Source organism: Ewingella sp. AOP8-B2-18 (genome assembly GCF_052376015.1).
GTDB classification, from domain to species: Bacteria; Pseudomonadota; Gammaproteobacteria; order Enterobacterales; family Enterobacteriaceae; genus Ewingella; species Ewingella allii.
Genome location: NZ_JBQSVB010000002.1, coordinates 173,015 through 288,357 on the forward strand (window position 1 = coordinate 173,015; position 115,343 = coordinate 288,357).

General features: G+C 54.9%; 82 protein-coding genes (2 of these 82 running past the window's edge). 59 read left to right on the top strand and 23 right to left on the bottom strand.

The features are described 5' to 3' along the window. A protein-coding gene (pdxR, locus tag ACT3RR_RS05120) for a MocR-like pyridoxine biosynthesis transcription factor PdxR (RefSeq protein ID WP_496199882.1) crosses the window boundary here: on the bottom strand, positions 1-1,329 show its 5' portion. Its footprint begins 153 nt before the window's first position; only the first 1,329 of its 1,482 coding nucleotides appear in the window; its start codon is at positions 1,327-1,329; its stop codon lies off the left edge, out of view. Between the two features lie 125 nt (positions 1,330-1,454). Here pdxR and ACT3RR_RS05125 point away from each other — a divergent pair, with 125 nt between their 5' ends. Continuing rightward, positions 1,455-1,922 carry a rhodanese-like domain-containing protein gene (locus ACT3RR_RS05125; protein ID WP_496199883.1) on the top strand — a complete coding sequence of 156 codons (468 nt, stop codon included), beginning with the start codon at positions 1,455-1,457 and terminating at the stop codon, positions 1,920-1,922. Positions 1,923-1,934: 12 nt separating this feature from the next. Here ACT3RR_RS05125 and flk read toward each other — a convergent pair whose 3' ends face one another. Next, on the bottom strand, positions 1,935-2,981 hold the full coding sequence (flk, locus tag ACT3RR_RS05130; RefSeq protein WP_486033068.1) for a flagella biosynthesis regulator Flk: 1,047 nt from the start codon (positions 2,979-2,981) through the stop codon (positions 1,935-1,937). 208 nt (positions 2,982-3,189) lie between these two features. Then, positions 3,190-4,098, bottom strand: a complete 909-nt coding sequence (locus ACT3RR_RS05135) for a DMT family transporter (protein ID WP_353502793.1) — start codon at positions 4,096-4,098, stop codon at positions 3,190-3,192. Between the two features lie 142 nt (positions 4,099-4,240). On the opposite strand from ACT3RR_RS05135, the gene ACT3RR_RS05140 reads away from it, so the two are divergent. The 15 genes from ACT3RR_RS05140 to hisP all read left to right on the top strand — a co-directional run bounded on the left by ACT3RR_RS05140 (position 4,241) and on the right by hisP (position 18,804). Next, on the top strand, positions 4,241-5,017 hold the full coding sequence (locus ACT3RR_RS05140) for a helix-turn-helix domain-containing protein (RefSeq protein WP_396132398.1): 777 nt from the start codon (positions 4,241-4,243) through the stop codon (positions 5,015-5,017). 100 nt (positions 5,018-5,117) lie between these two features. Beyond that, a complete protein-coding gene (pdxB, locus tag ACT3RR_RS05145) occupies positions 5,118-6,245 on the top strand; it encodes a 4-phosphoerythronate dehydrogenase PdxB (RefSeq protein WP_496199884.1) in 1,128 nt (375 codons plus the stop codon). 83 nt (positions 6,246-6,328) lie between these two features. Then, entirely contained in the window at positions 6,329-7,339 is a 1,011-nt protein-coding gene (locus ACT3RR_RS05150; RefSeq protein ID WP_353502790.1) for an aspartate-semialdehyde dehydrogenase, read from the top strand. Then, positions 7,339-8,154 (top strand): tRNA pseudouridine(38-40) synthase TruA, encoded by an 816-nt coding sequence (gene truA / locus ACT3RR_RS05155; RefSeq protein WP_353502789.1) that lies wholly within the window; start codon positions 7,339-7,341, stop codon positions 8,152-8,154. The genes ACT3RR_RS05150 and truA overlap by 1 nt, the downstream gene beginning before the upstream one ends. Before the next feature lie 59 nt (positions 8,155-8,213). Beyond that, positions 8,214-8,882 carry a DedA family protein gene (locus ACT3RR_RS05160; RefSeq protein WP_034791829.1) on the top strand — a complete coding sequence of 223 codons (669 nt, stop codon included), beginning with the start codon at positions 8,214-8,216 and terminating at the stop codon, positions 8,880-8,882. 254 nt (positions 8,883-9,136) lie between these two features. Further along, positions 9,137-10,054: an acetyl-CoA carboxylase, carboxyltransferase subunit beta gene (accD, locus tag ACT3RR_RS05165; RefSeq protein WP_034791827.1), complete on the top strand. Its 918-nt coding sequence runs from the start codon at positions 9,137-9,139 to the stop codon at positions 10,052-10,054. Between the two features lie 158 nt (positions 10,055-10,212). Next, entirely contained in the window at positions 10,213-11,484 is a 1,272-nt protein-coding gene (gene folC, locus ACT3RR_RS05170) for a bifunctional tetrahydrofolate synthase/dihydrofolate synthase (RefSeq protein WP_496199885.1), read from the top strand. Continuing rightward, the gene (gene dedD / locus ACT3RR_RS05175; RefSeq protein ID WP_485901422.1) at positions 11,477-12,295 is read left to right on the top strand and encodes a cell division protein DedD; all 819 of its coding nucleotides are present in this window, start codon (positions 11,477-11,479) and stop codon (positions 12,293-12,295) included. Before folC ends, dedD begins: the two co-directional genes overlap by 8 nt. A 270-nt stretch (positions 12,296-12,565) precedes the next feature. Further along, complete coding sequence (gene cvpA / locus ACT3RR_RS05180) at positions 12,566-13,057, top strand: colicin V production protein (RefSeq protein WP_034791821.1); 492 nt, start codon at positions 12,566-12,568, stop codon at positions 13,055-13,057. Between the two features lie 31 nt (positions 13,058-13,088). Beyond that, complete coding sequence (purF, locus tag ACT3RR_RS05185; RefSeq protein WP_034791819.1) at positions 13,089-14,606, top strand: amidophosphoribosyltransferase; 1,518 nt, start codon at positions 13,089-13,091, stop codon at positions 14,604-14,606. 139 nt (positions 14,607-14,745) lie between these two features. Then, positions 14,746-15,318, top strand: coding sequence for a UbiX family flavin prenyltransferase (locus ACT3RR_RS05190; RefSeq protein ID WP_353502786.1), 573 nt, complete (start codon positions 14,746-14,748; stop codon positions 15,316-15,318). Between the two features lie 339 nt (positions 15,319-15,657). After that, on the top strand, positions 15,658-16,440 hold the full coding sequence (argT, locus tag ACT3RR_RS05195) for a lysine/arginine/ornithine ABC transporter substrate-binding protein ArgT (RefSeq protein ID WP_353502785.1): 783 nt from the start codon (positions 15,658-15,660) through the stop codon (positions 16,438-16,440). A gap of 166 nt (positions 16,441-16,606) precedes the next feature. After that, positions 16,607-17,293 (top strand): histidine ABC transporter permease HisQ, encoded by a 687-nt coding sequence (locus ACT3RR_RS05200; protein WP_034791811.1) that lies wholly within the window; start codon positions 16,607-16,609, stop codon positions 17,291-17,293. Further along, a complete protein-coding gene (locus tag ACT3RR_RS05205; protein WP_034791809.1) occupies positions 17,290-18,003 on the top strand; it encodes an ABC transporter permease in 714 nt (237 codons plus the stop codon). Before ACT3RR_RS05200 ends, ACT3RR_RS05205 begins: the two co-directional genes overlap by 4 nt. A gap of 27 nt (positions 18,004-18,030) precedes the next feature. Beyond that, positions 18,031-18,804: a histidine ABC transporter ATP-binding protein HisP gene (gene hisP / locus ACT3RR_RS05210; protein ID WP_353502784.1), complete on the top strand. Its 774-nt coding sequence runs from the start codon at positions 18,031-18,033 to the stop codon at positions 18,802-18,804. Positions 18,805-18,873: 69 nt separating this feature from the next. Here the strand turns inward: hisP and pepT are convergent, their stop codons facing one another. After that, a complete protein-coding gene (gene pepT / locus ACT3RR_RS05215) occupies positions 18,874-20,106 on the bottom strand; it encodes a peptidase T (protein ID WP_496199886.1) in 1,233 nt (410 codons plus the stop codon). A 137-nt stretch (positions 20,107-20,243) separates the two neighbouring features. Between pepT and ACT3RR_RS05220 the strand changes: the two genes are divergently transcribed. Next, positions 20,244-21,839: an ABC transporter substrate-binding protein gene (locus ACT3RR_RS05220; protein WP_485901414.1), complete on the top strand. Its 1,596-nt coding sequence runs from the start codon at positions 20,244-20,246 to the stop codon at positions 21,837-21,839. 685 nt (positions 21,840-22,524) lie between these two features. Here ACT3RR_RS05220 and ACT3RR_RS05225 read toward each other — a convergent pair. Together ACT3RR_RS05225 and yfcG are read right to left on the bottom strand one after the other, a co-directional pair. Then, positions 22,525-23,424 (bottom strand): TIGR01777 family oxidoreductase, encoded by a 900-nt coding sequence (locus tag ACT3RR_RS05225; RefSeq protein ID WP_353502782.1) that lies wholly within the window; start codon positions 23,422-23,424, stop codon positions 22,525-22,527. A 184-nt stretch (positions 23,425-23,608) separates the two neighbouring features. Continuing rightward, a complete protein-coding gene (gene yfcG / locus ACT3RR_RS05230) occupies positions 23,609-24,238 on the bottom strand; it encodes a GSH-dependent disulfide bond oxidoreductase (RefSeq protein WP_396132405.1) in 630 nt (209 codons plus the stop codon). 292 nt (positions 24,239-24,530) lie between these two features. Here yfcG and yfcD point away from each other — a divergent pair, with 292 nt between their 5' ends. Beyond that, positions 24,531-25,172, top strand: coding sequence for an NUDIX hydrolase YfcD (yfcD, locus tag ACT3RR_RS05235; protein ID WP_496199887.1), 642 nt, complete (start codon positions 24,531-24,533; stop codon positions 25,170-25,172). A 70-nt stretch (positions 25,173-25,242) separates the two neighbouring features. Here the strand turns inward: yfcD and ACT3RR_RS05240 are convergent, their stop codons facing one another. Further along, the gene (locus ACT3RR_RS05240) at positions 25,243-26,259 is read right to left on the bottom strand and encodes a LacI family DNA-binding transcriptional regulator (protein ID WP_496199888.1); all 1,017 of its coding nucleotides are present in this window, start codon (positions 26,257-26,259) and stop codon (positions 25,243-25,245) included. A gap of 395 nt (positions 26,260-26,654) precedes the next feature. Here ACT3RR_RS05240 and ACT3RR_RS05245 point away from each other — a divergent pair, with 395 nt between their 5' ends. From ACT3RR_RS05245 to ACT3RR_RS05265, 5 genes are all read left to right on the top strand, one after another. Then, positions 26,655-27,098, top strand: a complete 444-nt coding sequence (locus ACT3RR_RS05245; RefSeq protein ID WP_353502778.1) for a PTS sugar transporter subunit IIA — start codon at positions 26,655-26,657, stop codon at positions 27,096-27,098. 108 nt (positions 27,099-27,206) lie between these two features. Next, positions 27,207-27,485 (top strand): PTS sugar transporter subunit IIB, encoded by a 279-nt coding sequence (locus tag ACT3RR_RS05250; protein WP_353502777.1) that lies wholly within the window; start codon positions 27,207-27,209, stop codon positions 27,483-27,485. 33 nt (positions 27,486-27,518) lie between these two features. After that, the gene (locus tag ACT3RR_RS05255) at positions 27,519-28,895 is read left to right on the top strand and encodes a PTS ascorbate transporter subunit IIC (protein WP_034791785.1); all 1,377 of its coding nucleotides are present in this window, start codon (positions 27,519-27,521) and stop codon (positions 28,893-28,895) included. A gap of 101 nt (positions 28,896-28,996) precedes the next feature. Further along, on the top strand, positions 28,997-29,830 hold the full coding sequence (locus tag ACT3RR_RS05260; RefSeq protein WP_353502776.1) for a transketolase: 834 nt from the start codon (positions 28,997-28,999) through the stop codon (positions 29,828-29,830). Further along, positions 29,823-30,776 (top strand): transketolase family protein, encoded by a 954-nt coding sequence (locus ACT3RR_RS05265; protein ID WP_496199889.1) that lies wholly within the window; start codon positions 29,823-29,825, stop codon positions 30,774-30,776. Before ACT3RR_RS05260 ends, ACT3RR_RS05265 begins: the two co-directional genes overlap by 8 nt. Before the next feature lie 64 nt (positions 30,777-30,840). Here ACT3RR_RS05265 and pta read toward each other — a convergent pair whose 3' ends face one another. Further along, the gene (gene pta / locus ACT3RR_RS05270; protein WP_353504000.1) at positions 30,841-32,982 is read right to left on the bottom strand and encodes a phosphate acetyltransferase; all 2,142 of its coding nucleotides are present in this window, start codon (positions 32,980-32,982) and stop codon (positions 30,841-30,843) included. A 157-nt stretch (positions 32,983-33,139) separates the two neighbouring features. Further along, positions 33,140-34,342: an acetate kinase gene (gene ackA, locus ACT3RR_RS05275; RefSeq protein WP_353502775.1), complete on the bottom strand. Its 1,203-nt coding sequence runs from the start codon at positions 34,340-34,342 to the stop codon at positions 33,140-33,142. 471 nt (positions 34,343-34,813) lie between these two features. Here ackA and yfbV point away from each other — a divergent pair, with 471 nt between their 5' ends. From yfbV to ACT3RR_RS05295, 4 genes are all read left to right on the top strand, one after another. After that, on the top strand, positions 34,814-35,269 hold the full coding sequence (gene yfbV / locus ACT3RR_RS05280) for a terminus macrodomain insulation protein YfbV (RefSeq protein WP_353502774.1): 456 nt from the start codon (positions 34,814-34,816) through the stop codon (positions 35,267-35,269). 195 nt (positions 35,270-35,464) lie between these two features. Next, positions 35,465-35,959 carry a YfbU family protein gene (locus tag ACT3RR_RS05285; RefSeq protein WP_034791774.1) on the top strand — a complete coding sequence of 165 codons (495 nt, stop codon included), beginning with the start codon at positions 35,465-35,467 and terminating at the stop codon, positions 35,957-35,959. Between the two features lie 73 nt (positions 35,960-36,032). Next, the gene (locus ACT3RR_RS05290; RefSeq protein WP_353502772.1) at positions 36,033-36,686 is read left to right on the top strand and encodes a sugar phosphatase; all 654 of its coding nucleotides are present in this window, start codon (positions 36,033-36,035) and stop codon (positions 36,684-36,686) included. 133 nt (positions 36,687-36,819) lie between these two features. After that, on the top strand, positions 36,820-38,652 hold the full coding sequence (locus tag ACT3RR_RS05295; protein WP_496199890.1) for an SLC13 family permease: 1,833 nt from the start codon (positions 36,820-36,822) through the stop codon (positions 38,650-38,652). A gap of 4 nt (positions 38,653-38,656) precedes the next feature. Here the strand turns inward: ACT3RR_RS05295 and yfbR are convergent, their stop codons facing one another. Continuing rightward, positions 38,657-39,256, bottom strand: coding sequence for a 5'-deoxynucleotidase (gene yfbR, locus ACT3RR_RS05300; RefSeq protein WP_353502770.1), 600 nt, complete (start codon positions 39,254-39,256; stop codon positions 38,657-38,659). Positions 39,257-39,386: 130 nt separating this feature from the next. After that, a complete protein-coding gene (locus ACT3RR_RS05305) occupies positions 39,387-40,601 on the bottom strand; it encodes a pyridoxal phosphate-dependent aminotransferase (protein ID WP_353502769.1) in 1,215 nt (404 codons plus the stop codon). A 982-nt stretch (positions 40,602-41,583) separates the two neighbouring features. On the opposite strand from ACT3RR_RS05305, the gene lrhA reads away from it, so the two are divergent. From lrhA to menE, 22 genes are all read left to right on the top strand, one after another. Beyond that, positions 41,584-42,528 (top strand): transcriptional regulator LrhA, encoded by a 945-nt coding sequence (gene lrhA, locus ACT3RR_RS05310; RefSeq protein WP_353502768.1) that lies wholly within the window; start codon positions 41,584-41,586, stop codon positions 42,526-42,528. 710 nt (positions 42,529-43,238) lie between these two features. Beyond that, positions 43,239-43,676 (top strand): NADH-quinone oxidoreductase subunit A, encoded by a 438-nt coding sequence (locus ACT3RR_RS05315; protein ID WP_034791762.1) that lies wholly within the window; start codon positions 43,239-43,241, stop codon positions 43,674-43,676. Positions 43,677-43,695: 19 nt separating this feature from the next. Then, the gene (locus tag ACT3RR_RS05320) at positions 43,696-44,370 is read left to right on the top strand and encodes a NuoB/complex I 20 kDa subunit family protein (protein ID WP_140470293.1); all 675 of its coding nucleotides are present in this window, start codon (positions 43,696-43,698) and stop codon (positions 44,368-44,370) included. 90 nt (positions 44,371-44,460) lie between these two features. Further along, complete coding sequence (gene nuoC, locus ACT3RR_RS05325; protein ID WP_396132413.1) at positions 44,461-46,260, top strand: NADH-quinone oxidoreductase subunit C/D; 1,800 nt, start codon at positions 44,461-44,463, stop codon at positions 46,258-46,260. A 2-nt stretch (positions 46,261-46,262) separates the two neighbouring features. Further along, the gene (gene nuoE, locus ACT3RR_RS05330; protein WP_154146995.1) at positions 46,263-46,802 is read left to right on the top strand and encodes an NADH-quinone oxidoreductase subunit NuoE; all 540 of its coding nucleotides are present in this window, start codon (positions 46,263-46,265) and stop codon (positions 46,800-46,802) included. Further along, on the top strand, positions 46,799-48,169 hold the full coding sequence (nuoF, locus tag ACT3RR_RS05335) for an NADH-quinone oxidoreductase subunit NuoF (protein ID WP_396132414.1): 1,371 nt from the start codon (positions 46,799-46,801) through the stop codon (positions 48,167-48,169). The genes nuoE and nuoF overlap by 4 nt, the downstream gene beginning before the upstream one ends. Before the next feature lie 143 nt (positions 48,170-48,312). Next, positions 48,313-51,039: an NADH-quinone oxidoreductase subunit NuoG gene (gene nuoG, locus ACT3RR_RS05340; protein ID WP_353502766.1), complete on the top strand. Its 2,727-nt coding sequence runs from the start codon at positions 48,313-48,315 to the stop codon at positions 51,037-51,039. Continuing rightward, complete coding sequence (gene nuoH / locus ACT3RR_RS05345; protein WP_396132415.1) at positions 51,036-52,013, top strand: NADH-quinone oxidoreductase subunit NuoH; 978 nt, start codon at positions 51,036-51,038, stop codon at positions 52,011-52,013. Before nuoG ends, nuoH begins: the two co-directional genes overlap by 4 nt. 14 nt (positions 52,014-52,027) lie before the next feature. Then, on the top strand, positions 52,028-52,570 hold the full coding sequence (gene nuoI, locus ACT3RR_RS05350) for an NADH-quinone oxidoreductase subunit NuoI (protein ID WP_034791754.1): 543 nt from the start codon (positions 52,028-52,030) through the stop codon (positions 52,568-52,570). A gap of 12 nt (positions 52,571-52,582) precedes the next feature. Further along, complete coding sequence (nuoJ, locus tag ACT3RR_RS05355; RefSeq protein WP_496199891.1) at positions 52,583-53,140, top strand: NADH-quinone oxidoreductase subunit J; 558 nt, start codon at positions 52,583-52,585, stop codon at positions 53,138-53,140. Next, positions 53,137-53,439: an NADH-quinone oxidoreductase subunit NuoK gene (gene nuoK, locus ACT3RR_RS05360; RefSeq protein WP_004936014.1), complete on the top strand. Its 303-nt coding sequence runs from the start codon at positions 53,137-53,139 to the stop codon at positions 53,437-53,439. Before nuoJ ends, nuoK begins: the two co-directional genes overlap by 4 nt. Continuing rightward, positions 53,436-55,298, top strand: a complete 1,863-nt coding sequence (nuoL, locus tag ACT3RR_RS05365) for an NADH-quinone oxidoreductase subunit L (protein WP_496199892.1) — start codon at positions 53,436-53,438, stop codon at positions 55,296-55,298. Before nuoK ends, nuoL begins: the two co-directional genes overlap by 4 nt. Before the next feature lie 37 nt (positions 55,299-55,335). Further along, positions 55,336-56,865: an NADH-quinone oxidoreductase subunit M gene (gene nuoM, locus ACT3RR_RS05370; protein ID WP_353502764.1), complete on the top strand. Its 1,530-nt coding sequence runs from the start codon at positions 55,336-55,338 to the stop codon at positions 56,863-56,865. Positions 56,866-56,871: 6 nt separating this feature from the next. Then, positions 56,872-58,332 carry an NADH-quinone oxidoreductase subunit NuoN gene (gene nuoN / locus ACT3RR_RS05375; RefSeq protein WP_396132416.1) on the top strand — a complete coding sequence of 487 codons (1,461 nt, stop codon included), beginning with the start codon at positions 56,872-56,874 and terminating at the stop codon, positions 58,330-58,332. Between the two features lie 217 nt (positions 58,333-58,549). Beyond that, positions 58,550-59,077, top strand: coding sequence for a DUF1097 domain-containing protein (locus ACT3RR_RS05380; RefSeq protein ID WP_353502762.1), 528 nt, complete (start codon positions 58,550-58,552; stop codon positions 59,075-59,077). A gap of 103 nt (positions 59,078-59,180) precedes the next feature. Continuing rightward, a complete protein-coding gene (gene elaB / locus ACT3RR_RS05385) occupies positions 59,181-59,489 on the top strand; it encodes a stress response protein ElaB (protein ID WP_034791744.1) in 309 nt (102 codons plus the stop codon). Between the two features lie 241 nt (positions 59,490-59,730). Beyond that, the gene (gene menF, locus ACT3RR_RS05390; protein WP_496199893.1) at positions 59,731-61,104 is read left to right on the top strand and encodes an isochorismate synthase MenF; all 1,374 of its coding nucleotides are present in this window, start codon (positions 59,731-59,733) and stop codon (positions 61,102-61,104) included. A gap of 23 nt (positions 61,105-61,127) precedes the next feature. Continuing rightward, positions 61,128-62,813: a 2-succinyl-5-enolpyruvyl-6-hydroxy-3-cyclohexene-1-carboxylic-acid synthase gene (gene menD / locus ACT3RR_RS05395; protein WP_496199894.1), complete on the top strand. Its 1,686-nt coding sequence runs from the start codon at positions 61,128-61,130 to the stop codon at positions 62,811-62,813. Continuing rightward, entirely contained in the window at positions 62,813-63,607 is a 795-nt protein-coding gene (menH, locus tag ACT3RR_RS05400; RefSeq protein WP_496199895.1) for a 2-succinyl-6-hydroxy-2,4-cyclohexadiene-1-carboxylate synthase, read from the top strand. Before menD ends, menH begins: the two co-directional genes overlap by 1 nt. Further along, on the top strand, positions 63,594-64,451 hold the full coding sequence (gene menB / locus ACT3RR_RS05405; protein WP_034791738.1) for a 1,4-dihydroxy-2-naphthoyl-CoA synthase: 858 nt from the start codon (positions 63,594-63,596) through the stop codon (positions 64,449-64,451). Before menH ends, menB begins: the two co-directional genes overlap by 14 nt. Next, positions 64,451-65,428, top strand: a complete 978-nt coding sequence (menC, locus tag ACT3RR_RS05410; protein ID WP_496199896.1) for an o-succinylbenzoate synthase — start codon at positions 64,451-64,453, stop codon at positions 65,426-65,428. The genes menB and menC overlap by 1 nt, the downstream gene beginning before the upstream one ends. After that, positions 65,416-66,786 (top strand): o-succinylbenzoate--CoA ligase, encoded by a 1,371-nt coding sequence (gene menE, locus ACT3RR_RS05415; protein ID WP_496199897.1) that lies wholly within the window; start codon positions 65,416-65,418, stop codon positions 66,784-66,786. Before menC ends, menE begins: the two co-directional genes overlap by 13 nt. A 94-nt stretch (positions 66,787-66,880) precedes the next feature. On the opposite strand, the gene ACT3RR_RS05420 is transcribed toward menE, so the two are convergent. Further along, on the bottom strand, positions 66,881-68,314 hold the full coding sequence (locus ACT3RR_RS05420; RefSeq protein ID WP_496199898.1) for a catalase: 1,434 nt from the start codon (positions 68,312-68,314) through the stop codon (positions 66,881-66,883). 347 nt (positions 68,315-68,661) lie between these two features. On the opposite strand from ACT3RR_RS05420, the gene ACT3RR_RS05425 reads away from it, so the two are divergent. Next, entirely contained in the window at positions 68,662-69,207 is a 546-nt protein-coding gene (locus tag ACT3RR_RS05425) for a YfaZ family outer membrane protein (protein ID WP_353502755.1), read from the top strand. 381 nt (positions 69,208-69,588) lie between these two features. Then, positions 69,589-70,794 (top strand): nicotinamide mononucleotide deamidase-related protein YfaY, encoded by a 1,206-nt coding sequence (locus tag ACT3RR_RS05430; RefSeq protein ID WP_486033023.1) that lies wholly within the window; start codon positions 69,589-69,591, stop codon positions 70,792-70,794. Between the two features lie 725 nt (positions 70,795-71,519). Here ACT3RR_RS05430 and yfaE read toward each other — a convergent pair. The 4 genes from yfaE to ubiG all read right to left on the bottom strand — a co-directional run bounded on the left by yfaE (position 71,520) and on the right by ubiG (position 76,497). Next, positions 71,520-71,780: a class I ribonucleotide reductase maintenance protein YfaE gene (yfaE, locus tag ACT3RR_RS05435; protein WP_353502753.1), complete on the bottom strand. Its 261-nt coding sequence runs from the start codon at positions 71,778-71,780 to the stop codon at positions 71,520-71,522. 1 nt (position 71,781) lies between these two features. Then, a complete protein-coding gene (nrdB, locus tag ACT3RR_RS05440) occupies positions 71,782-72,912 on the bottom strand; it encodes a class Ia ribonucleoside-diphosphate reductase subunit beta (protein ID WP_100935749.1) in 1,131 nt (376 codons plus the stop codon). A 73-nt stretch (positions 72,913-72,985) separates the two neighbouring features. Continuing rightward, a complete protein-coding gene (nrdA, locus tag ACT3RR_RS05445; protein ID WP_353502752.1) occupies positions 72,986-75,268 on the bottom strand; it encodes a class 1a ribonucleoside-diphosphate reductase subunit alpha in 2,283 nt (760 codons plus the stop codon). A gap of 491 nt (positions 75,269-75,759) precedes the next feature. Continuing rightward, positions 75,760-76,497: a bifunctional 2-polyprenyl-6-hydroxyphenol methylase/3-demethylubiquinol 3-O-methyltransferase UbiG gene (gene ubiG, locus ACT3RR_RS05450; RefSeq protein ID WP_353502751.1), complete on the bottom strand. Its 738-nt coding sequence runs from the start codon at positions 76,495-76,497 to the stop codon at positions 75,760-75,762. A gap of 281 nt (positions 76,498-76,778) precedes the next feature. Here ubiG and gyrA point away from each other — a divergent pair, with 281 nt between their 5' ends. Beyond that, a complete protein-coding gene (gene gyrA, locus ACT3RR_RS05455) occupies positions 76,779-79,454 on the top strand; it encodes a DNA topoisomerase (ATP-hydrolyzing) subunit A (protein WP_353502750.1) in 2,676 nt (891 codons plus the stop codon). Positions 79,455-79,588: 134 nt separating this feature from the next. Next, positions 79,589-82,459: a two-component system sensor histidine kinase RcsC gene (gene rcsC, locus ACT3RR_RS05460; RefSeq protein WP_496199899.1), complete on the top strand. Its 2,871-nt coding sequence runs from the start codon at positions 79,589-79,591 to the stop codon at positions 82,457-82,459. 98 nt (positions 82,460-82,557) lie between these two features. Here rcsC and rcsB read toward each other — a convergent pair whose 3' ends face one another. The 3 genes from rcsB to ACT3RR_RS05475 are packed head-to-tail and all read right to left on the bottom strand — an operon-like array spanning position 82,558 to position 87,103. Then, complete coding sequence (gene rcsB / locus ACT3RR_RS05465) at positions 82,558-83,208, bottom strand: response regulator transcription factor RcsB (RefSeq protein WP_034791695.1); 651 nt, start codon at positions 83,206-83,208, stop codon at positions 82,558-82,560. A 4-nt stretch (positions 83,209-83,212) separates the two neighbouring features. Continuing rightward, a complete protein-coding gene (rcsD, locus tag ACT3RR_RS05470) occupies positions 83,213-85,906 on the bottom strand; it encodes a phosphotransferase RcsD (RefSeq protein WP_353502748.1) in 2,694 nt (897 codons plus the stop codon). A gap of 21 nt (positions 85,907-85,927) precedes the next feature. Then, on the bottom strand, positions 85,928-87,103 hold the full coding sequence (locus tag ACT3RR_RS05475; protein WP_353502747.1) for an MFS transporter: 1,176 nt from the start codon (positions 87,101-87,103) through the stop codon (positions 85,928-85,930). Between the two features lie 678 nt (positions 87,104-87,781). On the opposite strand from ACT3RR_RS05475, the gene ACT3RR_RS05480 reads away from it, so the two are divergent. The 4 genes from ACT3RR_RS05480 to ACT3RR_RS05495 all read left to right on the top strand — a co-directional run bounded on the left by ACT3RR_RS05480 (position 87,782) and on the right by ACT3RR_RS05495 (position 107,919). Beyond that, positions 87,782-102,955, top strand: a complete 15,174-nt coding sequence (locus ACT3RR_RS05480; protein ID WP_496199900.1) for an Ig-like domain-containing protein — start codon at positions 87,782-87,784, stop codon at positions 102,953-102,955. A gap of 129 nt (positions 102,956-103,084) precedes the next feature. Next, positions 103,085-104,467, top strand: a complete 1,383-nt coding sequence (locus ACT3RR_RS05485; protein WP_185689674.1) for a TolC family outer membrane protein — start codon at positions 103,085-103,087, stop codon at positions 104,465-104,467. A gap of 48 nt (positions 104,468-104,515) precedes the next feature. Further along, positions 104,516-106,732: a type I secretion system permease/ATPase gene (locus tag ACT3RR_RS05490; protein ID WP_396132431.1), complete on the top strand. Its 2,217-nt coding sequence runs from the start codon at positions 104,516-104,518 to the stop codon at positions 106,730-106,732. Between the two features lie 17 nt (positions 106,733-106,749). Then, positions 106,750-107,919, top strand: coding sequence for a beta-barrel domain-containing protein (locus ACT3RR_RS05495; protein ID WP_353502743.1), 1,170 nt, complete (start codon positions 106,750-106,752; stop codon positions 107,917-107,919). 42 nt (positions 107,920-107,961) lie between these two features. Here the strand turns inward: ACT3RR_RS05495 and ACT3RR_RS05500 are convergent, their stop codons facing one another. Next, positions 107,962-109,947: a DUF4034 domain-containing protein gene (locus tag ACT3RR_RS05500; protein WP_496199901.1), complete on the bottom strand. Its 1,986-nt coding sequence runs from the start codon at positions 109,945-109,947 to the stop codon at positions 107,962-107,964. A gap of 861 nt (positions 109,948-110,808) precedes the next feature. Between ACT3RR_RS05500 and ompC the strand changes: the two genes are divergently transcribed. Next, positions 110,809-111,930 carry a porin OmpC gene (ompC, locus tag ACT3RR_RS05505; protein WP_353502741.1) on the top strand — a complete coding sequence of 374 codons (1,122 nt, stop codon included), beginning with the start codon at positions 110,809-110,811 and terminating at the stop codon, positions 111,928-111,930. A 102-nt stretch (positions 111,931-112,032) separates the two neighbouring features. Here the strand turns inward: ompC and ACT3RR_RS05510 are convergent, their stop codons facing one another. Continuing rightward, positions 112,033-112,620, bottom strand: coding sequence for a TetR/AcrR family transcriptional regulator (locus ACT3RR_RS05510; protein ID WP_496199902.1), 588 nt, complete (start codon positions 112,618-112,620; stop codon positions 112,033-112,035). A 126-nt stretch (positions 112,621-112,746) separates the two neighbouring features. On the opposite strand from ACT3RR_RS05510, the gene ACT3RR_RS05515 reads away from it, so the two are divergent. Further along, entirely contained in the window at positions 112,747-113,214 is a 468-nt protein-coding gene (locus tag ACT3RR_RS05515) for a nuclear transport factor 2 family protein (protein WP_034791680.1), read from the top strand. An 8-nt stretch (positions 113,215-113,222) separates the two neighbouring features. Here the strand turns inward: ACT3RR_RS05515 and ACT3RR_RS05520 are convergent, their stop codons facing one another. Beyond that, the gene (locus tag ACT3RR_RS05520; RefSeq protein ID WP_034791678.1) at positions 113,223-113,609 is read right to left on the bottom strand and encodes a helix-turn-helix domain-containing protein; all 387 of its coding nucleotides are present in this window, start codon (positions 113,607-113,609) and stop codon (positions 113,223-113,225) included. A gap of 517 nt (positions 113,610-114,126) precedes the next feature. Continuing rightward, on the bottom strand, positions 114,127-115,343 hold the 3' portion of the coding sequence (locus ACT3RR_RS05525; RefSeq protein WP_496199903.1) for a penicillin-binding transpeptidase domain-containing protein. Its footprint extends 559 nt past the window's final position; 1,217 of the gene's 1,776 nt are visible here — the last part of the coding sequence; the start codon falls outside the window, past its right edge; it ends in the stop codon at positions 114,127-114,129.

The following is a 115,343-nucleotide window of genomic DNA, read 5'->3' on the forward strand; positions in this document are numbered from 1 at the left end:
GACGACACCCTGTTGCAAGGCCAGCTGAGTCAGCCTCTTTTCGGAGCCAGCGGGCAGGCGAGCCGCCAGCTGTAAGCCTCCGGCGGCGGGTTGCGGAATCAGCCAGTTTGCGAGCTTTTGCTGGATCTCCTCCAGCAAATGATTGCGGCGGCTATGGTAAAGCTGGCGTGAAAAACGCAAGTGCGCGGCGAAATGGCCAGACTGAATAAAATCAGCCGTCACCGCCTGCATCAACTGAGACGAATGGCCGTCATATACCGTGCGCAGCGTGGTCATAGGCTCTACCAGCGCCTCGGGCAGCACAGCGTAGGCCAGACGTAAGGAAGGAAAGAGCACTTTGGAAAAGGTGCCGAGATAAATCACCTGCTGTTGTTTATCGAGTCCCTGCATGGCGGGCAAAGGGCGGCCATCATAATGTAGCTCGCTGTCGTAATCATCCTCGATGATCCACGACTGATATTTCCGCGCCAGCCCCAGTAGCGCCAGTCGGCGTGGCAGGCTAAGACTAACGCCGGAAGGGTAGTGGTGGGAAGGCGTGAGATAGATAACTTTAGGCTGAACGGTTTGGCCGACTGGGTTCATGCCTTCTTCATCCACTCCCACCGGGTATATCTTGCCGCCCGCGCTGGTAAAGGCATTTCTTGCGCCGAGATAGCCCGGCTGTTCTAGCCAGACGTTATCACCTTGATCGAGCAGCAGAGTTGCCAAGAGCTGCAAAGCCTGCTGCGAGCTGGTGGTGATCATGATTTGCTGCGGGCTGCACTGCACGCCGCGAGATTGCTGGAGGTAAGCACAAATGGCTTCGCGCAGGGGAGCAAAACCCTGCGGATCGCCATAGCCGAGCAGCGTTGTGCCCCCGATGCGTAGATGCTTGTTGATCAACTGCTGCCAAATTTTCAGCGGGAAGATGCGTAAGTCCGGGCTACCCGCGGCGAAGGGCAGAGGAGACTGAGGGTCTTGGCAGCCGCCGGTCGCGACAATTTGCTGGCCGCGAGCAGAAAGAGTTGCCAGCCTTGGTGTCAGTCTGTGGCTCTTTTTAAAGGTCGTTTCCGGTGGCATGGCGATACTGACAAAGGTGCCTTTGCCTATCTCGCGGCGCAAATAGCCCTCGGCTTCGATTTGCGCGTAGGCGGCCTCAACCGTGATGCGCGAAATACGCAAGTCGGCGGCGAGTTGGCGTGAAGAAGGCAGTCGCTGTCCATTGCTTAAAGCGCCACTGTTAATCGCCTTACGCAGCGTAACGCAAAGCCTCTCGCGTAAATTGAGTCCTGGTTCGAGGCTATTCTCAAACAGGGTAATTAAGGTCGAGGAGCCAGTGTAAGTGCGCATATGGGTCTTATAGATATTGGGGAATTGGCATTATGAATAAGACCAAAATAGCGGATGATACAACCGTTGTCATGCTGCGCTTTACGCGCTGCGTTCCTATTACCTGATTGAAAGAGAGAGGCAAAATGAGTCAAAAACAGCAAAGCCAGACGTCAGCCGTATTACAGTTTGCGCCACCGGCTCCCGCGATGAGCGAAGCCTATCTCTTCAATAAATTGAGTTTTTACACCGATGCCGCTGATGTCGCCGAAGATTTGAAAAACCGTATTTCAGGCATTGTGGTGGTGGATACTCGTGCTGAGTCGCACTATCAGCGCGGACATATTCCGGGCGCAATCAGCTTTCCGCATCGTTTGATGACTGAAGAGTCAACGCGGCATCTTAATAGAGAGCAGGTGTATGTGACTTATTGCGATGGTATTGGCTGCAACGGCTCGACCAATGGGGCCTATAAGCTGGCGAAACTGGGTTTTCGCGTCAAAGAGTTGATAGGGGGCTTAGATTTCTGGACTCGCGATCGCCATCCGTTGGCGACCGGTGCTGAGTGCGGCGAGTATCCTGCCGATTTTAGCGTGGAAGAGTGCGGTTGCTAGTGAATGTGCGGCTTAAAACAGCAGCCAGAGCAGAATAACCACCACCACAAAGGCGATGAAAGCCAGCGGCTTGCCGCCTATGGATTGCATTGATTCCGGCAGCATGGCGACGAATGGGTTGACGATTGGCTGAGGCTCGGTGCGAGCCACCACGGTAACGTCATCATCCACTTTTTCAGGGCGCGGAGAGCGATCCACGCGCTGGCTGAAGAGCACGCCGACCAGATCGTTAAGCTGCGCGACGTTCAGCGGCGTGTTGGGCGTGGCGTTGAACCGGCTTTCGACATATTCCGTCAGCTGCTGGACTTCTTGCAGCGTCGCTGGCTGTTTCAACACGCTGAGCAAGGTGGTTAGCGTCGGTGGCGCTGTCGGTTGGCTCAGCGCCGCTTTGACCTGCATAAACTGGCTTAACAGCTGAAAATGGCGCGCCGGGATAGGTTCGCCCACTTTTACGCCGACTAAGTTAAACAGTTGCTGCCACAGTTTGGCCGGTGCTTCGCCCGTGGCGGCGCTGAGACGCGTCACCAGCTGCTGCAAACTGTTATGTTCGGCAGGCAGCAGGGCGCGATCGGTGATCGGCGTTTGCTGCGGTTTCGGAATGGTCATTTCGCCAGTCTGGACCAGCAAAAACACCTGCTGTAGTTGCTCGTGGCTCAGCTGGCTGAGCACGGTATGGCCGAAATTTTGGCGAATGAAGTCGCTCACCGCCTGACGGTTATTACCCTGTGGCAATAATTCGGTGAGTTGCTGGAACAGCTGGCGCGTGGCGTGGCTGTCCTGTGCCTGCGTCAATTTGCCTTGCAGGATGCCTTCCGCGCGCGGGTAGATTGCGGCGGTCAGTTCAGCATCATGAGGGAGAGACAGCTCGTGGCGTAAGCCAGCCCAAATTTCGGCGGACTTCATGGGGGTCAGCGCCATCAATTTGACGATGAGTTTTTCGAGGGTAGTGCGCTGCGCAGGGGTAAGCTGCTGATTATCACCAGAGCCCGCGGGAACTGAGTTATTCGGTTGCATCCTGTTGTCGCCAATTGGCGCGCCCGGGCCACTTAAAGGTTGCATATCACCAGTCCTTCGCTGCGAGTTAAAACGGCGCAAAGCGCGCAAGCGCAACATCATACCTGCAAACGAAATCAATCAACACTGTGAATGGGTATGGAAATAATATTCTTACGCTTATTTTTTGCAGAAAACGACGAGTGGGGCGCGAAAGCGATAAAAGGCAGGATAAATAATGCCGCCTGTGGAGTTACAGGCGGCGATAACATCATTAAACGGCGGGTTTATCTTCCTTCACTTCTGGCTTAGTGCCAAAGAGCGGACGGCGCAGGCGTTGGGCCAGAATTACCCCGAGCAGGGTGATACCACCCCCAATCAAGTGGTAACTGTGCAACTGCTCGCGCAGGAAAATCACGGCAATCACGGCGGTGAAGATGGGGGCCAAATTCATGAAAATAGAGGTTTTGTTTGCACCCAGTCGAATAACCCCCTGAATCCACAGGAAAGGCGCAATGATTGACGCCGCAATGCCTGCAAAGGCCACCAAGGGAATGTTGTGAGCGTTTAGCTGCACATTTTCCGTCATCAGGAAATTTGGCAGCAGGAGCAGCACCCCAAACAAGATCTGCATGTAAAGCGATTGCCAATTAGGCAGCGGGATCGCCCAGCGTTTGGTCAACACGCCATACAGGGCGTAGGAGATTGAGGCGACAAACATCATGATTTCGCCGCTACCAATGCCGTGCTCTAGCAGCTGGCCCGGGTTGCCCGCGCTGACCAGCCACACCAGGCCGATCAAAGAGAGCACGCCGCCCAGCGCCAGACCCACGGTTGGCACCACGCTCAACACAAACAGGCTGATCAGCACCGTCAGCAACGGAATAAAGGAGGTGATGATGCCGATATACAGCGCGCTCACGGTGTGGGCGGCGTAATAGGCCAGGCTTTGGAATAGCACCATTCCCAGTAGGCCGAGGATCAGCAATTTCCACCAGTACTGCTTAATCTCTTTGAAATTGCGCACTACGCCCGGCAAGACAAAGGGGGTGAGCGTGATAAGCGCTAGAAACCAGCGGTAGAAGGAGATCGCCGCAGGATCGATGGCGGTCGCAGAGGCCTTGCTGACCACGGCGTTAATCGACCAGATCAACACCGCCAGTAATGGGAAGAGAGCATTCATGAAAAAATACGTCCGTAGTTAAATCGTTGCACTAGTGTACGTTTGTCGTGTTTGTTATATATAACGATAACCAGACAACGCTTTGCGTAATTCGGACAACTTGATCCCGAATTTGTGATGACCACAATTGACAAGGGGTTTTATGCCACAGCCTCGTTTTTATCCTCCGCTTCCTGAACAGATCCCCAATACGCTGCTCTTTCGCGGAGAAACCATTCTGGCTAACTCGGAATATGTTTGCCATTCGCACCCGTGGAGCCAGATTATTACCATCAAATCAGGCGTGATGGCGATGAAGGTTGAAGGTGAGCGCTACCTTGCGCCGCGCGAGTTTGCTATCTGGATACCCGCCGGAGTGAAGCACTCCAGCTATAACCGCCGGACGACCCGTTTTTGCGCCATCGACATCGCGCCCGAGTGGGATGACGGCCTGCCTGAAAAGCCCTGCCTGCTCACTCTGACACCGATTTTTAACGCCATCGCCAACGACTTCGCGCTGCGTGATCTTTCAGAGCCAGTGACCGATCGCGATATGCGTATGGCATTGGTGCTGTTGGACCAAATCTGTCAGGCCCCGCGGCAAAACACCTATTTACCCACGTCCGACAATAAGCTGTTGTCGCAGGTGTTAAACGCGCTGGAGAAGAACCCGGCGGATAACACCTCGCTGGCGGAGTGGGCGGCGCGGGTTTACACCACCGAACGCACGCTTTCACGCCGCTGCCAACAGGATTTGGGCATGGGCTTTGCCGAATGGCGTCAGCGTCTGCGCTTCCTCCATTCGATTTCTCTGCTCGAGCAGGGCAAAACGGTGCAAGACGTGGCGCTGGAAGTTGGCTACAGTTCATCATCAGCGTTTATTGCCATGTTCCAGCAAATATCTGGGACCACGCCTCAACGCTTTCGTAATGAACGGTAAGCCGTGACAAGCTGGCATTGGGATCTGCCGCAGTTCGTGGCAAAATCTTCCTCCTCTTTATAGTCTGTTTTTTCTATGGCACTGCCTGCCGGAGACACACGTGAAAATCCTGGTTGATGAAAATATGCCTTATGCCGTCGAGCTATTTAGCCGACTGGGCAATGTGCAGGCCGTTCCGGGCCGGCCGATTCCGCAAGATGCACTCAATGACGCCGATGCCCTGATGGTGCGCTCGGTGACCAAGGTGAATGAGGCACTGCTGGCAGGAAAGCCGGTGAAATTCGTGGGTACCGCGACGGCGGGGACTGACCACGTGGATGACGCCTGGCTGCAAAAGCAGGGGATTGGTTTCTCCGCCGCGCCGGGCTGTAACGCCATTGCGGTAGTGGAATATGTGTTCTCTTCGCTGCTGATTTTGGCCCAGCGCGATGGCTTCCAGCTGCGCGACAAAACGGTCGGCATTGTTGGGGTAGGCAATGTGGGATCGCGTCTGAATGCGCGCCTGCGTGCCTTGGGCATCCGCACTCTGCTGTGCGACCCGCCGCGCGCCGATCGAGGTGACGAAGAGACTTTCTCTTCGCTGGACCAACTGGTAGCCGAAGCCGATATCTTGACCTTTCACACGCCGTTGAACATGTCCGGGCCTTATAGCACGCACCATCTGGTGGACGCCGACCTGTTGGCACGCCTGCCTGCTGACCGTATTTTGATTAACGCCTGTCGTGGCGAAGTGGTGGATAACGCCGCGCTGCTCGACGCGCTCAACGGCGCGAAAAAACTCACCGCCGTGCTGGACGTATGGGAGCCGGAGCCGGATCTTTCTCTGGCATTGCTGGATAAAGTGGCGATTGGCACGGCGCACATTGCCGGATACAGCCTTGAAGGCAAGGCGCGCGGCACCACTCAGGTGTTCGAAGCATTCAGCCAGTTTATCGGCCAGCCGCAAAAAGTACCGTTGGAAGAGCTGCTGCCTGCGCCAGAGTTCCCGGTTGTCTCATTCTCAGGGGAACTGAACGAAGCCAGACTGCTGCGACTTATTCACTTAGTGTATGATGTGCGCCGCGATGACGCGCCGTTACGCCGCGTGGCGGGCAAAGCCGGGGAGTTCGACAAACTGCGCAAATTCTATGAAGAGCGCCGCGAGTGGTCATCGCTGAAAGTAATTTGCGATAATCCGGCGACCGTCGAGTTGCTCAATAAACTCGGTTTTACTGCCGTTCAGGGCTAAGGCCCGGCGCAATTTTCGACTTGAGGGCGGTGAACTACCGCCCCTTTGTATTTTTGTACGATTCATTTTTGGAGAAGACCAACATGTCTGATGGCTGGAATATTGCGCTGCTTGGCGCCACGGGCGCAGTCGGTGATGCGTTACTGGAGCTGCTGGCCGATCGCCAGTTCCCGGTTGGTGAACTCTTTCCGTTAGCCAGCGAACGCAGCGCGGGTCAAACCGTGCGCTTCAATGGCAAAAGCCTGCGCGTGCAAAACGTCGCCGAGTTCGACTGGTCGCAGGTGCAACTGGCCTTCTTTGTGGCAGGCCACGAGGCCTCGGCGCAGTTTGCCGAAGAAGCTGCCAATCAGGGCTGTCTGGTTATCGACAGCAGCGGCCTGTTTGCTATGGAACACGACATTCCGCTGGTGGTGCCGGGGGTTAACCCTGACGCGCTGGCGCACTATCGCAACCGCAACATCGTGGCGGTCGCCGATAGCCTGACCAGCCAGTTGTTAACGGCCATCAAGCCTTTAACCGATCAGGCTGGTTTGGCGCGTCTGCACGTGACTTCTCTGCTCTCGGTTTCTGCCTTGGGCAAAGCGGCAGTAGACGATTTGGCCGGACAGAGCGCGCGCCTGCTCAACGGCATTCCTGCCGAAGAGGGCATTTTCAGCAAGCAGTTGGCTTTCAACCTGTTGCCGCTGTTGAATGACGAAGAGGGCAGCGTGCGCGAAGAGCGCCGTCTGGTTGACCAAGTGCGCAAAGTGCTGCAAAACGACGGCTTACCGATTTCTGTCAGCTGCGTGCAGTCGCCGGTGTTTTACGGCCACGCGCAGGTGGTGCATATGGAAGGCTTGCGCCCGCTGTCTGCCGAGGAAGCCCGCACCGAGCTTGAACGCATTGATGATATTAATCTGAGCGAAGAAGATGATTTCCCGACACAGGTCAGCGACGCCTCGGGCAACGCCAACCTGAGCATCGGCTGTCTGCGCAATGATTACGGTATTCCTGAAGTGGTGCAGTTCTGGTCTGTGGCTGACAACGTGCGCTTCGGCGGCGCGCTGATGGCGGTAGAAACTGCCGAGAAGCTGATTGGGGAGTATTGGTATTAATGTCTGAATTGCCTGCTGCGCCCGTTGCCGGACGCATTGCATTAGGAATTGAGTACGACGGTAGCGCCTATTATGGCTGGCAGCGCCAGCAAGAGGCGGCCAGCGTTCAGGCCTGTCTGGAAAAGGCCTTGAGCCGCGTGGCGGATGCGCCGATTGTGGTGTTTTGCGCGGGGCGTACCGACGCGGGCGTCAGCGCCACCGGGCAGGTAGTGCATTTCGAGACGCCGGTAATGCGTAAAGAGGCGGCGTGGACCATGGGGGTGAATACCCATTTGCCGAAAAACATCGCCGTGCGCTGGATGCACGAGGTGCCGGAGGATTTCCACGCGCGCTTTAGCGCCACCGCGCGCCGTTATCGTTACGTTATCTATAATCATCGCTACCGTTCGGCCATTCTGCACAGTGGAATCACCCATGTGCATATGCCGCTGGACGTCGACAAAATGCAGCGTGCCGGTCAGGCACTGTTGGGTGAGAATGACTTCACGTCGTTTCGCGCCTCCCAGTGTCAGTCGCGCACGCCGTGGCGTTACATGATGCACCTGAACGTCGCGCGCCACGGTAACTATGTGGTGGTGGATGTCAAAGCCAACGCCTTTGTTCACCACATGGTGCGCAATATCGTCGGCAGCTTGATTGATATCGGTGCCGGGATCCAGCCGGAAAGCTGGATGGGCGAGCTGTTAGCAGCCAAAGACCGCAATTTGGCGGCTGCCACCGCGCGTGCTGAGGGGTTGTACTTAGTCTCAGTGGATTACCCGGAGAAGTTTGGCTTACCCAAAATGAATATGGGGCCGCTGTTCTTAGAAGACTGAAGACGGTTTTCTATTGATTAACATTGCGCATCGGGCGCTTAAAAAAGGCGATAAATCAAATGGATTTCATCCACCTTGTTATTGATTTCATTTTACATATCGATGTGCACTTGGCCGAGCTGGTTGCTCAGTATGGTGTTTGGGTCTACGGTATCCTGTTCCTGATCTTATTCTGTGAGACGGGGCTGGTGGTCACGCCGTTCCTGCCGGGCGATTCTTTACTGTTCGTGGCTGGCGCGCTGGCGGCCTTGCCGGGCAATGATCTGAATGTCCATCTGATGGTGTTCCTGATGGTGGTGGCGGCGATTCTGGGTGATGCGATTAACTATACGATTGGCCGCCTGTTTGGTGAACGTTTGTTCAGCAATCCGAATTCGAAGATTTTCCGTCGCAGTTATTTGGATCAAACACACAAGTTTTACGAGAAACATGGCGGCAAAACGATTATTCTTGCGCGCTTTGTCCCAATCGTACGAACTTTTGCACCCTTCGTTGCGGGTATGGGGCGCATGTCGTATCGCCACTTTGCGGCTTATAACGTGATTGGTGCGCTAGTTTGGGTGCTGTTATTTACCTATGCTGGCTACCTTTTCGGCAACGTGCCGGTGGTTCAGGAAAATCTGAAATTATTGATCGTGGCGATCATTGTGCTTTCGATTTTGCCGGGCGTGATCGAAATTTGGCGGCACAAACGTGCGGCAGCCAAGGAAAAGCGTCAGCAAGGCTAGCCTTAAGGCAGCAAAGCTGGGAAATATAAAGAGATTAAAGCAGAGGGTTCGACCAGTTTTTTATCCACAGCGTCGGGCCGTTATGGTTTAATGAGCGACATTTATGGTCTGTTCCTGCGAACAACCCTTCCGTTTTGCATGGTGAATGCCACTGGGCATCAGTGCTGGCGGGTGATTTTGGGTAGGTTTCAGGGGACTTGTTACAGCATGAACAGCGGACTGGCTTCGGCCGGGTTCAAACAGAAAGGTTATCGATGAGCTGGATTGAACGAATTCTTAATAAGAGCAACGTCTCGCAAACCCGTAAGGCAAGCATTCCTGAGGGTGTCTGGACTAAGTGTGACAGCTGCGGTCAGGTACTTTACCGTGCCGAGTTGGAACGCAATCTCATGGTTTGCCCAAAGTGCGACCATCACATGCGCATGTCTGCGCGTATGCGTCTCTTCACCTTTATGGATGAAGGCAGCGAGGTTGAATTAGGCAGCGAGCTTGAGCCTAAAGATGTTCTGAAGTTTAAAGATTCCAAAAAATATAAAGACCGTCTGGTTGCAGCGCAGAAAGAAACTGACGAAAAAGACGCCATGGTTGTCATGAAAGGCACCCTGTACGGCATGCCAATCGTCGTTGCTGCTTTTGAATTTGCCTTCATGGGCGGTTCAATGGCTTCTGTTGTTGGCGCGCGTTTCGTTCGTGCGGTAGAGCAGGCGTTGGAAGACAATTGTCCGCTGGTCTGTTTCTCAGCCAGTGGCGGTGCGCGTATGCAAGAAGCGCTGATGTCCCTGATGCAGATGGCGAAAACCAGTGCTGCTCTGGCGAAATTACAGGAACGCGGCCTGCCGTACATTTCTGTAATGACTGACCCAACCATGGGCGGCGTGTCGGCGAGTCTGGCAATGCTGGGTGATATCAACGTGGCTGAGCCAAAAGCGTTGATCGGCTTTGCTGGCCCACGCGTTATCGAACAAACCGTTCGTGAAAAACTGCCGCCGGGCTTCCAGCGCAGTGAGTTCCTGATTGAGAAGGGCGCTATCGACATGATCGTTCGCCGTCCTGATCTGCGACCTAAATTGGGCAGCGTGCTGGCCAAATTAACCGGTCAACCTGAGCCTAAAGTGGACGTGGTTCAGGCTGCTGTCAGCGGCAACGCGGCTGACAACCATCAGGATGCCTGATTAGTCTGAGATGAAACCGGTCAGTCATCTCGAGCGTGCGGGAGCTCTCGCACGCTTTGGTCAACGGGCCGTGTTTCATCTGGTTTGTAGTCTTGCTGCAACTTCAATGACTTTGGGTATAGTGTCGAAGTGGACCTAACATTGGCTGAACGAGACTCATGCAGAATCTACCTATTCCCCAAGCCACGTCGCCTTTGGCCGCGTGGCTTTATTATCTCGAAAATCTCCATTCTCAAGCAATAGAGCTGGGTCTCAAGCGTGTCAAAGCGGTCGCCGCTAAGCTCGACTTGCTGCAACCCGCACCATTTGTCATCACTGTCGCCGGCACCAATGGCAAGGGCACCACCTGTCGCACGCTGGAAGCTATCTTAATGGCTGCGGGGTTGCGCGTTGGGGTCTACAGTTCACCTCATTTGGTTCGCTACACCGAGCGGGTCAGAATTCAGGGTGAAGAGCTGCCAGAACAAGCACATTGCCAATCTTTTGCTACGCTTGAAGCCGGTCGAGGTGATATTCCTCTGACCTATTTCGAGTACGGCACCGTCTCTGCTTTGCAGCTGTTTAAGCACGCCAAACTGGACGTGGTTATTCTCGAAGTGGGTCTTGGCGGCCGTCTTGACGCCACCAATATCGTGGATGCCAATGTGGCTGTCGTAACCAGTATTGCGTTGGACCACACTGACTGGTTGGGGTCAGACCGCGAAAGTATTGGTCGCGAAAAAGCCGGCGTGTTCCGTGGTCAAACCCCCGCCGTGGTTGGCGAGTCGGATATGCCGCAGTCCATTGCTGACGTAGCCGCAGAGAAGGGTTCCCAGCTGTATCGCGTGGGTGAGAACTGGCGTTACGCCGTGCAAGGCGATAGCTGGAGCTGGCAGGCCACAGAGGGCAAGACGCTGGCGAATTTGCCAATTCCTAATGTTCCGCTCGCCAATGCCGCGACGGCGCTGGCGGCTTTGCACTTCAGTAAGTTAGAGGTTGCCGAAGAGGCGATTCGCCGTGGCTTGCAGCAGGCACAGTTGCCGGGCCGTTTCCAGACGGTAAGCGAGTCGCCGCGTCTGATTTTGGATGTTGCCCATAACCCACACGCCGCGGCTTATCTGGCCGGGCGTTTGTCCGAATTGCCACGCAACGGCGGGAAAGTGCGCGCGGTAGTCGGTATGCTGCATGATAAAGATATTGCAGGTACCCTGGCTTGCCTCTCGCCACAAATTAATTTTTGGTACTGCGCGCCGCTCGAAGGGCCGCGCGGTGCCAGTGTAGAAGAACTCTCTGTGCATCTGACGCAAGCGTATCAGTTCACGGATGTGGTTTCCGCCTGGCAGCAGGCGATGCAGGATGCTGATAGTCAGGATATTGTGATTGTCTGCGGATCATTTCATACCGTAGCGCACGTGATGGCTGCTTTAGACGCGGGGAAAACCAGTGGCTAGTAAGTTTCAAAATCGTCTGGTCGGAACGGTTATTTTGGTGGCGCTCGGCGTGATCATTTTGCCCGGCCTGCTCGATGGCAAGAAAAAGCATTATGAAGATGAATTTGCGTCCATTCCGCTGGTACCAAAGCCGGGTGACGCGCCGGAACAGGGGGACGTGCCGCCGCCGGTGACGCAATCTCTGCCAGCCCAGCCGCCGGAAGGCGCGAGCGAAGCCGTGAAGGGGCAGGGGAATATCGCCTCGCAGCCTGCCAATAGCGGTCAGGAATTGCCTGATGACACCGATGCACAGCCGGATGAGCCGGTGGTCGCGCCAGTTACCAAGCGCCCTGAGCAGCCGAAAGTGACGCAGCCGACGCATCAGACCCAAACCAAGCCGAAGGCCATTGAGCCGAAGCCAATGGTGGAAGCGAAACCGGTTGAGAAACCAAAGCCGGTCGAAAAGCCGAAACCAAAACCGGTTGAAACCAAACCGGTAGAGCAGCCGAAGGCGGTTGAGCAGCCAAAAGCGGCGGAAGCGCCGAAAGCTGAAAGCAAGCCGCAGGCGGAAGAGAAAGCGCCAAGCGGTCAGGCTTATATTGTCCAGCTCGGTGCGTTGAAGAATGCGGCTAAGGCCAGCGAGATTGTCGCTAACCTGCGCCTGTCGGGCTACCGCGCTTACACTGTGCCAAGTACGCCGGTGCAGGGGCAGATCACGCGCGTCTTCGTCGGGCCAGATGCTTCAAAACAAAAACTCGAGGCTTCTCTGCCGCAGCTTAACCAGATCAGCGGATTAAGCGGGCAGGTGCGCTCTTATAGCGCAGGCAAATAAACCCGCATTGTTGGCGCTGTGGTTGCGCCAATAACTGGGTTTAAATCTCAAGAAATAATCGGAAAGGGCACGCGTTTTGTGCCCTTTTTCTATAAGATTCTGAGGTCGGAATTTTATAGGTTTCTGCGATGATTGAGGTTTTTTTCATCGCTGTTAATAATTTTCCTAACCCGCAGATTTCCCCTACGCAAACGTTTTCTTTTTCTGTTAGAATTCGCCGCGAAATGGATAGGAGACGGGTTTTACTGGTCTACACATTGGAATACGTTAATGGTCTGGATTGATTACGTCATTATTGCGGTAATTGGGTTTTCTGCTTTAGTTAGCCTGATCCGGGGTTTTGTTCGCGAGGCCTTATCACTGGTAACCTGGGCTTGCGCCTTCTTCGTTGCCAGCCATTATTACCCCTATCTCGCCATCTATTTCACACGTTTCGAAGATGAATTAGTTCGAAACGGGATCGCAATTGCCATCTTGTTCATCGCGACGTTGATCGTAGGTGCAATTGTCAACTATGTGATTGGTTCACTGGTTGAGCGAACCGGGTTATCCGGCACAGACAGAGTGCTAGGCGTGTGTTTCGGCGCACTGCGTGGCGTACTGATTGTTTCCGCGATGCTGTTCTTCCTGGATACCTTTACCGGCTTTTCACAAAGTGAGGACTGGAAACAGTCTCAGTTGATCCCACAGTTCAGTTATATCATCAGGTGGTTCTTTGACTACCTGCAGAGCACGTCGAGTTTCTTGCCAAAACATCTCTAGTTTTTGGCAGCGCTGATGAGGAAAAGACAACATGTGCGGTATTGTCGGTATCGCCGGTTTTGCGCCGGTAAACCAGTCGATTTATGATGCGTTAACGGTGTTACAACACCGTGGGCAAGATGCTGCGGGCATCGTCACCATTGATGCTAATAACAACTTCCGTTTACGGAAAGCCAATGGTCTGGTGAGAGATGTATTCGAAGCACGCCATATGCAACGCTTGCAGGGCAACATGGGTATTGGGCATGTTCGCTACCCTACGGCTGGCAGTTCCAGCGCTTCAGAAGCTCAACCTTTCTACGTCAACTCACCGTTCGGCATTACGCTGGCTCACAACGGTAACCTGACCAACGCTCACGAATTGAGAAGTAACCTGTTCGAAGGCCAACGCCGCCACGTTAACACCACTTCTGATTCTGAAATTCTGCTCAATATTCTGGCCAGTGAACTCGACCGTTTCCAGCACTACCCGCTGGAAGCTGACAACGTGTTCGCTGCCGTCTCTGCCATGAACCTGAAAATCCGCGGTGCTTATGCATGCGTCGCGATGATCATCGGTCACGGCATGCTGGCGTTCCGCGACCCGCACGGGATCCGCCCGCTGGTTATCGGTAAACGCACTCTGGAAGATGGCCGCAATGAGTACATGGTGGCATCGGAGAGCGTGGCGCTCGACACCTTAGGTTTTGAGTTCCTGCGCGACGTTGCGCCGGGCGAAGCGGTGTACATCACCGAGAAAGGCCAGCTGTTCACCCGCCTGTGTGCTGAAAACCCTCAGTACAACCCATGCCTGTTCGAATACGTCTATTTCGCGCGTCCGGACTCCTTCATCGACAAGATTTCCGTTTACAGCGCACGTGTTCGCATGGGCGAGAAGCTGGGCGCGAAAATTGCTCGTGAGTGGGAAGACTTGGATATCGACGTGGTCATTCCTATCCCGGAAACCTCTTGCGATATCGCGCTGGAAATCGCCCGTATCCTCGACAAGCCTTATCGTCAGGGCTTTGTGAAGAACCGTTACGTCGGCCGTACCTTTATCATGCCGGGCCAGCAGGAGCGCCGTAAGTCGGTGCGCCGCAAGCTCAACGCCAACCGCGCTGAGTTCCGCGATAAAAACGTGCTGCTGGTGGATGACTCCATCGTGCGTGGTACTACTTCTCAGCAAATCGTTGAGATGGCGCGCGAAGCCGGGGCGAAACGCGTTTATCTGGCCTCTGCGGCACCTGAGATTCGTTTCCCGAACGTTTACGGTATCGACATGCCAAGTGCCAACGAGCTGATTGCTCACGGTCGCGAAGTCAGTGAAATCAACCAGATGATTGGCGCCGACGCGTTAATCTTCCAGGACCTGAGCGACCTGATTGCGGCAGTGAAAGAAGATAACGTGGATATCGAGCAGTTCGAATGTTCCGTGTTTGACGGCGTTTACGTTACCAAAGACGTGGATCAGAACTACCTCGAATATCTCGAAGCCCTGCGCAACGATGATGCTCAGGCATTACGCGGCCAGCAGGAAGCTGAAAATCTGGAAATGCACAACGAAGGCTAAGTTTCGCCAAGGTAAGCGCTTACTGAGCCACGCCAAGTTGTCGCCGCTATCACGCACCCGTCCAATTCATCTTGGGCGGGTGCGTTTTTTTATGTCAGTATTGGCGCTGAATTCAGTGCAACTTTTCAGAGGCAGTCTCATGAAACGACTTATTGTCGGCATTTCCGGCGCGAGTGGCGCAATTTTTGGTGTTCGACTTCTTCAGGTGCTGCAAAGCGTGCCGGAGATCGAAACCCATCTGGTGATGAGCAATGCCGCCCGCCAGACTTTAACGCTGGAAACCGATTTGACGCTGCGCGACGTGCAGCAACTGGCCGACGTCGTCCATGATTCCCGTGATATTGCCGCCAGCATCTCTTCTGGCTCATTCCGCACCGGGGGGATGGTTATCCTGCCGTGTTCGATCAAAACCCTGTCTGGCATCGTTAATGGCTATACCGACGGCCTGCTGACCCGCGCCGCCGACGTGGTGCTGAAAGAGAGCCGCCGTCTGGTGCTCTGCGTGCGAGAAACCCCGCTGCACCTTGGGCATTTACGCTTGATGACTCAAGCCGCCGAGCTTGGCGCGGTGATCATGCCGCCGGTGCCGGCGTTTTATCATCGGCCAACCAGCGTCGATGACATCATCAATCAGACCGTGAATCGGGTCATTGATCAATTTGACATAGAGCTGCCGGAAGATCTTTTTGTTCGATGGCAGGGCAGCCGCTAGTCGTTCTTCACCATTTACGCCCACCTTTTGCACAAATTGATAACATTGCACCAAAATCAAACATTGCCTGTTTCATTTTGGTGCATTTTTATTGCAATCTGTTCCTGTGCTTTATTCATCTTGCTGATTTGCAGAACTATCTTGATGCATTTTTAATCGCATCGGGCGAGCAATGACCGGTTAACCCAGCAGGGACACAATAGGCATGAAAACTGCATAGTAAAATCAGGGGGATTCATATTCCTCGCCTGATAAATAAGCTGCAAACATAATAAAAAGACGTTCAATCACAACAGAAACGACCAACCACAACAGACGATTAATGACTGAGGGTAATGTATGAAAAAGTTGTTCAAAGTTCTTCCTCTGGTTTTGGTTTTAGCCAGCGCAAGTAGCGCTTTCGCAGCTGCTCCGACAGCAATTAAGATCGGCACAGACCCGACTTATGCCCCGTTTGAATCCAAAGACTCTAGCGGCAAACTGGTTGGCTTCGACATCGATTTAGCCAATGAGATGTGTAAACGCGCACAAATCAAATGTACTTACGTAGAAAGCGATTTTGATGCGCTGATCCCGTCGCTGAAAGCGAAGAAAATCGACGCCATCATCTCTTCTCTGTCGATTACCGAAAAACGCCAACTGGAGATCGACTTCACCGAGAAACTCTACGCGGCTAACGCCCGTCTGATCGCGCCAAAAGGCACCAAGCTGGTTCCTACTCTGGACGCGCTGAAAGGCAAAAACGTCGGCGTGCTGCAAGGCTCAACGCAGGAAGCCTATGCTAACGCCGAGTGGCAGCCAAAAGGTGTGAACGTGGTGGCTTACCAGAACCAAGACCTGATCTATGCAGACTTGGCTTCAGGCCGTCTTGACGCCGCATTCCAGGACGAAGTGGCGGGCAGCGAAGGCTTCCTGAAACAGGCTCCGGGCAAAAATTACGTGTTCGCTGGCCCATCAGTGAAAGATGACAAATTCTTTGGCGTGGGTACCGGTATGGGCCTGCGTAAAGACGATGGCGAACTGAAAGCCGCGTTGAACAAAGCCTTTGACTCAATGCGTAAAGACGGGACTTACGACAAACTGGCGAAGAAATACTTCGACTTCAACGTCTATGGTGACTAACTCTTAGCCTGATGACGCTCGCGGCCTGCCGTCACGGTGGGCCGCATTTAGTCGTCACATTGAACTCTTGGTCTGTATCAACGTTGTCTGTATAACAGTTGTCTGCGTAACAGTGTCAGCATAACGATAACCTGCGACAGATGTCGGTCAAAGACAGGAAAAAAGCATGCTATATGGGTATTCCCAAGTCATCATTCAGGGCACTTTAGTTACGCTTGAGCTGGCGATCTCCTCAGTTCTGCTGGCGGTGGTTATCGGCCTTATCGGTGCCGGTGGCAAGCTCTCAAAAAGTCGTCTAATTTCCGGGATCTTCGGCTGCTACACCACGCTCATCCGCGGTGTGCCGGACTTGGTTCTGATGTTATTAATTTTCTACGGGTTACAAATCGTCCTCAACAGCCTGACGGAATCACTGGGCATGGCGCAGATTGATATCGATCCGCTCAGCGCCGGTATCATCACGCTCGGCTTTATCTATGGCGCTTACTTCACCGAAACCTTCCGTGGCGCCTTTATGGCCGTGCCGCGCGGGCAAATTGAAGCAGCCACCGCCTTTGGCTTCAGCGGCGGGCAGATTTTTCGCCGGATCCTGTTCCCCGCCATGATGCGCTTTGCCTTACCGGGCATTGGCAACAACTGGCAGGTTATCCTCAAGGCTACCGCGCTGGTCTCCCTGCTTGGCCTGAATGACGTGGTGAAAGCCACGGTGCTGGCGGGCAAGGGCACCTATCAACCTTTTTATTTCGCCATCGTTGCCGGGGTGATTTATCTGGTGTTTACCACGGTTTCTAACGGTGTGCTGCTCTGGCTGGAACGCCGCTATTCGCTGGGTGTGAAGAGGGCGGACCTATGATTGAGATCCTGCAACAATATGGCATGTCGCTGCTCTACAGCGATGGCTACCGTTTTACCGGGCTGGCGGTGACGCTGTGGCTGCTGATTAGCTCAGTGGTGATGGGCGGGCTGCTGGCGGTGCCGATGGCCGTCGGGCGCGTGTCGTCGAATAAATTTATTCGTCTGCCTATCTGGCTCTACACCTATGTGTTTCGCGGCACGCCGCTCTATGTGCAGCTGCTGGTGTTTTACTCCGGCATGTACAGTCTGGAGATCGTGCGCGGGACGGACTTCCTCAACGCCTTCTTCCGTAGCGGCCTGAACTGTACGATTTTAGCGCTGACTCTCAACACCTGCGCCTACACCACCGAGATTTTCGCCGGTGCCATTCGCGCAGTGCCGCACGGTGAGATTGAGGCTGCCAATGCTTACGGCTTCTCACGCTTCAAGCTCTACACCTGCATAATTTTGCCTTCGGCGCTGCGCACGGCTCTGCCTGCTTACAGTAACGAAGTGATCCTGATGCTGCACTCCACGGCGCTGGCGTTTACCGCCACTGTCCCGGATGTCTTGAAGATTGCCCGCGACATTAACTCGGCGACCTATCAGCCGTTTTACGCCTTCGGCATCGCGGCGGTGATTTACCTGTGCATCTCCTTCGTATTGATTGGTCTGTTCCGTTTGGCGGAAAGACGCTGGCTGGCGCACGTTAAGCCTCAAGCTCACTAATAAGTATTATTTTGCGGATATAACACTATGCCAGACAACAAATTAGCGGTTATCGACCTGCACAAACGCTACGGCGAACATGAAGTCTTGAAAGGCGTGTCGCTCTCCGCCAACGCCGGTGACGTCATCAGCATTATTGGATCTTCAGGTTCCGGTAAAAGTACTTTCCTGCGCTGCATTAACTTCCTTGAGAAGCCGAGCGAAGGCTCGATCAGCGTTAATAATCAGGATATCCGGATGGTGCGCGACACCGACGGCCAGCTGAAAGTATTTGATAAGAAGCAGCTTCAACTACTGCGCACCAAGCTGACCATGGTGTTTCAGCACTTCAATCTGTGGAGCCACATGACGGTGCTGGAAAACGTCATGGAAGCGCCGATTCAGGTGCTGGGGCTGAGCAAAGCCGAAGCCCGCGAGCGCGCGGTGAAATATCTCGACAAAGTGGGTATCGACGCCCGCGCTCAGGGGAAATACCCGGTTAACCTTTCGGGCGGCCAGCAGCAGCGCGTGTCTATCGCCCGCGCGCTGGCGATGGAGCCTGAAGTATTGCTGTTCGATGAGCCGACCTCGGCGCTGGACCCCGAGTTGGTGGGCGAAGTCCTGCGCATCATGCAGAAGCTGGCGGAAGAGGGCAAAACTATGGTGGTGGTGACGCACGAGATGGAGTTTGCTCGTCACGTTTCCAGCCATGTGATCTTCCTGCATCAGGGTGTGATTGAAGAGCAGGGCAATCCGGCAGAAGTGTTCGGCAGCCCGAAATCAGCGCGTTTGCAGCAGTTCTTGTCAGGTGCTCTGAAGTAATAAATTGGAAGTAAGAAAACCGAAGAACCAAAAGCGTCCTCCCCGGCTAAAGGGGAGGACCTTACTGCATTAGCCCTTGGCGGCCAGCAGACAGAGCTGCACGGTCAGTTCATAAGACTTCACGAAGGAGCTGACGGGCAGGAACTCATACTTAGAGTGGAAGTTGTGCGCGCCGGTGAAGTAGTTTGGCGTCAGCAAGCCTTTCGCCGACAGCGCCGCACCGTCGGTGCCGCCGCGCATTGGGATCACCTTCGGCTCCACGCCAATCTGCTGTAAACCCGCGAAAATCAGGTCAATCGCCCGACGGTCTTCACCAATGGCGCTGCTGATATTGCTGTAGGTATCGCTAATTTCTACTGAGACTTTGGCCGTTGGGTACTTGGCCTGAATCTCTTTCGCCACTTGGTGAATTTTGACTTTGCGCGCTGCAAAGCTGTCACTATCGAAGTCGCGAATAGAGGCTTTAAGCTCTGCGCCTTGCTGGGTGGCGCTCATGCCGTTGAACCAGACATAGCCTTCGCGGCCTTCGGTGTTTTCCGGCGTTTCGGCGCGGTCAAACTGGCTGATGAAGTCATGGGCCATTAGCAGCGGGTTGACCAGTACGCCTTTGGCGGACATGGGGTGGGCGGTCACGCCGGTGAAGCTGATATCTACCGCCGCCGCGTTGAAGTTCTCATACACCACTTCGCCCAATTCGCAGCAGTCGATGGTGTAGGCGAAATCCACGTCGAAACGCGCCAGATCCAGCGCCTTCGCGCCGCGTAGGCCAATCTCCTCATCGGGCACGAAGGCCACGACGATATCGCCATACTGCTGGTCGTCGCGCAGGTTTTCCAGCAAGGTCATTACCACAGTGACGGCGGCTTTATTGTCCGCGCCGAGCACGCTGGTGCCGTCGCTAAAAATAATCTCCTGGCCTTTGTAGGGCAAAATCTCCGGGCGTTCTGACGGGCGCAACCAGATATCTTTCTCTTTATTCAGGCAGACGTCATCGCCGGTGAAAGTCAGGGTTTGCGGGTGAATGTCCGGGCTGAGCCCGACGTCCACGGTATCAATATGGGTGATGAAGCCGATGCGCGGTCCGCCTTGCTTGGTACCTGGCTTCACGGCGGTGACTGTAGCGTGTTCATCAATTTGAATGTTTTGCAGGCCCAGCGTTTTGAGTTCGTCGGCGAGTAGTTTCGCCAGTGTGTGCTGGCCCGGCGTGCTTGGAAGGGTAGTAGCGTGGGCATCACTTTGCGTGCTCACTGACAGGTAACGAAAGAAACGTTCGGTAAGCTGTTTTTCGATTGTTGTCGACATTATGACCCCTAAGTTTGCTTACATACAAGATTTTCATATATAACAGAGTATTACTAACTGTTGCTTGAATGTTAATCTGTTTTTAAAAGATGCACCACGAAGAATAAGCGTTATTAAACACAACGACAGGGAAAACCATGAAACACAACATCCTCAAAATAAGTGCCGGTTTACTGGCCTTGGCGGTGACGGGCGGCGCGTCCGCCAAGACCTTAGTCTATTGCTCAGAAGGCTCGCCAGAGCAGTTCAACCCACAGCTCTACACCTCGGGAACCTCGGTAGACGCCAGCGCGGTGCCTATCTATAACCGTCTGGTCGATTTCAAAGCTGGCACCACTGATTTAGTGCCGAGCCTTGCCGAAAGCTGGGACATCAGCCCGGACGGCAAAACCTACACTTTTCATCTGCGCAAAGGGGTGAAATTCCAGAGCAGCAAGATTTTCACGCCAACCCGTGACTTCAACGCTGACGACGTGATTTTCTCCTTCATGCGCCAAAAAGACGAAAACAACCCCTACCACAAGGTGTCGGGCGGGACTTATCTCAACTTCGATAGCCTGAAGATGGGGGACCTGATTGGCAGCATCGACAAGGTGGATGATTACACGGTTCGCTTCAATCTGACGCGCCCTGAAGCCCCGTTTGTGGCTGATTTGGCATGGTATTTCGCCTCAATCCTCTCGGCGGAATATGCCGACCAGATGCTGAAAGCCGGTACGCCAGAAAAAGTGGATATGAATCCTATCGGCACCGGCCCGTTCGAGCTGGTGCAGTACCAGAAAGACACACGCTTGCTGTACAAAGCCTTCCCGGAATATTGGCAGGGCAAGTCGAAAATCGACCGTCTGGTGTACACCATCACGCCTGATGCCTCGATGCGCCTCGCCAAGCTGGAGAAGAATGAGTGTCAGGTGATGCCATTCCCGAATCCGGCTGACTTGGACCGTATGCGCGCCAATAAAGACATTAATTTGATGAGCAAGTCCGGGTTGAATACCGGCTTCCTGTCCTTCAATACTCAAAAACCGCCGTTGGATAATGTGAAAGTGCGCCAGGCGCTGAGCATGGCGATCAACAAGCCGCAAATCATCGAAGCCGTGTTTCAGGGCACCGGGACAGTAGCCAAAACGCTGCTGCCGACCGGCGTCTGGGGCTATAACGATAAAGTGGTGGATTACGATTTCTCACCAGAAAAAGCCAAAGCGCTATTAGCCGAAGCCGGTTTCCCGAATGGTTTTGATATCGATCTGTGGGCGATGCCGGTTCAGCGTCCGTACAACCCAAATGCCCGCCGCATGGCCGAGATGATTCAGTCCGACTGGGCGAAAATTGGCGTGAAGGCGCACATTGTGAGCTATGAGTGGGGCGAGTATCAGACCCGCATTCGCAACGGCGAGCACATGGCCGCGCTGATGGGCTGGACCACCGCCAACGGCGACCCGGACAACTTCTTCGGCCCGCTCTACACCTGTAACGCAGCCAAAGGCGGTTCTAACTCGGCCAAGTGGTGCTATCCGCCATTCGACAAGTTAATCACCGAAGCTAAAGAAACCACCGATCACGACAAACGCGTCGCGCTGTACGAAGAGGCGCAGCAAGTGATGCACGATCAGGCTCCGGCAGTGTTTATCGCCCACTCGACGATTTTCGAACCCGTTCGCAAAGAAGTGACCGGGTATGAAGTCGACCCGTTTGGGAAACATATTTTCTACCAGACGGACATCAAGGAGTAGGAAAGAGGGCGGCTTTCGGGCCGCTAACTTTGGGCTGCTGCCCTAACCTGCTTTTTAAATCTTTAAATTCAAATTCAACTTCAAAACCGTGGGCGTCGGCCCACACCGACCAAGGGAGGCGTAAACGCGCCTCCCTTGGAACCCTGCGTTTTTTCCTGCTGTAAAATAGAGGCTTCGCAGGGTTGGAATGGACGTGTTCCAGCGGCCACGGTGTTCGCCGCGAAATGCCGCCGCTTAGGCGGTTCCCTCAGTTCGGGTTTCGAGCCTTTGGTCTCGAACCACTCCCTCGGCGTCACTTCTGAACGCGGCCTACCGGCATTTACACCGAACCTTTTCAGTGAATTGGGGTTGGTTTGCTCCTACCCCTGATAAGGGGGAGGCTGGGAGGGAGTAAGTCAAATCCCTGAAACGGCACGGTTAAGAAGCTTCAAAACCGCAGTCAAAAATGGCGCTGAGCGAATGGTTCGAGACCAAAGGCTCGAAGCCTGAAGCGAAGGAACCGCCTAAGCGGCGACATTTTGCGGTGGAGAACGGAAGTACCTGAAACACGTCCGTCCAGCGAGCGGAGCGCGCAGTAAAGAGCCGGGGAGTCTTGAGGGGCGCGGCGATAGGCGCCCTTCAAGGCCGGTGTGGCGGCAGCGCACGACCTTGACCTTAAAAGGCTCGCTTGGGAAGCCCATCCCAATCACCCCTTCAGAACGTTCTCCAGCGCCTCCTTCAACTCCTGATGCCCAAAAGTAAAACCTGCATCCTCGAGCCTTCTCGGTACGGCTCGCTGGCCGCCTAGCACCAGAACGGCAGACTCACCCATCAACAGGCGCACAACGCCCGCAGGCACGCGCATAAAGGCCGGGCGGTGGAGCACTTCACCCAGCAACGCGCTGAACTGTTCGTTGCGGGCGGGGTAAGGGGAAACCATGTTGAAAGGGCCACTCAGGGTTTCGTGCATTAGCAGGAAAATGATGCCATTGACCATGTCGTCGATGTGGATCCACGGCATATATTGCTGGCCGTCGCCGAACGGGCCGCCGAGACCGGCGCGGAAGGGCAGCACCATTTTCGCCAGCGCGCCCCCTTTACGGGCTAAGACTACGCCGGTGCGCAGCAGGCAGACTCGGGTGCGGTCGCTCTCTGCGGCTAAAGCCAGGGCTTCCCAACGGGCGCAGAGCTGCCAGGTGAACTGCTTATTTGGCGGCTCATCTTCGGGTACTAACGCCTGACCTTGGTCGCCGTAATAGCCCACTGCGGAGCCTGAGATGAAGACTGACGGCGGCTTCTGGCTGGCGTTAATCAGGGTGGCGAGTCGCTCGGTGACCTGCCAGCGGCTATCGCATAACTTCTGCTTCTGATCTTTGGTCCAGCGCTTATCGGCAATTGGCTCACCGGCGAGATTGATCACCGCGTCGAAACCGTCTAAAGAGGTTTTATCTTCCAGCGACTCCCACAGCAGCACCTGCGGGCCGAGCACTTTGGCGGCGCGAGAGGGGGAGCGAGTCAGCGCCGTGATATGGTGCGACTGGCCGAGCAGGCGTTCGGTGAGTCGGCGCCCGATAAGGCCGGTGGCACCGGTTATCAAGATTTTCATGGCTGGCTCCTTAACTTATTGAATGCCCATTGGAAGGCTTCTTTTTAGCATAGGTTACTCCTCGCACTAAACCCGCGATATGGAGCACATCCTGAGTGAATATTTATTATCCCCGATGCGTCGATAGCCCGCGCGGGTATCGGCAAAACTCACCGCATTGGGGATAAGAACGGCTGAGCGTGAGCTACTTGTTGTCGGCCACGGCGTAGGCTTTTTGCGTCGCAGGGCGATTCTTAATGCGTTCAAACCAGTTGCGCACGGCAGGATAGTCCGCCAGATCAATACGTTGCCGCTCGTGGGATACCGCCCATGGGTAAGTTGCGATGTCGGCAATGCTGTAGTTTTCGCCAGCAATATAGGCGTTTTTCTCCAGCTGGGTATTGAGCACGTTGTACAGGCGTTTGGTTTCTTGCTGATAACGCTCGATGGCGTAGGGGACGGGCTGCGGGGCGAAGTGGGTGAAATGGTGGTTTTGCCCCAACATCGGGCCGAATCCGCCGACTTGCCAGTAGAGCCACTGGAGGGTCAGGGTACGTTCGCGTAGCTCTTGGCTGAGCAGTTTGCCGGTTTTGTCGGCGAGATACTGCAAGATGGCGCCGGATTCGAACACGCTAATCGGCGCGCCGTTATCAACTGGCTGGTCATCAACAATGGCAGGAATTTTATTATTGGGCGAGATGGCGAGAAACTCGGGCTTGAACTGGTCGCCGGAACTGATGTTAATGCGTTGAATTCGGTAGGGTATTTCGGCTTCTTCCAGAAAGAGCGTGATTTTGTGTCCGTTGGGTGTTGGCGCGTAATATAAATCAATCATAATGCCTCCTGCGTTATTAGATTTTGTGGCCGACATGCGGCAGAGCGGGATTCTGATAATCAAAGAATAGCGTTGAATTCTTACTGACTCGGGTGCAACATCCGCAAACTATCAACTTTAGGTTAACATATCAGTTAAGCTTGGTTGGCACTGTGAGACTAGTCTGATGGTTTCCGGCCCGGACTGTCTTAGCTTTAAGCGTGGAACAATGCCACTCTGGCTATTGAAGCGCCCCCGCAGAGACAGATAGAATCAGCGGATACTCAATTTTACCCTTAGAAGGTTTCATAGGATGGCGGAACAAGAGCAGAACACCGGCACCGGCGAATGGGTTGATATCGTCAACGAAGAGAACGAAGTTATAGCCCAGGCTAGCCGTCAACAGATGCGAGCTCAGTGCCTGCGCCATCGTGCCAGCTACATCGTGGTTCACGACGGCATGGGTAAAATCCTGGTGCAAAGACGCACCGAGACCAAAGATTTCTTCCCTGGTTGGTTAGATGCCACCGCCGGCGGCGTGGTGCAGAGTGGGGAGGTTGTGCTGGATTCCGCCCGTCGCGAAGCAGAAGAGGAGCTGGGTATTGCCGGCGTGCCTTTTGCTGAGCACGGCATGTTCTACTTCGAAGAGCCAAACAAGTGCCGCGTGTGGGGCGCGTTGTTTAGCTGTGTTTCCCACGGTCCTTTTGCCTTGCAGGAAGAAGAGATCGACGAAGTCAGTTGGATGACGCCAGAAGAGATCACCGCCCGTTGTGACGAATTCACCCCAGACTCGCTGAAAGCGCTGTCACTGTGGATGACCCGCAATAATGAGAAAGAACACGGTAAGCCGTTGGTTCGTGAAGAGAAAATCTTACCGGGCGATCCGCTGCCGGTTGAAACCTCTTCCTTCTCGCTGGGTGATGTTCAGGAAAGCAAAAACGCTGACGGAGCTTAACGGCTTCTGAGTAAAATGCACCAAGGGGCGGCTTAGGCCGCCCTCTGCATTTCTGCGGATAAATCATGTTTTAACAGCTATCGCGACGGCAAAGTGATGAGGCAATCGCGACCTCTTCCCACTCTTCATCGTTAATGCGCGCCAGCAGGGCCTGCGCCGCGCGGATGCCAATCTCTTTGTGCGGAATGGCAATGGTGGTCAAGGGCGGCTGGCACACCTTGCTCACGTCACTGTTACCAAAACCCACCACCGCTAAATCATCCGGTACTTTCACTCTCCGACGCTGGCATTCGTACAGCACGCCGCAGGCCAGCTCGTCGGAAACGCACACCAGCGCGTCGAGTTCAGGCCATGCCAGCAAGAACTCCGGCAGCTGGTGCGCGCCAGTGGTGAAGCTGGCCGGTTCGGCTGAATTGATCACCCGATGCACCGACATGTGGGCCTTAAGCATGGCTTTATGCCAGCCTTGCAGGTGCTGCTGGAAGATCCACTGCTCCTGATTAGCGCACAGCATGCCAATGTTTTTATAGCCCCGGTCGATCACCGTTTTGGTCAGTTGATACATGGCTTCGACATTGTCGATGCCAATATTCATATCAATGGGCGACTCGGTCAGCGCGCCAATCTCCAGCACCGGGATCGAGGTATTATCCAGCCAATTGCGCACATTCGGCGAGTGCTCGACGCTAAGCAAAATGGCGGCGGCGAGGTTGTAAGACAGGAGGGTTTCGAGCAGCTTCTCTTCGCGATCGAGACGATGCTGCGACTCCGCCAGCATGATTTGGTAGCCGGCGGGTTGCAGGATTTTTTGCAACCCGGCGAACATCTCGGCACAACCCGGCTCTGACAGGCTTGGGACAATCATCGCAATAGTGTAGGAAGAGGCGGAAGCGAGCGAGCTGGCGGCCTGATTGGGTAAATAGCCGAGCTGGCTGACGGCTTCTTCAATTTTTTCACGCAGTTTATCCGAAACCTGCTCCGGCGTTCTTAGCGCCCGGGACACGGTCATACTCCCGACACCCGCGAGTTGCGCGACATCGGCCAGCGTCACTCTTCCGGTACTGCGTCGTTTTTTGTTAATCGACATTCACTATCCTGACTCTCAACTGCGCATCTCGCGCAGGGCATCGCAATCTAAAATGGGCCGCAAACCTGAGGGTTCCCGCAAGAACGGCAGGGGTAACAGCGGCAGATGTGATGAATTATCGGCAAATCGTGGACAAAGTATATCCTTATTTCTCATCTCCAATGTTGTCTGATACCCGAGGGTGATTATTTTTGATAGCGCTATCACAGAATCAAATCATAGAAATTTGGTAGCGCTACCTTTGTGATTTGCATCACAGATGTTAACGCTATCGCTGAGTAGAGTCTGGATCGTTAATGGGATCGGGGGAGGTTGTTAATACTTTTAACTATGGCGACCTTTAGGCCCACTGACACACCAAGTAAGAATTCCTAAAATAAGAGTCAGGAGTTGCAATGCTTAATGATTGGCTGACACCAGATACGATTCACATTAGACACGACATCACTGACTGGCGCGACGCCGTGAAAGCCAGTGCTGAACCTTTACTGGCGAATGGCACCATCACCGCTGATTACGTTGAGGCGATTTTTGCCCAGCATGAGAAGTTGGGTCCGTACTACGTTTTGGCACCGGGTATTGCCATGCCGCATGCCCGTCCTGAAGAGGGTGCCAAGGGGCTAGGATTATCTTTGCTGACACTGCCTCACGGCGTGAAATTCAATTCAGAAGATAATGATCCGGTGTATAGCGTAGTGATGTTAGCGGCACCGGATAAACACAGCCATATCGAATTAATTTCCGAGCTGGCTGAGTTATTTTCCAGCGAAGATGAAATGCAAAAAATATTTGCAGCGAAAGACATTAAAACTATTCAGGACATTATCTCTAAATTCTAATTCCTGAACCAATGGAATAACGTCAGTTCATCATGGATGCGTAATACGGTATACATCAGGCTAATACTGGTGAATTACCCTACAAACTTTAAAACACAGGTAAATAACATGAAAATTATGGCGATTTGTGGTTCAGGTTTAGGCAGCAGCTTTATGGTGGAAATGAACATCAAGAAAGTGCTGAAAAAGTTGAATATTCAGGCCGACGTTGAACACTCCGATCTCTCCTCTGCCACACCGGGCGCAGCGGACCTGTTCGTGATGGCGAAAGATATCGCCGCCAGCGCAGGCGTTCCAGAGAATCAGTTAGTGGTCATTACTAACATTGTGGATATTAATGAGCTGGAAACCAAGTTAGTCGCCCACTTCGAAAAATATCCTGTGTGATAAGACGATTATTCTAAAAATAAAGAGGTGTATATGTTTATCCAGGAAACGCTCAAGTTTGTGGTTGATATATTAAAAGTGCCTTCTATTTTGGTCGGTCTTATTGCGTTGATCGGTCTGGTCGCACAAAAGAAAAACTTTTCCGATGTGGTGAAAGGCACGGTAAAAACAATATTAGGCTTTCTGGTATTGGCGGGCGGTGCCACGGTATTAGTCGGGGCATTAAATCCTTTAGGCGGCATGTTTGAACATGCTTTCAGCATTCAGGGGATCATTCCAAATAACGAAGCGATTGTCTCTATCGCTTTGGAGAAATTCGGTGCGCCTACTGCCTTGATCATGGCGTTCGGCATGGTGGCTAACTTGATCGTCGCGCGTTTCACTCGCCTGAAATACGTGTTCCTGACTGGTCACCACACCTTCTACATGGCCTGTATGATCAGCGTTATCCTCACCGTTGCTGGTTTTGAAGGCGTGGGTCTGGTGTTCACCGGTTCCCTGACGCTGGGTCTTATCATGGCGTTCTTCCCGGCACTGGCGCAGCGCTATATGCGTCGCATCACCGGCAATGACGACGTGGCATTCGGCCATTTCGGCACTATCGGTTATGTGCTGTCCGGCTGGATTGGTAGCAAGGTCGGTAAAGGTTCGCGCTCAACCGAAGAGATGAACCTGCCTAAGAACCTCAGCTTCCTGCGCGATAGCTCGATTTCTATCTCGCTGACCATGATCATCATCTACCTGATCCTCGCGGTGTTCGCGGGCCAAGTATTCGTTGAGCAGACTTACAGCGCGGGCCAGAACTACTTGGTGTACTCCATCATCATGGCTATCACCTTTGCAGCGGGCGTGTTCATCATCCTGCAAGGCGTGCGTCTGATTCTGGCGGAAATCGTCCCGGCGTTCGTCGGCTTTTCTGAGAAGCTGGTGCCAAATGCTCGCCCGGCGCTGGACTGCCCGGTGGTGTACCCTTACGCGCCAAATGCCGTGCTGATTGGTTTCCTGTTCAGCTTCCTCGGCGGTCTGGTTGGCCTGTTCCTGCTGGGTCAGTTCAATCTGGTATTGATTCTGCCGGGCGTGGTTCCGCACTTCTTCACCGGTGCTACCGCTGGCGTGTTCGGTAACGCCACTGGTGGGCGTCGCGGCGCAATGGTTGGCGCATTTGCCAACGGCGTGCTGATCACCTTCCTGCCAGTTCTGCTGCTGCCGGTACTGGGTGCGCTGGGCTTCGCCAACGCTACCTTCTCTGATGCTGACTTCGGCGTCATTGGTATCCTGCTCGGCAATCTGGCTCGCTTTATGTCGAAAGAAGCCATTATGGCGCTGATCGTGGCTATCTTCGCCGCGCTGGTGGCCTACAACTATCTGGCGAAAAAGCCCGCCGCAGAAAAAGCAGTAAGCGAAAAGTAATTCTTCCTAAGTACCACTAACCATCCGGGAAAGCACAAGGTAAGGCCTGTTAGTCATTAACAGGCCGAGCCAAGTGCTAACTAAAATAAGGACCAATAAACATGAAAGATGTCCAAGAGGTTCGTGAGTTTGCTCGTCAAATCCGTATTGAGACCCTAAAAATGCTCACCGGATTAGGCTTTGGTCACTACGGCGGCAGCATGTCGGTGGTCGAAACGCTGGCGGTGCTGTATAGCGACGTGATGCGTATCGACCCGACCAAGCCAGACTGGCAAGAGCGTGATTATTTTGTTCTGTCGAAAGGCCACGCTGGCCCGGCGCTGTATGCCACGCTGGCGCTGAAAGGCTACTTCCCGCAGGACGATTTGAAAACGCTAAATCAGAATGGCACCAAGCTGCCGAGCCATCCTGATCGCCTGCGCACTGTCGGCGTGGATGCAACGACCGGATCTCTGGGACAGGGCGTGTCCATTGCCACCGGCATGGCGCTGTCGCACAAACTGGCGAAACGCGATAATCGCGTGTTCTGCGTGGTGGGCGACGGTGAGTTGAATGAGGGCCAGTGCTGGGAGGCTTTCCAGTTTATTGCTCACCACAACCTCAACAACCTGACGGTGTTTATTGACTACAACAAGCAACAACTCGACGGTTTGCTCGATGAAGTGATCAAGCCGTTTGATTTGGCCGGTAAGTTCAGCGCCTTTGGCTTCGACGTGTTGACCATCAAGGGTGATGACATTGTGGCCTTGCAAAACGCGCTGACGCCGGTACGTCAGGGCGAGCAGCGCCCGCTGGCCATCGTGCTCGACAGCGTGAAAGGACAGGGCGTGAAGTATCTGGAATCACTGGCTAACTCGCACCATCTGCGGTTAACCCCGGAAGTGAAACTGGAAATCGAAAACGCCATTGCTGAACTGGAGGCCGCCCATGTTTGAAGTCACGCTGGAACTGAAACCCGACAACATTGAAATGCGCAAAGTCTACGGCAACGTGGTGCGGGAAAAAATCGTTGAGAACACACCAATTATCGCTCTCGAAGCTGACCTGATGAGCGCCATGGCGATGGACGGCGTGCATCGTGACCATCCGCAGCACGTGATTAACTGCGGCATCATGGAAGCTAACGTGATTGGCGTCGCCGCTGGCCTGTCACTGACCGGGCGCGTGCCGTTTGTGCACACTTTCACCGCTTTCGCCAGCCGTCGCTGCTTCGACCAGCTGTTTATGTCTTTGGATTACCAGAAGAATAACGTCAAGGTGATCGCCTCTGACGCCGGTGTCACCGCCTGCCACAATGGCGGCACGCACATGTCTTTCGAGGACATGGGCATTGTGCGCGGGCTGGCCAACTCGATTGTGTTGGAAGTCACCGACGCCGTGATGTTCCGCGATATCTTACAGCAGCTGGTGGATCTGAAAGGCTTCTACTGGGTGCGCACCATCCGCAAACAGGCGACTCAGGTGTATAAAGAGGGTTCCACGTTCACTATTGGCAAAGCCAATCTGCTGCGCGATGGTAATGATATCACCCTGATTGCCAACGGTATTATGGTAGCTGAGGCCTTAAAAGCGGCGGAGATGCTGGCTCGGGACGGTATCAGCGCGGCGGTTATCGACATGTTCACCCTGAAACCTATCGACAAAGAGATCATTCAGCAGTACGCCGCCAAAACTGGCAGAATCGTTACCTGTGAGAATCACAGTATCCATAACGGGCTGGGTTCGGCGGTGGCCGAAGTGCTGGTCGAACATACGCCGGTGCCAATGCGCCGCGTGGGCGTGAAGGAGCGCTATGGACAGGTCGGCACGCAGGACTTCTTGCAGCAGGAGTATGGCCTGACCGCCGAGCACATTCTCGAAGCAGCGAAACAGCTGCTGTAACGGAATTGAGCCAAAAAAAACGCCGACTTGATGTCGGCGTTTTGCATTCTGAGCAGGCAGGAAATTAAGCTTTAGCTGCTGCTTCAGCTTGTGCAGATTGAATCGCAGTCAGTGCCACGGTGTAGACGATATCGTCAACCAGCGCGCCGCGAGACAGGTCGTTGACTGGCTTACGCATGCCTTGCAGCATTGGCCCGATTGAGACCAAATCAGCCGAACGCTGAACTGCTTTATAGGTGGTGTTACCGGTGTTCAGGTCTGGGAAGATGAACACGGTCGCTTTACCCGCTACCGGCGAGTTTGGCGCTTTGGACTTCGCCACGTCAGCCATGATTGCGGCGTCATATTGCAGTGGACCGTCGATGATCAGGTCCGGGCGTTTTTCCTGCGCCAGACGAGTCGCTTCACGCACTTTCTCAACGTCGCTACCTGCACCCGAGTTACCGGTGGAGTAGGAGATCATTGCCACCCGCGGTTCGATACCGAAGGCCGCGGCGGAATCCGCAGATTGGATAGCGATTTCAGACAGCTGTTCAGCCGTTGGGTCTGGGTTGATGGCGCAGTCGCCGTAAACCAGCACTTGGTCAGGCAGCAGCATGAAGAACACAGAAGAAACCAGCGAGCTGCCCGGCGCCGTTTTGATCAGCTGCAACGGTGGGCGGATGGTGTTCGCCGTGGTGTGAACCGCGCCGGATACCAGACCGTCAACTTCGCCTTTTTCTAGCATCAGGGTGCCGAGAACCACGTTGTCTTCCAACTGCTCGCGGGCAACCACTTCGGTCATGCCTTTGCTTTTACGCAGTTCAACCAGGCGGGCCACGTACTCTTCACGCACCACAACCGGGTCAACAATCTGGATGCCTTTGCCCAGTTCGATACCCTGAGCAGCGGCAACGCGTTGGATCTCTTCTGGATTACCCAGCAGCACGCATTCTGCGATACCACGTTCAGCACACAGCGACGCGGCTTTCACGGTACGCGGCTCGTCGCCTTCTGGCAGCACGATACGTTTTTTCGCATTACGCGCCAGTTCGGTCAGCTGATAGCGGAACGCCGGAGGAGACAGGCGGCGTGAACGCTCGGAGTGGGCGCTCAGGGAGTTGATCCAGTCGCTGTTGATGTGGGAAGCCACGTACTGTTGCAGCTTCTCAACGCGCTGGTGGTCATCAGCAGGCACTTCAAGGTTGAAGCTTTGCAGGCTGAGGGAGGTCTGCCACGTGTTGGTATCCACCATGAAGACCGGCAGGCCAGTTTTGAATGCGCGCTCGCACAGGGTGTTGATGCGATCGTCGATGTCATAGCCGCCAGTCAGCAAGATAGCGCCGATTTCCACGCCGTTCATCGCTGCCAGACAGGCTGAAACCAGTACGTCTGGGCGATCAGCAGAGGTCACCAGCAGTGAACCCGGGCGGAAGTGCTCCAGCATGTGCGGAATGCTGCGCGCGCAGAAGGTTACGGATTTCACGCGGCGAGTCTGGATGTCACCTTCATTGATAACGCGGGCATTCAGGTGTTTTGCCATGTCGATGGCGCGAGTGGCGATCAGCTCGAAGCTCCAAGGAATGCAGCCCAGCACCGGCAGCGGGCTGTTAGCGAACAGCTGGCTTGGGTCAACGTTAGCAACGCTTGCTTTGGTGGAGTCGTCGAAGATTTCAGACAGGTCAGGGCGCGTACGGCCTTGATCATCAACCGGGGCGTTCAGTTTGTTGATGATAACGCCGGTGATATTTTTGTTTTTGCTGCCGCCGAAGCTGCTACGTGCCAGCTCAATGCGCTCTTTCAGCTGAGCCGGAGAGTCATTGCCCAGCGCGATGACGAAGACGATTTCGGCATTCAGGGTTTTGGCAATTTCGTAGTTCAGGGCGTTAGCGAACTGATGTTTACGGGTTGGCACCAAGCCTTCAACCAGCACGACTTCTGCGTCTTTGGTGTTTTCGTGGTAACGGGCGATGATCTCTTCCATCAGCACGTCCTGTTGGTTAGAGCTCAACAGGTTTTCCACGTGGCTCATTTTCAGCGGCTCAGCAGCAGGTACGCTGGAGTTGGCGCGGATAATGGTGGTGGTTTGGTCTGGCGAATCACCGCCGGTGCGCGGCTGGGCGATAGGCTTGAAGATGCTTAGGCTAACGCCTTTTTGTTCCATGGCACGGATCACGCCAAGGCTGACGCTGGTCAGACCGACGCTGGTGCCTGTAGGGATCAACATAATTGTACGGGACACGGCTAAACCTCTCTGGAATGCCAGACGGACGTAGAACTTGAGTAAGGAAGGTGCGATGACTGCTTAACGCGGCTGCTTCCAGACTGGCTACGCTCGCCTAATTAAAGAAAACTGCCAGCAGGCGCTGGCAGTGGGATGCATGTTATGCGGTCAGGCGAGCCGCATCTTGAGCGATAACCAGCTCTTCGTTGGTCGGGATGACCAGCGCGGTACGCGTGCCTTCTTTGTTGATAGCGCCAGACTTGCCAAAGCGCGCTGCGAGGTTACGTTCGTGGTCGATTTCAAAGCCCAGCAGGCCCAGTTTGTCGAGTGCGAATTCACGAACCATCGCAGCGTTTTCACCGATACCGCCGGTGAAGACCACGGCGTCCAGACGACCTTCCATCAGGGCTGCATAAGAACCGATGTACTTAGCCAGACGGTGGCAGAAGACGTCCATGGCGCGTTTAGCGTCAGCTTTGGTCGCGTAGTTATCTTCTACATAGCGGCAGTCGCTGGTGACTTCAGTCAGGCCAAGCAGGCCGGATTCTTTGGTCAGCATTTTGTTGATCTGGTCAACACTCATGCCCAGTGCGTCGTGCAGGTGGAAGATGATTGCCGGGTCGATGTCACCACTGCGGGTACCCATTACCAGACCTTCCAGCGGGGTCAGACCCATGGAAGTGTCCACGCATTTACCGTTACGGATTGCGCTAACAGAACCGCCGTTGCCCAAGTGGCAGGTGATCAGGTTTACTTCTTCCACTGGCTTATTCAGCATTTTCGCGGCTTCTTGCGTCACGTAGAAGTGGCTGGTGCCGTGTGCGCCGTAGCGACGAACGTGGTGATCTTTGTACAGGCTGTACGGCAGAGCGTAGAGGTAAGACTCTTCCGGCATGGTCTGGTGGAACGCCGTGTCGAACACTGCCACGTTTTTATCAGCCAGTTTCGGGAAGGATTTCAACGCTTCGGCGATACCAATCAGGTGTGCTGGGTTATGCAGCGGTGCAAACGGGATAGATTCTTTGATACCCTGAATGACTGCATCATCGATAAGCATTGATTTGGTCAGTTTTTCGCCGCCGTGAACGATACGGTGACCGATAGCCACCAGCTCAGCAGAGAGTTCAGGTTTTTTGGACAGGATATTGTCAACAATGAACTTCAGAGCTTCACTGTGCGCAGCGCCAGCGCCAAGTGCGGCTTCTTCTTTACCACCGTCCATTTTCCATTTGATGCGGGCTTCTGGCAGATGGAAACATTCGGCTAAACCTGAGATGTACTCTTCACCATTCGCAGCATCAATGATGGCGAACTTAAGGGAAGAGCTACCACAGTTAAGAACCAGAACTAGCTTACTCGACATGGAAGTACCTATTTATTGTTGGTGCTGTTTAAGATAAAAACAAAACACGTGGTTAATAAATCGTCAATCTGACATCAAGCGTAGCGCATAATGGCGGTGACAATTATGATTAACATCATGCCAACGAAGAAAAGCGGCATGACAGTGATAAAGCTGGGGAATCTTCAGCCAACGGCCGAAACCGGGCGGTGATTAATCACCTCTTATGCTGACAATACATCTCTCAATGAGTGCGTCAGACCCCTCAGAATGCTACTTATTAGGGCTTTAATCGGTAAAAACGCTAACAAATAAGACAATAATTAATTACAAAAGGCACCAAGCGGAGGCAAGATGAAGCAACGCCCCGAATTTGCGGGGACAGGATACCCACTGGTGCCTGCAAAAACAAAATATATTTAATCGTGCTAAAATCCCGTTAGTTATTTACAACTATTTTTTAATTATTATATGTGAAGTTGAGGTGCACCCATGACCAGTAAGCCATCAGGTTCAGTCAGTTGGTTTCAGGTATTCCAGCGCGGGCAACATTATATGAAGACCTGGCCAGCCGATAAGCGTCTGGCGCCGGTATTCCCCGAGAACCGAATTTCGACGGCGACGCGTTTTGCTGTGCGCTTTATGCCGCCTTTGGCCGTCTTCACCTTAACCTGGCAAATCGCTCTCGGCGGCCAGCTCGGCCCGGCGGTGGCCACCTCTATTTTTGCCTGTAGCTTGCCGATGCAAGGTCTGTGGTGGTTAGGACGCCGCTCTTTAACGCCGCTGCCACCAACGCTGCTGAGCTGGTTCCACGATGTGCGTAATAAGCTGGCCGAAGCAGGGCAGGCGCTGGCGCCGGTAGAAGGTACCCCGACCTATCAGTCTCTGGCCGACGTGTTAAAACGCGCCTTCAAGCAGTTGGACAAAACCTTCCTCGATGATATTTAACGGATGCCGGGCATCCGTTTTACTTTGCCCATTTTTTGTCTTAACGCGCTGTCATCCATTGTAGCCATCAATAGTGAATCCACTTCATTTCCACTCAGTTTATGTGTCTAAATCAAAGAATGGTCAGCTTGAGATTTCACGCTAGTTTGCCCTGTGTCATGCTTTGTTCATTATGCATACTTGAGGAAATTCACGATGGAAATGACCAACGCCCAACGCCTGATTTTATCCAATCAATATAAAATGATGACCATGCTGGACCCGGAAAATGCCGATCGCTATCGCCGGTTACAAACGGTAATTGAGCGCGGCTTTGGTCTGCAAATGCGCGAGCTGGATCGCGACTTTGGCGAACTGTCGGAAGAAACCTGCCGTACTGTCATTAACATCATGGAAATGCACCACGCGATGCAGGTTTCATGGACCAATCTTAAAGACACTCAAGGTCTGGATCGCCGCCGTCTGGACTTCCTTGGCTTCGACGCTGCAACAGAATCCCGCTATTTGAGCTATGTTCGCTTTATGGTGAACACCGAAGGCCGCTATACTGACTTCGATTCAGGAACTCACGGGTTCAACTCACAGACTAAAATGTGGGAAAAATACCAGCGTATGCTCGCCGTCTGGCAAGCATGTCCACGCCAATATCATCTAAGCGCGGTCGAGATCGCGCAGATTATTAATGCCTAAATTGCAACCCGAATGAAGAAGCCGTAGCCAATAAAGCTGCGGCTTCACGCATAAAGGGGATAAGGAGTTGATTGTGGAGTGTAAAGGTTTCTTGTTCGACCTGGATGGAACGTTAGTCGATTCACTGCCTGCGGTAGAACGCGCTTGGATTAACTGGGCATTGAGTCGCGGCATCAGTCCGCAAGAGGTGCTGGCGTTTATTCATGGCAAGCAGGCGATCACTTCTTTGCGTCATTTTATGCCGGGCGAAAGTGAAGAGAACATCCAGCGCGAATTCCAAAAGCTCGAGCAGATTGAAGCCACGGATACTGAAGGCGTGACCGCGCTGCCGGGGGCGCATTTGCTGCTTAGCGAGTTGAATCGCCACAATATTCCTTGGGCGATTGTGACCTCTGGCACCGTGGCGGTGGCTCATGCCCGCCACGCGGCGGCGAATTTGCCGAAGCCAGAAGTGTTTGTCACGGCGGAACAAGTCAAACACGGCAAGCCACAGCCTGATGCTTACCTGCTGGGCGCCGAGCTTCTGGGTTTAGCGCCAGAAGATTGCGTGGTAGTGGAAGACGCCGCAGCCGGCGTGATGGCCGGATTGGCCGCAGGCTGCAAAGTGATTGCAGTCAATGCGCCGTCGGACACGCCGGGGATCGAAGAGGTCGATATGGATCTGAGCACCCTTGAAGTTATCGTGGTGGAAGCTGACAGCCATAAAGTGATGGTTGGCCTGCGTTAATAGCATATTGCTGATAAAAACGACGATTTCGTTGATATGAACCCCGCTTCGGCGGGGTTTTTTTATGGCATGCTTTCAGGCATGGTGTCTCAGCTTGCAGCCTTTTACTTTTCATCACAAACGGAGCCTTGTTTTGACCAGTGAACTGATATGGGTGTTGTTTCTTTTAATTGTCGCAATGGTGCTGTTCGCCAGCAATAAATTGCGCATGGACGTCGTGGCTTTACTCGTGATTGTCGCCTTCGTGATGAGTGGCACTCTGACGCTGCATGAGGCCATGGCCGGGTTTAGCGATCCGAACGTTATTTTGATTGCCGCACTCTTTGTCATTGGTCACGGGCTGGTGCGAACCGGCGTGGCTTATCAAGTTGGCGAATGGCTGATGAAGGTCGCGGGCAACAGCGAAACGCGCATGCTGGTGCTGCTGATGATCACCGTCGCCGGGCTGGGGGCCTTTATGAGCTCGACCGGCGTGGTGGCGATTTTCATCCCGGTGGTGTTAAGCGTCGCCGCTAAAATGAAAACGTCTCCCGCCCGCCTGATGATGCCGCTGAGCTTCGCCGGGCTTATCAGCGGCATGATGACGCTGGTCGCGACGCCGCCTAACATGGTGGTTAACAGCGAGTTACTGCGCGAAGGCTTTGACGGCTTTGGCTTTTTTGGCGTGACGCCGATTGGCCTGGTGGTGTTGATTATGGGCGTTGGCTACATGCTTATCGCCCGCCGCTGGCTTTCTGGCGAAAACAGCGGCGCTAAAAAAGAGGACTGGCAGCGCCGTACTTTCCGTGACCTGATCCGCGATTATCGCTTAACCGGCAGGGCAAGGCGCATGGCGATCCGCCCGGATTCTCCGCTGGTGGGTAAAACGCTGGATGATGTGCACCTGCGTTCGCGCTATAGCGCCAACGTGGTGGGAATTGAGCGCTGGCGCAAATTCCGCCGCATTATGGTCAGCGCCACCGGCAGCACCGAGCTGCGGGCCAGAGACGTGCTGCTGATTGATATGGCGGACAGTGAAATTTCGGTCAGGCAATTTCTGACCGATGAAAAACTCGAGCCGATGGTGCTGCGTGGCGACTACTTCTCCGAGCAGTCGCGCGACGTAGGTATGGCGGAAGTGTCACTGATTCCCGATTCCGAGCTGCTGGGCAAAAGCTTGCAGCAGGTGAGTTTCCGCTCGCGTTACGGGCTTAACGTGGTTGGCATTCGCCGCAACGGCGAAGCCCTCGAAGGCAAGCTTATCGACGAAGAACTTCAGCTGGGCGATACCTTGCTGGTTATCGGCGACTGGAAGCTTATCCGCCAGCTTCAGCAGCAAACTCATCATTTTATTGTCTTGAATCTGCCCGCCGAGGTGGATGACGTCGCGCCCGCCGTCAGTCAGGCCCCGCACGCGTTGTTCTGCTTGGCGCTGATGGTGGCGCTGATGCTGACGGATGAAGTGCCGAACGTAATTGCCGCCATTGTCGCCTGCCTGCTGATGGGCAAATTCCGCTGTATCACCATGGAAGGGGCTTATAAATCCATTCACTGGCCGAGCCTGCTGCTTATCGTGGGGATGATGCCCTTTGCGCTGGCATTGCAGAAAACCGGTGGGGTGGCGCTGATTGTTAAAGGGCTGATGGACGTCAGCGGCGGTCACGGCCCGCATATCATGCTGCTCAGCCTGTTTGTGCTCTGCGCGACCATTGGCCTGTTTATTTCCAATACCGCCACGGCGGTGCTGATGGCGCCGATTGCCATTGCCACGGCCCAGCAGATGGGGCTGTCGCCTTATCCCTTCACCATGATCATTGCGATTGCGGCCTCGGCGGCCTTTATGACGCCGGTTTCTTCACCGGTGAATACGCTGGTGATGGTGCCGGGCAATTACAGTTTCAGCGACTTTATTCGCATTGGCGTGCCTTTTACGCTGATGGTGATGGCCATCAGCGTGTTTCTGGTACCGCTGATGTTTCCGTTTTAAGCACTCAGAGCGGGGAGTCGAGGCTGATTTCATCCAGTGACAGGCTAAAGCTCGGAATGAAGACCTCCATAAAGTAGTCCATTTCCGGGCTTTGGCGCAGCGCCAGCGTCTTCTCCAGACGGGCCTTCGCCAGCTTGAATTCGTTATTACCCGCCGACAGCTCTTCCAGACATTTCAAATAGGCGCATAGGGCATCCGCCTGTTTCACCGTCAGTTTTTCCTCTTCACTGTAATAGTGCTCGTCAATCAATGAACGGAAATCATCCTGCAGCTCCAGCGGCAGCATCTCGATCAGCTTCTGCTGGGCAATTTTCTCTATCTTTTTGTATTCGTGGGCGATCTGCGGGTTGTAATACTTGATGGGCGTCGGCATGTCTCCGGTCAGCACCTCGCTGGCGTCGTGGTACATCGCCAGCAGAGCGACGCGCTCGGCATTGAGGTTGCCATTAAACTTGCGGTTTTTGATCAGGGCCAGGGCGTGGGCGACGAAAGCCACCTGCAGGCTGTGCTCAGAGACGTTCTCAGTACGCACATTGCGCATCAGCGGCCAGCGGCCAATCAATTTCAAACGAGACAGGTGGGCAAAGAAGTGGCTTTGGCTCATAACACTCTCAAATATCTACGGCGAATGAACACTATTGTGAGCATGGAATGGGGCTGTGTCACCCTGATAACAACAAAAATCATTGGGAAGGAGCAGGGCGTCGGCGGCGCGACGCCCTTGATGGACGAACTTACTGACGATAGGTTTCGAGGAAGCGACCGAGTTTACCCACGGCCATTTCCAGCTCGTCGACGCGCGGCAGGGTGACGATGCGCACGTGGTCAGGATACGGCCAGTTGAACGCCGAGCCTTGAACCAGCAGGACTTTTTGCTGTAACAGCAGATCCAGCACCATCTTCTGGTCATCGTGAATATTAAAACGCTTGGCGTCGATTTTCGGGAACATGTACAGCGCGCCTTTCGGCTTGACGCAGGAGACCCCCGGGATCTGATTGATCAACTCCCAGGCTCTGTCCCGCTGTTCATACAGGCGGCCGCCCGGCTGAATAAACTCGCTGATACTTTGGTAGCCGCCCAGCGCGGTTTGAATGGCGTGCTGCATCGGCACGTTGGCGCACAGGCGCATCGACGCCAGCATTTCCAAACCTTCGATATAGCCTTTGGCGTGTTTTTTCGGCCCGTTCAGCACCATCCAGCCCTGACGGAAACCCGCCACGCGGTAGGTTTTCGACAGGCCGTTAAAGGTAACGGTCAACAGGTCCGGCGCCAGCGAAGCGATAGAAATGTGCTCGGCGTCGTCATACAGAATCTTGTCGTAGATTTCATCAGAGAAGATGATCAGGTTGTGCTCGCGAGCTATCTTGACGATCTCCAGCAGCAGCTCTTTGCTATAAACCGCGCCCGTCGGGTTGTTCGGGTTGATGATCACAATCCCGCGAGTGCGCGGGGTGATTTTGGCGCGAATGTCGTCGAGGTCCGGGAACCAGTCTGCTCCTTCGTCGCAAAGATAGTGAACGGCATTACCGCCGGACAGCGAAACTGCGGCGGTCCACAGTGGGTAATCAGGAGCCGGAACCAGCATTTCGTCGCCGGTATTCAACAGCGCCTGCATTGATTGCACGATCAGTTCAGACACGCCGTTGCCGATATAGATATCTTCAACGGTGATATCACGCATTTCGCGCGCCTGATAATGCTGCATGATGGCTTTACGGGCAGAAAAAAGGCCTTTCGAGTCACAGTAACCCTGAGCGGTCGGTAAGTTTCGGATAACGTCGACCAGAATCTCATCAGGCGCGTCAAAACCGAACGGGGCAGGGTTGCCGATGTTCAGTTTGAGGACCTTATTACCTTCTTCTTCCAGACGTTTTGCTTCTTTGAGTACCGGGCCGCGAATGTCGTAGCAGACGTTGTCCAGTTTGCGGGATTTTTCAATCGGGGACATGTAATGGTGAGCCTTTTATGTAAAGCCTGTTCTTCCTTGGCGCCAATGCCGTGGAACAAAGCGAAGCAGCCAATTTACTCTCACTCAGACCTCTTTTGAAGGGCAGTGCCCAGCTTTGGTGCAAAACATTACTCACCCTGTGGTTAGTGAAGTAAGTAGAGGCGTTGTATTTTTAACGTGGAGTTAAACACTACATTTTCACTTTTTTCTAGATGGATGCTCTGTGTGGATTGCACTTACTGCCCATAGGCGTAATGCATGGAGTACAGAAAGAGCAATTAATGCTCAAAGATCACTTTGTAAGTCACCGGATAATAAGAGAAATTTAAAAAATTGAACTGAGTTGGGTTCTTAGGTGTCTCTTTAGTGTATAAAAGATATCCTAATAGACCTCAATGTATTGTTTACTGAGACTGGATAAATTAACAGAGCTGATTCGCATTTTCTGCCAATGCTTTTGTCAGTACTCTGTAAGTTCAGCTAACGAATATATTTCTATTGAGATACAAACTTCATTCTAAAATTTGTGGGAAAATTCTTAAGGTTGGTTTAACTCATTAGACCCATACAAAGTATGTCTTCGAGTGTGAATCAATGAATTTATTGAATTATATTTCTTTGGGTCAAATACATTAATTAATAATGCTTATATTTCTGTGTGAGTTTAATGCGGTTTGTCCCCGCAGGGCTTGCTGTCTGCGGCTCTGTGACGCAATAAAAACTCTCAGATAAATATGACTAAAAAATCTCAATTTAGTTGTTCTAATCATTTTTATTAATTTAGGTTGAGCAGATAATTGGTCATTTAGAGCATAAAAAAGGGAATTGTTCCTATAAAATGGATTCGTATTGCAGAAATATTTCTCATTTCCGCTTATCTAATGAGTGAGTATGCGTCATATCTGGTATTCTGCATTTTGCGGGAACTTTGCCGCATCAATCAGGGTAGCTTGTTATTAGATTTTAAAAGTGAAGAAAAACTATGACAAATGCAAATCGTCCAATCCTCAATCTTGACCTTGATCTGCTGAGGACTTTTGTTGCAGTTGCTGATTTAAATACGTTTGCCGCAGCCGCAGCCGCCGTATGCCGTACACAATCAGCCGTCAGTCAACAAATGCAGCGTCTCGAACAACTGGTAGGTAAAGAGCTGTTTGCCAGACACGGACGTAATAAGTTATTGACCGAACACGGTATTCAACTGCTTGGCTATGCTCGGAAAATTCTGCGCTTCAACGATGAAGCCTGTACCTCCCTTATGTACAGCAATGTACAGGGTGGCATCACCATTGGCGCATCAGACGACACTGCTGACACCATATTGCCGTTTTTGCTGAGCCGGGTGACATCGATTTATCCCAAGTTATCTATCGACGTCAGAGTACAGCGTAGTCCGTTTATGCTGTCTATGCTCGAAAATGAAGAAATTGACTTAGCGATCACCACGGTGACCAGCACCGATCATCCGCATATTGTGTTGCGTACATCGCCAACGCTTTGGTATTGCTCCGCTGACTTCTCATACCCATCTGGCGACAGCGTGCCCTTAGTTGTGCTCGATGAACCTAGCCCTTACCGTACCATGGCAATCGATTACCTGAACCAAGCCGGTATTCCATGGCGTATTGCTTACGTGGCTTCTACGCTGTCTGCCATTCGTGCGGCGGTAAGAGCAGGTTTAGGGGTGACGGCACGGCCAATTGAGATGATGAGTCCTGAACTGCGCGTTTTGGGCGAGCAGGAAGGCCTACCGCGCCTGCCTGACACTCAGTACGTGCTGTATAAGAACTCACACAGTGAAAACGAGTTAGCGATGGCGATTTTTAATGCTGTGGAGCAGGGGAATGACCCTTACTCTTTGAGCGCCTATGCTCAAAGCTCAGTGGCTGACGATGACCGCAGCGTGGTTGCCGAGCCTAAACTTTAAGCAGATCTTCTGCGCCACTTTACCCCCACCCCTGAAGCTTATCGGGGATGGGGGGTAAAGTGTTGTGCTTATAAAGAGGTAGTCAAAGTAACCAAAATAAAGGCTTTGCCGTTTTTTTTAATGCTGATGCGTATTTTTCTTACTAAACCTCAGAACTCCCCTGCCAGAATGCCTCTCTTTTCTTCGATCCAGAAAGCCTAAAAACGCGCTAAAACGCCCCTGTTTTCGAATCTAATCCTTAGCGAAAAACTGCTTTGGAATTTTAAGTTTTTCAAAAAAAGTTGTTAAATCGCTGTGCTTTTTACCATCAAAGTTGCCCAAACTGTGTCCTGGATCAAAAAAATAACCTTGTTTTGTGAGTGGAAGAAACGCTTATTCCTGCGACAATGCTATTGTTTGGCTCGAAGCATTAAATCCCGAGAACATGCCTTTGTTCTATCAAACTATTTTACTGACTCGATTTAGCACATCGACGTCGCATGATATGTTAATAAAATGATAAGCATGTAAATTAATGTGGAGATACTTTTGTCTAAGTTGACAAAAGGTTATAGAAAGGAGTAAAAAGCCCACAGTAAATCACTGGCTTAAACCGTTTATAAGCCGTGAAACGGTGTGGTTATTAATCCTTCCCTTGAATCGATGTGGTGTGCAAGCTGCCGTTAAAGAGCAGATGCAATTGCGCCGCTTTTGATGAGTAAGCTAAGAGTATGTCAACAGCCACTGAAGTTATCGCTCAACACTGGGCGTTCGCGGTATTTCTGATCGTCGCAATAGGTCTTTGTTGCCTCATGTTACTGGGCGCAGCGTTCCTTGGCGGGAGAGCCAGAGCGCGATACAAAAACACGCCTTTCGAATCTGGTATCGCATCCGTGGGTACCGCCCGCATGCGTCTTTCCGCCAAATTCTATCTAGTCGCGATGTTTTTCGTCATTTTCGACGTGGAAGCCCTGTATCTCTATGCATGGTCAACCTCTATCCGTGAAAGCGGGTGGGTCGGGTTCGTCGAAGCCGCCATTTTCATTTTAGTCCTGTTAGCCGGTCTGTTTTATCTGGTGCGTATTGGCGCATTGGACTGGACACCAACACGTTCGAAAGGACCTGTTAAACCGAGCCCAGCGATTAACACCAACAGTCATCCGCAGTAAGTAATAGCGAGGCAATAAGATGGACTATACGCTCACCCGCATAGACCCGGACGGTGAGAACGACCGTTACCCCCTGCAAAAGCAAGAGATCGTCGGTGATCCTCTGCAAGAACAGGTAAAGCGCAGCGTCTTCATGGGGAACCTCGAAGAGGCGATGCATGGGATGGTGAACTGGGGTCGCAAAAACTCCCTTTGGCCGTATAACTTCGGCCTTTCGTGCTGCTACGTTGAAATGGTGACGTCGTTTACTGCGGTACACGACGTTGCTCGTTTTGGTGCTGAAGTTCTCCGTGCTTCTCCGCGCCAGGCCGATTTCATGGTAGTAGCAGGAACCTGTTTTACCAAGATGGCCCCGGTTATTCAGCGTTTGTATGACCAAATGCTTGAGCCGAAATGGGTTATCTCGATGGGCGCATGTGCTAACTCCGGTGGTATGTACGACATCTACTCCGTGGTTCAGGGTGTAGATAAGTTCTTACCGGTTGATGTGTATATCCCAGGTTGCCCGCCGCGCCCGGAAGCTTACATGCAGGCCCTGTTACTGCTGCAAGAATCTATCGGCAAAGAACGTCGCCCGCTGTCGTGGGTTGTTGGGGATCAGGGCGTTTACCGCGCGAATATGCAATCTGAGAAAGAGCGTAAACGCGCAGAGCGTATCGCCGTGACGAATCTGAAGTCTCCTGACGAGATTTAACACTGCGGTCTGAGAGTCAACCCTGAGGGGCGGTTGGTAGCGATACACCCCCTTACGGCATAAATGACCATTTAGTGTGGTGAAAATAAAATGACAGATTTGACGACGCAAGACACCGCTCAGCCAGCATGGCAAACCCGAGATCATCTTGATGATCCGGTCATCGGCGAATTGCGTAACCGTTTTGGGCCTGAGGCCTTTACTGTTCAACCGACCCGTACCGGTATACCCGTGGTGTGGATCAAGCGCGAACAGATACTGGAAGCGATCACCTTTTTACGAAAACAGCCAAAGCCTTATGTCATGCTGTTCGACCTGCATGGCGTAGATGAGCGTTTACGTACTCACCGCGACGGTTTACCGGCCGCGGATTTTTCCGTTTTCTATCACCTGATTTCCGTTGAGCGTAATCGCGACATTATGCTCAAGGTGGCGTTGTCAGAAAACGACCTGCATCTTCCGACCATCACCAAGGTGTTCCCGAACGCCAACTGGTATGAGCGCGAAACGTGGGAAATGTTCGGTATTACCTTCGACGGCCACCCGCACCTGACGCGCATCATGATGCCTCAGACTTGGGAAGGGCACCCGCTGCGTAAAGACTATCCGGCCCGTGCTACCGAATTCGATCCTTTCGAGCTGACTAAGCAGAAAGAAGATCTGGAGATGGAGTCACTGACTTTCAAGCCTGAAGACTGGGGCATGAAGCGCGGTACCGAAAACGAGGACTTCATGTTCCTCAACCTCGGTCCAAACCACCCGTCTGCGCACGGTGCGTTCCGCATCATCTTGCAGCTTGATGGCGAAGAGATTGTCGACTGCGTGCCGGACGTGGGTTACCACCACCGCGGTGCGGAAAAAATGGGCGAGCGCCAGTCATGGCACAGCTACATTCCGTACACCGACCGTATCGAATACCTCGGCGGCTGCGTTAACGAAATGCCTTACGTGCTGGCCGTTGAGAAACTGGCAGGCATTACCGTAGGCGACCGCGTTAACACCATCCGCGTGATGCTGTCTGAACTGTTCCGTATCAACAGCCACCTGTTGTACATCAGTACGTTCATTCAGGACGTCGGTGCGATGACGCCAGTCTTCTTCGCGTTCACCGACCGTCAGAAAATCTACGATTTGATCGAGGCAATCACCGGCTTCCGTATGCACCCGGCCTGGTTCCGTATCGGCGGTGTTGCACACGACCTGCCGAAAGGCTGGGAACGCCTGCTGCGCGAATTCCTCGACTGGATGCCTGCTCGTCTGGACTCTTATGTTAAAGCTGCCCTGAAAAACACCATTCTGATTGGTCGTTCGAAAGGCGTTGCGGCTTACAACGCGGAAGACGCGTTGGCATGGGGCACCACGGGTGCAGGTCTGCGCGCGACCGGTATTGATTTCGACGTGCGTAAATGGCGTCCATATTCTGGTTACGAAAACTTCGACTTTGAAGTGCCAGTGGGCGACGGCGTCAGCGACTGCTACTCGCGCGTGATGCTGAAAGTAGAAGAGCTGCGTCAGAGTCTGCGCATTCTGGAACAGTGCTACGCCAATATGCCAGCAGGCCCGTTCAAGGCCGATCACCCGCTGACCACGCCGCCACCGAAAGAACGCACGCTGCAGCATATCGAGACGCTGATCACGCACTTCCTGCAAGTGTCTTGGGGTCCTGTCATGCCTGCGCAAGAATCTTTCCAGATGATTGAAGCGACCAAGGGGATCAACAGCTACTACCTGACGAGCGACGGCAGCACCATGAGCTACCGTACCCGCGTTCGTACGCCTAGCTTCCCGCATTTGCAGCAGATCCCGTCAGTTATCCGTGGCAGCCTGGTATCCGATTTGATCGTCTACCTGGGCAGTATCGATTTTGTAATGTCAGATGTGGACCGCTAACGATGACAGATATCAATAAAGACTCAGAGGTTCAGTACATCAACGTCTCCGAGCCGACCGCAAAACCTGCTGCGTTCGAGCTTAATGACGCTGAGCGTGAAGCGATTGAGCACGAAAAACACCACTACGAAGATGCCCGCGCGGTCTCTATCGAAGCGTTGAAAATCGTGCAAAAACACCGTGGCTGGGTGCCAGATGGTGCCATTTACGCGATCGCTGAAATCCTCGATATTCCTGCCAGTGACGTTGAAGGCGTGGCAACGTTTTATAGCCAAATCTTCCGCCAGCCGGTGGGTCGCCACGTGATTCGCTATTGTGACAGCGTGGTGTGCCACATCACCGGTTACCAAGGCATTCAGGCGGCAATCGAAGAACAGCTGCACATCAAGCCGGGCCAAACGACCGAAGATGGTCGCTTCACTCTGCTGCCGACCTGCTGTTTGGGTAACTGTGACAAAGGCCCGACGATGATGATCGACGAGGACACTCACAGCTACCTGAAGCCGGAAAACATTGGTGAATTATTGGAGCGTTACTCATGACATTCCAGGGATTTACGCCAAAACAGATTATCCGCACGCCAGAGATGCATCCGCTGACCTGGCGTATGCGCGATGACAAGCAGCCGGTTTTCCTCGACGAATACCGTAGCAAAAATGGCTACGCCGGTGCTGAGAAAGCGCTGAAAGGTATGGCTCAGGATGACGTGGTCACGCTGGTCAAAGACGCAGGTCTGAAAGGCCGCGGCGGCGCAGGCTTCTCCACCGGTTTGAAGTGGAGCCTGATGCCGAAAGACGAAAGCATGAATATCCGCTATCTGCTTTGTAACGCCGATGAGATGGAACCGGGCACGTATAAAGATCGTATGCTGATGGAGCAAATGCCACACCTGCTGGTGGAAGGCATGCTGATCGCCGCATTCGCGTTGAAAGCCTACCGTGGTTACATCTTCCTGCGCGGCGAGTACATCGAAGCAGCAGTGAACTTGCGTAAAGCCATTGAAGAAGCCAAAGCCGCTGGGTTCCTGGGGAAAAACATCCTCGGTACCGGTTTTGACTTTGAACTGGTGGTGCACACCGGCGCAGGGCGTTACATCTGTGGTGAAGAAACCGCGCTGATTAACTCCCTTGAAGGCCGCCGTGCTAACCCGCGTTCCAAACCACCTTTCCCAGCATCGTCTGGCGTATGGGGCAAACCAACGTGTGTAAACAACGTTGAAACCCTGTGCAACGTGCCGGCTATCGTTGAGCACGGCGTGGATTGGTACAAAGGTATTTCCGCAGGAAAAAGTAATGATGCCGGTACCAAAATGATGGGCTTCTCCGGTCGGGTGAAAAATCCGGGCGTTTGGGAGCTGCCGTTTGGTATCACCGCACGTGAAATCCTCGAAGATTATGCCGGTGGCATGCGCGATGGTCTGAAATTCAAAGCCTGGCAACCGGGTGGGGCAGGGACGGACTTCCTGACCGGCGACCACCTCGACCTGCCAATGGATTTCGAAAGCATCGGCAAAGCGGGTAGCCGTATGGGTACTGCGCTGGCAATGGCCGTTGACCACGAAATTGGCATGGTTTCCCTGGTGCGTAACCTGGAAGAGTTCTTCGCTCGTGAATCTTGCGGCTGGTGTACGCCATGCCGTGACGGTTTGCCGTGGAGCGTTAAGATCCTCCGCGCGCTGGAACGTGGCGAAGGCCAACCGGGCGATATCGAAACGCTCGAGCAGCTTTGCCGCCAGCTTGGTCCGGGCAAAACCTTCTGCGCACACGCGCCGGGTGCCGTGGAGCCATTGCAGAGTGCGATTAAATATTTCCGGGACGAGTTTGAGGCGGGCATCGCCAAGCAGCATTACAGCAATGCGCGGGCGATTGGCGGTATTCAGCCAAACAACCTGCTGAAACAGCGCTGGTAGTGAAGGCATCAAGCGGCGGACGTGAGCCCGCCGCGCGCGAAATCCCAAAACAAGGGACGCGCTGTCGAACGATATACGCCAACCCGGCAAGAATTTTTGATTAACGCCCGCTGAAAGGTGGGCCACGTGGAAGCATGCTGACTATGGCTACGATTCATGTAGACGGCAAAGAATACGATGTAAATGGAGCGGACAACCTGTTGCAGGCTTGCCTCTCTCTTGGCCTCGATATTCCTTATTTTTGCTGGCATCCGGCGCTGGGAAGCGTCGGCGCTTGCCGCCAATGTGCGGTTAAGCAATACCAAAACGCGGAAGATACGCGCGGTCGTTTGGTGATGTCTTGTATGACACCGGCATCCGATGGCACGTTTATCTCCATCAATGACGGCGAAGCCAAAGAGTTCCGTGAGAGCGTGGTTGAGTGGTTGATGACTAACCACCCACACGACTGTCCGGTGTGTGAAGAGGGCGGCAACTGCCACTTGCAGGATATGACGGTCATGACCGGTCATAGCATGCGTCGCTATCGCTTCACCAAACGTACTCATAACAACCAAGATCTCGGCCCGTTCATCTCTCACGAAATGAACCGCTGTATCGCTTGCTACCGTTGTGTCCGTTACTACAAGGACTACGCGGATGGTAAAGACTTGGGCGTTTACGGCGCACATGACAACGTCTACTTCGGTCGCCCGGAAGATGGCCCGCTGGAAAGCGAGTTCTCCGGTAACCTGGTAGAAGTCTGCCCGACCGGCGTGTTCACCGACAAAACGCACTCCGAGCGTTATAACCGTAAATGGGACATGCAGTTTGCGCCAAGCATCTGCCAACAGTGTTCCGTCGGTTGTAACACCAGCCCGGGTGAGCGCTATGGCGAACTGCGTCGTATCGAAAACCGTTATAACGGCACCGTGAACCACTACTTCCTCTGCGACCGTGGTCGTTTCGGCTATGGCTATGTCAATGCCAAAGACCGTCCGAAGAAACCACAGCAGCTGCGTGGCAACGACTGGATCGAACTGAACGCTGAACAAGCGATGCAGGGCGCGGCAGATATTCTGCGTCAGTCGAAAAAAGCCATCGGTATTGGTTCTCCGCGCGCAAGCCTCGAAAGCAACTTCGCGCTGCGCGAGCTGGTCGGCGCAGAGAACTTCTACACCGGTATCAACGCAGCCGAACAAGGCCGCCTTGAGCTGATGCTCAACGTTCTGCGCAACAGCGGCGTTCACACGCCAGCCCTGCGTGAAATCGAAGACTACGACGCCGTACTGGTGCTGGGTGAAGATTTAACCCAAACCGGCGCGCGCATTGCCCTGTCTGTTCGTCAGGCAGTAAAAGGCAAAGCTCGCGCAATGGCTGCGGCACAGCGCGTTGCCGACTGGCAAATCGCGGCGGTGCAGAACATCGGTCAGCATGCTAAGCACCCGCTGTTCATCACCAACGTTGATAACACTAAACTCGATGACATCGCGGCATACAACTACCGCGCGCCGGTAGATGAGCAAGCCCGCTTCGGCTTCGCTATCGCCCACGGGTTGGACGAGTCTGCTCCGGCTGTCACCGATTTGGCTGAAGGTTTAGACAAGAAGATCGACGTGATCGTGCAGGCTTTAGCTGGCGCACGTAAACCGCTGATCATCACCGGCAGCAATGCGGGTAGCGACGCCATTATCGAAGCGGCAGCCAACGTGGCTAAAGCCTTGAAAGTGCGCGGCAGCGATGTCGGTATCACCTTCGTAGCGACCTCTTCCAACAGCATCGGCCTGTCAATGATTGGCGGCGGTACTTTGGACGCCGCGCTCGAACTGTTGGCTAACGGCGGCGCAGACAGCGCAATCGTGATGGAAAATGACCTTTACCGTCAGGCGCCAGAAGCCAAAGTTGATGCAGCATTAGCTAAAGTTGAAAACCTGCTGGTTGTTGACCATCAGCGTACCCGCATCATGGACAAAGCGACACTTATCCTGCCTGCGGCCAGCTTCGCAGAAAGTGACGGTACCGTGGTTAACCAGGAAGGCCGCGCCCAGCGCTTCTTCCAGGTTTATGACCCGGCTTACTACGACACTTCCGTTGCGATGCTGGAAAGCTGGCGTTGGATGCACTCGCTGCACTCAACCCTTAACAGCCGTCACGTTGACTGGACTCAGTTAGACCACGTGATCGAAGCCTGCGTCGCCGCTCTGCCACAGCTGAAAGGCATGGTTGAAGCTGCACCAAACGCCAGCTTCCGCATTCGCGGTCAGAAACTGGCGCGTTCTCCGCACCGTTCGAGTGGCCGTACTGCGATGCGCGCTAACATCAGCGTGCATGAACCACGTCAGCCGCAAGATAAAGACACCATGTTTGCCTTCTCCATGGAAGGGAACAACAACCCGTTAGCTGAACGTAATCAGGTGCCGTTTGCCTGGGCGCCGGGTTGGAACTCACCACAAGCCTGGAACAAGTTCCAGAGCGAAGTCGGTGGCAGTCTGCGTTTTGGCGATCCGGGCGTGCGTATGATTGAAGCAGGCGAGGGCAGCCTTGACTACTTCACCACCATTCCTGCGGCCTTCGCGGCGGAAAGTAACCAATGGCGCGTTGCTCCTTACTACCACCTGTTTGGTAGTGAAGAGATGAGCCAGCGTTCGCACGTGATCCAGCAGCGTATGCCACAGCCTTACGTGATGGTTAACCCAGCCGATGCGGCGCAGTTGGGCGTTAACGCCGGTGCTCAGGTGGAATTCACCTGCGGCGGCCAGACCCTGACTCTGCCAGTTCGTTTGAGCGAAACCTTGCATCAGGGACAGGTTGGTCTGCCACTGGGCTTGCCGGGAATTTCTCCGGTTCTGGTGGGCGCAACGGTTGAAAATCTGCGGGAGGCAACACGATGAGCTGGTTTACACCTGAAGTTGTTGAGGTGCTGATTGCGGTTCTGAAAGCCGTCGTGATCTTGCTGGTCGTGGTGGTGTGTGGCGCATTCATGAGCTTCGGCGAACGTCGTCTGCTCGGTCTGTTCCAGAACCGTTACGGACCGAACCGTGTTGGCTGGGGCGGCTCTTTGCAGCTCGTTGCTGACATGATCAAAATGTTCTTTAAAGAAGACTGGGTTCCGCGCTTCACTGACCGTGCGATCTTCACTTTGGCTCCAATGATTGCGTTCAGTTCGATGCTGATCTCTTTCGCTATCGTGCCAGTGAGCTCAACGTGGTTCGCCGCTGACTTGAACATCGGCATCCTGTTCTTCCTGATGATGGCGGGTTTGACCGTCTACGCCGTGCTGTTCGCTGGCTGGTCCAGTAACAACAAATACTCCCTGTTGGGGGCAATGCGTGCGTCGGCCCAGACCCTGAGCTACGAAGTGTTTCTCGGCCTGTCTCTGATGGGCGTGGTAGCACAGGCGGGTTCCTTCAATATGCAGGACATCGTTAACTCACAGGCCCACATGTGGAACATCATTCCGCAGTTCTTCGGCTTTGTGACCTTTGCGATTGCCGGCGTTGCGGTATGTCACCGTCACCCATTCGACCAACCGGAAGCTGAGCAAGAGCTGGCCGACGGTTACCACATTGAATATTCCGGTATGAAATTCGGTCTGTTCTTCGTGGGCGAATATATCGGTATCGTTACCGTGTCAGCGCTGATTGTGACGCTGTTCTTCGGTGGCTGGCAGGGTCCATTCCTGCCGCCGTTTATCTGGTTTGCGCTGAAAACCGCTTTCTTCATGGTGATGTTCATTTTGATCCGTGCTGCTTTGCCGCGTCCCCGCTACGACCAGGTGATGTCTTTCGGCTGGAAAGTTTGCCTGCCGTTGACCTTGCTTAACCTGTTGGCGACCGCTGCGGTCATCTTGTACAACGCGCAATAAGGGGTGATTTAGCCATGACATTGAAAGAGATAGTTGTCGGGTTCGGCACCCAGGTTCGCAGCTTGTGGATGATAGGCATGCATGCCTTCGCCAAGCGCGAAACCCAGATGTACCCGGAAGAGAAAGTTAACGTACCTGCGCGCTATCGTGGACGTATCGTGCTGACGCGCGATCCGGACGGCGAAGAGCGTTGCGTTGCTTGTAACCTGTGTGCGGTAGCCTGTCCAGTAGGCTGTATTTCGCTGCAAAAAGCTGAACATAAAGACGGTCGTTGGTATCCGGAGTTCTTCCGCATCAACTTCTCGCGCTGCATTTTCTGCGGTTTGTGTGAAGAAGCTTGCCCGACTACGGCCATTCAGTTGACGCCAGACTTTGAACTCGGTGAGTTCAAACGTCAGGATCTGGTGTATGAGAAAGAAGATCTGTTGATCTCGGGTCCGGGTAAATATCCGGAATATAACTTCTACCGGATGGCCGGTATGGCAGTTGACGGCAAGTCGAAAGGCGAAGCTGAAAACGAAGCCAAACCGATCAACGTCAAAGGTCTGTTGCCTTAAGGAGCCGCAAGCATGGAATTTGCATTTTACATTGCAGCCGTGGTGGCCGTGTTGGCGACGTTGCGTGTTATCACGCACACCAACCCGGTTCACGCATTGCTGTATCTGATCGTCTCGCTTCTGGCGATCGCCGCGGTGTTCTTCTCGCTGGGCGCGTACTTCGCCGGTGCGTTGGAAATCATCGTTTATGCCGGTGCCATTATGGTGCTGTTCGTGTTCGTGGTGATGATGCTGAACTTGGGCAATGTCGAAGAACAAGAACGTGCATGGCTGAAACCGGCGACCTGGATTGGGCCTTCCATCCTGTCGCTGGTCCTGCTGGGCGTGATGGTAACCTCGATTCTTGGTCTGCACACTCACGGCATCGAAGGCACCATGGTAGACGCGAAGGCAGTCGGCATCGCGCTGTTTGGTCCTTACGTTCTGGCGGTTGAATTGGCATCTATGTTGCTGCTCGCCGGTTTGGTTGTTGCCTTCCATATTGGCCGCGAAAGCAAGCCGGGCGAAGTGTTCGGTGATGCGCCAGCGACCACTGAGATGGCGAAAAGAAAAACGGAGGAGAGAGCATGATCCCTCTACAGCATGGCCTGATTCTGGCCGCAATTCTGTTTGTTTTGGGGCTGACCGGGCTGCTTGTCCGTCGCAACCTGCTGTTTATGCTGATCAGTCTGGAAGTGATGATCAACGCAGCGGCGTTGGCGTTCATCGTGGCTGGGAGCTATTGGGGGCAAGCTGATGGTCAGGTGATGTACATCCTGGCAATCAGTCTGGCAGCGGCTGAGGCCAGTATCGGTCTGGCGTTGCTGTTGCAACTCTATCGCCGTCGCCACACCCTGAATATCGACACTGTCAGTGAGATGCGCGGATGAACCTATTATATTTAACAATTCTGTTCCCGCTGATTGGCTTCGTTCTGCTGGCCTTCTCACGCGGTCGCTGGTCTGAGAATACTTCCGCCACCGTAGGTGTGGGTTCTATTGGTCTGGCTGCGCTGACGACCCTGTATGTCGGTATTGATTTCATGACGCAGCGCGCTGCGGGCCATGAAGTTTTCAACCAGAACCTGTGGAACTGGATGCAAGTGGGCGACTTTAACATCGCCGCTACCCTGACGCTGGATGGCTTGTCGATGACCATGTTGTCCGTGGTGACCGGCGTGGGCTTCTTCATTCACATGTTCGCGTCTTGGTACATGCGCGGTGAAGAGGGCTACTCGCGCTTCTTCGCTTACACCAACTTGTTTATCGCCAGCATGGTGATTCTGGTACTGGCAGACAACCTGTTGCTGATGTACCTCGGTTGGGAAGGCGTGGGCCTGTGCAGCTACTTGCTGATCGGTTTCTACTACACCCACCCAGCCAACGGCGCTGCTGCGATGAAAGCCTTCATCGTGACCCGCGTTGGTGACGTGTTCTTAGCCTTCGCACTGTTCATCCTGTACCGCGAACTGGGTACGCTGAACTTCCGCGAGCTGATGGTACTGGCTCCGCAGAAACTGGCCGTTGGCGACACCGCTATCACTTGGGCGACGCTGATGTTGCTCGGTGGGGCAGTGGGTAAATCTGCACAGCTTCCGCTGCAAACCTGGTTGGCTGACGCCATGGCTGGTCCAACGCCGGTATCTGCGTTGATCCACGCCGCGACCATGGTTACCGCCGGTGTTTACCTGATTGCACGTACTCATGGCCTGTTCCTGATGGCGCCTGAAGTGCTGCACCTGGTAGGTATTGTTGGCGCAGTGACGCTGGTTCTGGCAGGTTTTGCCGCACTGGTTCAGACCGACATCAAACGTGTTCTCGCTTACTCCACCATGAGCCAGATTGGCTACATGTTCTTGGCGTTGGGCGTGCAGGCGTGGGATGCCGCCATCTTCCACCTGATGACGCACGCGTTCTTCAAAGCGCTGCTGTTCCTTTCGTCTGGTTCGGTCATTTTGGCCTGCCACCACGAACAGAACATCTTCAAGATGGGTGGCCTGCGTAAATCGATTCCTCTGGTGTATGTCTGCTTCCTGGTCGGTGGTGCAGCCCTGTCTGCCTTGCCACTTATCACCGCGGGCTTCTTCAGTAAGGATGAAATTCTGGCGGGTGCATGGGCAAACGGCCATCTCAATCTGATGATTGCAGGTCTGGTCGGGGCGTTTATGACTTCCCTATATACCTTCCGCATGATCTTCATCGTGTTCCACGGCGAAGAGAAACTTTTTGCTCATGGAAAGAAAGCGCATGCGGGCAAAGGCATTACTCACCATCTGCCACTGCTGGTGCTGTTGGTATTGTCCACCTTCATCGGTGCGATGATCGTGCCACCGTTGAAAGGCGTACTGCCTGAGACGACTGAGCTGGCGCACGGCAGTGTACTGACCCTGGAAATCACCTCGGGCGTTGTGGCGATTGTTGGCATCTTGCTGGCAGCCGCGCTGTACCTTGGCAAACGCTCACTGGTAAACAGCATCGCGAAAAGCGCCATTGGCCGCTTCTTCACGGTCTGGTGGTTCCACGCGTGGGGCTTCGACTGGTTATACGACATGATTTTCGTCAAGCCGTATCTGGCCATCGCTAAGCTGCTGCAACGTGATCCACTGAATTCACTGATGAATCTGCCTGCTGTGTTCTCCCGTTTGGGGAACCGTGGCTTGACGCTAAGTGAAAACGGTCAGACACGCTGGTATGTCGCGTCCATGGGTTTGGGAGCAGTGGTTGTTTTGGCACTGTTGCTGATTCTTTAAGAACAGATAGTACGAACAAATAGGGACACAAAACGCCATGCTACTTCCTTGGCTAATTCTTATCCCCTTTATCGGCGGGCTGCTGTGTTGGCAGACTGAGCGTTTCGGCAGCAAAGTACCGCGCTGGATTGCGCTGATCTCGATGGGGTTGACCTTAGCACTGTCCCTGCAACTGTGGTTGCAGGGTGGTTATTCATTAACTAGCCCGACCGGCATTCCACAATGGCAGTCAGAGTTCTCTGTGCCGTGGATCCCGCGCTTTGGTATCAGCTTCCACTTGGCACTGGACGGTCTGTCCTTGCTGATGGTGGTGCTGACCGGGTTACTCGGCGTCTTGGCTATCCTCTGTTCATGGCGTGAAATCCAGAAGTATCAGGGTTTCTTCCACCTGAACTTACTGTGGATCCTCGGCGGCGTGATCGGCGTGTTCTTGGCTATCGACATGTTCCTGTTCTTCTTCTTCTGGGAAATGATGTTGGTGCCGATGTACTTCCTGATTGCCTTGTGGGGACACAAAGCGTCAGACGGTAAAACACGTATCAGCGCAGCAACCAAGTTCTTCATCTATACCCAGTCCAGCGGTCTGGTGATGTTGATTGCGATCCTCGGTCTAGTCTTCGTGCACTACAACGCGACCGGCACCTGGACCTTCAACTACGCTGACTTGCTGAAGACTCCGATGTCGCACAACGTTGAATACCTGCTGATGCTGGGCTTCTTCATCGCTTTCGCGGTGAAAATGCCGGTCGTGCCATTGCACGGCTGGTTGCCAGATGCCCACAGCCAGGCACCAACGGCGGGTTCTGTTGACCTGGCGGGTATCTTGCTGAAAACCGCGGCCTACGGCATGTTGCGCTTCATGTTGCCATTCTTCCCGAATGCGTCGCATGAGTTTGCGCCAATCGCTATGTGGCTGGGCGTTATCGGTATCTTCTACGGCGCGTGGATGGCGTTCTCTCAGACCGATATCAAACGTCTGATTGCTTACACCTCTGTTTCGCACATGGGCTTTGTACTGATTGCTATCTTCACCGGCAGCCAACTGGCTTACCAGGGCGCTGTGATTCAGATGATTGCTCACGGCCTGTCTGCGGCAGGTATGTTCATCATCTGCGGCCAGTTGTACGAGCGTCTGCATACCCGCGATATGCGTCTGATGGGCGGACTGTGGGGGCGGATTAAGTACCTGCCTGCGCTGTCGCTGTTCTTCGCAGTGGCAACACTGGGTATGCCGGGCACCGGTAACTTCGTCGGTGAATTCATGATCCTGTTTGGCAGCTTCCCGATTGTTCCGGTGATCACTGTCATCTCGACCTTCGGTCTGGTCTTTGCTTCGGTTTACTCTTTGGTGATGATGCAGCGCGCTTACTACGGCAAAGCAAAATCAGAAGAGCCGCTGCAGGGCATGACCGCACGCGAACTGTCTATCATTCTGCTGTTGGTGGTACTGCTGGTGGCGCTGGGTGTTTATCCTCAGCCAATCCTCGATACCTCTAGCGCGGCGATGGCTAACGTGCAGCACTGGTTCGGATCATCAGTTTCAACAATTTCAACGACAAGGCCGTAACTCGCCATGACATTTACACTTCAAAATCTGATCGCACTGTTACCGCTGATGATCGTCGGATTGACAGTGGTGGTGGTGATGCTGTCCATTGCGTGGCGACGCGACCATTTCCTGAATGCCACACTGACAGTTATCGGTCTGAACGTGGCTCTGCTTTCCCTCTACTATGTAGGGCAGGTCGGGCCGCAGGACGTCACCCCACTGCTTCGTGTTGACGGTTACTCAATGTTCTACATTGGGTTGGTATTGCTGGCGAGTTTGGCTACCAGCACCTTTGCCTATCCTTGGCTGGCCGGTTATCCGGACAACCGGGAAGAGTTCTACCTGTTGGTGCTGATTGCCGCACTGGGTGGCATTCTGCTGGCATGCTCTAACCATCTGGCGTCAATGTTCCTCGGAATCGAACTGATTTCGTTGCCACTGTTCGGCCTGATTGGTTATGCCTACCGTCAAAAACGTTCGCTTGAAGCCAGCATCAAATACATGCTGCTCTCCGCTGCGGCGTCGTCATTCCTGCTGTTCGGCATGGCGCTGATTTACGCGCAGTCTGGTGATCTGAGCTTCGTCGCGCTGGGTAAAAACCTGGCCGACGGCGTGATGCTGCACCAGCCGCTGCTGCTGGCAGGTCTGGGCATGATGATTGTGGGTCTGGGCTTCAAACTGTCACTGGTTCCTTTCCACCTGTGGACACCAGACGTGTATCAGGGCGCGCCGGCTCCGGTTTCAACCTTCCTGGCGACTGCCAGCAAGATTGCTATCTTCGCCGTGGTTATGCGTTTATTCCTTTACGCACCGGTGGCCGACAGCGAAGCGATTCGCGTCGTGCTGGGCATCATTGCCTTCTGCTCGATTCTGGTCGGTAACCTGATGGCTATCAGCCAGAGCAACATCAAGCGCCTGTTGGGTTACTCCTCAATCGCGCACTTGGGTTACCTGCTGGTGGCACTGATTGCAGTACAGACTCACCAGTTGTCGATGGAAACCGTCGGCGTTTATCTGGCTGGTTACCTGTTCAGCAGCTTGGGCGCCTTCGGCGTGGTTAGCCTGATGTCTAGCCCGTACAAAGGCCCGGACGCAGAATCACTGTTCTCTTACCGTGGTCTGTTCTGGCACAAGCCAATCCTGTCTGCGGTAATGACCGTGATGATGCTGTCACTGGCCGGTATCCCAATGACCTTAGGCTTTATCGGTAAGTTCTACGTGATTGCGACCGGCGTGACCGCGCATCTGTGGTGGCTGACCGGTGCCGTGGTGGTGGGTTCGGCGATTGGTCTTTACTACTACCTGCGCGTGACCGTGAGCTTGTACCTGAGCGCACCTGACAAGCTGGTTCGCGATACGCCAAACAACTGGGCGTTGACTGCGGGTGGTGTGGTTGTGCTGATTTCGGCGATCTTGGTTCTGCTGCTCGGTATCTATCCACAGCCGCTGATCACGCTGGTTCAGATGGCGCAACCGCTGTTCTGATAGCCTGACGCAGTAGCAAAACTGAAAACCGCTCATTTCGATGGGCGGTTTTTTTATGGGCGCTATTTGCACAATCCATTGCAATAATGTGATGGAAGTCACGTTTGTATGTACGTTCAGTAATAAATTACATCGATATTGTGATCTAACCCATTCCATTATTTTTGCCGATGCGTAAACTGCGCGCTTGTTCAGAATCGCACAGGATTTACACATCATGAACGTATTGGTGATGATCGCCATTACCACCGGCATTCTCTCCGGCATCTGGGGCTGGGTGGCTATTAGTCTGGGACTGATTAGCTGGGCTGGCTTTCTCGGCTGCACGGCTTATTTCGCCTGCCCGAAGGGCGGGTTGCGCGGTCTGGTCATCAGCACGCTGACCTGCCTGAGTGGCGTGTTCTGGGCCGAAGTGATTATTGCTGGCAGCTCGCTGCGCCCTGAGTGGACTCTGCTGGGCTACATGCTCACCGGCGTGGTCGCCTTCCTGATGTGTATCCAAGCCTGGCAACAGTGGCTGGCCTTCGTGCCGGGGACTTTCATCGGCGCCTGTGCCACTTTCGCTGCCCAAGGCGACTGGCGTCAGGTGGTGTTATCCCTGCTGGTCGGCCTGCTGTTTGGCTATGCGATGAAAAATAGCGGCCTGTGGCTGGCGGAGCGCCGTGAAAAGCAGCGTGCTTCGGCTCAACAATCGGCGAGCGATAAGCCGCCATTCCCGCCGGTGACGCGGTCAGAAGGTTCTTAAAAGACCGTCGACAGCGGCTCTCTCCGTTTTTGATCCTGCGTTTATGGCAAATCTGCGCTAGGGTTAATGGGTATCGCGATAATCACAAAATAAGGAGATAACCATGTCGAACCAATTTGAACCGCAGCAGGCGTCACTGGACGATGATTTAAGAATGCTTTCCGAAACGCTGGAAGAGGTGCTGAAATCCTCCGGTGACAAAGCAGATGAAAAATATATCGAGATTAAAAGCCGCGCGGAGCAGGCGTTGGAAGAGGTAAAATCTCGCCTGAGCAACGGCGCGAACTCTTACTGCGCTAAGGCGCGTCAGGTGGCTGAGCAAACCGACAGCTACGTGCGCGAAAACCCGTGGCACGGCGTAGGTGCCGGTGCAGCCGTGGGGTTGGTGATCGGCTTACTGCTGCGTCGCTAAGCTAAGCTCGGCAATATCGTCCCAGAGGCAGCTTCGGCTGCCTCTCTGTTTTCTGCCTTATAACCCCTCTGAATGAGTCACTACCCCTTCATATCTACAGGCTCTGGCTCTGCCTTGATCTGCCGCATATTTTAAATCCCGCTAACGCCGCATAATTCACCCGTACTTGATCTAACCCGTTTTTTGATCCAGAAGGGCATTCTGCCTGACATCAAACCATTCGGATGCGGCTGAGGTGGCGGTGAAACAGATTTCAGCAATTCTTGACCAGTTGGATTCGGCACTGTTGGGGAGTTTTCCCGACACGGCTGGCCTCCGGCAGTTCACTTATCGACTCCCTGAACAACCCCACGGCGGCATGCTGGAATGGCTCGACGCCCAGCCTTGTTACCCAAAATTCTACTGGCAGCAGCGCGACGACGCCGAAGAAGTGGTGCTGTGCGGCGATGCGGCAAACTTCGATGACATGCCTTCCGCCCAGCACTTCTTAAAGCAATATCCGGACTTTCCTGAACTGCGTATTTGGGGGCTGAACGCCTTCAACGACGGCATGGGCGGCGCACAGGCCAGCCACGCGCTGTTTCTGCCGCGTATTGAAATCAGCCGTCGCGACGGCCAGTGCATTTTGCGTTGCCAGCTTTATAGCCCGGTTTCTCTGCGCGAAGAAGCCCATAGAGTGCGCGTCTTTCTCCGCACCTTGGTCAGCGCTCGCGCCTTACCGGCGCTGAAATCTCAGGTGGTGCGCTACCAGCATCTGCCCACTCAGCCGCAGTGGGCGCGAATGATCGACGCCGTGCTCAGGGGGATTAAGCATAACCAGTTCGACAAAGTGGTGCTGGCGCGCAAAACCACGCTGGCCCTCAGCCAGCCGCTGAATCCGGCCTCTTTCCTGGCCGCCAGCCGCGCGGTGAATCACCACTGCTACCACTTCATGCTGGCGTTTGCGCCGCAGCAGGCATTCCTCGGCTCCAGCCCTGAGCGGCTGTTCCTGCGCGAAAAGCGCCAACTCTTTACCGAAGCGCTGGCCGGAACCGTGGCCGCCGCCGATGACCATCAGCAAGCCCGCGCCCTTGGCCAGTGGCTGCTTAACGACCCTAAAAACCAGCGTGAAAATATGCTGGTGGTTGACGACATTTGCCAGCGATTGCAGGGCGGGGCGCGCTCTTTGGACGTGATGCCCGCCGAAATCCTTCGCCTGCGCAAAGTGCAGCATCTGCGTCGCAGCATTCAGGCCGTGCTGGCGAAAGCTGACGACGCCGACTGCCTGCAACGCCTGCAACCCACCGCTGCCGTGGCCGGCTTGCCGCGTCAGGCCGCGCGAGAATTTATTGCTCGCCACGAACCTTTTGATCGCCAGTGGTACGCCGGTTCGGCGGGCTATCTCAGCCTGACGCGCAGCGAATTCACCGTGGCGCTGCGCTCGGCCGCCGTGAAAGGCAGCCAGCTCGAGCTGTTTGCCGGGGCGGGAATTGTCGCCGGTTCAGACGCCGCGCAGGAGTGGCAGGAGATAGAAAATAAAGCCGCAGGGCTGCGCACCCTGTTAGACGAGGGGGCGCACTCGGCCGAGTCCGCCGGACAGCAGTACCATGAACTGCCTGCCGTTAGGGCGGGCTGAATCGGGTTCGCCGGAGTCAATCCATGCCATCAACACAAGCTACCGCCATGTTTAATCGCCGCTGGGCCACGCTGATATTAGAAGCCTTAACCCGCCATCAGGTGCAGCACGTCTGCATCGCGCCCGGCTCGCGCTCAACCCCACTGACGCTGGCGGCGGCGAGCAACTCCAAGCTGATTTGCCACACCCATTTTGATGAGCGCGGCCTGGGGCATCTCGCCCTCGGCTTAGCCAAGGCCAGCGGCCAGCCGGTGGCGGTGATTGTCACTTCCGGCACGGCGGTGGCGAATCTCTATCCGGCGATTATCGAAGCCGGGCTGACCGGCGAACGGCTGATCATGCTCACCGCCGATCGCCCGCCGGAGCTTATCGACTGCGGCGCCAATCAGGCCATTCGTCAGCCAGAACTGTTTGCCAGCCACCCACGGCAAAACCTCAATCTACCGCGACCGACGCCGGACATCAGCGCACGCTGGCTGGTATCGGCTATCGACAACGGCCTGTCAGCGCTGGAGCACGGTGCCATGCACATCAACTGTCCGTTCGCCGAGCCGCTGTACGGCGAGGAGGGGGATTACTATCTCGACTGGTCGCAGGCGCTGGGCGAATGGTGGCAGGGCTGCCAGCCTTGGCTGCGCACGCCTCAAACTCTGCGTCAGCCGGTTGAAGCCGACTGGGCGCAGTGGCGGCAAAAGCGCGGAGTGATTATCGCCGGGCGCATCGCCGCCGAAGAGGGCGAACAGCTGGCGCGGTGGGCTAAAACCCTCGGCTGGCCGCTAATCAGCGACGTGCAATCGCAAACCGGCAACCCGCTGCCCTGTGCCGACCTGTGGCTGGCGCACCCAGAGGCCCGACAGACATTGGCTCAGGCGGAATTAGTGATTCAGTTTGGCGGCAGCCTGACCGGCAAACGCCTGTTGCAGTGGCAGGCCGCCTGCCAGCCGCAGGAATATTGGCTGATAGACTCCATGCCCGGCCGCCTCGACCCGGCGCAGCATCAGGGGCGGCGGATCCAAATCGCCGTCAGCGAATGGCTGAAGCTGCACCCCGCCGAGCCTCAACAGCCTTGGGCCAGAGCGCTAAATTCTCTTTCTCAACGCGTGATGGCTCTGGTCGAAAGCCGTCTGGCGAGCCATTTTGGCGAAGCTTCTCTGGCGCGCCATTTACCGGCCTTGCTGCCAGCCAACGGCCAGCTGTTTGTCGGCAACAGTCTGGTGGTCAGGCTGGTGGACTCGCTGGCGCAGCTTCCGGCGGGTTATCCACTGTTTGCCAATCGCGGGGCCAGCGGCATCGACGGGCTGATTTCTACCGCCGCCGGAGTGCAACGCGCCACGCAGAAACCGACGCTCATCCTGATTGGCGATCTCTCTGCGCTGTACGATTTAAACGCGCTGGCCCTGCTGCGCCAATGCTCCGCGCCAACGGTGATGGTGGTGGTGAACAACAACGGCGGGCAGATTTTCTCTTTGTTGCCGACGCCAGAGGAGCAGCGCCAGCGTTTTTACTGCATGCCGCAAGACGTGGAGTTTAGCCACGCGGCGGCGATGTTCGGCCTGCACTACGCCAGCCCGACCACTATGGATGAGCTAACCGACGCGGTGCAAAACGGCTGGCAGCACCAAGGCGCGACGCTGGTCGAGCTAAAAGTGGCCAGCGGCGACGGCGCGGCGATGCTGCGCAAGCTGGTGGCTGAGGCGGGGGCGCTCTGATGCTCAATTGCCAGCAAGTTAATACTCATCTCAGCGGACGCCCTTGGTTGGTTATGCTTCACGGCCTGTTGGGCAGCGGCGAGGATTGGCAATCCCTGTTGCCGCACCTCGGCGAGTGGCCTTGTCTGCTGGTGGATTTGCCCGGGCACGGCCGTTCAGCCTCTATTACCGCTGCCGGTTTTGCCGACGTCAGCCAGCAACTCACCGCCACCTTGCAGCAGTTAGGTATCGATGATTACTGGCTGCTCGGTTATTCACTCGGTGGGCGAATCAGCCTCTATCACGCCTGCTATGGCGATAGCCGTGGCCTGCGGGGCGTGCTGGTGGAAGGGGCCAATCCCGGTCTGAAAACCCTGCGCGATCGCCAGCAGCGCCGTCATCACGACCAGCTGTGGATCACCCGTTTTCGCTTCCAGCCCATCGAGGAGGTGCTGCAACTCTGGTATCGTCAACCGGTATTTGGCGACCTGAGCGACGCCCAGCGCCAGCGCTTGGTGGATTTACGCGCCAGCAACCACGGTCCGGCGATTGCCACCATGCTGGGAGCGACCTCTCTGGCGGTGCAGCCCGACCTGCGCCAGCCCTTGTCGCGCCTCGCGCTGCCGGTGGTATGGCTATGCGGCGCGCTGGATCAGAAATTTACCCTTCTCGCGCAGCAGGCCGGTTTCCCGTTGCGCACCATCGCCAATGCCGGGCATAACGCCCATCGCGCGAATCCGACTGAGTTTGCCCGTCAGGCGCTGGCATTCATTACTTCACCTGTCTTAAAGGAAGTTGAACATGATTTATCCTGATGAAAAAGAGCTGTACGCCCCGATTGAGTGGCTCGATTGCAGCGGCGAATTCGAAGATATTCGCTATCACAAGTCGGCGGACGGCATCGCCAAAATCACCATTAATCGCCCGCAGGTGCGCAACGCTTTCCGCCCGCTGACCGTCAAAGAGATGATCCGCGCGATGGAAGATGCGCGCTATGACGACAACATTGGCGTGATTGTGTTGACTGGCGAAGGTGACAAAGCCTTCTGCGCCGGTGGCGATCAGAAAGTGCGCGGCGACTACGGCGGCTATCAGGACGCTAGCGGCGTTCACCACCTGAACGTGCTCGACTTCCAGCGCCAAATCCGTACCTGTCCAAAGCCAGTAGTGGCGATGGTCGCCGGATTCTCCATCGGCGGCGGCCACGTGCTGCACATGATGTGTGACCTGACCATTGCCGCAGACAACGCGGTGTTCGGTCAGACCGGGCCGAAGGTCGGCTCCTTTGACGGCGGCTGGGGCGCTTCTTATATGGCGCGCATCGTCGGCCAGAAAAAGGCGCGCGAAATCTGGTTCCTTTGCCGCCAGTATGACGCCGCCGCCGCGCTAGACATGGGCTTGGTCAACACAGTGGTGCCACTGGCTGATTTGGAAAAAGAGACCGTGCGCTGGTGCCGCGAAATCCTGCAAAACAGCCCAATGGCGCTGCGCTGTCTGAAAGCCGCACTTAACGCCGACTGCGACGGGCAGGCCGGTTTGCAGGAGCTGGCGGGTAACGCCACCATGCTGTTCTACATGACCGACGAAGGTCAGGAAGGCCGCAACGCGTTTAACGAAAAACGCCAGCCGGACTTCAGCAAATTCAAGCGTAATCCTTAATGCGCCGCGCTACGCTGTACCGTTATAGCCTGCCGATGGAGGCGGGCATTGTGTTGAGAAATCAACGTCTGAAGACCCGCGACGGCCTGCTGGTACAGCTGTGGCAGGACGAAAAGTGCGGCTGGGGGGAAATTGCGCCGCTGCCGGGCTTTAGTCTGGAAAGCGTGGAACAGGCGCAGCAGGGCGTGCAGCATGCGCTGGCCCAGTGGCTGCAAGGGGCTTCGCTCGGCGCGCTGGCATCGGCCTTCAATGCCATGCCGTCGGTGGCCTTTGGTCTGAGCATGGCGGATGCCGAACTGCGCGACGCACTGCCGCAGACGGGGAATTACGCCTGCGCGCCCCTGTGTCACGGCGACCCAGACGCGCTCTATCAGCGACTTGCCCACCAGCCGATTGCCAAGGTGAAAGTCGGTTTGTACGAGGCGGTGGGGGATGGTTTGAATGTCAGCATGCTGCTCGAAGCCTTGCCGCACCTGCGTTTGCGGTTGGACGCCAACCGCAGCTGGACGCCCGCCAAGGCCGACGCCTTTGCGCGTTACGTGGCCCCCGCGCTGCGTTCGCGCATCGCCTTTATCGAAGAGCCTTGTCAGACCCGCGAACAGTCGCGCGAGTTTGCCCGCGCCAGCGGGATTGCCATTGCCTGGGATGAAAGCGTGCGCGAGGCGGGCTTTGAAATTCGCGCCGAACAGGGGCTGGCGGCGATTATTATCAAGCCGACCTTAACCGGCAGCCTGACGCGCTGCCGCGAACTGATTGCCAAAGCCCATCGCGCCGGGCTTGAGGCGGTGATCAGCTCAAGTATTGAGTCCAGCCTCGGTTTAACCCAGCTGGCGCGCATGGCCGCGTGGCTGACGCCCGACACCCAGCCGGGCCTCGACACGCTGGATCTCATCCAATCGCAGCTGGTCCGCCCTTGGCCTGACGCCGACCAACCCCTGCTGGATGAATCCGCGCTGGAGGTGGTATGGCAGAATTAACCCAGTGGCCGTGGCACGCCTGGGCGAGCAAAACGCCTTTTGCCATTGCCATTAAATCGGCGGGGAAAGCCTGGTGCTGGCAAGACTTGCAGCAGCGCGTTGACTCGCTGTGTGCCGGTTTCGTCCAGCAGGGCGTGGCCGAAGGCCGTGGCGTGGCGCTGCGTGGCAAAAATAGCCTTAACGCGCTGTTATGCTATCTGGCGCTGATTCAAGCCGGAGCCAGGCTTCTGCCGCTGAACCCGCAGCTGCCTGCCGCCTTGTGTGACCCATTATTACCCCAGTTGGATATCGACTTTATTCTCGACCTGAGCGATGAGCCGCTGGTCACTGAAATCCCTGCCCTGAGCCTGTTCCACGGCCATGGCGGGGTGACACCAAACTATCCGCCGCAGCGGATTGCCACCCTGACGTTAACCTCGGGTTCGAGCGGGCTGCCTAAAGCCGCCGCGCACAGCGTCGCGGCGCATCTCGCCAGCGCGCGCGGGGTGCTGGGCCTCATTCCTTTCAACGCCAATAACGGCTGGCTGCTTTCGCTGCCGCTTTTTCACGTCTCGGGGCAGGGCATTGTCTGGCGCTGGCTGACCGCCGGTGCCCAGCTGGTGGTGGCCGAAGAGCGGCCGCTCGCTGAGGCGCTGCAAGACTGCAGTCACGCCTCGCTGGTGCCGACCCAGCTCTGGCGGCTGCTCAACCAGCAGCAGTTGCCCGCCTCGTTAACCGACGTGCTGCTCGGCGGGGCGGACATTCCCCTCGAGTTAACCCAGCGCGCCGAACGCGCCGGAGTTCGCTGCTGGTGTGGTTACGGCATGACGGAAACGGCGTCGACGGTGACGGCCAAACGCGCCGACGGTTCGGCGGGCGTCGGCGAGCCTCTGGCCGGGCGGGAAGTGATGATCGTCGAGGATGAAATCCTGATCCGCAGCGAAAGTCTGGCAGCCGGTTATTGGTGGCAGGGCAAGCTGACTCAGCTCACCGACGCCGACGGCTGGTTGCATACTCGAGACAGAGGCGCGTGGCGGGGCGATGAGCTGCACGTCGCCGGGCGGCTGGATAATCTGTTTTTCAGCGGCGGGGAGGGGATTCAGCCCGAGGACATCGAACGCGTGTTGGCGGCGCATCCGCGCGTTGAGCGCGCTTTCGTGTTGCCGATGGCTGACGCCGAATTTGGCCAGAGGCCGGTGGCGCTGATTGATCGCTCAGCAGAGATGCCGTTTGAGATGCTCTCCCAATGGCTGGAGGGCAAACTGGCGCGTTTCCAGCAGCCGGTGCGCTATTTCGACCTGCCTGCGGACATTGCGCAGGGGGGAATTAAAATCTCGCGTCGCCATCTTCAGGAGTGGCTTTCACAGCAAACCGCCTGAGCTTTCAGTTCATTATCGCTAATAAAAAGGGCCGCTCTGCATTACAGGACGGCCCTTGTTTTATGACGCGTATCTAAAACCCAAGCGTCAGGTATTACGCCTTAAGGCCTTTTTCCACACCTGCGCCATAGGCCGGATCAACCTTGTAGAACAGATCGAGTTGGCGTTTTTGCGTGTCTGGCGAAGCGTGTTTCAGCTCACTGGCGATACGGCCACACAGGCGTGCTTGCTCATCTGCAGACAGCAGGTTGAACAACAGGCGTGGCTGGGTGAAGTAATCATCATCTTCGCGGTGATTCCAGTGGTCCGCCGCCCCTTCGATAGTCAACGGCGGTTCGCTGAAGTCCGGCTGCTCTTGGAACAAACCTGCGCTGTTTGGCTCATAGGTCACGCCGTTGCCGCTGTTACCATCAACGCGCATCGCGCCGTCGCGGTGGTAGTTGTGGAACGGGCATTTTGGTGCATTAACTGGGATTTGATGATGGTTCACGCCCAGACGGTAGCGGTGCGCGTCGCCGTAAGAGAACAGACGGCCTTGCAGCATACGGTCAGGGGAGAAGCCGATACCCGGCACCACGTTGGCCGGACTCATCGCCACTTGTTCAACTTCGGCAAAGTAGTTTTCTGGATTGCGGTTCAGCTCAAACTCGCCCACTTCAATCAGCGGGTAGTCACTGTGTAACCAAACTTTGGTCAGGTCGAATGGGTTGTAAGGTAGCTCGGAAGCTTCTTTTTCGGGCATGACTTGAACAAAGAGTTTCCAGCGAGGGAAGTCGCCGCGCTCAATGGCATCATACAGGTCGCGCTGCGAGCTTTCGCGATCGCTTCCCACCAGTTTCTCCGCTTCGTCGTCCATCAGGTTTTGAATGCCCTGCTGGCAGCGGAAGTGGAATTTCACCCAAAAACGCTCGTTTTGCTCATTGATAAAGCTGAAGGTGTGGCTACCAAAACCGTGAATATGGCGATAAGAGCTAGGCAGGCCGCGGTCGCTGGCGTCAATAGTTAGCTGGTGAAGTGCTTCAGGCAGATGGGAGAAGAAGTCCCATTTGTAAGCCGGATTGCGCAGGTTAGTGCGCGGGTCACGTTTAACCACGTGATTCAAATCTGGGAATTTCAGCGGGTCGCGCAGGTAGAAAATAGGGGTGTTGTTGCCAACCAAATCCCAGTTACCCTGCTCAGTATAGAACTTGATGGAGAAGCCACGAATATCGCGCTCGGCGTCCGCTGCGCCGCGCTCGCCCGCTACGGTGGAGAAACGGATAAACATCGGAGTTTGCTTACCGATTTCGGCAAAGATATTAGCGCGGGTGTATTGAGTGATGTCATGGGTGACGGTAAAGGTGCCGTAAGCGCCTGAACCCTTGGCGTGCATGCGACGCTCTGGGATCACTTCGCGGTCAAAATGCGCCAGCTTCTCCAGAAACCAGACGTCTTGCAGCAGCAAGGGGCCACGGCGGCCTGCGGTGATCACGTTATTATTATCTACAACCGGTGCTCCAGCGGCGGTTGTAAGTCCTCTTTTACTCATTGGTTAGATCCTTCCAGTCAATTAATCGGTGGGTGTTTAAAGCTAAAAAGGGCGGTGCCCATTCCTCAAAAAGGTATTGCGGTACGGCTTCCCTTCTCGAGTTTGCCTTTCCTTAGGTCAGTAAACTCTACCCCCATCTTTTAGCCTTGATGTTGATACTGGGCAAATAGGCAGGAGTTATCATTTCAATCAGGATCGTTACGCACATAAACTTTGTGGCTATTTCTTACATTTTTTTTTTATTTAAAACGGAGGTTTAAAACATTCAAGGTTGTTGCATGACGCTGATTTGCTTTAGACTTCGCGGGATGGTTTATCTGTCGTTTAATGAACATTCGGGAATGAAAATGAAAAAACTTTTAGTCGCTGGCGCTGCTGCCAGTTTGATGTTGGTCGCGGCCTCTGCCAGCGCCATCAGTGTCAACGGTGAAATTGGCGAACATTACACCAATTTCGGTGTGGGCCTCGGTACCACCACTCCGGGTATCGCGCTGAGCGGCGATTGGACCCACAACGACGATGACGGCGACGTAGCTGGTCTGGGTCTGGGTTACAACATCCCACTGGGTCCATTCATGGCGACCGTTGGCGGCAAAGGTTTGTATACCAATCCTAAACAGGGCGACGAAGGTTACGCGGCGGCAGTCGGCGGTGGCTTGCAGCTGCCAGTAGGTAGCCTGTTCAGCCTGTACGGCAGCTACTACTACTCTCCAGATTCCCTGTCTAGCGGCATCTCTAACTACAAAGAAGGCGACGCCGGTATTCGTTTGACCGCCATCCCTCTGGTGACGGTAAGCGTGGGTTACCGCTATCTGGCGCTGGATAATAAAGACGGTAAGCGTGACAACATCCTGGCGGATGGGGCTTACCTCGGCGGTGCTGTTAACTTCTAATATCCCGTCATCTTTCATGCTGTAGCTGTGTTGGCTGCGTTCGCTCGACCCGGTCACTTACTGATGTAAGCTCCCGGGCACTCGGCTCCCTTGCCGCCTTGCTACAGCATGAAATCTTTAGGGCTATAATATCCCGTTACCTTTCGCACTGTAACTGCGTTGGCTGCCTTCGCGCACCCAAGTCACTTACTGATGTAAGCTTCTGGGGATTTGCTCAGTTGCCGCCTTGTTACAGAGCGAAATCTTTAGGGATATCCAGCTTTAAATTTAAAAGCCTGCACATAGCAGGCTTTTTTCGTTTGGAATATCACTTTGTGCCCCGGCAATTGTTTTTCGGCTTCAGGCTTTCTACAGTGGAAGGACAAATAAGAGGAGAAAAGAATGCTTAGGGTCGAGATGCTCAGTACGGGCGAAGAAGTGCTGCATGGGCAAATAGTAGATAGCAACGCGGCGTGGCTGGCGAACTATCTGTTCGAGCAGGGGTTGCCGATGACCAGTCGCGAAACGGTTGGCGATAGTCTGGATGAGCTGGTGAGTGTGTTGAAAGAGCGTAGCCACATCGCCGACGTGCTGATCGTCAACGGCGGTCTGGGGCCGACCAGTGATGATTTAAGCGCACAGGCGGCGGCTATCGCCTGTGGGGTCGAGCTGGTGGAGGATGCCGACTGGATTGCCACCATGGAAGCTTTCTTCGCGCAGCGCGGACGCCCAATGGCGGTGTCCAACCGCAAGCAGGCGCAAATTCCCGCCAACGCCGAAGTGCTGGATAACCCCGTAGGCACCGCCTGTGGATTCAGCCTGACGTTGAACCGCTGTCAGATTTTCTTCACCCCCGGCGTACCCTCCGAATTCAAAGTGATGGTGGAGCAGCAAATCGTTCCGCGTTTACACAAGAAGCACCCATCGCTGGAAGCCCCGCTGTGTCTGCGTTTGACCACCTTTGGCCGTGGTGAAAGTGACCTTGCCAATGAGCTAGATCAGATGGTGCTGCCGGAGGGTGTCACCCTGGGCTATCGCTCTTCTTCGCCAATCATCGAGCTGAAAGTCACCGGCCCGCGTTCGCAAGAAGCGGCGATGCACAAGGCTTTCGAGCGCGTGCGCGAAGTGGCGGGTGAAAGCACTATTTTCGAAGGTTTTGGCGGCCTGCCGGCGCGTCTTGCCGAGCATTTGCTGGAGCAGGGCTTGCGTCTTTCGGTCAGCGAGAGCTTCACCGGCGGCCTGCTCAACTGGCGTCTGCAAAGCGCCGACGTGCCACTGGCGGCGGGTGAGTTGTTGCCTGATGATGCCGAACCGGCCCCGGAGAAATCTTTGGAGAGCATTCTGGCCCGCGCCCAGCAACTGGCTGAGAAGAATCAGGTTCAGCTGGCTTTAGCCGTCGGCGCCATGTCCGGCGAGGAGCTGAGTCTCGCCCTGCACACCCCGGCTGGCACCAGTGGCCTCACCATCCGCTATACCGCCAGCCGCCATGCTTTAGCACTGCGCCAAGAGACTATCGCGATGGTCGCAATGGATATGCTGCGGCGGTATCTGAATGGCTGGGATCCGGTGGCGGACTACCCGTGGTTGGAGCGTGTGGCTAAGGCGTAGTTTTTTGGGCAGGCTGCCCAATGCCCGCTTTTAAATCTTTAAATTCAAAACCGTGGGCACCGGCCCACACCGGCAAGGGGGCGGCCAGTCGCCGCCGCCCCCTTGACCCCCGGGCTTTTTGCCGCTGGAAGAGCGAGGCTTCGCAGGGTTGGAATGGACGTGTTTCAGCAGCCTTGGTGATCGCCGCGAAGTGCCGCCGCTTAGGCGGTTCCCTCAGTTCGGGTCTCGAGCCTTTGGTCTCGAACCACTCCCTCGGCGTCACTTCTGAACGCGACCTACTGGCATTTACACCATACCGTTTCAGTTGGTTTGGGTTTGCTCCTCCCCCTGATAAGGGGAGGCTGGGAGGGTGCAAGACAAACCTCACTGAAACGGCACGGCCGAGATGCCTCAAAACCGCAGTCAAAAATGGCGCTGAGCGAGAGGTTCGAGACCCAAGGCTCGAATCCCGTGGCGAAGGCACCGCCTAAGCGGCGACATTTTGCGGTGGAGAACAGGTGTACCTGAAACACGTCCGCCCAACCAGCGGAGCGCGCAGTGAAGAGCCGGGGAGTCTTGAGGGGCGCGGCGATAGGCGCCCCTTAAGGCCGGTGTGGCGGCAGCGCACGGTTTTGACCTTAAAGGCCAGTGTGGGCGGCGAGCCCACGGTTTTGAAGTTGAAGTTGAAGTTGAAGTTGAAGTTGAAGTTGAATTTAAAGCGGCCAAGTGGGGCCGCAACCTCCACATCAAAACTCCAGTTCGACGTCCCCCACCGGCAGGCAACAACAGGGCAGGACGTCGCCTTCCAGCAGGAATGCCAGGGGTTTCTCACTGTAGGTGACTTCACCGCTGACCAGCCGCATGCGGCAGGAGCCGCAGTAGCCTTCCCTGCATTGGTATTCCACTTGCACTTCGTGATGCTCGAACACTTCCAGCAGGTTTTTGTGGCCGGCCAGACAGGCCAGCCGCTTACCGTTGGCTGAAAGCGTTACGGTTGGCTGACTCATCTTAGAACTCGAAATCGCTCAAATCGTCAGCATTCATTTCTGAATCAATCTGACCGACCAGATAGGAGCTGACTTCTACTTCTTGTGGCGCAACCTGCACGTTGTCAGACACCAGCCATGCGTTGATCCATGGGATTGGGTTAGTGCGCGTTTTGAATGGCGCAGTCAGGCCAACCGCTTGCATACGGATGTTGGTGATGTACTCGACGTACTGGCACAGAATGTCTTTGTTCAGGCCAATCATAGAGCCGTCGCGGAACAGATATTCTGCCCAATCTTTCTCTTGTTGCGCGGCCAGCACGAACAGGTCGTGGCACTCTTGCTCGCACTCTTTGGCGATTTCTGCCATTTCTGGGTCATCAGTACCAGAGCGCAGCAGGTTCAGCGCGTGCTGAGTACCGGTCAGGTGCAGGGCTTCGTCACGGGCGATCATCTTGATGATTTTTGCGTTACCTTCCATCAGTTCGCGCTCGGCGAAGGCGAAGGAGCAGGCGAAGCTGACGTAGAAACGCACGGCTTCCAGCGCGTTGACGCTCATCAGGCAGACGTAGAGTTTCTTCTTCAACTCACGCAGGTTGACGACCACGGTTTTACCGTTGACCTGATGCGTACCTTCGCCCAGCAGGTGGTAGTAGCTGGTCATTTCAATCAGCGTGTCGTAGTAGCCAGAGATGTCTTTGGCGCGCTTGAGGATCTCTTCGTTGGTGACGATGTCGTCAAACACCAGCGCCGGATCATTCACGATGTTACGGATGATGTGGGTGTAAGAGCGCGAGTGGATGGTTTCAGAGAACGCCCAGGTTTCAACCCAAGTTTCCAGTTCCGGAATAGAGATCAGTGGCAGCAGCGCAACGTTCGGGCTGCGGCCTTGAATGGAGTCCAGCAGGGTCTGGTATTTCAGGTTGCTGAGGAAAATGTGCTTCTCGTGCTCTGGCAGCGCCTGAAAGTCGATACGGTCGCGAGAAACGTCAATCTCTTCAGGACGCCAGAAGAAGGAGAGCTGCTTTTCGATCAGCTTTTCAAAAATCTCATGCTTCTGCTGGTCGAAACGCGCGACGTTAACAGACTGACCGAAGAACATCGGCTCAAGAAGTTGGTTGTTTTTGTTCTGGGAGAAAGTGCTATAGGCCATAACGTCCTCTGAATTCTCAGTAAAAACCCCCTGACGGGGGTTTTATATAAATTATTTAATTAAAAACAGACAATTAGATTTTGCAGGCGCCGCTTTCACAATCGTCCGCAGCTTCGGCTTTCATGTCTTCCTGCACGTCGTCAGCACCGTCACGGGTGTTCTGGTAGTACAGGGTTTTCACGCCGAACTTATAGGCGGTCAGCAGGTCTTTCAGCAACTGTTTCATTGGCACTTTGCTGTTCGGGAAGCGCGCCGGGTCGTAGTTGGTGTTAGACGAAATCGCCTGGTCGATAAATTTCTGCATCAGACCCACCAATTGCAGGTAGCCGTCGTTGTTCGGCATATCCCACAGCAGCTCATACTGGTCTTTCAGGGTTTCGTACTCAGGAACAACCTGACGCAGAATCCCGTCTTTCGACGCTTTGATGCTGATGTGGCCGCGTGGTGGCTCAATGCCGTTGGTGGCGTTAGAGATTTGCGAAGAAGTCTCAGACGGCATCAGGGCAGACAGCGTGGAGTTACGCAGGCCGTGCTCTTGAATGTCTTTACGCAGCGCGTCCCAGTCTAAGTGCAGTGGCTCATTACAAATGGCATCGAGATCCTTTTTATAGGTATCGATAGGCATGATGCCCTGTGCATAAGTGGTTTCGTTGAACCACGGGCAGGCACCTTGCTCTTTCGCCAAATTGTTAGAGGCTTTCAGCAGGTAGTACTGAATGGCTTCGAAGGTTTTGTGCGTCAGGTTGTTCGCACTGCCGTCGGAGTAGCGCACGCCGTTCTTCGCCAGATAGTAAGCGAAGTTAATGACGCCAATACCCAGAGTACGGCGGCCCATCGCGCCACGGTTTGCGGCTTTGATTGGGTAATCCTGATAGTCGAGCAGGGCGTCGAGGGCACGAACCGCCAGCGTTGCCAGCTCTTCCAAATCGTCTAGGCTGTTAATTGCGCCGAGGTTGAAGGCAGACAGCGTACAGAGCGCGATTTCACCGTTTTCATCGTTAACATCGTCCAGCGGCTTGGTTGGCAGGGCGATTTCCAGACACAGGTTGGACTGGCGAACTGGCGCGATAGCCGGGTCAAACGGGCTGTGGGTGTTGCAGTGGTCAACGTGCTGAATGTAGATACGGCCAGTGGAGGCGCGCTCTTGCATCATCAGAGAGAACAGCTCAACCGCTTTCACTTTCTGCTTACGGATGCTGTCGTCTTGCTCGTATTTTTCGTACAGACGCTCGAATTCGTCTTGGTCCGCGAAGAACGCATCGTACAGGCCAGGGACGTCAGACGGGCTGAACAGGGTGATGTCGCCGCCTTTCACCAGACGCTGATACATCAGCTTGTTGATCTGTACGCCGTAGTCCATGTGGCGAACGCGGTTGCCTTCGACGCCACGGTTGTTTTTCAGCACCAACAGGCTTTCAACTTCCAAGTGCCACATTGGGTAGAACAGGGTGGCAGCACCACCACGCACGCCGCCCTGAGAGCAGGACTTCACCGCGGTCTGGAAGTGCTTATAGAAAGGAATACAGCCGGTGTGGAAAGCTTCGCCGCCGCGAATTGGGCTACCCAGCGCACGAATGCGACCGGCGTTGATCCCGATACCTGCGCGCTGAGAAACATATTTCACAATGGCGCTGGAGGTGGCGTTGATAGAGTCGAGGCTGTCGCCACATTCGATCAGCACGCAAGAGCTGAACTGGCGCGTAGGGGTACGCACGCCGGACATGATTGGCGTTGGCAGCGAGATTTTGAAGGTCGAAATGGCGTCATAGAAACGTTTAACGTAATCCAGACGGGTATCGCGCGGGTAGCCAGAGAACAGGCAGGCGGCGACCAGAATATAGAGGAACTGGGCACTTTCATAAATTTCGCCCGTCACGCGGTTTTGCGCCAGGTATTTACCTTCCAGCTGCTTCACCGCGGCATAGGAGAAATTCATATCACGCCAGTGGTCAATAAAACTGTCCATCTGCTCGAACTCTTCAGCCGTGTAGTCTTCCAGCAGATGTTTGTCATATTTACCCATATCGACCATACGATTAACCTGATCGATAAGTTTTGGCGGCTCAAATTGGCCGTAAGCTTTTTTACGCAGATGGAACACCGCCAGACGCGCAGCCAGATATTGATAATCCGGGGCATCTTTAGAGATCAGGTCCGCAGCCGCTTTAATGATGGTTTCGTGGATGTCGCCGGTTTTAATCCCATCGTAAAACTGGATGTGGGAACGGAGTTCTACTTGCGAAACAGAGACGTTTTGAAGCCCTTCGGCAGCCCAGTCGATGACTCGGTGAATTTTATCAAGGTTGATGCGTTCTTTACGGCCATCGCGTTTAGTAACAAGAAGACTCTGATTCATTAGGGGCTGTACCTTAGAGGTTTATAAAGGGCCTGACGAAACGCAGATTCCCAGCGAAATCTGTCTAATCTGCGCATTGTGTGCTGCTCAGGATATAAACACTATATATTGTGGGTTTGTTAATTTCTGATGACAAGATAGTGGTTGGATGTGCCTTTTGCAAGTGAACAAAATGGCCATTTTTGTGGATAAGTTGGGGAGAATTTATCAGGGTGGGGCTGGAGTGTACGTGGTTGCTGGGGCGGTTAAACTGTCAATATCTACAATACGATTTTCTTATATTTTTTGAAAACTTGATCGACTGCCGATTTCTTAAACATTAGAAAAAAACGCTATATTAGTGTTGCTAACTATTCTAAAAAAAGATGTAGCTAACAGACTTCTCGCCAAACTGCTAAAAACTAAGATTTTACTGTTTGTTACAAGCGCAGAATCTGGTTTAAAAACCTTTTTCTGCGCGTTAATACCAGCAACAGGGCTAAACCTGTGCTTTATTTTTTCTCATCGGCCAGGGCTTGGGTGTGGATCATGTAGTTCACATCAACGTTTTTGCCGAGTTTGAAATGGTCGGTTAGCGGGTTGTAGTGCAGGCCCATGATGCCGCGCTCGACCAAATCAGTGCGATCAACCATCGCCAGCAGCTCGGACGGTTTGATGAATTTCTTAATGTCGTGCGTGCCTTTTGGAACCATTTTCAGAACATATTCAGCGCCGAAAATAGCCATTAACCAGGCTTTGTTGTTGCGGTTAATGGTGGAGAAGAACACGTGGCCACCTGGTTTAACCAGGCGGGCACAGGCAGCCACTACCGAGGCCGGGTCAGGGACGTGCTCGAGCATCTCCATGCAGGTCACCACATCATACTTTTGTGGGTTGGCTTCGGCGTGGGCTTCTACCGTTTCCTGAACATAACTGACATTGACGCCGCTCTCTAACGCGTGCAAACGAGCAACCTGCAGAGGCTCACCGCCCATATCCAGACCCGTTACATGCGCACCCGCGACGGCCATGCTTTCACTCAGGATGCCGCCGCCGCAGCCGACGTCGAGGACGTTTTTCTCAAACAGGCCGTCGGCGCGTTCGAGGATATAGTTAAGGCGCAGTGGGTTAATGCGATGCAGCGGCTTGAATTCGCCTTCCAAATCCCACCAGCGCGAAGCCACGGCTTCAAACTTGGCGATTTCGTCGTGGTCGATATTCTGCGTGTTATTAGTCGATGCTGTATTCATGAGCGTGATGAACTCCCTATAGCTTGATAGGGCGGATTATACATATTCCTCCCCCGAGGTTCAGTTTTGTCTGTGTGGCGAATCTTTGCGCGAAATGCTGGCGTTTGCCGTGCAAAGAAGAGGGAACAGCGCCAAAGGTTTGAATCAGGCCGACAATTTGGATTTAAAATAGCGCGAAATAGGGAGGTTCTTTTCCACAGATCTCAGCTTTGTGGTATAGTTTTACACCTTTGCCTATACAGGCACCGGCAATGAATAATCAGTAGAGGGATAGCAGCTCCATGAGCGACCTTGCCAGAGAAATCACACCGATAAACATCGAAGAAGAGTTGAAAAACTCTTACCTGGATTACGCCATGTCCGTTATCGTCGGGCGTGCGTTGCCAGATGTGCGCGATGGTTTGAAACCGGTGCACCGCCGCGTACTTTTCGCAATGAACGTTCTGGGTAACGACTGGAATAAAGCCTATAAGAAATCGGCCCGTGTGGTCGGTGACGTTATCGGTAAATATCACCCACATGGTGATACCGCGGTCTATGACACCATCGTTCGTATGGCTCAGCCTTTTTCACTTCGCTATATGCTGGTGGACGGGCAGGGTAACTTTGGTTCGGTAGACGGCGACTCCGCTGCAGCCATGCGTTATACCGAAATTCGCATGTCAAAAATTGCCCACGAACTGTTGGCAGACCTTGAAAAAGAAACCGTCGACTTCGTGCCGAACTACGATGGTACCGAGCAGATCCCTGCGGTCATGCCGACGCGTATCCCTAACCTGTTGGTTAACGGTGCGTCAGGTATCGCAGTAGGTATGGCGACCAATATCCCGCCACATAACCTCACCGAGGTTATCAACGGCTGTCTGGCGTATATCGACGATGAAAACATCAGCATTGAAGGGCTGATGGAACACATCCCAGGGCCTGACTTCCCTACCGCCGCCATCATCAATGGTCGCCGTGGTATTGAAGAAGCCTATCGCACCGGCCGTGGCAAGATCCTAATTCGTGCCCGCGCGGAAGTGGAAGCTGACGCCAAAACCGGTCGCGAAACCATCATCGTTCACGAGATCCCTTATCAGGTGAACAAAGCCCGTCTGATCGAAAAGATCGCCGAGCTGGTGAAGGAAAAACGTCTTGAAGGTATCAGTGCACTGCGCGACGAGTCTGACAAAGACGGCATGCGCATTGTGATTGAAATCAAACGCGATGCGGTCGGTGAAGTGGTTCTGAACAACCTCTACTCTCTGACGCAGCTGCAGACTTCTTTCGGTATCAACATGGTTGCTCTGCATCAGGGCCAGCCAAAGATTCTGGGCCTGAAAGAGATCCTGTCCGCGTTTGTGCGCCACCGCCGCGAAGTGGTGACGCGCCGTACCATTTTCGAACTGCGCAAAGCGCGTGACCGTGCTCATATCCTCGAAGCACTGGCCATCGCTCTGGCTAACATCGATCCTATCATTGAACTGATCCGCGCAGCCCAGTCTCCTGCGGAAGCCAAAGCCGGATTGATTGCCCGTTCATGGGATCTGGGTAACGTCGCAGCGATGCTGGCAAGTGCCGGTGACGACGCAGCGCGCCCTGAGTGGCTGGAGCCAGAATTTGGTATTCACGACGGGAAATACTTCCTGACCGAGCAGCAAGCCCAAGCCATTCTGGATCTGCGTTTGCAGAAACTGACCGGCCTTGAGCACGAAAAACTGCTGGATGAATACAAAGACTTGCTGACGCAAATCGCGGAACTGATCCTGATTCTGGAAAATCCAGATCGCCTGATGGAAGTTATCCGTGAAGAGCTGGAAGCGATTCGTGACCAGTACAACGATCCGCGTCGTACTGAAATCACGGCTAATACCTCCGACATCAACATCGAAGACCTGATCAATCAGGAAGACGTTGTAGTGACGCTGTCGCATCAGGGCTATGTGAAGTACCAGCCTCTGACCGACTACGAAGCGCAACGCCGCGGTGGTAAAGGTAAGTCTGCTGCACGTATTAAAGAAGAAGATTTCATCGACCGCCTGCTGGTCGCCAATACACACGACACGATCCTGATGTTCTCCAGCCGTGGTCGTCTGTACTGGATGAAAGTGTACCAATTGCCAGAAGCCAGCCGTGGTGCGCGTGGTCGTCCAATCGTCAACTTGTTGCCGCTTGAGCCGAACGAGCGCATTACCGCCATCCTTCCAGTGCGCGAGTACGAAGAAGGGCGTCACGTGTTCATGGCAACTGCCAGCGGTACCGTGAAGAAAACTGCTTTGACTGATTTCAGCCGCCCACGCAGCGCTGGCATCATCGCCATCAACCTTAACGAGGGTGATGAGCTGATTGGTGTTGACCTGACTGACGGTAAAGATGAAGTCATGCTGTTCTCTGCGGCCGGTAAAGTGGTGCGCTTCTCTGAAGAAGCCGTGCGTAAGATGGGCCGTACCGCGACCGGTGTTCGCGGTATTCGTCTGGGCGAAGGTGATAGCGTTGTTTCCCTGATCATTCCACGCGGCGACGGTTGTATCCTGACCGTAACGCAGAATGGTTTCGGTAAGCGTACCGAGTCTGCTCAGTACCCAACTAAGTCTCGTGCAACACAGGGCGTTATCTCCATCAAAGTGAGCGAGCGTAATGGTCCAGTTGTTGGCGCGATTCAGGTTGATGAAGCGGACCAGATCATGATGATCACCGATGCAGGCACGCTGGTGCGTACTCGCGTTTCTGAAGTGAGTACCGTAGGCCGTAACACCCAGGGTGTGACGCTTATCCGTACCGCAGAAGATGAGAACGTGGTTGGTCTGCAACGCGTTGCCGAGCCAGTTGAAGACGAAGAGTTGGATGGCGTAGCAACGGTTGAAGGTGAGCTGGAAGCTGCTCAGGAAGCTGAGTTGCCAGATGAAACAGAATCGGACGACGAAGCTGTCGAAGATGATGTTGACGCTGACGACGAAGACGCTGAAAAAGAGTAAGTTTCAGTCGCTTTGAAACGCTACAGAAGGGCACATCCTATTTGGGTTGTGCCCTTTTTAGTCTCTGCGACAATAGTGTATTCTAACTGTCGTTTTCCGCCCTGTGGTGACTCCGCAATGTCGATGGTAGTCCTTTGAAATATTTAACCTCCTTTAGAACAACGCTGCGCATCTCCCGTTACCTGTTCAGGGTACTGGCGTTTATGCTGTGGTCGCTGGGCGCGTTGCTGACGACATTTTACGTCCTGAACATCTTCCACAATAAAGAGTCGGAAATCCGTGATGAGGACAACCTCAATTACGATCAGGCCCAGAGTTACATTAAGAATTCCGCCGACATTATGCGGGATATCAAATACATGGCCGAAAAACGCCTCAGCGATTCGATGAACGGCCTCGACATTATCAACGGCGTCATCAGCAGTAAAAATGTCCAGCCGACCTATCATCCGCTCTATTCAGAATCAGATTGCGGGCAGCTCAACGACAGCTACCGCAATTCGCTCAATTCGCTCGGCAACATGATCCACTATTGGAAAGACAATTTTTCCGATGCCTATGATTTGAATCGCGTATTTTTCATCGGCGGCGAAAGCCTGTGCATGGTCGACTTCGGCTTGAACAGCCAGCCAATCGAGCGTGATAACAGCAGTGTGCTGAAGTCGCTGCATGAGAAGATCCTCAAGTACCGCAATGGCAAGAATCAAGATAAAGAGAACAGCCTGTACTGGGTGTCGTCCGGCCCCAATAAAGAATTGGGCTATCTCTATGTTCTGACACCTATTTATGTCGGGAACAAGCTGGAAGCGCTGATGGGCATCCAGCAAACGCTGCGTCAGGAAGATATGGTCACGGCCTCATCGCTGCACACCGGTGTGACGATTTTGGATGCCGACAACGAACCTTTACTGAGCTTCTCCGAGGGCGGGCGAAGTCCTGCGACTGGCGCATTCCCAGCAGAATCGACCTATTTCGGCTACATGAACGGCTATAACGACTTGGTATATAAGAAGTCTTTATCGCCGTCGAGCCTCAGCGTGGTCTACTCAATGCCGTTTAACACGGTGATTGAACGCTTCAAAATTCTTATCTTTAACGCCGTGCTGCTGAATATTTTCTCAGCCTTGCTGCTGTTTATTCTGGCGTGGGTGTTCGAGCGCAAAATCTTCTTGCCGGCCGAGCAAAACGCCTTCCGACTTGAAGAGCACGAGCAATTTAACCACAAGATTGTCGCCTCGGCGCCGGTGGGGATTTCCATCCTGCGCATCAGCGATGGCGTGAATATCCTCAGTAACGAACTGGCGCATAACTACATCAACATGCTGACAGCGGAAGACCGCCAGCGCATTACGCGCATCATCTGCGACCAGCAGGTCAACTTTGTTGATGTGATAACCAAAGACAACAACAATATTCAGCTGAGCTTTGTTCACTCGCGCTATCGCAATGAAGACGTGGCGATTTGCGTGCTGATTGACGTCAGTGCGCGCGTCAGAATGGAAGAGTCATTGCAGGAGATGGCCAATGCCGCCGAGCAGGCCAGCCAGTCGAAATCGATGTTCTTGGCCACCGTCAGTCATGAATTGCGTACGCCGCTTTACGGCATCATCGGTAATCTCGATTTGCTGCAAACTCAGGGCCTGCCGCAGGGGGTGGATCGTCTGGTTACCGCGATGAATAACTCGTCGGCGCTGCTGCTGAAAATCATCAGCGATATCCTCGATTTCTCGAAGATTGAGTCCGAACAGCTGAAAATTGAGCCGCAGGAGTTCTCTTGCCGCGAAGTGATCACCCATATTGCCGGTAACTACCTGCCGCTGGTGGTGAAGAAGCACCTTGGGCTGTACTGCTTTATCGAACACAACGTGCCGATGTCGTTCTTGGGTGACCCGGTTCGCTTGCAGCAGGTATTGTCGAACATCCTCAATAACGCGATTAAATTCACCGACACCGGCTGTATCGTGCTGCATGCACGCACCTGTGGTAACTATATGGAGTTCCAAGTTCGCGATACCGGATGTGGTATTCCGGAGCGCGAAATCACCCGCCTGTTTGACCCATTCTTCCAAGTGGGCAGCGGCGTGCAGCGCCACTTCCAAGGGACCGGGTTAGGGCTGGCTATCTGTGAGAAGCTGATTAACCTGATGGATGGGGACATATCGGTGGACTCTGCGCCGGGGCTGGGTAGCCAGTTCACCGTGCGAATTCCGCTATATAACGCCACTTTCCCATGTGAAAAGCCGCTTGATGCGTGGCAGGGTAAAAACCTGTGGCTGGAAATCCGTAACGCGCATCTCGAAAGCTACCTGACCCAGCTGTTGCGCCATCAAGGAGCAAATGTCCAGCGCTGGCAGCCTGACTGCATTCTTCAGGCTGAAGACGTGCTCATCACCGATACCCTGTTGATGTACAACGGCGAGCTGGCCGCGCAGATTGAATTTAGCATCGACCATATTGGACTGCCGCTGGAAACGCGCCCGGGCTACTGGGTGCACAGTACCTCGACGCCGCTGGAAGTGACGGCGTTGCTCAACCGGATTTATCAGTTGGAAGATGAGTCGGAAGAGGGCGGGTTGAACCTGCCAGCTCTGGGCGCACTGACTACCCAAGACAACAGCGATATCAACCTGCTGGTGGTCGATGACCATCCAATCAACCGCCGTTTGCTGGCCGATCAGCTCAGTTCTATGGGTTATCAGGTGGTCACCGCCAATGACGGTCTGGATGCGCTGGATGCGATGAACGTCCACCAAATTGATATCGTGCTTAGCGACGTTAACATGCCGAAGCTGGACGGTTATGGCCTGACGCAGAAACTGCGCGAGCTGGGTTACACCTTGCCGGTGATTGGCGTGACGGCCAACGCCTTGGCCGAGCAGCGCCAGCGCTGTCTGGAGGCTGGGATGGATAACTGCCTGTCGAAGCCTGTTACGCTGGAAACCCTGCGCGATACGCTGGCTTACTACAGCAAATCGGTACGCCGACTGCGCGACACTAAGGTCTAGCTACCCGCGTGGGCACCACGAAAGTGGTAAACAGGCATTAAAAAAGGCACCTCAAGGGTGCCTTTTTCGTGCGTGAAGCCTGCAATTACTGATTGAACTTACTCTTTATCAACCGGCTGAGAACTCACTGAGGAGAGATAGTTCAGCAGGGCGATATCGTTCTCTACGCCCAGTTTCAGCATGGCGGATTTCTTCTGGCTACTGATGGTTTTGATACTGCGGTTAAGCTTCTTCGCAATCTCAGTGACCAGGAAACCTTCTGCGAACAGGCGCAGAACTTCGCTCTCTTTCGGCGAAAGACGCTTGTCACCGTAGCCATTGGCGCTGATTTTTTCCAGCAACTTGGCGACGCTGTCCGGCGTGAATTTCTTCCCTTTCTGCAAAGCAGCCAGTGCTTTTGGCAGGTCGGTCGGCGCGCCTTGTTTTAGTACGATACCCTCGATGTCCAGATCCAACACCGAGCTAAGAATAGCCGGGTTGTTGTTCATGGTCAGGACGATAATCGACAATTGTGGGTAGTGGCGCTTAATGTATTTGATAAGCGTAATGCCATCACCGTACTTATCGCCTGGCATAGACAGGTCGGTGATCAGAACATGAGCATCCAATTTGCTCAGGCTATTGATAAGCGCAGTAGAATCCTCGAACTCACCTACCACATTTACCCATTCAATTTGTTCAAGTGACTTACGAATACCAAACAGGACAATAGGATGGTCATCAGCGATAATTACGTTCATATTATTCATGTGATTAGCTACCTTGCTGCAGCAGTCTGGAGACAAAAGAATCAATGTGATTAATGTTATCAGTGATCATCAGTACGTCGCCAGCGACGATATGTTGTTCTAACGTTTCACATAGGTGTTTGCCTGGGGTTAAGTTCAGCATGGCGAATACCCCTTTAAGGCGATGCGCGGTTTGGGAAAGCGATGTAAAATCACGACGTTCATTTTCATTGTACAGTTTATCTAGGTCTTCCGGTACTGTCTCGACAAACAGCTGGTAGTAATCGCTTGATTTTAGCTGTTTTTCATAAAACTCGAGAGAGTCTTCACCGGGTTCTTCGGATGAAATACTGTCATCAGATTCAGCAAACTGCTGTTCGATTAACAGTAGGGTTGCGTCGATCAGCGCACTGCTGATGTTGTAATTGACGCGGATATAATGCTTCTCCAACTGCTGGAAACCGGCTTCATCGCTGGTCAGCAGCAGGGTATATTTGTCACTGTTTTGCGGGTTATCTGTCAGCAAAACGTCATACTCGCGCGTCACCTGACGCTCGTCCGCCACGATACACACTGCACCGTAAGCATTCATCGCGCGCGTCACAATGCCGCGAACTTCCTCAGACGTGATATCCAGCAGCAACGTCACGTCATCCAGCAGCTTTTCGTCTGCTGCCTGATCTTCTTGTTCTTCCAGCGTCTGCTTGATACGCACGGTGTAGCGCGTGCCGATATCAATCTTACTGCGAATTTCCAACTGGCCGCCGAGCTTCTTGCACAACTGATTGCACAGGAAGAAGGTCAGCCCCGAGCCGTGGTTAAAGCGATCGACCATGGTTTGACTCAGGAACGGATAATTCAGGTTACTCAACTCTTCCTTAGAGATGCCGCTGCCGGTATCAGTGATGTGGAAAATCAGCTGCCCCGGATGCTCAGTATCATGCTCGGTGGTTAAGGTGATTTTGCCCACCGAGGTGGTGACGATGGCGTAATCAATCAGCAGCGACAGCACCTTCTTCAAGGCCTGACCATCACCCAGTAAATTTAAATCAGGTTCAGGATGGTAGTGATTGAGGATCATCAATCCCTTTTGATTAACCTTAGGCAGCGCCTGCAGCAAAAGTTCATCGACCAGCGCCGAAAGGCCATAAGATTGATGCGACGGCTGCCAGTCCTGTGTCTCAAGGCGGGTGAGAAGGGTGATGTTATCCACCAGCGTTAGCGCGTTGCGTGACTCATTCAACAGGCGGCCGTGCAGGGTTTGGCGCTCGCGGTCGTCCTGACTTTCACTCAGCGACTGCACTAAGTCATTCAACTCATTCAGCGGCTGATTCAGCTCAATACCCAAGTTATGCAGCATCAGTTTGCGAGCCTGCAGGTTCTTATCGAACTCGCGGCGCGCCTGTTGCAGCGTCTTGTTTACCATCACTTCTTTATCTTGGTCATGCAGCAAGAACAGATAAGTCTCTGGCGAGATTTGGCTGCGCAGCATGCGAATTTCATAAACTTCGTTGTTCACAGTGGCTTGGATCACCCCGTGGTGCTGCTCGGCCATATTGGCAATTTTGTTCAGGCTGAGGTGCGGCAGCAGCTGGTCGGCAATTTTATTGCTCACCACCACGCTGTGATTGCTGAAATTATAAACCAGTAAGCCAATCGGCAAGCTGGAGATAATTTCCTGATTGAGTGCCTGCTGGGTGTGCAACTGAGCCGCCATATTCTCGCTCGGGCGAATGTACTGGTGACGAATAAAGTAGATGCCGGTCATCGCCAGCGCCAGCAGCAGCAGATTGATCAACACCAGCCAGAAGTTGTTGCGGGTCAAATCCACGATGATGCTGACCACCGGCACGTGGTAGGTCAGGATCAGCGGCGAGTTGCTCAGCGGCGCGGCGAAGTTCACCGACCAACCCTGCAGCGCAATACTGCCGCTGGTGTCGGTGCTTTGCTCCGGATCCCCTTCATTGACGGCGTCGCTGCTGTTGGTTATCTGGAAGTTATCGCGCGCCATCGACAGCGGGATGAGATCCGTCATCGGCAGATCAAAAGCAATCACCGTCGCCAAATGGCCGGGGTTGTTAAAGGTGGTGCGCAGTGAGAAGAAAGCCTCATTCGCCAGACGCGAATGGCGCAGATTGGAGTAACTCTCGCGCTCATCCAGCGTGTTGGCCTGCTGGAGCATCTCGGCGCGGCGCGCTTGCAGAGTATTAGTGAAGTAATTCTCTTTAAGGCGCGAATCCTGCTGCTGTAGCTGCTGAGTGGTGATCAGGATCATGCTGTTATCCTGGCCATTCAGATAGTACATAGAATAGGGCTGGCTCTTGGCTCCCCACTGATCGTCAAGGTAAGAGGAGATCTTGAGAGTCAGGTCGAGGGTTGAGCTGTCATGAGTACCAAAAATCAGCGCATCAGTTTTTTTATGCGGCTTATTGATGAAGTACATGTCCTGACGCAGACGCACTTCCTGCCCGGCGGTGGCTTCAGGTGTCAGTGCCGTGCCGGTGAAGTCGTCGTAAATCTGGTAAGTCATATAGCGGTAGTGATCGATGCGTTTTTGCATCAATTCTGCCGTAGTTTGCAGCGTTCTCTCTTTATCTCGCAAATAGGCGTTGGTGTAATTATAACCATACATCCCCAGGCCCATGGCCAGCAGCAGGATGAACAACCAGAAAAAACGCGTAATGTTAGTCGACGTCAGCGACAAATATTTACTTGGCATAGGGGTGACGCTTTTCCTTGATTATCGAGTCACGGCGCGCGCGCTGGCTGTAACCAGCAGCAGCGAGACGGCTACGCAACTTAGTGCAACCGATAAGCTGCTGAGTTGAGCAATAAAACCAATTAAGGCTGGGCCAGCAAGAATACCGGCATAGCCAAGCGTTGTCACAGAAGCAATCGCCAAATTCGCTGGCATGGAGGTTTGATTGCCCGCTGCGCTGAACATTATAGGCACTAAATTAGAGGCGCCAAACCCCGTCATAATGAATCCAATTCCCGCAGCCCACAAGCTTTCCACGTTGACCAGCAGGATAACGCCGAGGCTGGCGCACAGGCTGCCCAGCAGCAGGACCTTGAACCGTCCCAAGATGCTGATAATGCGATCCCCCGTCAGGCGGCCCACCGTCATGGCGACAGAGAAAACGGCATAGCCAATTCCTGCCTGATGATTACTGACGCCGCGCTCGGTGGCGAGGAACAGCGCGCTCCAGTCGAGCATGGCGCCTTCGGTCATGAACATCACAAAGCACAGCAGACCAAGGAAAATCACCCAGCCGCGCGGCAAGACGAACATCGGTTCGTCACTGCTATTGCGGGTGTGCTGCCAGAAGTGCGGCGTGGTGGGAATAAGCGCCACAATCATCAGCGCGACCACAAGTAAAATTGATTGAAAAGGCGTCAGTCCGAAGTACAGAAGAAGTGTCACCGCCAGCGCGCCAAAAATACTGCCCAGGCTGAAAAATCCGTGAAAACCCGACATCATTGCGCGGCCGCTGGCTTTTTCTACCACCACGGCGTGCACGTTCATCGCCACATCCACCATGCCAATCGCGGCACCAAACACCAGCAGCGCTAATGCCATTGTGCCCACGCCGTCGGCCAGAGTAAGGAAAGGCAGGTCTAGGCAAAGCATTGTTGCAGCAAGCAAAATAACATTTTTACAGCCTAAACGACCGGTGAGAAAGCCGGTCAACGGCATGGAAAATGTTGAACCTGCACCAATGCACAGCAGCAGCAAACCCAGCGTCCCGTCGCTGATATCTAAGCGTAATTTGGCAAAAGGCACCAATGGCGCCCACGCCGCCATCGCAAAACCAGACAAGAAGAAAATGATCCGCGTGGCGTGTTGCTGAGCAACACCGGGAAGAGGGGCAGAATCTGACGGCGCAGAGGCTGGTTGGCAGTCGTGGCTGGGCATGATATCGAACGTCCGTTGAGATAAAGAAAACAAAAAAGCGTTACAGGACTGTGCTTTATCACATACCCGACACAAGGTGGCAACTGAACCTTTGAATTCAGGCGGCATATTTTAGCAGCCCAGTTTTTATCGTGTTACTACCAATAATCCTATTTGTCTGCTTTTGCTGTGTAAATAAAATGTGAAATTTTAGTGTCGATCACACAATCGTTAAGTTTTAGTTATGCTTTTTTAAGATGAAAAAAGCTTAACTAAGCAAAAATGTAGCACATCCTTAAAACTCTCTCTTAAGTCAAATTTCTTGATCATCAAGTAATTAAAGTCAAATTCTATGGCGTAGACGACAAAAATAACGCCGTCAAACTTATATTTCAAAATGTTTCGATTCATTTTTCTTATCGTATTGATAACAATTTTTTAATGTATTTGGGTTAAATCATGCATATAACTTATTGGAGTTAAGGCAAATTCAAGCCTGACTTTTTTCTAAAAAAACCTGTGAAAAACAGGAAATATTATTGCCTTTTTGTTGGATTTACATGCAGCACCCCACGCCAGTTGGAAAGTAAATCATTGTTTTCATGATCTTAAAATTCACCGCAGTTCGCTTTTTGACCCTGTCGAAAAGGAACTTTTGTGGTGCGTATTTACTTACTCTGGGTTTAAGGGGCACACAGCATGGCTCAACAAGGCAATGTCATCGTCGACGTACTTTCCCGTACTAACGGCAGCGTAATTTCCCAAGTGTCCGGCGCCAGCCAGACCGTTAATCTCAACCAACTCAGCATTGTACGTGTCCATGCTACGCGCGCGGCGGTTGCGAGCTACGAGCGCGCGGGGAACGATCTTATCCTGCACATGCAGGATGGCAGCACCGTTCGCTATCAAGGCTTCTTCACCACCGATGGCAAAGGCCACCACAGCGAGCTGATCTTTGATGACGGCGTGCACCCGATTGAACATGCCACCTTCGTCGATACCGGCGTTGCTCCCGGCTCTGCCGTGGCGGTGGTGCCGGGTTATGAAACTGTGCCAGACGTCGGCGCGCTGCTCCTCGACGGCTCCAACTTCGATCCGGCCATTCTCGGCGCAGTGCTTGGCGTCGTGGCATTAGGCGCGGGCATTGCCATTGCTGCGAGTAGCGGCGGTGGCGGCGGTGGCGGCAGTAGCAACAATGGCGGAGAGCCAGGACAACCTGGCGGTTCGAACCCAGATCCTACCCTAACGCTGGCAACCTTCGCCGGCGATAATGTTTTGAATAAAGCCGAAGTCGGTAGCTCACAGGTGTTTAGCGGCACGACGGCCAACGTCACCGCCGGGCAGACCGTGACCTTGAGCCTCAATGGCAAAACTTACACCACCACCACGGCGGCAGATGGCTCATGGAGCATCACTCTGCCCGCGGGCGACCTGCAAGGTCTGGCGGACGGCACCTATGTGGCCAACGTCAGCGTAACCGGCTCCAACGGGCAAACCGTCACCAAGGGCGTGACCATTGGCGTTGACACCACCGCGCCGGGTGTGGCGACTGACGTGACGCTGGTCAACGATGCCAACCAACCTATCACTGGCACCACCAACGACAGTACCCCAACCCTCAGTGGTAAAGCCGAGCCGGGCAGCACGGTGACCGTCAGCGATGGCGGCACGGTGATCGGCACCGCGCCGGTGGATGGCAGCGGCAACTGGACCTTCACACCTAACCCGCCACTGGGCGATGGCGACCACAGTCTGACCGCCGTAGTCACTGACCCAGCCGGAAATACCAGTACCCCGAGTACGCCGATCGTGGTGGTTATCGACACCACCGCGCCTGGCGAGGCGACGGATGTGACGTTGGTTAACGATGCTAACCAGCCCATCAATGGCGCGACAAACGACACCACGCCGACCATTACCGGTAAGGCTGAAGCGGGCAGTACCGTTACCGTTCGCGACGGTAATACAGTGATTGGTACCGCCGTGGTCGACGGCAATGGCAACTGGAGCGTTACGCCAACCCAGCCGCTGAGCGAGGGTACTCACAACATTACGACGCAGGTGACGGATCCTGCGGGCAACTCTAGCGGCGTGAGTGCACCTATCGCGGTTGAGATTGACACTACCGCGCCGGGTGCGGCAACTGACGTCACGCTGGTCAATGACGCCAACGAGCCAATCACCGGCACCACCAACGACAACACCCCAACTCTGAGTGGTAAAGCCGAGCCGGGCAGCACCGTTACCGTCAGCGACGGTGGCACGGTGATTGGCACTGCGCCGGTGGATGGCAACGGCAACTGGACCTTCACACCGAATCCACCACTGGGCGATGGCGATCACAGCCTGACCGTGGTGGTTACTGACCCTGCGGGTAACGCTAGCCCGCCAACTACCCCAATTGCTGTTGTCGTGGATGCCAGCTCGCCTTCGCCAGCCACCGACGTGCAGATAACCGATGGTGAAAACACGCCGATCGGCACTAACGGCAGCACCAATGACACCCAGCCAACCATCAGCGGTAAAGCCGAATCGGGCAGCATCGTCACTATTCGTGATGGCGACACCGTACTTGGCACCGTACAAGCTGATGGCAGTGGCAACTGGAGTTTGACTCTGGATCAGCCGCTGTCCGAAGGCCCACACAGCATCACCACTGAAGTCACCGATGCCGCAGGCAACACCAGCGGCGTTAGCACCCCTATCGTGGTGAATATCGATACTATCGATCCTGAGCCGGCCACGGCGGTGAAAATCCTTAATGGAGACGGCCTGCCGGTGGATGGCATCACCAATGACACCACGCCAACCGTTAGTGGCAAAGCCGAAGCGGGCAGCAAAGTCATTGTGCGCGACGGGAACACCATCGTGGGCAGCGCCATTGCTGATGAAAATGGTAACTGGAGCGTTACGCTGCAAGATCCGCTGTCGGAAGGCCCACACGGACTGACCACCGAAGTGCGCGATGCGGCCGGTAACTCCAGCGGCATCAGTGCTCCAATTGCTGTGGAAATTGATACCGCGGCGCCGGGTGCTGCGACCGACGTTAAACTGGTGAATAACGATGATTTGCCAATCACCGGCGCGACAAACGACACCACGCCAACCCTGAGCGGCAAGGCCGAGCCGAACAGTTCGGTCACTATTCGTGATGGCGATACCGTCTTGGCAACCGTGACCGTTGATGGCACGGGTAACTGGTCTTATACCCCAACGACGCCATTGGCCGAAGGCCCGCACAGCCTGACCACCGAAGTGAAAGACGCTGCCGGTAACTCTAGCGGTATTAGCACCCCAATTGCGGTCGATGTGGATACCCTTGCGCCAAACGTCACTATCGATCCTGTGGCCGTTGACAATAAAATTTCATTCAATGAAGCCGCTGGCGTTATCACCATTACTGGTACGGCATCGGCTTCTGAAGCCGGCCGCACGCTGGTTCTCAATGTAAACGGTGAGCCGCATAACGTCATTGTTGGCGAAGACGGTAAATGGACCTTTGACCTGCCAGCCGGCACGCTGACCGGGATAAATGGTGATATTACTATCACCGCTACGCTGACTGACGCCGCGGGCAACACTACCGTCACCACTGACACCGTTCACGTCGCCGCCGATCCGGCGCTTCAGCCTTCGCTGACTGTTAACGCCTTTGCGGGCAATGACATCGTGGACGGCGCAGAAATTCAGATTGACCAGAAGCTGACCGGTAGCACCACAAACGTCGAGGCGGGCAACACGGTTACTGTCACTTTTGATGGCAAAACCTACACCGGTATCGTGGGGGCAGACGGCACGTGGAGCGTGACTATTCCAGCTTCGGCGCTGTCCGATGCAGGCAATGGCCCGGCAGACTTTGCCGTGACGGTCAGTGACAGTTCCGGCAACCAAGCGATTGGAAACCGTCCGTTTGAGATTAACGATCTGTTAGGCGGTATCGCCATCGATCCTATTTCCGTGGATGGCAACATCAATGCCATTGAAGCTGCGGCAGGCGTGACCATCAGCGGGACCACCTTCAACGTCCCTGCTGGCGTGGGCGCGATCACCGTTAACATCGGCGGCGTGAATTATCAGGCGGATGTTGCCGCAAACGGCACCTGGAGCATTCAACTGTCAGCGGCTGCTATTCAGGCACTGACCGATGGCGTGCAGAATATCGAGGTGAGCGCCACCGATGGCGGCGGGAACCCTATCTCGACCACCGGCAGCGTTAACGTTTACGTGCACAACCTGCCAGCCCCAGTGCTGGATACGCTGTTTGGCGATGGCACCTTGAATGGCAGCGAAGCCGCCGCTGGGCAGACCATTACCGGCACCACCGGCGTAACAGGCGCAGGCCAGAATGTAACAGTTATCATCGGCGGCCAGCAATTTGCCGCCACGGTCGCCAATGACGGCACTTTCAGCGTCAGCATTCCGTCCAGCGTATTGAGCAACTTGCCGAACGGCACGGCGCCGGTTCAGGTGATTGCGACCGACGTCGCCGGTAACAGCCAGACTATCAGTGCTACTGTGCCGGTAGATACCCTGGCGCCAACCCTGACTATCAATCCGCTGGCGGGCGATGGGCAAATCAGCCTGGCCGAAGCCGCAGGGTCGTTAACCCTGTCGGGGACGGCTTCTGTCTCTGAGGCTGGACGCGAAGTCACCATCACGCTGAACAATGAAAGCTATACCGCGACGGTTGGGCCGAACGGCGTATGGAGCGTTGCTCTGCCAGCCGGTGCCTTGAACAATCTCAATGGTGATTTTGTTATCAATGCTACGTTGAGCGATGCGGCGGGCAACAGCACCAGCACCACCAATACTATCCACGTGGTTTCCGACCCAAGTATCCAACCGACTATCACCATCAATCCATTTGGTGGCGATAACGCGGTAGACGGTGCGGAAGTCCAAACGGCGCAAGTGCTGAACGGCACCACGGCCAACGTGGAAGCGGGCCAGATCGTTAAAATCACCCTGAACGGCCACACCTACACGGCTGAAGTTCAGCAGAGCGGCAGCTGGAGCGTCATCATCCCGGTTACCGATATGCAGGTGCTGACTAACGGCACTCAAACTATCTCGGTAGAAGTGGCGGACAAGGCCGGTAACTCAGCCTCTGGCACCGATAACTTCACGGTAAATATTACTGAGAACGGCGTGGCAATCGACCCGGTAACGGGCGATAACGTCATCAACGCGGTGGAAACGGAAAACGGTATTCAGGTTACGGGTACGACTTACGGCGTGCCGGTGGGCACCGACGTGGTAGTAACCTTCGGTACTGTGTCACATACCGTAAAAGTGCTGGCCAATGGCCGCTGGTTAGTGAACTTCACCAGCCCTGAACTGGCGGGAATTGACCCAGGCACCACCACGGTCAGCGCAGTCACTAAAGATGCTAACGGCAATACGCTGACTAATAGCGTTTCCGTCGGCGTTGACAATGTGGCTCCAGAACCAACCATCAATACGCCATTCGGCGACGGCTTCCTGAACATTACCGAAGCAGGCACGGCGCAAACGCTGACTGGCTCTACCGGCAAAGCGGGCGACGGCCAAACCGTCACCGTCACCCTTGGCGGCCATGACTACACCGCTACAGTCGCTGCCAATGGCAGCTGGACGATCAGCATTCCATCGGCCGATCTGCAAGCTCTGCCGGAAGGTAGCAACCCGATCGTGGTGGTGGCGTCCGATAACGCAGGCAACAGCACCACTATTAACAGCAATGTGACCGTTGACCTGAGCGCGCCAACGCTGACCGTGAATCCTCTGGCCGGCGACGGCATTGTCAGCAGCGCGGAAGCAGCGGCGGCGATTGAACTGACAGGTACGGCTTCCGTCAGCGAAGCAGGTAAAACCATCACCGTGACCCTCAACGGCGCTACCTATACCGGCGTTGTGGGCGGTGACGGCAGTTGGACGGTAAATATTCCGGCTGGCGTGCTGAACGGCGTGGCCAGCGGGCAGTATCCGCTGAGCGTGTCGTTGACTGACGAAGCGGGCAACACTACCACCCAGACCTCCAATGTTACATTGGCAACCGGCGTCGATTCTCAGCCAACCCTGACGCTGAATGCCTTTGCGGGTAACAACGTAATCGACGGGGCCGAGCGCCTGGCCGACCAAACATTGAGTGGTACCACCACCAATGTAGAAGCCGGACAGCAAGTCACCATCACGTTGAATGGCAAAATTTACACCGCCACCGTGGGAGCCAGCGGCGCATGGAGCGTGCAAATTCCAGCGGCTGACCTGACTGCCTTGAACGACGGTTCAATCACCTTGACTGCCGAAGTGGCTGATAAAGCAGGTAACCCGGCGCAAGGCTCTCTGCCACTGACCATCAACACCGAGCTGAGTGGTCTGGCAATTGACCCAATCACCGGTGACAACAAACTGAGCGCGCAGGAAGCGGGCGCAGGCATCAACATCAGCGGGACATCGCACAACGTGGCCGAGGGCGCTAACGTCACTGTCACTCTGAACGGTAAAGCCTACACCGCCGCCGTTGGCGCGGACGGTACTTGGACCGTGCCGGTTGGGGCAGCCGATCTTGCGCTGCTTGGCGACGGGCCGCTGGCGGTGAAAGTGACCGCAACCGATGCCGCAGGCAACGCGGTCAGCAGCACCGTCACGCTGGATGTCTACACCCACCAACTACCCGCACCAACTATCAATCAACCCTTTGGCGACGGCCTGCTGAGTACGGCGGAAGCCGCCACCAGCCAGACGCTGAGTGGTTCTACCGGCATAGTGGGCGATGGTCAAACCGTTACCGTGACGCTCGGTGGTAAAGATTACACCGCCACCGTGGGTGGCAACGGTCAGTGGACAGTGACCATTCCATCGGCTGATTTGCAGGCGCTGCCGCAGACAGATAACGCGATCACCGTGACTGCCACCGATGCGGCGGGCAACAGCACGCCTCTCACGTCTAACGTGACGGTCGACTTCACCGCACCAACGTTGACCATCGACCCAATTTCGGGCGACGGCTACATTGACGCAACCGAAGCCGCTGCCGCCGTAACGCTGAGTGGTTCCGCAGATCCTGCTGACGCGGGGCGCAACGTTACCTTGACCATCAATGGCCAAACCTATCTGGCTGAAGTTGGGGGGGACGGCAAGTGGACCACGGAGATCCCAGCTAACGCGCTCTTGGGCTTAGCAAATGGTCAATACACATTAACCGCCAGCCTGTCAGACGCGGCGGGCAACAGCACCACGGTGACTGAGTCAGTGGGTGTCTTCACCCAACTACCAGTCCCAGTGCTGAATACGCCATTTGGCGACGGCGTGCTGAGCAAGCCTGAAGCGGCGGCCGATCAGATCCTGACCGGTAACACCGGCGCTGTCGGCCCAGACCAGAAAGTCACCGTGAACATTGGCGGGCAAGATTACACCGGCACGGTGGGTAATGACGGCACCTGGTCGGTCACTATTCCGGCCAACGCCCTCAATAATCTGACCGATGGCTCCTCGCCTCTACAGGTTACTGTCACAGACCCAGCGGGTAACACGGGCACAACCACTACCAATGTGACCGTAGACTTGACGGCTCCAACCTTGAGCGTTGAGCCGCTGACTGGCGATGACAAGCTGAACACCGACGAAGTGGCGACGGGCTTCCTGATCCAAGGGACCAGCGACATCGGCGATGCAGGTCGTCCGGTCACCGTGTCTATTGACGGCCATACCTACACCGGCGTGGTCCAGGCCGACGGTTCTTGGTCTGTGCTGGTGCCACCAAATGCCCTTGGCGATTTGGCGGTCGGCGACCATCCATACAGCGTTTCCGTCACTGACGCGGCGGGCAACCAAACCCTGGTTGACGGCACCGTCAATGTCACTGGCGTGCCTAGCCCGCTGTTCCCATCTATCGACGCACCATTCGGCGACACCATCCTCAACGGTAGCGAGCTGGCTGAAGTGCAGACGCTGACCGGGACCACCGGCGCGACCGGCGCGGGACAAACCGTGAAGGTGAACATCGGCGGGATCAGCTTTGATGCCACCGTGGACGCCAATGGTCAATGGACGCTGGACGTGCCGGCCAACGCCTTGGCGAGCCTGCCACAAGGGGCGCTGAGCATTGAAGTCACCGCGACCAGCGCGTCCGGTGCTACCGGCAGCAGCACCATTGAGGCCACCGTCGACACAGTAGCACCAACGCTGACCGTTGATCTGGTGGCGGGTGACGACATCATCAACACCGCTGAACTGCTGCAACCTATCACCCTGACCGGGACTGCATCAGTCAGCGACAGTGGTCAAAACGTCAAAGTGAGTCTGGTTCTGGGCGGCGTGACCTATGAAGGCACCGTCGACACGGATGGCAAATGGTCAATTCCACTGCCTAACGACGCGCTTCAGGCTCTGGGCGATGGCCCTCACACCATTACGGCCACCCTGACTGACACTGCGGGCAACACCACCACCATCAACCATGAATTCACCATTGAGGCTGGCGCGGCTTACACCCCGACGCTGACCATCAATACGATTTCTAATGATGACTACATCAACGCCACTGAGAAAGGCCAAGATCTGGTGCTCAGCGGCACCTCGACCAAGCTTGAAGAGGGGCGTGAAGTTACCTTGACCTTCAATGGCAAGACTTACACCGCTGTGGTTGATGGAGAGGGTAACTGGACCACCACGGTGCTGGCTGCTGATCTGGCCGGGCTGAGTGATGGTCAGGCCACGATCACGGCTAACGCCACCAGTCTGGCGGGTAACCCGGCATCGGCGAGCCACGAGGTCAATGTGCTGGCGAGCGAAGCTAACTTGCCAACCATTACCATTGATAAAGTTGCTGGTGACGACGTCATCAACAGCACCGAGCACAACCAGCCTCTGGTGATCAGCGGGACCTCCAACCACCTGGTGGCGGGCGAAACCATTAACATCACGCTCAACGGTAAGCCTTACACGGCGATCGTTGGGGATGACGGAAAATGGAGCACCACCGTTCCTGTCGCCGACGTGCAGGCGCTGCAAAATCAAGAATACACCATTACCGCGACCGGTAATGACGTTGCTGAAAACGTGGCGACCGGCACCCATCAGGTGACGGTAGATACCACGCCTCCGCTGCTGACTATCGTGGTGGATGCTGGTGCCGATGGCATTGTTAATGCCGTGGAAGCAGCACTCGGCCTGCCAATTACCGGTACGGCTCCGGCGGGCCTGACGGTCACCGTGACCGTCGACGGCAAGCTTTACCCGGTACTGGTGCCTGAAGACGGCAACTGGACGCTGACTATCCCAGCGGCTGACCTGAAAGCCATCACCACCGATGGCCCACTGGTGATCACCGCCACCGTGACCGATGCTCAAGGCAATGTGGCAGACATTACGGTTAATCCGGCAATTGAGCTGGCAATCAACAACTTGCCAGTCCTGACGCTAGAGGCACTCGATTTCGTTAATATCACCGCGGCTGCCGATGGTTTCACTATCACCGGTACCAGCACCAATCTGCCAAACGGCACGGTGGTGCAGGTGAGTGTCGCGGGTGTACAAGTGACAGGCACAGTGACGGATAACGTATGGACCGCCACCGTGGCACCGGGCCTTATCACACCACAAAATATCACTGAAGGCGTGGGCACCGTCACCGTGAGCTACACCGATGCGGCGGGCAACCCAGCCTCGGCTTCGCACAGCGTGACGGTCGATCTGACACCACCTGTAGCTGCCGTTGTCGACCCACTGTTTGGCGATGGCGCGTTGAACAAGCTGGAGTCAGGCGTCGACCAGATTGTGACCGGTAAAGTTGCAGCGGGCGACAGCGTGGTATTAACGCTGGATGGTAAACCGGTGACGGCGGTAGTGGGTCCGGATGGGACTTGGACGGCGACTATCCCAACAGCCACGCTGGTGGGCCTGACCGACGGCCAAAACACCCTTACCGTGGCGGTGACCGATGCCGCGGGCAACAGCGTGTCGAGCGATGTGCCATTTGTTTCCTACATTAATACCTTGCCGGTGGCGACTATCACTGACAGCTTTGGCGGCGCGATTAACATTGATAAAGCGGCGCTGGGTGGCTCCATCAGCGGTACTACCGGGATCACTTCTGATGGTCAGAAAGTGACGGTGAATCTTAACGGTAAGGACTATACCGCCGACGTAAATTCAGCGACCGGCACTTGGGTTCTGCCGTTAGATGCCGCGACCCTGCAAGGCTTGCCGAATGGCACCTGGACGGCCACCGTAACGGTGACCGACGTTGCGGGCAACTCCAGCACCCAAGCCGAGAACATTTCGGTTCAACTGACACCACCTCCAGTTCCAACCATAGACTTGGTGTTTGGTGACGGCGTGCTCAACGCTGCTGAATTGGCCGCAGGCCAGACTATCAGCGGCTCAACGGGCATCACTGGCCCAGGCCAAACTGTGACGGTTACCATTGCGGGTAATCCTTCGCCGCTGACCGCTACCGTAGGTGCAGACGGCAAATGGACCCTGGAGCTAACCACTTCTGAACTGGCTGATATCGCCGGGCTGCCGACGCACTCCATCACCGTGACCAGCACCGACCAGTACGGGAACAGCAATGTCAGCTCGCCAGAAGTGTTTACGGTTGACCTGAACATCCCTAACCCAAGCATCACCAACCAGCCGTTTGGTGCGGATAATGTGCTGAATATCGCCGAAGCGGCGGGGCCTCTCGTCATTGAGGGGAACACCGGCATTTCTGGCGTGGGCCAAGCGGTTAAAGTGGTGATTGATGTCAACGGCACCAGCTATAACGCCACCGTCGCGGCTGACGGTTCTTGGACACTTAACCTGCCTGCTGGCACTCTGAGCGGCCTGACCGGCACCGATCACACCATCAACATCACGGCAACCGACGCCAGCGGCAACACCAATACTGTGCCATTTGCGTTCACCACTGATTTCACACCGCCAGTGGTTACCGTGAACAACGTTTCCACCGACGGCTACATTAATTTGGCCGAAGCGGCAGCGGGAACACTGATAAGCGGCATCACGGACGGCACCAGCGTTAGCGTCAATATCGGTGGCCAAGTCTTCACCGCCGCCGTCACTGACGGAACCTGGGTGTTGGACTTAACCCCGGCGCAGATAGCGACTCTGCCGCAGGGCAGCCAGACCATTACCGTCACTGCGACAGATGCGGCGGGTAACACCAACACGGCGATTTCCCACGTGGGTATTGCGACAGACGCTGCTGCCGCGCCAACCGTGACCGTGGGTACTTTTGCAGGTGATAACATTCTGGACTTCGCTGAAAGCCGCACACCGCAAACGATTAGCGGTACCACGGCTCACGTCGAGGCTGGGCGAACTGTTAATGTTACTGTGGGTTCAATCACCGGATTAAGCGCCATTGTTCAGGCTGACGGTAGCTGGAGCCTAACGCTGTCTCCTGCTCAGTTGCAGACGCTAAGTAATGGTGCGACCAACATCACGGCGAACGTGTCTGACCTTGCGGGTAATGCTGCAACGCCAGATATTCATGACATTACAGTCAGCGTGACGCCTCCTGCGGCGTTCCTGACACTTAACCCAATCAGTGTCGATAACATCATCAACTCAACGGATGATGGCGGCTTGATCATGACCTTTACCGGTCAGTATCTGAATAACCAAACTGTACTGACTCCGCAGTTAATTACCGTGTTTGTTAACGGTGTTCCAGTCGTGGGCACCTTCCCAGCACTGCCAAGCGCTAGCGGTACCTGGACTATTGTCGGGCTGTCGCAATTAGTCACCTTCCCAACGGATGGTAACTATACCGTTACAGTGTCGATGACTGGCCTTAATGGCACGACGGCGACAGTGACACAAACCATCGTGGTTGACCGTACTCCACCAACCTTGACCGTCAATGCCTTCGCCGGTGATGACGTGCTTAACGGAACTGAAGCTGCGGCTAACCAGACCATCAGCGGCACCGCCTCGACCTCGGAAGCTGGCCGTACGGTGACTGTGACCCTGAACGGCAAAACCTATACCGCGCTGGTCGGTGCGGGTGGCGCATGGAGCACCACGGTTCCGGCGGCGGATCTGCAAGGGTTGCCACCGGGTACAAACACCATCAGCGCCAGTTTGAGTGACGCGGCGGGTAACGTCACCACCACGCCACACACCTTCACCACCAACACCGCAGCACCTTTGCTGAGCGTGGGCGTGCTGGCGGGCGACAACGTGCTGAATCTGGCGGAAGGGTTGGTCACGCAGTTGCTGACCGGTACTTCCAGCGCCGAAGCAGGGCAGACCGTCACTATCAAGATTGCTGGCGTCACCGTGGGTACTGCGGTGATTCAGCCGGGAGGGGCCTGGAGCGCTAATATCCTGCCAACGGGCCTGTCGGGTCTGCTGGATGGGCCAAACGTGCTGACCGCGTCGGTCACCGATAAGGCCGGGAATACCACCAGCGTCGATGTGGGCATTAACGTGCTGTTCAACAGCCTGTTGGATCTGGATATCACCAGCGGGCTGGTGGGCGGTGTGCTCAACGCGGCTTCCCTGTTGCTGACTCAAACCATTGGCGGCGTCGCCACCAGTGCGGGCGTCGGTGCCAAGGTGGCGGTGGAAATCGGCGGACAAACGATCACGGCCGATGTCGGTGTGAATGGTCAATTTAACCTGAGCATTCCTCCGACGCTGTTGGCTAATCTGCCAAACGGTCCACTGGCGCTGAACGTCGTGCTGACCGATGCCGCGGGTAACACCAAAGTGCAGGTTATCGACCTCAACGTGGCGAAAATCCTGCCAGTGCTGGGCGACCTGACCTCCGGTTTGGGCAATGTGGATCACATCCTCAATACCGTGGTATCTGGCGCTGAGCAGACTGTCAGCGGTGCTTTGACCGCGGCCGACGGCACCGTTGTTAAGATTGCGGTCGGTGCGCTGACCTTTACCGGAACCGTGCTCAATAACGCTTTCAGCATCCCTATCCCTGCGGGCGCTCTGGCAAGTCTGGCCGACGGTGTGGTGCCGGTTATTCTGACCGCCACTGATGCCGCGGGCAACGTGCTGACTCAGGCGTTGAACCCGCTGACCGTGGCACTGCACAATCTGCCGCAAATCGTGCTGGATCCGCTGTTTGGCGATGGCTTGCTGAACGCGGCGGATATCCTGCTGAACCAGACCATTACCGGCGTGGTGAAAAACGTCGCGGCGGGTACCACACTCTCGGTGCAAGTCGGCGGGGGTACGCCTCTGACCGCGCAGGTTGATGCCACTGGGCACTTCAGTGTCACTGTGCCATCTAACCTGTTGAGCGGCCTGACCAACGGCAACCTCGGCGTCAATGTCTCGCTGACCGATGCCAACGGCAACTCCACCAGCGTGGGCGCGCAGGCGGCGATTAATGTCACCTTGCCAACCATCAGCCTGACTGACGTTCTGCACAATGGCGTGCTGGGCGCGGTGGATGCACTGACGTCGCAGGTCATTGGCGGCGTGGTGACCGGCGTTACGGCAGGGACTACGGTGAAAGTGACGCTAGGCGGCAAAACCTTCCTTGGCGTAACAGACGCGGGCGGCAAATTTGCCGTTACGCTGCAACCGGGCGACCTGAAAGCGCTGGCTGACGGCACCTTGGCTATCGGCGTGTCGGTAGTGAGCGACGCGGGTAACGTTGGTTCGACCAACGTGAATGCCAACGTCATCATCAATAGCCTGCCGAAAGTGGTGCTGGACCCACTGTTTGGTGGCAACGGGGTGCTCAACGCGGCCGAAGCGCTGCTGACCCAAACCATCAGCGGCACCGTGCTGAACGCCACGGCCGGCTCGTCGGTCAAAGTTACGCTGGGGCCATTGGTGCTCACCGGCACAGTCGATGGCACCGGTCACTTCAACGTGCAAGTGACGCCACTGCAGCTGAGCCAGTTGCTGGATGGCAACCTCAACGTCGGTGTGACGGTCACGGATGCGGCGGGCAACACCAACGGCGTCAACGCGGGCCTGAACGTCGGTATTCACAACCTGCCATCGATTGTACTTAACCCAATCTTTGGTGACGGCGTGCTGAGCGTGGTTGACCTGCTGACCGGTCAAACCATCAGCGGCGTGGCGACCAACGTCTCTGTCGGTTCTCAGGTGCAGATTTCCCTCAACGGGAAAACCTATCTGGCGACCGTCGGCGTGGGCGGGGCATTTAGCGTCACAGTACCGCCGTTGGATCTGAAAGGCATTCTTACCGACGGCTTGCAGAACGTCACCGCGACCTTCACCGATGCGGTAGGTAACGTCGGTACTATCACCAACGCGGTGAATGTGATTGCCAACGCTTTGCCGACCATCACGCTGGATCCATTGTTCAACAATGGCTTGCTGAATGCGGTGCAGGCGCTGGTTACGCAGACTATCAGTGGTAAAACCACCAATGCTGAAGGTTCTACCGTGACGGTGACTATCGGCGGGGCCAGCCTGTCGGCGGTGGTGAAAGCAGACGGCACCTTCTCCGTCAACGTGCTGCCAAGCCTGCTTTCCAGCTTGATTGACGGTACGGTTGGGGTAGGTGTGTCTGTCACCAACGCCGCGAACCACACCGTGGATACCAGCGCCAATGTCACCGTGGGTATCCATACTCTGCCAACGCTCAATCTGGGCACGCTGTTTGGCGGTGACGGCTTCCTCAATCTGGCCGAAGCCAGCAGCAACACCACGCTGACCGGCACGACTAACGTGCAGAATGGTTCGGTGTCGGTCAACGTAGGTGGGGTGGTTCATACTGGCACCATCACTAACGGCGCGTGGAATGTCACCTTTACCGCGGCTGAGCTGAAGGCGCTTGCCGATGGCGCAACCACGGTCAAAGTCACCATCACCGATGCGGTGGGTAACATCACCACCCAAACCAGCCCGCTGGTCATCAAAACACACGCCCTGCCGCTGGTTTCCCTCGACGGCCTTGGCTCTCTGACTGGCTTGATTGGTGGCATCCTCGGTGCGGGCCTGACGCTGAAAGGCAGCAGCGCCAACATCGGGCAGGGTGGCATTATCAGCGTCACCTTGCTGGGTACCACTCTTGGCGCGGTAGTGCAGGCAGACGGTTCGTGGCAGGCGAAGTTCGGCAGTGAGGTGTTTGCGGCTTATAACCTCTTCACTCTGTTGGGCGCGCTGACCGGTAACGTGGTTGGACTTCAGGCGACGGATCTGGCGGGTAACGGCATCAACCTCCACGTGGGGCTGGCGACGGGTAGCCCACTGATCTCGCTGCAAGCGCAATCGCTGGATGTGCAGGCCACGGACGACACCCACGCGGTGGCGGCGCTGCATACCACCAGCAGCGATAGCTCAACCACTGACACCGTGCATCACGCCACCAGCACCCTGACCGACCCACTGGTCACGGCGGATGCCGGAGCGCAGGTGGCGTCTACCGACACCAGCACCACGGCCCATGCTGAAACGGCGTTCTCCATCGGCGGCGTGACGATTGAAGTTGACCATACCCAGCAGGATGTTGTGGGTACGGCAGGTAACGACATCATCATCGTGGATACGCTGGACTTCGGTCATATCGACGGTGGCACTGGCGTGGATACCCTGCAACTTGGCGGTACCAACCAGCATCTGGATCTGACCCTGTTGGGCTTCAAAGTCGAGCATATCGACATCTTTGACCTCGGTAACTCTGGCACGAACAGCATCACGCTGAACCTGCTCGAAGCACAGTCGGTTAAAGACTCAGCCAATGATGAAGTGATCATCAAAGGCGGCGAGGGAAGTCTGGTGAATCTGGTCACAGGAAGTGATGGTGCTTGGACTGAAACCGGACAGCGTACCGTGGATGGCCTGACGTTTGACGTCTACCACAACGCGTCGCTGGCTAGCACCAACACGTTGGGAGACGTATTGGTTCAGCACGGTCTGCACGTACAACAGCAAAGCTAAGAGTCAAGCCCCCGAGCGCGTATGCGCCGGGGGCATTTTTTTACAATGAGCGTTAGGCAGTAAACGAATGGGTAAGGCCAGAAAAGGCTGAAAAATAATAATAATCCGGCGAGAAAAGTGGTGTCGCTCATGAAAAAGAAACAATCATCGCGGCAATTTGCCGTGGTACTGGGGACGATATGGATAGTTGTTGCTGGTGCAAACAGTGGGAAAGTATTCGCGGCTGAGAAACAGCCAGAGTTTGATTGGCAAGCAGCACCTACCGAGGAGATGAGATCTAGCCTGACTTTACGAGATGCCATACTGCGCGCCTTTGCTCGCAACCCACAGATAGCCGAGGCGGCTGCGCAAATTCGCGTGGGCGCGGGCAACCTTGATGTGGCGAAAAGTGCCTGGTATCCACAAATTTCTTTGCAGGGGACCGCAGGTAAGTCGCGCCAAACCGACTCCTCCGGCACGCTGGATAACAACGCGTCTGGCGGCATTCAGCTCAGCCAGCTGCTGTATGACTTTGGGCGCACCGGCGGCAGTATCGACGAGCAAGAACGCCTCTCCGACTCCTACCGTTACGCCCTTTACGGCACCATGACCGACGTGGCGCTGAGTACGCTGCAAGCCTATCTGCAAGTGAAGCGCTATCAGGCGCTGAGCGTGGCGGCTCGCGATAACATTGAATCACTGCAACGCGTGGCGGACACTGCAAAACTGCGCGCCGACGCGGGGTTAAGCTCGCAATCTGACGTGTTACAGGCCGAAACCCGCATCGCCGGGATGCGCGCCACCGTCGAACAATACCGTGCCCAGCAGCGTTCGGCACAGGCCCAGCTCACCGTGCTGACCGGCGTGGTCTCCGACAATCTGCCGGATTTACCGCAAAGCCTGCTCAACCAAAAAGTCACACTGAACAAAATCCCCTATGAAAACAGCGCGCTGGTTCGCGCCGCTCAGGCCAAGCAGCAGGCGGCGATTGAGCGGGTGAATCAGGCGGAATCGCAACATTGGCCAACCATCAAAGTACAGGCGGGACGTACCCGTTACCAGAATGCCGCAGGCAGCGGCGGCTCTTACTGGGACGACCAGCTCCAGCTTGCGGTGGATGCGCCGGTCTATCAGGGCGGCGCGGTCAGCGCCAAAACCCGTGCCGCAGAGGGTGAGCGTCAGGCGGCGCAGGCCGACGTGGAGAAAGCCAAGCTGGACATCAACCAGAAAGCCTCCACGGCCTATGCCGACATGATTGGCGGCCAACAGCGGCAAGTGGCGGGCGAGGACCAATACGCCAGCGCCACCCACACCCGCAGCGTCTATCAGGACGAGTACAAACTGAGCAAACGCAGCCTGAACGACTTACTTAGCGTCGAGCAAGACGTTTTTCAGGCTGACACCATGCGCATCGGCGCGCTGTACGACGGCTGGGATGCCACAGTGCGCTATGCCGCAGCCGTAGACAATCTGGTGGATATGTTGGGCATCGACCGACAAAAAGAGACCGGTGACACCATTCCCTCTCTCTGACCACCCCTTATAAAACGATTGTCCGCACAGAATGCGTAAAGAGGCGATATGAGTACCGAAACGAACAGTGAAGAAACCCGCTCTAACGCCACGGCCAAGGCTCCACCGCCGTCGATTGATGTCTGGATCAGCGCCATGGTGCGCGTGGCTGAAATTTTTGGTAAACCTTCTGACCCGCTCTATCTGCGCCAGCAAATGCGCTGGTTTGAAAATCAGTCGCTGGGCCGCCAGCTTGACCGCCTCAGTGGGTTGATTGGGCTACAGGTTGGCATGGTCAGCTGGACTAAGGTCCGTTGGCGGCCGGAAGTGCTGCCAGCCATTATCCAGCTCGAGCAGGGCGGCATCGCGGTCATTGAGCGGCTGCACGATGACGGTCAGGCCGACTACTGGCTGACCGACGGCGGCGACCTGCTGCGCTCCACCGAGCTTTCCACCTTACTTCAACAAGGCTCTGGCCCGGTGTTTTTAGTCGGCGTGGCGGCGCGCGGTCGCGACCAGCGCATTGACGAGTTCGTTCAACCCTATAAGAAGCACTGGTTCTGGGATAACTTTCGCGGCGCGGGGCGTAAAATCGCAGAGATTTCGCTGGCGTCGGTGATTGGCAACGTGCTGGCGCTGGCCGGTATTCTGTTCTCAATGCAGATTTACGACCGGGTGATCCCGGCCCAGTCACTGCCCACCCTGTGGGTGCTGTTCTTCGGCGTGGTGCTGGCCGCCGCGCTGGAATACGTTATTCGCCTGATGCGCACGCTGGTGTCAGATTTGATGGGCAAACGCATCGACCTCAAGGTTTCGTCGCTGTTCTTTGTGCGCGCCATGAACATTAAAAACGATGATCGGCCGAAGTCCACCGGCTCCTTTATCTCCCAGCTGCGTGAAATCGATCAGGTGCGCGAACTGCTGACCTCCACCACCGTCAGCGCCGCCGCCGATATGCCTTTCGTACTGCTGTTCCTCGGCATCATGTTCTTTATCGGCGGGCCGCTGGTGATCATTCCGCTGCTGGCTATTCCGCTGATTGTCATTCCCGGCATTCTGATCCAGTGGCCGATGGCGAAGCTGGCGAAAGAGGGGATGCGCGAAGGGGCGCTGCGCAACGCGGTGCTGGTGGAAACCATTGAAGGCATTGAAGATATTAAAGCCTTACAGGCCGAAGCCTACTTCCAGCGCCAGTGGGAGCAGACTCACGAAGTCAGCGCCTCGGTCGGCATGAAGCAGCGTCTGTGGGGCGCGCGGCTGACCGGCTGGGCCTCGACGGTCCAGCAATTGACCTACGCTGGCATGCTGGTGGCGGGGGTCTATCTGGTGCTCAGCGGCGACATCACTACCGGTACGCTGGTGGCGAGCAGCATGCTTTCTTCCCGCACCATCGCGCCACTGATGCAGCTGACCATGGTGTTCTCACGCTGGCAGCACGCCAAAAGCGCCATGAAAGGGCTGGACGATCTGCTGAAAAAGCCTATCGACCGCCCGGAAGACGCCGAGCTGTCGCACTGCCCGACCCTGAGCGGGCACTATCAACTGCGCAATCTGCAATATACCTATGACAAAGAGAACTCGCCGAACGTGCTGGGGATTGGCCAACTGGAGATTAAACCGGGCGAGCGCGTAGCGATTTTGGGCAAGGTGGGTGCTGGGAAATCGACCCTGCTGAAGCTGCTTTCCGGCCAGGCCGAGGCGTCGCAGGGTAAGGTGATCATCGACGGCGTGGACATGAAACGCATCGAACCCGCCGACGTGCGCCGCCAGCTTGGCTATCTGTCGCAGGATTCGCGGCTGTTCTTCGGCACGCTGCGCCAAAACCTGATGCTGGGTTATCCGCACGCCACCGATCAGGAGATGCTGCAAGCCCTGAGGATCAGCGGCGCACTCTCCATGGTGCAGGCCGATGCCTCGAGTCTGGATAAGATTATTAATGAGGGCGGGCGCGGCTTGTCCGGCGGCCAGCGCCAGATGGTGCTGCTGAGTCGCCTGATCCTGCGTGACCCGCAGGTGGTGCTTTTAGATGAGCCAACCGCCTCGATGGACGAACAGCTGGAAGACTATGTTATTCGCCAGATGAACACTTGGCTGACGGGCCGCACGCTGGTGGTGGTCACCCATCGTCCGGCGCTACTCAAGCTGGTGGATCGCATCGTGGTGATGGACAACGGCCGGGTTATCGCCGACGGCCCGCGCGATCAAATTCTGGGTAACGCGGTCGCTAACACCGCCGCCACGCCGGCCGTCGCGGCTGCTTCCGGTAACCAACAGGGCGCAGCCTGAGCGCATAAGGACTGAATATGGCACATTTAACATTGCACGATGAGCTGGACGCTCAACAGAAAAAGGTGTCGGGAATTGTCTGGGTTTCCCTGATTGGGCTGGTGCTGTTTTTTGTCTGGGCCTACTTCGCTACCCTCGACGAGGTGACGGTCGGCACGGGCAAGGTCACGCCATCGAGCAAGGCGCAGCAGATTGATTCCCTCGACGGTGGGGTTATTTTGAAGCTGCTGGTGCAGGAAGGCTCCATCGTTAATCGCGGTCAGTTGCTGGCTCAGCTCGACCCAACCCGTTCGCAGTCCAACTACGGCGAGGCGGCTTCCCGAGTGCGCACGCTGCGCGCCTCTTCAGAGCGTTTAAGCGCCGAGTTGACCGGCGCGCCGCTGAAATTCAGCCCGGAAACTATGAAATCGCCGGAGCTGGTCGCCCGCGAGCGCCAGCTCTACTTGTCTCGCAAGCAGAACCGTGATGAAACCGTCAGCAACCTGCAACAGTCGCTAAAGCTAGTCAATCAGGAGATCAGCATGACCCAGCCGCTGGTGGCGAAAGGCGCGGCGGGGCAGGTAGAGGTGATTCGCCTTCAACGCCAGTCCAGCGAGCTGCGCGGCAAAATCGATGATGCTATCAACCAGTACGCGGTTCGCGCCCGTGAGGAGCAGGTAAAGAACAACGCCGACCTCGACGCCGAGCTGCAAGTGATGGCCGGTAAAGAGGATCAGGTGACGCGTTCCGAGCTGTTTTCGCCGGTTCACGGCATCGTCAAAGATATTCAGGTCAGCACCGTCGGCGGCGTCCTGCAACCAGGCGGCAAGCTGATGGAAATCGTGCCGATTGAAGATCAGCTGCTGATTGAAACCCGCATCAACCCGCGCGATATCGCCTATATCCGCCCGGGCCTTGAAGCCACGGTGAAAATCAGCGCCTACGACTCTTCGATCTATGGCGATTTGAAAGGGCAGGTGGAGAGCGTGTCGCCAGACACCTTGCAGGATGAGGTCAAGCGTGACCAGTTCTATTACCGCGTGTACGTCCGTACCGACAAAGCCGTGTTAACCAATAAAGCCGGTCGCCAGTTCCCAATAGTGCCGGGAATGGTGGCCAGCGTAGAGATCAAAACCGGCCAGAAAACCGTGCTGGATTATCTGATTAAGCCGCTGAATAAGGTGAAAGAGTCGCTGCGGGAAAGATGAGTTAAGCTCCTCGCCCTGAGAAGGGGGAGGAGCAAGAAAGATTTACTCAATCTCCGGCTGAACCCGGTACTTAGCTATCACGTCGGCTTCGTCGGATTTACGCTTGTCCTGCCACAGATTCATGCGGCCGCGCAGCGAGCCGTTCAGCTCTTCCAGAACCTGACGCGCGGCGTCGGAGCCTGGATCTAACTCCAACACAAACTCCATAAACTGGCCGGCGATGTGGCGGTTTTTCTTCACGCCGCTGCCCGTCAGCCACGCCATGCCAAGGGTATAGGCCGCTTCGCTGCGCTCAGGGTGGGACGGATTCATTAAGATCTCCGGCAACCACTGCTCGGCCGCGAGGCGCTTGTCCTGCTCCTGGCCGAGATCCAACGCGCAGCTGGCGCGCCAGTAGGCGGACGAGGCGTGTCCGGCGTCCATTGCCCGCTGATACCACTGCATGGCCTGCTGGTAATCCACCTCGCCGCCAATGCCTTCGCGCAGGGCGTTGGCACAGGCAAACATGGCTGGAACCAGCCCCGAGCGGGCGGCGCTGAGCACGCATTCCAGCGCATTGCTGTCGCTGTGGAAAGCTTCGGGAACCTCCTGATGCCAGCCGTTACGGTAGAAGAAATAGAGCTCGTAGGTGTGCAGCGCATTGCCGCGCCGGGCCATTTCGGTCATCAGGAAGTGGGCGGCGTCGAAGTCATCGTTGATCGCCATATCGTGAGCGATGGTGATCAAATCTTTGGCCGCGCTGTCACTGCCTGACTGCTGGATCAGGCGAATGGCGTGGTCAAGCAAGTCATCACTCAGCTCAGGCTGCTGCGGCAACCCATACAGGCCGTACTGCACCGCCGTGGCGGCATAGGCCACCAGCACCGGATTGTCAGGCTGGTTAATAGCACGAATCAGCAGGCTGGTCAGCGTCGGCAGCCCCTGCTGTTGCTCATTTGCCAGCACGGCTCTGGAGATAAACATCGCGGCGAAATGGCCCGGCATGGCCTGCGGGGAGACGGCGAACAGCTGGTCATAAATCTCCAGCCCGGCCTGATCGTCATCCTGCCAATAGGCGGCGCAGGTGCCGTACAAATCTAATAAGCGAATGCGGGTGGCGTCGGGCAGTGGCTGAGCCAGCAGGTGGTGCAACTGGGCTTGCAGGTACTGCGCGCGCTCGGAGTCTTTATCGGCAATCTCACCGGAGAGGGCGTCAATCAGGGCGTTGGCGCGGAAATGGTTGCGCTCGTCTTCATCAAACTCGGCGCACAGCGGGCCGTCGATTATCGCCATTTGCTGGCTATCGTCACCGCCCCAGGCGGCGGAGTGGAATATCAGGTAGGACTCCATGGTGCCGACATCGCTGTGGCGCACCGACATTGCCATGCGCAGCCAATAATCCAGCGCCTCTTCCTCTGCCTTGCGCGTCTGCTGCAGCGCGGCGGGCAGGCTTTGCGGCCAGTGAGTGGCGGGTTCCACGCCAATGGCGTGCAGATAGCCCACGCCGGTTTGCCATACCTGACTGCCGGCAATGTTGAATTTCTCATGCAGCGGCAGTGGGGCTTTGCCCGCGAACAGGTCGCGCAGCCAGTAAGGTTCGCCAAAGCCGCCGGTCAGGTTCATCAGGTGGCGGAAAGCGTGGGTTGGGCGAGGGTGCAACTCGATGGCGCGCAGGAAAGCCAATACGGCATAGTCACAGCACAGCTGGGCGCCGAGCCACTGGCTATCTTCTATATGCTCGCCGTTGGCATTGCGGATAATCCAAGCCTGTTCGTGCCAAAACATCCCCAGCAGCACGTGGGCGTGGTAGCTCTGCGGGCACTGCTGCGCCCAGTCACTGAGGATATCCAGCGGATCGACAGTATGATTTTCGGCCCCGGCGATCAGCGTACCCGGATGCAACACCAGACCGTAATCGCTGTGGGTATCAGTTTGGTTCTGCCAACCGCGCATCAGCGACAACAGCCACTCGTCGAGTTTAACAAAACGGCGGGTTGCCAGAAGCATTCTGGCTTTGGAGAGGTTGTCGTGCTGATTCTCTTGTGGCATGAGATTCCTTCAATCCGGGACGTATAGGGGTGGCGATGTCATCAATTTAACGCGCGACGTGCCTTAGATAGGCGACAGTGTATCGGTTGCAAATCATCACATCAGCGAGATTGCTCTTATAGTACCGGATCCGCCCGCCGCGTGACTAATACTGTACAAATAATGAGATCTTTGTGGAGAGCAAACCCGCAAGATTAATTAACTGACTGTTTTATGGCCATTATTACTGGTTATTTTTCTAGCGGATATTAATAAAATGCTGTCGGAAATGTGAAGGCAGTAAGTAAATAGCGATAAGAAATACGGAAGGAGTATGTAGGAAATAAGGAGTTAATATGTCAAAAGTAAATTATTTGCGAATTGTCATTATTATACTACCGCGAGGAAATAACATTTTCATGGGAATGTCACATTGGGAAACTACCGCATTTTTGGCAAAAAAAAACCGGTCATAAGACCGGTTGTTGTTTCCAGATAATCTGGTAATGAGGGTAATAATTAACAATAATGATGATAGCGAGATAAAGTATATAGATTCCCACTTTTTTTGCTTTATCACTTAGTGCTCTGTTATGTATTTTAGTTTGTTGTTTTGTAAGGTTTTTTAAGTATTTTAGCGATTAGTGCTTTATTTTAACATGTGTAAAGCTAGCGAAAAGTTCCCTTCTATTAATATTTTCTTACATCTAATAATTGTTCAGAAACATTATCATTAATTTGGTATCATTTTCTTTCTGGATTAATTCTCTTTATATCCAGAGAATGGATTTGCCATGTCGAGCATATAATTTGAAACGTTTTACCTTCACCTTGCATTTATCAATCAGTGGCAGGCTCGACACCCTACGAGGATAGCTCAAAATGAAACGTCGTATTCTTTCTCTTATGATCCCGGCTTTATTAGTCGCAGGATCAGCAAGTGCGGCAGAAGTTTATAATAAAGATGGCAATAAACTCGACCTTTACGGTTTGGTCGATGGTTTACATTATTTCTCGAGCGATAAAGGTTCTGATGGCGATCAGAGCTACATCCGTCTTGGTTTCAAAGGCGAAACTCAGATCACTGACCAACTGACCGGTTACGGCCAGTGGGAGTATCAGGTGCAAGCCAATCAGGCGGAAAGTGAAGATAACCGCTCCTTTACCCGTTACGGTTTTGCAGGTCTGAAATTCGGCGATTACGGTTCATTCGACTACGGTCGTAACAACGGCGTGCTATACGACGTCGCGGCATGGACCGACTTACAGCCAGAGTTCGATGGTTCCACCTATGGCGCGGACCAGTTCCTGTTCCAGCGTACTAACGGCGTAGCCACTTACCGTAACAACAACTTCTTCGGTTTAGTCGATGGCCTGAACTTTGCTCTGCAATATCAAGGTAAAAACGACAGCGGCGGCGGCGAGCCGGGTACGCGTGACGTCCTGACGCAGAACGGCGACGGCTACGGTGCGTCTCTGAGCTACGACATTGGCGCTGGCGTCAGCGTGGCCGGTGCCTTCTTCAACTCAGACCGTACCGACGAGCAAAACTCTGCGCCGGGCATTATGGGTCAAGGTAAGAAAGCCGAAGGTTACAGCGGCGGCCTGAAATATGACGCCAACAATGTCTATCTGGCAGCGATGTTTACTCAGTCCTATAACGCGTCACGCTTCGGTTCGACGGATTCAGAAGCTTACGGTTATGCCAACAAAGCTCAGTCTGTAGAAGCCTACGCCAGCTACCAGTTCGACTTCGGTCTGCGTCCGTTCGTGGCTTATAACCAGACTCGCGGCTCTGATTTGGGTACTGACCGCGTGGGTAACAACTACGACGATCAGGACTTGGTCAAATTCGTAGACCTGGGTGCGACGTATTACTTCAACAAAAATATGTCCACTTACGTCGACTACAAAATCAACCTGCTTGATGACAACCAGTTCACCCAAAATGCCGGTATCAACACGGATAACGTCACGGCGGTTGGCTTGGTGTACCAGTTCTAACCTGTTCGCGTGGACCATTGCCACCAGAGACAGGCATTCTCAGACACAGAATGATGCAGTAACAGAAGACGCGGCCCGTGCCGCGTTTTTTGTGCTCGCCGCCTAGGCTGCTCGCGGAGCAAGCCAGAGCTCCAGCGCCGAGCAGAGCAGGGCCGTCTCCTGCTTATTCTCTCCGCCAATCTGCGCGTTGACAATCGCGCCATCCACCAGCAGAGCAATGGCCTGCGCCATAAAATCGGGTGCTGATTCAGGCAGGTAACGCGCAATCTCCTCAGCCATTTGCTGCTTATGCTGCGCCGCGTGGGTAGTCACTTCAGGCAGGGCTTCGGCGAATTCCAGCGCGCTATTGATAAAGGCGCAGCCGCGAAAATCCTCATCACAGAACCACTCTTCCAGCGTTTTTGGCAGTGCAACGGCGAGTTGGGCATTCGGCTGTGCCATGTTTTTCTGCAAGCTGTTGGCAAACCAGCTCATCCAGCGCTGATGGCGATACTCCAGAAAAGCTAAAATCAAGGCATTCTTACTGGGAAAATGGCGGTAAAAGGTCACTTTAGTCACGCCAGCCTGTTTGATGATCAGATCAATGCCCGTGGCGCGAATGCCGTCGCGGTAAAACAGCTGATGAGCCGTCAGCAGGATGCGGTCGCGGGCAGCCAGCGTACTGAGGTCAGTAGAAGGAGAGAGAGGCATTGGGTTTTCCAGTCAGCGATTGATTTCATTTTTCGGCGATGGCCAGTGTAGACAACTCTGTCTACTTGAGCTAGTTTAATCGTGTAGACAGAGTTGTCTACATAAAATTCATCTCATGAGGTACTTATGCCAATTAAACCGCCATTGCCGCCCTTTACCCGTGAAAGCGCGATTGAAAAAGTTCGTTTAGCCGAAGACGCCTGGAACAGCCGCGACCCGCAGCGCGTGCGTCAGGTTTACTCCGAAGACACTCGCTGGCGCAATCGCAGTGAGTTCGCCGAAGGGCAGGACGCCGTGGTGGCCTTTCTGGAGCGCAAGTGGGCCAAAGAGCTGGAATATCGCCTGATTAAAGAGCTGTGGGCCTTCGACGGCGCGCGCATCGCGGTGCGTTTTGCTTATGAATGGCGTGATGATTCCGGCAACTGGTATCGCAGCTTCGGCAATGAAAATTGGGAATTTAATGAGGAAGGTCAGATGTTTGCCCGTTACGCCTGCATCAATGATTTGCCCATCAAAGAGAGTGAACGCAAGTTCGACTGGCCGTTAGGGCGTCGCCCGGATGATTATCCTTCACTGAGCGACTTTGGATTCTAACACCGAATTTAGGCCGTTTTTTGATGAATGATATGCAGCGGCGGGGCGACTTCTAGCTTGATATCGGGATTTTGGCGGAACTCATAAGGCGTGATGTTAAAACGCTTACGGAACATGTAAGTGAAATGCGACTGTGAGCCAAAGCCAAAATCCATCGCGATATCGAAAATCGGCGTGTCACTGCTGCTTAACTGATAGACCGCGCTCGCCAAACGGCGCTCACGGATGTACTTACCGAGCGAAATGCCGGTAGATTCTTTAAACAGTTTTTGCATATGCCACAGCGAATAGCCCGAGTATTCAGCCAATTCTTCAAGGTGGATAACGCGCCCAAGATGGCCTTCGATCCATTTGCTGAGTGCGCAGACGATTGTGAGATGAATGTCCTGAGCCATAACCCGTCTTTCTTAATGTTCGATAAGCTATTATACACAACTTCGCCGTGATGGCGCAGGAGCCTAAAGTAGCAGAGAGGTGTTGTTGAGAAAGAAAACCCTAATAAATTCAGGGGTAAGGCAAAAAAATGACCCGATGACGGAGAAGACTCGCTCCGACCCAACGGGCCATTGATTAGTGCAGTAAGATCCAGTGGATAACCCGCGCGATAATATCGTCGAGTACGACGATGCCAACCAAAATCGCAATAATCAGTAGGATAAATCGCTTACCTGTTGGCAAAATCACCCCTCTCTGGAAAGTGGCTGGTACCTATTACCAAGGGCCGGTGCCGTGCATATTTAATGCAATGACGGCGACACACACTGCGACAAAGACCACTAAAACCATAAAAAGCCGTTTCATCGTTTTACTTCTCAGAGTTTTCACTCTTCCTCTTAGCTTACCCTTGCTGGGCGAGACAAGCGGGAAGTTACCCATATTAGTCGCAGAAATCCAGTCTGCACGGGTAAAAAATCACTCTGAGCTGGCGTTACGGCGCACTAAGTTGGTTTTTTGGCCGCCGTTGATGATGGTTTCCGGCGGCGTCTCAGGCACCAGCGCGTCAGGAGCAATGTTCATATGATTCAACACCTGCCCCATGATTTGGCCGAAAATCGGCCCGGCCACTGAACCACCAAAGTGTTTACCCGCCTGTGGGTTGTTGACCATCACCACCAGAGCCACTCGCGGATTACTGGCCGGAGCCACGCCCGCCGTGTAGTTGACGTAGCCGCCATCGTACTTACCGCTGGTCCCCAGCTTTTCCGCCGTACCGGTTTTGATTGCCAGACGATAGCCCGGCACCGCCGCGCTCAGGCCAGAGCCGCCGGGCAGGGCGTCGCTTTCCATCATATGGATCACGGTTTGCACCACGTCCGCCGCCATCACGCGCTTTCCCATCACCGGGGGTGTCACCTTGGTGATCGACAGTGGGCGATAAATGCCCAACGCGCCAATAGTGGCGTATTCGCGGGCGATTTGCAGCGGCGTCACGCGCAGGCCGTAGCCGAAAGCGAAGGTCGCGCGCTCGATGTCAGCCCAGCGATCGCGATGCAGCGGGAAGTAGCCGCTGCTCTCGCCGCCGATGCCCAAGTCGGTCGGTTTACCCAAGCCAAAGGAGTGGTAGAGGTCAACCAGCACCTGTGCGGGCATCGCCAGCGCCATGTGCGATACCGCGATGTCACTGGATTTCTGCAACACGCCGGTGATGGTCAGCGCAGGCCAGTGGCCGACGTCTTTGATTAAGTGGCCGTTGACGGTGTACGGGTGGGTGTCTAGCACCGAGTCCGGGCGGATCATTTTGCGCGCCAGCGACACCATCACAACCAGAGGTTTTACCGTAGAACCCGGCTCGAAGCTGTCGCTTATCGCCACGTTACGCATGTCTTTTGGCTGAACGCCGGCGTAGTTATTTGGGTTATAAGAAGGGTAGGAGGCCATCCCGAGAATTTCCCCGGTATTCACATCCACCAGCACGGCGGCACCCGAGTCCGCCTGGTTGAGCATCACGCCGGCGCGCAGGCGTGAATACATCACGTACTGCATAAAGCTGTCGATACTTAGATTGACCGTTGGCGGCTGCTGCGGCGGGACTTCCTTCAACACGCCAATCACGTTGCCGTGGCCGTCTTGGCGGTATTCGCGCATGCCCGGCTTGCCTTCGAGCAGGGTATTAAAGCCTTTCTCAATGC

Excerpts from the sequence above, each read along its gene's own strand:
- ACT3RR_RS05125 (WP_496199883.1), top strand. The coding sequence starts at position 1,455 with ATGAGTCAAAAACAGCAAAGCCAGACGTCAGCCGTATTACAGTTTGCG.
- flk (WP_486033068.1), bottom strand. The coding sequence starts at position 2,981 with ATGCAACCTTTAAGTGGCCCGGGCGCGCCAATTGGCGACAACAGGATG.
- ACT3RR_RS05135 (WP_353502793.1), bottom strand. The coding sequence starts at position 4,098 with ATGAATGCTCTCTTCCCATTACTGGCGGTGTTGATCTGGTCGATTAAC.
- ACT3RR_RS05140 (WP_396132398.1), top strand. The coding sequence starts at position 4,241 with ATGCCACAGCCTCGTTTTTATCCTCCGCTTCCTGAACAGATCCCCAAT.
- ACT3RR_RS05150 (WP_353502790.1), top strand. The coding sequence starts at position 6,329 with ATGTCTGATGGCTGGAATATTGCGCTGCTTGGCGCCACGGGCGCAGTC.
- truA (WP_353502789.1), top strand. The coding sequence starts at position 7,339 with ATGTCTGAATTGCCTGCTGCGCCCGTTGCCGGACGCATTGCATTAGGA.
- ACT3RR_RS05160 (WP_034791829.1), top strand. The coding sequence starts at position 8,214 with ATGGATTTCATCCACCTTGTTATTGATTTCATTTTACATATCGATGTG.
- accD (WP_034791827.1), top strand. The coding sequence starts at position 9,137 with ATGAGCTGGATTGAACGAATTCTTAATAAGAGCAACGTCTCGCAAACC.
- folC (WP_496199885.1), top strand. The coding sequence starts at position 10,213 with ATGCAGAATCTACCTATTCCCCAAGCCACGTCGCCTTTGGCCGCGTGG.
- cvpA (WP_034791821.1), top strand. The coding sequence starts at position 12,566 with ATGGTCTGGATTGATTACGTCATTATTGCGGTAATTGGGTTTTCTGCT.
- purF (WP_034791819.1), top strand. The coding sequence starts at position 13,089 with ATGTGCGGTATTGTCGGTATCGCCGGTTTTGCGCCGGTAAACCAGTCG.
- ACT3RR_RS05190 (WP_353502786.1), top strand. The coding sequence starts at position 14,746 with ATGAAACGACTTATTGTCGGCATTTCCGGCGCGAGTGGCGCAATTTTT.
- argT (WP_353502785.1), top strand. The coding sequence starts at position 15,658 with ATGAAAAAGTTGTTCAAAGTTCTTCCTCTGGTTTTGGTTTTAGCCAGC.
- ACT3RR_RS05200 (WP_034791811.1), top strand. The coding sequence starts at position 16,607 with ATGCTATATGGGTATTCCCAAGTCATCATTCAGGGCACTTTAGTTACG.
- ACT3RR_RS05205 (WP_034791809.1), top strand. The coding sequence starts at position 17,290 with ATGATTGAGATCCTGCAACAATATGGCATGTCGCTGCTCTACAGCGAT.
- hisP (WP_353502784.1), top strand. The coding sequence starts at position 18,031 with ATGCCAGACAACAAATTAGCGGTTATCGACCTGCACAAACGCTACGGC.
- pepT (WP_496199886.1), bottom strand. The coding sequence starts at position 20,106 with ATGTCGACAACAATCGAAAAACAGCTTACCGAACGTTTCTTTCGTTAC.
- ACT3RR_RS05220 (WP_485901414.1), top strand. The coding sequence starts at position 20,244 with ATGAAACACAACATCCTCAAAATAAGTGCCGGTTTACTGGCCTTGGCG.
- ACT3RR_RS05225 (WP_353502782.1), bottom strand. The coding sequence starts at position 23,424 with ATGAAAATCTTGATAACCGGTGCCACCGGCCTTATCGGGCGCCGACTC.
- yfcG (WP_396132405.1), bottom strand. The coding sequence starts at position 24,238 with ATGATTGATTTATATTACGCGCCAACACCCAACGGACACAAAATCACG.
- yfcD (WP_496199887.1), top strand. The coding sequence starts at position 24,531 with ATGGCGGAACAAGAGCAGAACACCGGCACCGGCGAATGGGTTGATATC.
- ACT3RR_RS05240 (WP_496199888.1), bottom strand. The coding sequence starts at position 26,259 with ATGTCGATTAACAAAAAACGACGCAGTACCGGAAGAGTGACGCTGGCC.
- ACT3RR_RS05245 (WP_353502778.1), top strand. The coding sequence starts at position 26,655 with ATGCTTAATGATTGGCTGACACCAGATACGATTCACATTAGACACGAC.
- ACT3RR_RS05250 (WP_353502777.1), top strand. The coding sequence starts at position 27,207 with ATGAAAATTATGGCGATTTGTGGTTCAGGTTTAGGCAGCAGCTTTATG.
- ACT3RR_RS05255 (WP_034791785.1), top strand. The coding sequence starts at position 27,519 with ATGTTTATCCAGGAAACGCTCAAGTTTGTGGTTGATATATTAAAAGTG.
- ACT3RR_RS05260 (WP_353502776.1), top strand. The coding sequence starts at position 28,997 with ATGAAAGATGTCCAAGAGGTTCGTGAGTTTGCTCGTCAAATCCGTATT.
- ACT3RR_RS05265 (WP_496199889.1), top strand. The coding sequence starts at position 29,823 with ATGTTTGAAGTCACGCTGGAACTGAAACCCGACAACATTGAAATGCGC.
- pta (WP_353504000.1), bottom strand. The coding sequence starts at position 32,982 with ATGTTGATCCCTACAGGCACCAGCGTCGGTCTGACCAGCGTCAGCCTT.
- ackA (WP_353502775.1), bottom strand. The coding sequence starts at position 34,342 with ATGTCGAGTAAGCTAGTTCTGGTTCTTAACTGTGGTAGCTCTTCCCTT.
- yfbV (WP_353502774.1), top strand. The coding sequence starts at position 34,814 with ATGACCAGTAAGCCATCAGGTTCAGTCAGTTGGTTTCAGGTATTCCAG.
- ACT3RR_RS05285 (WP_034791774.1), top strand. The coding sequence starts at position 35,465 with ATGGAAATGACCAACGCCCAACGCCTGATTTTATCCAATCAATATAAA.
- yfbR (WP_353502770.1), bottom strand. The coding sequence starts at position 39,256 with ATGAGCCAAAGCCACTTCTTTGCCCACCTGTCTCGTTTGAAATTGATT.
- ACT3RR_RS05305 (WP_353502769.1), bottom strand. The coding sequence starts at position 40,601 with ATGTCCCCGATTGAAAAATCCCGCAAACTGGACAACGTCTGCTACGAC.
- lrhA (WP_353502768.1), top strand. The coding sequence starts at position 41,584 with ATGACAAATGCAAATCGTCCAATCCTCAATCTTGACCTTGATCTGCTG.
- ACT3RR_RS05315 (WP_034791762.1), top strand. The coding sequence starts at position 43,239 with ATGTCAACAGCCACTGAAGTTATCGCTCAACACTGGGCGTTCGCGGTA.
- ACT3RR_RS05320 (WP_140470293.1), top strand. The coding sequence starts at position 43,696 with ATGGACTATACGCTCACCCGCATAGACCCGGACGGTGAGAACGACCGT.
- nuoC (WP_396132413.1), top strand. The coding sequence starts at position 44,461 with ATGACAGATTTGACGACGCAAGACACCGCTCAGCCAGCATGGCAAACC.
- nuoE (WP_154146995.1), top strand. The coding sequence starts at position 46,263 with ATGACAGATATCAATAAAGACTCAGAGGTTCAGTACATCAACGTCTCC.
- nuoF (WP_396132414.1), top strand. The coding sequence starts at position 46,799 with ATGACATTCCAGGGATTTACGCCAAAACAGATTATCCGCACGCCAGAG.
- nuoG (WP_353502766.1), top strand. The coding sequence starts at position 48,313 with ATGGCTACGATTCATGTAGACGGCAAAGAATACGATGTAAATGGAGCG.
- nuoH (WP_396132415.1), top strand. The coding sequence starts at position 51,036 with ATGAGCTGGTTTACACCTGAAGTTGTTGAGGTGCTGATTGCGGTTCTG.
- nuoI (WP_034791754.1), top strand. The coding sequence starts at position 52,028 with ATGACATTGAAAGAGATAGTTGTCGGGTTCGGCACCCAGGTTCGCAGC.
- nuoJ (WP_496199891.1), top strand. The coding sequence starts at position 52,583 with ATGGAATTTGCATTTTACATTGCAGCCGTGGTGGCCGTGTTGGCGACG.
- nuoK (WP_004936014.1), top strand. The coding sequence starts at position 53,137 with ATGATCCCTCTACAGCATGGCCTGATTCTGGCCGCAATTCTGTTTGTT.
- nuoL (WP_496199892.1), top strand. The coding sequence starts at position 53,436 with ATGAACCTATTATATTTAACAATTCTGTTCCCGCTGATTGGCTTCGTT.
- nuoM (WP_353502764.1), top strand. The coding sequence starts at position 55,336 with ATGCTACTTCCTTGGCTAATTCTTATCCCCTTTATCGGCGGGCTGCTG.
- nuoN (WP_396132416.1), top strand. The coding sequence starts at position 56,872 with ATGACATTTACACTTCAAAATCTGATCGCACTGTTACCGCTGATGATC.
- ACT3RR_RS05380 (WP_353502762.1), top strand. The coding sequence starts at position 58,550 with ATGAACGTATTGGTGATGATCGCCATTACCACCGGCATTCTCTCCGGC.
- elaB (WP_034791744.1), top strand. The coding sequence starts at position 59,181 with ATGTCGAACCAATTTGAACCGCAGCAGGCGTCACTGGACGATGATTTA.
- menD (WP_496199894.1), top strand. The coding sequence starts at position 61,128 with ATGCCATCAACACAAGCTACCGCCATGTTTAATCGCCGCTGGGCCACG.
- menH (WP_496199895.1), top strand. The coding sequence starts at position 62,813 with ATGCTCAATTGCCAGCAAGTTAATACTCATCTCAGCGGACGCCCTTGG.
- menB (WP_034791738.1), top strand. The coding sequence starts at position 63,594 with ATGATTTATCCTGATGAAAAAGAGCTGTACGCCCCGATTGAGTGGCTC.
- menC (WP_496199896.1), top strand. The coding sequence starts at position 64,451 with ATGCGCCGCGCTACGCTGTACCGTTATAGCCTGCCGATGGAGGCGGGC.
- menE (WP_496199897.1), top strand. The coding sequence starts at position 65,416 with ATGGCAGAATTAACCCAGTGGCCGTGGCACGCCTGGGCGAGCAAAACG.
- ACT3RR_RS05420 (WP_496199898.1), bottom strand. The coding sequence starts at position 68,314 with ATGAGTAAAAGAGGACTTACAACCGCCGCTGGAGCACCGGTTGTAGAT.
- ACT3RR_RS05425 (WP_353502755.1), top strand. The coding sequence starts at position 68,662 with ATGAAAAAACTTTTAGTCGCTGGCGCTGCTGCCAGTTTGATGTTGGTC.
- ACT3RR_RS05430 (WP_486033023.1), top strand. The coding sequence starts at position 69,589 with ATGCTTAGGGTCGAGATGCTCAGTACGGGCGAAGAAGTGCTGCATGGG.
- yfaE (WP_353502753.1), bottom strand. The coding sequence starts at position 71,780 with ATGAGTCAGCCAACCGTAACGCTTTCAGCCAACGGTAAGCGGCTGGCC.
- nrdB (WP_100935749.1), bottom strand. The coding sequence starts at position 72,912 with ATGGCCTATAGCACTTTCTCCCAGAACAAAAACAACCAACTTCTTGAG.
- nrdA (WP_353502752.1), bottom strand. The coding sequence starts at position 75,268 with ATGAATCAGAGTCTTCTTGTTACTAAACGCGATGGCCGTAAAGAACGC.
- ubiG (WP_353502751.1), bottom strand. The coding sequence starts at position 76,497 with ATGAATACAGCATCGACTAATAACACGCAGAATATCGACCACGACGAA.
- gyrA (WP_353502750.1), top strand. The coding sequence starts at position 76,779 with ATGAGCGACCTTGCCAGAGAAATCACACCGATAAACATCGAAGAAGAG.
- rcsB (WP_034791695.1), bottom strand. The coding sequence starts at position 83,208 with ATGAATAATATGAACGTAATTATCGCTGATGACCATCCTATTGTCCTG.
- rcsD (WP_353502748.1), bottom strand. The coding sequence starts at position 85,906 with ATGCCAAGTAAATATTTGTCGCTGACGTCGACTAACATTACGCGTTTT.
- ACT3RR_RS05475 (WP_353502747.1), bottom strand. The coding sequence starts at position 87,103 with ATGCCCAGCCACGACTGCCAACCAGCCTCTGCGCCGTCAGATTCTGCC.
- ACT3RR_RS05480 (WP_496199900.1), top strand. The coding sequence starts at position 87,782 with ATGGCTCAACAAGGCAATGTCATCGTCGACGTACTTTCCCGTACTAAC.
- ACT3RR_RS05485 (WP_185689674.1), top strand. The coding sequence starts at position 103,085 with ATGAAAAAGAAACAATCATCGCGGCAATTTGCCGTGGTACTGGGGACG.
- ACT3RR_RS05490 (WP_396132431.1), top strand. The coding sequence starts at position 104,516 with ATGAGTACCGAAACGAACAGTGAAGAAACCCGCTCTAACGCCACGGCC.
- ACT3RR_RS05495 (WP_353502743.1), top strand. The coding sequence starts at position 106,750 with ATGGCACATTTAACATTGCACGATGAGCTGGACGCTCAACAGAAAAAG.
- ACT3RR_RS05500 (WP_496199901.1), bottom strand. The coding sequence starts at position 109,947 with ATGCCACAAGAGAATCAGCACGACAACCTCTCCAAAGCCAGAATGCTT.
- ompC (WP_353502741.1), top strand. The coding sequence starts at position 110,809 with ATGAAACGTCGTATTCTTTCTCTTATGATCCCGGCTTTATTAGTCGCA.
- ACT3RR_RS05510 (WP_496199902.1), bottom strand. The coding sequence starts at position 112,620 with ATGCCTCTCTCTCCTTCTACTGACCTCAGTACGCTGGCTGCCCGCGAC.
- ACT3RR_RS05515 (WP_034791680.1), top strand. The coding sequence starts at position 112,747 with ATGCCAATTAAACCGCCATTGCCGCCCTTTACCCGTGAAAGCGCGATT.
- ACT3RR_RS05520 (WP_034791678.1), bottom strand. The coding sequence starts at position 113,609 with ATGGCTCAGGACATTCATCTCACAATCGTCTGCGCACTCAGCAAATGG.